We start from the raw sequence: 110,575 nt of genomic DNA on the forward strand, positions 1-110,575 counted from the left end.
ATCAACCTTGCGCCATCGTGAAAGGGGGTCCCTTTTGCGCGCCGATAGGGGGTCCCGTTTGCACGCCGATTGACAGCGATGACATAGACGTCGCACGGCTCGATCGTGGTCGCGGCGCGCAGCAGCCCGCGCTGGACGACGCCGTGGACGAGCCCGTCGAGATCGACCTCCTCGATGTGGATCTCGCCGCGGTTGATGGTGTCGACCACGCGCTGCGAGACGTCGAGGCCGAGCACCTTGCAGCCGGCGCGGGCGATCACCGCGGCGGTGGGAAGTCCGATATAACCGAGGCCAACGACACAGACGTCAGGCTTTACGTCACCCAGCATTCGCAAGCAGCTCCACGATGCGGCGCGCCGATTGCCCATCCCCGAACGGGTTGTGGGCGCGCGCCATGGCCGAATAGGCGGCCTTATCGTCGAGCAGGGTGAAGATTTCGGTAACGATGGTGTCGACGTCGGTGCCGACGAGCTTCGCGGTGCCGGCGGCGACGCCCTCGGGCCGCTCGGTCGTCTCGCGCATCACCAGCACCGGCTTGCCGAGCGCGGGCGCTTCTTCCTGCACGCCCCCCGAATCGGTCAGCATGATCTCGCTGATCGCCAGCAGCCGGGCGAAATGCGGGTAGTCGAGCGGTTCGACCAGCGCGACGTTGGGCAGCCCGGCGAGCGCCGAGTTCATCACCGCGCGAACGTTGGGGTTGAGGTGGACCGGGAAGATGACCGCGACGTCCGGGCGCTCGGCGATCCGGCGGATGGCCTCGGCGATGGCTTCCATGCCGCCGCCGAAGTTCTCGCGGCGGTGGCTGGTGACGCCGATGATCCGCTTGCCGGCGAAGCGCGCTTCGAGTTCGGCGAGACCGGCGGCGAGGCCGGGCTCGGCTTCGATCCGCGCGGTGACCCATTGCAGCGCGTCGATCACGGTGTTGCCGGTGACGTGGACGCTGGTGGCGGGGGTGCTCTCCGCGAGCAGTGCCGCTTCGCTCACCCCGGTGGGCGCGAAGTGCAACGCGGCGATGGTGCCGATGATCTTGCGGTTAATTTCCTCGGGCCACGGGTGGTAGATGTTGTGGCTCCTCAGCCCCGCCTCGACATGGGCGACGCGGACCTTGCGGTAATAGGCGGCGAGCGCGCCGGCCATCGCGGTGGCGGTGTCGCCCTGGACGACGACCCAGTCCGGTCGGACCTCGTCCATGACCTTGCCGAGTTCTACCAGCAGCGCCGCGGTCAGTGCGTCGAGCGTCTGGTCGGGCTTCATCAGGTCGAGGTCGTGGTCGGGCACGACGCGGGCGATCTCGAGCACCTGGTCGAGCATCTGGCGGTGCTGGGCGGAGACACAGACGACGCAGTCGAAGCGCGGGTCCGCCTTCAACGCGTGGATCACCGGGAACATCTTGATCGCCTCCGGGCGGGTGCCGAAGACGGTGAGAACTTTGATCGCGTCGCTCATTTGGCGGCGCCTAGCAGGTCCGGGTTAACCAACGGCTTATCCCTGCGGCCCGATTGCCGCACCGGGCCGATCAGTCCCGGTCGCGGGCCTCTACGTCAAGCGCCTGGAGCTTGTCGCGCCAGCGCGCGTCGTCGCGCGCACGGTCGCGGCGGTCGCTGCGGGCGAGACCGTTCCACCAGATCCGCCATGTCGCGACGGCGAGGCCGGCGACCATCAGGACGATCATTACGACCGCTATGTCGAACCTTGCCATGCGTTTTGTCCGATGCTCAGGCGCGCAGGGAGCGGCCGAGCGGATCGTAGAACCGGAACCGCGGCACCCTGTCGCCCAGGACATTGTTTTTGGCATGGAGACGCGCGGCCGCCGTGCCTTCGGGCAGGACGCAGATCAGGCGTGTACCGCCCGAGGGAAGCGGCTCTATCGCGCTGATCGCGATCCCGCGCTTGTCGCACAGGCGGCGGACTTCGTCCTCGCCCAGCGAAAGATTGACCGCGCGGCTCATGCGTTCACCGCGTCGGCGGGCTGCCACGGCATCACGCCAAGCTCGTGACGCAGGGTATCGATCCGGCCGGCATAATGGCTGGCCAGCGACTGCGCGTCGTCGGCCGAACCTGACTCCGAATCGCGGATCAGCGCGACCTGGTGGTGGAAAAGCAACTGGTTAAGGTCCACACGCTGGCTCCCTGCGTCATGCGGGAGCGCGGCGGTCTCTCAGTCGCGGCATGCGGAAAACTCGCAGCGATGCTCGGCAGATGGCCCTTCCGACGCCCGATTGCAAGGCGCGAGGCCCGTTTCGCTGCCCGCCCGGGCGTTAACCACGACATAAGACCACCGCCCTATACGCATGGGTGAGCGCCTTGGCGCACCCGTTCGAAAGGCCTTTCGTGACCGCGCAGTTTCCGCCCCTGTCCGCCTCCACCGCGCCCGGCCTGCCCGCCGGCATGGCCCAGACGACCCGGGTCACGGTCGTCGGTCTCGGCTACGTCGGCCTGCCGCTGGCCGTCGCGCTGGCGCGCAAGTTCTGGGTTACCGGCCTCGATATCGACAAGGGCCGGATTGCCGAACTGTCCGAAGGCCATGACCGCACCGGCGAAATCGAGCCGGGGCTGCTGTCGATGTCGAGCCTGGGTGTGACCTTCGACCCCGCGGTGTGCCCTCCGAGCGACTTCTACATCGTCACCGTGCCGACCCCGATCACACCCGACAACAAGCCCGATCTGCGGCTGGTCGAGGCCGCCAGCCGCACCGTCGGCGCGATGCTGCCTGCCGCCGTGGCCGAAGGGCGCGAGCCGGTCGTTGTGTTCGAAAGCACCGTCTATCCGGGCGTCACGGAGGAGGTCTGCGCGCCGATCCTCGAGGCCGTGTCCGGTCTCGTCTCGGGCAAGGACTTCTTCCTCGGCTACAGCCCCGAACGGATCAACCCGGGCGACCGCGAGCATACCATCGACCGGATCACCAAGGTCGTCTCCGGCCAGACCCCCGAAGTGCTCGAACGGGTCGCGCACCTTTACGGCGCGATCACCTCGGGCGGGGTGTTCAAGGCCGCCTCGATCCGCGCCGCCGAGGCCGCCAAGGTCATCGAGAACGCCCAGCGCGACATCAACATCGCCTTCATGAACGAGATCGCGCAGATCTTCGGGCGGATGGACCTCTCGGTATGGGACGTGCTCGCGGCGGCGCAGACCAAGTGGAACTTCCTGCCGTTCACCCCCGGCCTCGTCGGCGGGCACTGCATCGGGGTCGATCCGTACTACCTCTCGCACCGCGCCGAGGAACTGGGCCACGATCCGCAGGTGATCCTGGCGGGGCGAGGGGTCAACGACGGCATGGCCGATTGGGTGGCGAGCCGGCTCCACGAGCAGCGCGGCGGCAAGGCCGGGTCGGTGCTGGTCCTGGGCCTGACCTTCAAGGAAAACGTGCCCGACCTGCGCAACTCGAAGGTTGCCGATGTCGTCCGCGCGCTGGAGGCCAGGGGCCACTCGGTTACGGTCCACGACCCGCTCGCCGACGCCGCAGAGGCGCGGCATGAATACGGGATCGAGCTCACGATGGGCGGTGTCGACGGAACCTATGACCTCGTCCTGCTGGCGGTGCCGCACCGGGCGTATCTTTCGGGTGGAGCCGAACCGCTGCGCGCGCTGGTTGCGCCGGGCGGGACGCTGGCCGATCTCAAGGGGGTGCTGGGGGCAGGGGCCGACTGGCGGCTTTGAGGCTTACCGCTCAATTGACAATCTTTTGCGCCCCCGCGAAGGCGGCGGCCCAGAGCCAGCAGGCGCAGCGTGTGGACCACTGGGCCCCCGCCTGCGCGGGGGCGCAGGGTTAGAGTTAGGATAAAGCACATGCGCATCCTCGTCACCGGCGTCGCCGGGTTCATCGGCTTCTCCCTCGCTCGCCGCCTTCTCGCGCGCGGCGACACCGTGATCGGGGTCGACGTGGTCAACGACTACTACGACGTGCGCCTCAAGGAAGCGCGCCTCGATGTCCTGCGCACCGAAGGCCACGAGCGCTTCCGCTTCCACCGCGTCGACTTCGCCGACTACGCCGCGCTGACCGAGGCGCTCGCGGGCGAGGAATTCGACCGCGTCGTCCACCTCGGCGCGCAGGCCGGTGTGCGCTATTCGATCGAGAACCCGCACGCCTACGTCCAGTCAAACCTCGTCGGCCACGTCAACCTGCTCGAAGTCGCCCGCCATCGCGCGGTCGAGCACATGGTCTATGCGAGTTCCTCATCGGTCTATGGCGGGAACACCAAGCTGCCGTTCTCGGTCGACGACCGGGTCGACCACCCGCTCTCGCTCTACGCCGCGACCAAGAAGGCCGACGAGCTGATGAGCGAGACGTACGCGCATCTCTATCGCCTGCCGCTGACCGGCCTGCGGTTCTTCACGGTTTATGGCCCGTGGGGGCGGCCCGACATGATGATGTGGATCTTCACGAAGAAGATCCTCGAAGGCACGCCGATCCCGGTGTTCAATCACGGCGACATGTACCGCGACTTCACCTTCATCGACGACATCATGGCCGGGGTCATCGCCAGCCTCGACAATCCACCGGCCGACGACGGTTCGGTGAAGGCCGGCGGCAGCACCAAGCCGCACCGGCTCTACAACATCGGCAACCACCGCTCCGAGCACCTGATGAAGGTCGTCGGGATCCTGGAAGACGAGCTTGGCCGGAAGGCCGAGGTGGAGATGCTGCCGATGCAGCCCGGCGACGCGCGCCAGTCGTTCGCCGACATCGACGCGATCCAGCAGGACCTCGGCTACCAGCCGAGCACCCCGATCGAGGCGGGCGTGCCGCGCTTCGTGAGGTGGTACCGCGACTACCACGCCGGTTGAACCGGGCGGGGTCCCTCCCCGGGGGAGGGAGGGTCCGGGGAGGGAGCGGCGGGAGGCGCGAGGCCCCCCGCCGGGTTCGATCAGAAACTGATCGTGCCGGTCACGAATACCTGGCGCGGGTTGCCATAAAACGCGGTGAGCACGCCTTCCTTGCCGAGTGCCGGAATCAGCGTCCCGTCGGCGCGGGTCGAGAGCACCCCCGTGGTCGCGTTGGCTGCCATGAAGGTATAGCCCGACGTCTTGTACTTGGTGTTGGCGAGGTTCTTGCCGAACACGCCGAGCGTCCAGCGGTTGCCCGGGGCGTGATAGACCAGGCTGGCGTCGTAGAGCTGGTAGGCCTTCTGGTCGAGATACGGGTTGGCGATCTCGAACTGGAAGGTCTTGCTCTTGAAGCTCATCCCCGCGGTCAGGTTGACCGTGCCGTCACCCACCGGCAACGCGTAGTCGAGGCTGGCGCTTCCCGACCATTCCGGCGTGTTCTGGACATGGCGGAACTTGGCCACGTCGGTCGGCACGCTGGCGATGTTGGTGATGTATTTGGTAAACTTGGCGTCGATGTAGCCAAGCGACCCGGCGAAGGTCAGCGTGCCGGAATCGGTGTCCAGCAGCTTGGCGCGGGTCTCGAACTCGAAGCCCTTCATGCGCGCCTTGCCCGCGTTCGAGACCACGCCGCAGAAGCTCGGCAGGCCCGAAACGGTGCAGGCGACCGACCCAGGGATCTGGACGTCGGTGTAGTCCATGTAGAACCCGGCGAGCGCGACGTAGACGCGGCGATCGAACAAGTCGGCCTTGTAGCCCACTTCGTAGCTGTTCACCTTTTCGGGGCGGAAGCTGAGGAACTGGGCGATCTCGTTATCCGAACGGACACCGTCGTTGTTGAGATCGGGGGCGTTCACACCGGCGCCGCGCGGGTCGAAGCCGCCGCCCTTGAAGCCCTGCGAATACGACGCGTAGAGTGTCTGGCCCGGAGCCGGCTTGAAGGTGATCGAGGCCTTCGGGGTGAACTTGGTGAAGGTCGACGAGCCGCGGAAGTTGGTGCCAGGTGCGCCGAACGCCACGCCCGCACCGCCGAACACCGGCGAACCGCCACCGAGGTAATTCTGGCGCAGGATATAGGCCTTGCGCTTGTCCCAGGTATAGCGTCCGCCGACCGACAGGCTGAGCTGGTCGGAGACGTCATAGGTGAAGTCGGCGAAGCCGGCCACCGTGTCGGTGTCGATATCGGCGTTGGTGTAGGCAGTCAGGCCGTTGAGCGTGGTGAACAGCCGCACGTCGAACTGGGTCAGCGCCGAGGCGTCGAGGTAGTACATGCCTACCAGCCCCTTGAGCTTGCCGAAGTCGACCAGCGCCTGGACTTCCTGGCTGAACTGGCGGTTGAAGTAGTAGCCGGGCACGTCGACGTCGACGGCCGGGAGCGCGTCGAAGTCGATCGGCGAAGCCGAGTCGTCCTTGCGGTAGGCGGTGATCGAACGGAAGGTCAGCCAGTCGGCCGGGTTGGCCTCCATGAACAGCGAGCCGCCCCACGCCTCGACTTCCTGCTTTGGAGAGTTCAGCCCGCCTTGGGTGTCATAGACGTCGCCCAGCACGGGGGTATTGCTGAACTGGCTGCGGATCAGGCGATGTCCGCCGCGCGGGGCCGACTTGTCCTTGGTGTAGTCGCCCGAGAGCCGCGCGAAGAAGTCGGTCGCATGGATTTCGACCGTGCCGCGGCCGGCCCAGATGTCCTTGTTGTAGTTCTCGAGCCCGGTGGTCAAATTCTTGCCAAAGCCACCGCGCGAGAGGCGGGCAACGGAGCCGCCGACGCGGACGGTCCCGTCGCCGATCGGGGCGCTCGCGGTCAGGACGCCGTCGGCCTGGTCATAGCTGCCATAGGTCGCGCGGGCAGAGATGTGCGGCGTGTCGTCGATCCGCTTGGTCACGTACTTGACCGCGCCGCCCACGGTGTTGCGGCCATAGAGCGTGCCCTGCGGCCCGCGCAGGACCTCGATGCGCTGGACGTCGTAGATGTCGAGTACGGCGGCCTGCGGGCGGTTGAGGTAGACGTCGTCGAGATAGATGCCGACGCCCTGCTCGAAGCCCGAGACCGGATCCTGCTGACCGATGCCGCGAATGAACGCGGTGAGGGTGGAGTTGGTGGCGCGGCTGGCTTCCAGCGTCACGTTGGGCACGGTTTCGGCCAGCGCGGTGATGTCCTGCGCGCCCTGGTTGGCGAGCTGGTCGCCCGACAGCGCGGTGATCGCGATCGGTACGTCGACGAGGCTTTCCTCGCGGCGGCGGGCAGTGACGACGATTGCCCCGGTGTCGTCATTGGCCTCTTCGGCCTGGGGGGCAGCGTCCTGCGCCAAGGCAGGGGCGGCGAACGGCAGTGCAGCAAGCGCAGTGGTAGCGGCGAGCGCGGCGCGCACGGTGAAACGGATCATGGATCAGGCTCCCTCTTCCGGACGCGATGGTCCGATGAGTCGCCAATATTGAAAGTTGAACCACCTTTCAACTTCTGTTTGTGAAATTGCGTTCGGGGCGCTAGGAACGTGACCAATCCGCAACAGCAAGTGCCGCTGCGGAGACGAGGGGAAGTGACCATGCAGCAGGCTGCGGCCGCCAGTCCGGGCAAGGCGCCCCGCACCGCGCGCGGCCGCGAAACGCTGCGCAAGTTGCTCGACGCGGCCGCCGCGGAGTTCGGCGAGCGGGGCTTCCACGAGGCATCGGTGAGCGGGATCACCCGGCGCGCCGGGACCGCGCTGGGCAGCTTCTACACCTACTTCGATTCGAAGGACGCGATCTTCACCGCGCTGGTCCGAGACATGTCGGCGCGGGTGGCGACGACCGCGGCGGCGGCGATGGACCCGGCTGCGTCGGGGATCGAGCGCGAGCGGCAGGCTTTCGCCGCGTTTCTCGGCTTCGCCCGCGATCACAAGGAAATCTACCGGATCATCGACGAGGCCGAGTTCGCCGACCCGGCCAGCTACCGCGCACATTACGAAGGCACCGCGATGCGCATTGCGGCGCGCCTCGGCGAATCGGTCGAGGCGGGGGTGGTCCGCGACGGGGACAACGAGGTCCGTGCCTGGGCGATCATGGGCATGAACGTGTTCCTCGGCCTGCGCTACGGCGTGTGGGATGCCTCGCGCCCGGTCGGGGAAATCGCGGGGGAGGTCGCGCGGTTGCTGGGGCAGGGCCTGTCCGCACAGGATTGACGGCGCATCCCGTCCGGCCAATGCTGCGCGGCGATGACCGTGCTCCGGCTGCTCGCCCTCGTATTTCTCGCGCTGCTTGCCGCGCCCGCCGCCGCGCAGCCCAGCTTCGATTGCACCAGGGCTGCGGGCGCGGTCGAGAAGGCGATCTGCGCCGATCCCGCCCTTTCAGCCGACGATGCGTTGATGGCGCGGCTTTATGCGGCGGCCAGGGTCAGTCCCCTTGGCGGGGCCAACTCGGTTCCGGCAGAGCAGCGCCAATGGTTGAAGGAGCGGGCATCCTGCGCTGCGCCTGATACACGGGTCTGGGCGACCGTCGGCGAATGTCTCGCCGGCCGCAACCGTGAGCGTCTGCGCGACCTCTCCGTCGCTGCGCTGTTCACCGCTCCGGACGACGCCATGGCAACGCTCCGCAAGGTCGAGCCCGGCGCCGCACCGATCTACGAGGCGATCTGGCTATGGGCCTCGGCCGACCAGGGTTCCGAGCCGCGCGAGCGCATTGCCCTGCTGATAGCCCCGTTCCTCGAAGACCCGAAGGACCCCGACGCCTACCGCTGGGGCTTCGAGATGCTGCGCGATGAAGGGCTTGGGGCAACCGACAAGGTGCTCCAGAGCGACGCCAGTTTCGCCAGCTTTCTCCAGCACCTTGCTCCCTACATGGACAGCGGCACCTACGGCTTGCCGCTGCCGTGCGCGGCACTGCTGAAGCGGCCAGGCCTGCTCGCCGCCAGCGAGCCGCTGTTCGGCAGTTCGCTCGACAACGGGATCATGCGGCCGGACTGCGGCGTCGTGCTCGCGCCCATGCCCCGGTTCGAGGCGCTCACGCAGTCTCTTTCCCGCAACTGGCCTGATTGCGACGGGACCATCCGCTTCACTTTCTACCGCAGCTACGCCAATGCCGTGGATGGCGCATGGATGGCGCAAGATCCCGGCGATGTCGGCAGGCGTACCGAGCCCGCGCGCGGCGCTTCGCCCGATCTGGTCGCCGGTGCAATCTACGACCTGAGCTTCGCTTACCGCCGCGATCATGGTCTCGCCCCGCCGGGGGCGCGGCGGCTGGCCGAGCGCAACGTGGCCGCCGTCCTCGCCGCCGCGGGTATCTGCGACATGGACGAAGGCGAAATCGAAGGCGCGGATGGAGTTGACCAGCCCAACTAGCCTCGCGCAAACCAAATCTACCATTGCCATCCGCGTCCATCCGTTCCAGCGCCGCACGGCAAAGGAGGCGCGTCTTGCCTGACACCGCGGCACCTGCCCGCAATCCGATGGTCGAGGCCCTGTCCCACACGGTGTTCCGCCGGATGTGGAGCGCGAGCCTGTTTTCGAACTTCGGGCAGCTGGTGCAATCGGTCGGCGCCGCGTGGGCGATGACCGAGCTGACCGGGCGGGCCGACATGGTCGCACTGGTCCAGACCGCAACTTTCCTGCCGATGATGTTGTTCGCGCTGGGCGCAGGCGCGATTGCCGACACCTATGATCGCCGCAAGGTCGGCATGGCGGGGATCGGCCTGTCGCTTGCCAGTGCGGCGGTGATGACCGCGGCGGCGTTCGCGAACCTGCTGACGCCGGGGCTGCTGCTCGCCTTCACCTTCCTGATCGGCAGCGGCATCGCGCTGTTCGGGCCGTCGTGGCAGGCCTCGGTCAGCGAGCAGGTCCCGCCGCATTCGGTGCCGGCGGCGATCTCGCTCAACTCGATCAGCTACAATATCGCGCGCAGCTTCGGTCCGGCAATCGGCGGCCTGATCGTCGCGGCGGCAGGGGCGGCCGCAGCGTTCCTTTTCAACACGCTGTTCTTCGTGCCGATGCTGGTCGTGCTGTTCTTGTGGAAGAGGCTGCAGGAACCCTCGCGCCTCCCGCCCGAGCGGATCAGCCGGGCCGTAGTGTCCGGCGCGCGCTATGTCATCCATTCGCCGAAAATCCGGGTGGTCATTCTCCGCACGATCCTCACCGGCACCATCGGCTGCGCGTTCCAGGCGCTGATGCCGCTGGTGGCGCGTGAACTGCTGCAGGGCGATGCGCGGACCTATGGCGTCCTGCTCGGCGCGTTCGGCATCGGCGCGGTGATCGGGGCACTCTCGATCGACAGGCTCCGCCGGCGATACAGCTTCGAGCGGATCGTGCAGGGCTGCTCGGTGCTGCTCGGATTGTCGATGCTGGCGGTGGCGGCCAGCCCGTCGATGCTGCTGAGCCTGCCTGCCCTGGTGGTGGGAGGCTGGGCCTGGCTGGTGATCGTCACGATCTACAACATCGGTATCCAGACCGTGCTGCCCCGCTGGGTCTCGGGCCGGGCGCTCGCCGCCTACCAGACCGCGATCGCCGGGGGCATCGCCATCGGTGCGTGGATCTGGGGCCATGTCGCGGGCGGCTTCGGCGTGGCGACCGCGCTGGTCGTCGCCGGGCTGTGCTGCATCGCCTCGGCCGCCGCTGCGATCTGGCTGCGGATACCGGACCCTTCCGACCCGGCCGAGGATGCCGCGACACTTCTGGCACAGCCTGAAGTCGACCTCGACCTCACCGGGCGGAGCGGACCGATCGTGGTGGAGATCGTCTACAACGTCCCGCGCTTCCGGGCGCGGGCGTTCTACGCAGTCATGCAGGAGGTCCAGCTCGTCCGCCAACGGAACGGCGCCTATGGTTGGTCAATCGCGCGCGACATCGCCAGACCGGCGATCTGGACCGAGCGTTACCACTGCCCGACCTGGCTGGATTACCTGCGCCAGCGCAATCGCGCAACGCAGGCCGAGCGCGAACTGACCGACCGTGCCTTCGCGTTCCATGAAGGTGAAAACGGCCCGTTGATCCGGCGCATGCTCGAGCGCCCGTTCGGCTCGGTCCGCTGGCGCGAGGACGTCCGCGAAAACCCGGTCGCTCCCGTCGCGCCCGGGCCGACGGTGCCTTAAAGCGTCCCTTCGATGGCCCGCGCCGCTGCGACCGGATCCTCGGCGCGGCTGATCGGGCGTCCGATGACGAGCACGCTCGCCCCGGCATCGCGTGCGGCGCGCGGGGTGACTGCGCGCTTCTGGTCGCCCAGCGCCACGCCGGCGGGGCGCAGGCCGGGAACGACGAGGAACCCGTTCTTCCACTGCTTGTGGACCGCGCCGACTTCCTCGCCCGAACACACGATACCGTCGAGCCCGGCCTCCTGGGCAAGGCCGGCGAGCCGAACGACCTGGTCGTGGGCGGTGCCGGTCACGCCGGTGCGCGCAAGGTCGTTCTCGTCAAGGCTGGTCAGCATGGTCACCGCGACGACCTTGCAATGCTCGCCCGCCGCCGCCTTGGCGTCTTCCATCATCGCACGGCCACCGCTGGCGTGGACCGTGACGATCGCCGGCTCGAGGACGTGGATCGCCTGCATCGCCGCGGCGACGGTGTTCGGAATATCGTGCAGCTTCAGGTCGAGAAAGATCGGCAGGCCAAGCTTGGCAACCTCGTGGACGCCGTGGTGGCCGTGGGCGCAGAAGAATTCGAGACCGAGCTTCAGTCCCCCTACGTGTCCCTTGACCTTCTGCGCCAGCGCGAGCGCGGCATCGAGGCGGGGAAGATCGAGCGCAAGATAGATCGGGTTGGTCACAGGTTTCCGGATTCAAGCTGGGTGGACGTGGCAATCGGCGGCTGCGGGCGCTGCGCCGCGAGAGTGCTTTCCAGCGTGGCAATGCGCCGGTTCAGGCGCCAGCGTGTGGTGCGGTACAGCAGCCAGGCGGGCACGAGGCCGAGCAGGAACGCGGCGACGACCAGCGCAGCCAGCTTGGATTCAAGGATAAGGTTGTCCCAGATCCGCACCTCGACCGGCACCCAGTTGTTGAGCGCGAACAGCACCAGCGCGACCGCCAGCAGCACCCAGAAGATCGTGCGTATGATCTGCATCGGACCTGTCCTTGTCCCCGACCCCGTCACGGCGATGCTAGGGCGAATTTTGCCTCAGCGCGAGTCCCCTGCGAAGACGCGGGTGTTCCTATTCCCCGAACACCCGCGCGAAGATCGTGTCGATCGCCTTGAAGTGGTAGTCGAGGTTGAACTTGTCCTCGATCTGCTCGGTGGTCAGCGCCGCGGCGACCTCGGGATCGGCCTTGAGCAGCTCCATGAGGTTGAGCTGCCCGTCGCTTTCCCACACCTTCATCGCGTTGCGCTGGACGAGGCGGTAGGCGGCGTCGCGCTCCAGCCCGGCCTGGGTCAGCGCCAACAGCACGCGCTGCGAGTGGACAAGGCCGCCCATCTTGTCGAGGTTCTTCTGCATCCGCTCGGGGTACACCAGCAGCTTGTCGACGACGCTGGTCAGCCGGGCGAGCGCGAAGTCGAGGGTGATCGTCGCGTCCGGCCCGATGAAGCGCTCGACCGAGGAGTGCGAAATGTCGCGCTCGTGCCACAGCGCCACGTTTTCGAGCGCGGGAGTGACCGCCGAGCGGACCACCCGGGCAAGGCCGGTCAGGTTCTCGGTCAGCACCGGGTTGCGCTTGTGCGGCATCGCCGACGAGCCTTTCTGGCCGGGCGAAAAGTATTCCTCCGCTTCCAGCACCTCGGTGCGCTGGAGGTGGCGGATTTCGGTGGCGAGGCGCTCGATGCTGCTGGCGATGACGCCGAGCGTGGCAAAGAACATCGCGTGGCGATCGCGCGGGATGACCTGGGTGGAAACCGGTTCCGGGGTCAGGCCGAGCTTTTCCGCGACATATTCCTCCACCGACGGATCGATGTTGGCGAAGGTGCCGACCGCGCCCGAGATCGCGCAAGTGGCGACTTCGGCGCGGGCGTTTTCGAGGCGCACCTTGCAGCGGCTGAACTCGGCATAGGCTTCGGCGAGTTTCTTGCCGAAGGTGGTCGGTTCGGCATGGATGCCGTGGCTGCGGCCGATGGTCGGGGTGTACTTGTGCTCCAGAGCGCGGCGCTTGATCGCGGCGAGCAGGGCATCGAGGTCTTCGAGCAGGATGTCGGCGGCGCGGGCCAGCTGCACCGCGAGCGTGGTATCCAGCACGTCGGAGCTGGTCATGCCCTGGTGCATGAAGCGCGCTTCCGGGCCGACCTGCTGCGCCACCCAGTCGAGGAACGCGATCACGTCGTGCTTGGTCACGGCCTCGATCGCGTCGATCGCGGCGACGTCGATGGCGGGGTTTGTCGCCCACCAGTCCCACAGCGCCTTGGCGCCCGAAGGCGGGACGACGCCGAGCTCGCCCAGCTTCTCGGTCGCGTGGGCCTCGATCTCGAACCAGATGCGATAGCGCGCTTCCGGCTCCCAGATCGCGGTCATCGCGGGACGGGCGTAGCGGGGGACCATGTTCGACTCCTGAAATCGTGCGCGCAAACTCGCGCGTGCCGCTACGGGGCAGGGCGCGCAAAGGCAAGGGCCGAGCGGGGTGTGTCCCGACCTATGGCCTCGCCATACCGGGCGTTCGGGAGGAAGTGCGCCTAGACCCGGCGCAGGCGGGCGGGATCGGCGCGGGGGGTGACGACGCGGTGGCGGCTTTCGATCTCCCACGCGTCGCCGCGATTGTCGAGCGGGCGCTCGCCCTCGGCCCGCGCCTTGAGCGCGGCACCGAGCGTCTCGACGTCGATGGGATGATCGAGCGCGAGGCCGAAGCCGTTGCCCTTCGCCCAGCGCACCTCTCCGGCAACAAGCCCGAGCGGGGCGAGGTCGATGCTGACCTGCTCGCCGAGCCGCGGCGGCGTGTCCTTGGTGGTTGCTCCCAGCCCGTGGGTCGAAACGTTGCGGACGAGGACCTCGATCGTGCGCCCCCGCGAATCGCGCAGCAACGCCCGCAGCAGCTTGCGCAAACGCAGCGGCCGCTGGTCTGCGCGGGGTGTATCTGGCTGATCGGAAAGCATCTTTCACGGGATGCTAGCCACACCGGACCGATCCGGCAATCCCGCATGAATGCGGTGAGGGGGTGAAGCCGCGCGTGCTTTGCGGCCATAGGTGCCCATGCGCCACAACCTCTCCATCGGCCCTTGCGCGTGCCGGGCCAGCCACCAGCGCGAGAAGGCAAGCTGGCAGGCGTAGATCGCCAGCGCCACGCCGTAGATGCCGAGCGGCGGCAGCGTGCCGATCAGGCCCACGCCGACGCCGTAGAAGATCAGGATTCCGAGCACCGTCTGCGAGAGGTAGTTGGTCAGCGCCATCCGCCCGGCCGGCGCGAACACGCCGAGGAAGCGGCTCGCCATCGGCCACGCCAGCAGGAAGCCGGCGCCATAGGCCAGCGCCAGCGGCACCGTGCCATAGAGCGACGGCAGGCTGGTCTGGCCCTGGTCCGGGCCGAGCGCGTAGGCGAGGTTGAGCGGCACGCCCACCAGCAAACCGGCCCAGAACACGCGCCAGAGCAATCGCCGATCCGCCAGCAAGGTGCCCGCGCTCAGCCGCCGACCGGCGACGATTCCCAGCAGCATGATTCCCAGCAGCTTCGGGATGCGCCAGGATTCGAGCCGGGTCGCGATCGCATAAGGCCAGCCGCCCATCGTCCAGACCCAATAGGGGTAGAAACCGTCCTGCCGCAGCCAGCCGACCGGGTCGGCGAGATCGCCGCCCAGCGCGACGAAAATCCGGTCGCCGAACGCACCGACGGCCTTGTGCGGTTCCCAGCCGAGGCGGTCGAACAGGGTCACGCCGGCCAGCGGCACGACGAAGATCAGAACGGCGGACAGGACCAGCAGCGTGCGATCCGACAGGCCGACGAAGAGTGGCAGGATCAGCCCGATGAGCGCGTAGAAGAACAGGATGTCGCCGTCCCACACGAACACCATGTGGACCGTGCCGATCGCCAGCAGCACCAGCAGGCGGCGGCGGAAGATCGCGATGCCGTTTGCCCCGCGCTGGCGCAACCGGTCCAGCTGGAGCGCGAAGCCCGCCCCGAACAGCAGCGAGAACAGGGTGTAGAACTTGCCGTCGATCAGCAGGTGGTGGAAGCGGTACTGCCACTCGGTGCCGGCCCCGCCCGCCAGCGCCTCATGCTGCGGCGGGGTCATGAAAGTCCAGCCGGACCAGTAGAGGATGTTCGCGAACAGGATGCCGAGCAGCGCGAATCCGCGCAGCGCATCGAGCGCGTCGATCCGCTCACCGTGGGGAATAGCCGTCGCCATGGAAACCAAGCTCCCATCCAAGCGACGCCGGCTCCAAGGCTACACCGGGTCGGCCAGGATCAGAAGCGGATTGTGACGTCGCCGGTTGGTCGCCCCGCCGCGTCGAAACTGCGCTCGGCCATCAGCCCCGTGCCGTCCTTGCGCACCAGCACCACGGTGGATGCGCGGGTGCCATAAACCGGGCTGCGGATGAACACCGGGCTGAACGGTTGTTCCGGCCCCTCGCTATCGGGCTCGGCCGGCAGTTCGCCTTCGTCAGCAAGCGCTGCGAACAAAGGGGCGAGGTCCTTGCCGTCCGCATGGAGCCAGTCGGCCAGCGCCCCGGTCAGACGCCGGGTCTTGGGCCACGGCTGGTCGAACGCGCCGTTGGAGACGCCGTGGATCCCGCCCGCAAGTTCGCTTGTCACCGCCGATGGATGGTTGGTGAGGTGCAGCGCGCGTGTCTCGTCAGCGGCAATCAGGTGGAACGGGTTCATCGCCGCGACGTCGCCCGGATCCGCGCCTTCAAGCCACCCGGTCACCAGCCCGCCGCGGCTGGCCATCCCGGGGCGGGGGAAGCCCGGCGCGCGGAAGTTGGTGACCAGGGCAAAGCGACCCGCCTCCGTAACCCCCAGCCACGTCCCGCCCGCCTGCAAGTCGCGCCCGGCGATGATCCCGCCCTCCCACCGGGCCAGCGGGGCGGCTGGGCGATCGTGGTATTCGTCGCGGTTGGCGATGGCCGCGATCCGCCAGCGCGGATGCGCCAACCATGCGACGGCGGCGACACACATCAGATCAGGCCTCGCGCCTTGAGACTGACGTGACCCTGCCGCCCGACGACGACGTGGTCGTGGACCACCACTCCCAGCAGCCGCCCGGCCTCGGCGATCTTGCGGGTGATCTGGATGTCCGCGCGGCTCGGCTCGGGCACCCCGGACGGGTGGTTGTGAACGAGGATCAGCGCGGTCGAACCGATCTCGATCGCCTTGCCGATCACGTCGCGCGGGTGGATCGCCGCCTCATCCACCGTGCCGTCGCCAACGAGGTCGTCGAGAATCAGCATGTTCTTGGCGTTGAGATACAGCACCCGCACTCTTTCGCGCGGCAGGTGCGCCATGTCGATCCGCAGGTAGTCGATCAGCGCCTGCCAGCTCGACAGGATCGGCTGCGCCGCGGCCTCGGCGCGGGCGAGGCGGCGGGCGGCGGTGGGCACGATCTTGAGCGCGGCGGCGCTGACCTCGCCCATGCCCGGAAAGTTCGCGAGCGCCTTCTGGTCGGCGTTGAGGACGCCCGAGAGCGAGCCGAACCGGCCGATCAGCGCGCGGGCGACCGGCTTCACATCGCGGCGCGGGATCGCCACCATCAGCAGGAACTCGATCAGTTCGTGATCGGCCAGCGCTTCCGGGCCGCCTTCGAGCATGCGCTTGCGTAGCCGGGCGCGGTGGCCGCTGGGATCGTGACCTTCGCGCACCCGGTCGGACTTGCCGGCAATCTTGGGCCGTTCAGGAAAGAGTCCGGTTTGATCGGGCATCAGGCTCGGGCACCTCGGACCGTTTCGTGCGTTTCGTGGGGCAGCATTGCCTTTGCGCAAGCACGGGCGCAAGGAACACCGTCTCCGGTTTCGAAGGGTTGATGAGGGGCAGCGACGAAGACACGGCCCCCGAGGCCGCCGAAGTGCTGCCGGTCCGCGCCCGCCGCTGGCCGCGCCGGCTCGGCGTGATCGCGCTGGTCCTCGGCGTGATCCTGATCGGCCTGTGGCTTTCGCGAGAGCGGATCGCCAGCAACGTCATCGGCTCGCAGCTCAGCGGCATGGGCCTGCCCGCGACTTACCGGATCGAGCGGATCGGCGGGACCCGGCAGGTGATCACCGACGTCGTAATCGGCGACCCCCGGCGTCCCGACATGACCATCGAGCGCGCCGAGGTAACGATCGGCTATGGCCTGCGGCTGCCTTACATCGCCGGGGTCAAGCTGGTTCGTCCGCGCATTTACGGCACATACAACGGCGGCAAGCTGAGCTTCGGCTCGCTCGACAAGGTGCTGTTCGCGCCGAAGCCGCCGGGTGCCCCGCCCTCGCAATGGCCTGACCTCGACCTCGAGCTGGTTGACGGGCGCATGCAGCTCCTGACCGAATATGGAGCGGTCGGTGCGAAGGCTGACGGTAAGGGCAACCTGCGCAGCGGGTTCGCCGGAAAGCTCGCGGCGGTCGCGCCGAAGCTCACGATCCAGAACTGCGCGCTGCAGGATGCGAGCCTGTACGGCGACATCAAGATCGTTTCCGAAGCGCCGCGCTTTACCGGGCCGGTGCGAATGTCGGCCTTGCGCTGCGCTGCGCGAGGGCTGGCGGTGGACGGCGCAGCGCTCCAGCTCGACGCGCGCGCCGACAAGGATTTCAAGGCATTCAGCGGCGACGGCCAGCTCCGCACCCGCAAGGTCGTGGCGGGGGGCATGAGCGCGAATTCGCTGGCGCTCGACAGCAACGCCACCTGGCGCGACGGGACGCTCGCAGCCAAACTCGCGGGCGACCTCGGCGGCGTCCAGGCCGGCGGGGTGGCGTTCGCGCTGCTCGGCCTCGACGGCGACCTGCGCGCTCGCGACGGGTTCGCCACTTCCGAGTTTCGCGGCAGCATCGAGGGCAGCGGGGTGATGCCCGGCCCGGCGCTCGACAACGCGCTGGCTTCGGCCGAACGGTCGACGTCGACCAGCCTGCTCGGCCCGATGCTGGCGCAGATGCGCGCGGCGCTCCAGCGCGAGAAGCGCGGCAGCCGCCTGTCGGCCGACGTCACCGCACGTCGCGGCCAGGACGGGCTTTGGTCGCTCGTCATGCCGAGCGCGATGCTGCGCGGCGGTAGCGGTGCGGCGCTGGTATCGCTGTCCCGCTTCCAGCTGGCCGGCGGCCGGCCGGGCGCGGTCCCGCTGCTTTCCGGCAACTTCACCACCGGCGGGCCCGGCTTGCCGCAGCTCGCCGGTCGGATGGAGCGAGGGCCCCGCGGAGAAGCGGTGCTGCGCGCGCGGATGGCCCCGTACCGCGCCGGGGGCGGTTCGTTCGAACTGCCGGAACTGGCGCTGGTCCAGGCGAGCGACGGCGCGCTCGGCTTCGCGGGCGAGGCGCGCCTTTCGGGCGCGCTGCCGGGCGGGTTCGCCCGCAACCTCATCGTCCCGCTCGACGGCAGCTATTCTGCGCGCGGCGAGCTGGCCATGTTCCGCCGCTGCGTGACCCCGCGCTTCGATGAGCTGGCGATCTCCAACCTCGTGATCGAAAAGCGTAGCGTGACCCTGTGCCCGGTCAAGGGCGGCAGCATCGTCCGCGCCGGGGCGGGGGGGCTGCGGATAGCGGCAGGGGCAACGTCACTCGATGTCGCGGGTCGGCTCGCCGACACGCCCATCCGTATCCGCAGCGGACCGATCGGCTTTGCCTGGCCCGGCGCGGTTGCGGCAAGCGCGCTCGACGTCGAGCTAGGCCCGGTCGGCACCGCCACGCGATTCCGCCTGAGCAACCTCGCCGCGACATTGGGCGAGGAAGTGTCCGGGACATTTGCCGGGGCCGAGGCACAGCTGTTCTCGGTGCCGCTCGACATCGTCGAGGCGTCGGGCAACTGGCGCTATGCCGGCGGCAAGCTCGGCATCGAGGGCGGCCAGTTCCGCCTGCTCGACCGCCGCGATCCCGACCGCTTCAACCCGCTCGTCGCCCGTGACGGCGCGCTGACGCTGTTCGCCAACCGTATCGACGCCAGCGCCACCATGCGCGAACCGACCAGCGACCGCGAGATCGTGCGCGCGGTGATCCGCCATGATCTGGGCAGCGGCACGGGCCACGCCGACCTTGCGGTCAATTCGCTGGTGTTCGACAAGGGGCTCCAGCCGGCAACGGTCACTCCGCTCGCTTTGGGCGTCGTCGCCAACGTCTATGGCACCGTGCGAGGGACCGGGACGATCGACTGGAACGCCGCCGGGGTGACCAGCCAGGGCGATTTCTCCAGCGACAACCTCGACCTTGCCGCCGCGTTCGGGCCGGTCAAGGGCCTCTCCGGTACCGTCCATTTCAGCGACCTGCTGAACCTCGTCACGGCCCCGGACCAGACCCTGAAGGTCGCCTCGATCAATCCGGGGATCGAGGTTACCGACGGCACCGTGACTTTCGCGCTCGAACCGGGCTTCCTGCTGAGGGTGAAGGGCGGCGAGTGGCCGTTCCTCGGCGGCAAGCTCACCCTGAAGCCGGTCGACCTCAACCTCGGCCAGGCAGAGACACGCCGCTACGTGCTGGTCATCGACGGGCTCGACGCGGCCAAGTTCGTCGAGAAGATGGACCTCGAGAACATCAGCGCCACGGGCACGTTCGACGGCGAACTACCGCTGGTGTTCGATTCCTACGGCGGGCGGATCGAGGGCGGGATGCTGGTCAGCCGGCCGCCCGGCGGCAACCTCTCCTATGTCGGCGCGCTGACCTACAAGGACCTCTCGGCGATGGCGAATTTCGCCTTCGATGCGCTGAAGAGCCTCGACTATACGCACATGACCGTGGGGATGGACGGCCCGCTCCAGGGCGAGATCGTCACCCGCGTGCGCTTCGACGGGGTTAGGCAGGGGGCTGGGGCCAAGCGCAACATCGTCACCCGCGCGGTCGCCGACCTGCCGATCCAGTTCAACATCAACATCCGTGCGCCGTTCTACCGTCTGATCACCTCGATCAAGGCGATGTACGATCCGGCCTTCGTCAAGGACCCCCGCGAGGTCGGCCTTGTCGATGCGAACGGACGGCCCATCGTCGGCAGCGCCAATGGCACGCGCGAGGACGGGCAGCCGGTGCTCGTGATCCCCACTCCTGCCCCCAGCGGCAGCGTTCAGCCTCCAGCAAGCGGGAATATGCGATGAACAGCCTCGAATTGACCAAGGGCCCGATCCCTGCGAGCATTCCGGCCATGCGGGGAAAAGGAATCCGGGGACGCCGCGTCCTGTATGCGGCGCCATTGTTGGGAGCGATGCTGCTCGGCGGGTGCATCAGCGTGAAAGCGCCGGACAAACCGATCGTGATCGAGCTCAACATCAATATCAGGCAGGACGTGGTCTACCGGCTCGCCGAGGATGCCGAAAAGACCATCGACAGCAATCCGGGGATTTTCTGACAATGACCGCCACAACCGCCTTCCGCACCGCCCTCCTCGCCATTGGCGGCGGGGCCGTGCTTGCGCTTGCCGTGCCCGCGCTGGCCCAGGCCGGGCGGGATCCCGCCTATGCCGCGGCGCGCGCCTCCGGCCAGGTCGGCGAGAAGCGCGACGGCTACCTCGGCTATGTCACGCCGCCGAGCCCGTCGCTGCGCGCCGTGATCGAGGATATCAACATCAAGCGCCGCGCCGAATACGCCGCGCGCGCCCAGGCCAACAAGTCGACGGTCGAGGAGTTCGCGTTCACCACCGGCTGCGCCCAGATCGCCAAGACCGTGCCGGGCGAGAAGTACGAAGCGCCCGATGGGTCTTGGCAGACCCGCACCAGCGAGCCGCCGGTGCGCGATTCGCGCTGCCCGGCGCGGTGATACGCTCGTCGTCCCGGGCTTGACCCGGGACCGCTGCCAACCAGGCGCACCGCCGCCTCCGGTCCCGGATCAAGTCCGGGACGACGCTCGTTTCCATCCCCATTCCCCCGGCATTTCCGCACCGCAGCACGCCCGGTTGACTTGGGGGTAAGCCCTTCCTAAAGGGACCGCGCCCCGGACGGGCAGGAACGCGGCCCATGCCGGGTCATTCCTCTGCCATTAACGCAAGGGAATCAGGCATGGAAAGCGAACCGACCGAACGGGATCCCGTGGGCGAGGACGCCCGCATCGAATCGCTCGAACGGCGCCTCCAGGCGGCGAAAGAGCGCGAGGCGGAGCGGACCGGGTCGAGCCAGCAGGGTGCCGATGCGAACTATCGCCTTGGCAACCGGGTGCTCGCCGAACTGCTTGGCGGGATCATCGGCGGACTGGCGATCGGCTGGGTCATCGACCTGTTTGCCGGAACCAGGCCCTGGGGTCTGTTGGTGATGCTGTTCCTCGGAATCATCGTCGCCTTCAGGAACATAATCCGGATTTCGAGCCGGCGTCCCGATTGATCCCCGACGGGGACTTGGGGGGCGCTGTTTTCGTATAGCAGCTGAATGGGGTTCGAACGTGGCGGCCGAAGGCAAAGTCAACCCGATGCACCAGTTCCAGATCGAGCCGATGTTCGGCACCGATCACTGGTCCATCGCCGGCTACAACGTGATGTTCACGAACTCGTCGCTGTGGATGATCATCGCGGCGGTGGCGCTGTGGGTGTTCATGCTGGGCGGGATGAAGCGCGAGCTCGTCCCCGGCCGCTGGCAGATGGCGGTCGAGAGCATGACCGGCTTCATCGACAACCTGCTCGAAGCGAACATCGGCAAGGCGGGCCGCAAGTACCTGCCCTACGTGTTCTCGCTGTTCATGTTCATCCTCTTCGCGAACCTGCTCGGCCTGCTGCCGCTGGGCCTGGTCGGCCTCCACCCGTTCACCTTCACCAGCCACTTCACCGCGACCGGCGTGCTTGCCATCCTGTCGTTTTCGATCGTGCTGGTCGTCGGCTTCTGGAAGCACGGCTTCCACTTCTTCTCGCTGTTCGTGCCTCACGGCACGCCGCTGCCGATGATCCCGATCATCTTCCCGATCGAGCTGATCTCGTTCCTGGTGCGCCCGTTCAGCCTCGGCCTGCGACTGTTCGTTGCGATGATGGCCGGCCACGTCCTGCTGGAAGTGCTGTCGAGCTTCGTGATCGGCGGGGCCAACGCCGGCCTGCCGTTCATCGGGCTGGTCTCGATCCCCAGCTTCATCCTGATGGTTGCGATCTGCGCGCTCGAGATCCTCGTCGCCGGCATCCAGGCCTACGTCTTTGCGCTGCTCACGTCGCTCTACATCAACGACGCCGAGCACCTGCACTGAGTTAGAATACCTTACAGTCACAACACAGATTCAAGGAAAAGGAGTTTTCTCATGGACGCAACTGCCGCCAAGCTCATCGGTGCGGGTCTCGCTGCCATCGGCGCCGGCATGGCCGCCATCGGCGTCGGCAACGTCTTCGGTTCGTTCCTCGAGAGCGCGCTGCGCAACCCGGGTGCCGCCGACGGCCAGCAGGGCCGCCTGTTCATCGGCTTCGCCGCCGCGGAACTTCTCGGCCTGCTCTCGTTCGTCGTCGCGATGATCCTGATCTTCGTCGCCTGACACGAACCTGTCGGTCCTGATCGTGCGCCGGGCCACGGGGTCCGGCGGCGGCAGGGCCGTCCATTGCTGACCAAGCGGGACCTGCCATGCCTCAGATAGCGCAGCTAGCGACGACCTATTCCAGCCAGATCTTCTGGATGCTGCTGGTGTTCGGTTTCGTCTTCTTCGTGGTCGGACGGGGCATGGCGCCCAAGGTCCTTGCCACGGTCGAGGACCGCGACGCGCGGATTGCCGCCGACCTCGCCGCCGCCGAAGCCGCGCGTGCGCAGGCCGACGCGCAGGAAGAGGCGTGGCGCGCCAAGGCCAACGCCCAGCGGGCCGAGGCCCAGGCCCTGATCGCCGCGGCCAAGGCCCAGGCGGCCAAGGCCGCCGAAGGCAAGCTCGGCGAGGCCGCCGGCCGCATCGACGCGACCGTCGGCGAGGCCGAGGCCCGTATCGCTGCCGCCCGCAACGCGGCGCTGGGCGAGATCGAGGGTGTTGCCGCCGACGCCGCCCAGGACATCGTCAACCGCCTCGCCGGCCTGTCGGTCTCGCCCGACCAGGCGCTCGGCGCGGTGAAGGGAGCCTTGGCCAATGGCTGAGCAGGCTGAACTGCACGCTACCACTGAGGTCGCGGAAAACCACGGCGCCGAACACGCCGAGCCCGTCGCCTTCGGGTTCATCGGGCCGGGCGCGTGGGTCGCCCTCTCGATGGCGGTGTTCATCGCCATCCTGCTGTGGAAGAAGGTCCCCGGCGTCATCGCGGGCGGGCTCGACAGCCAGATCGCCTCGATCCGCAAGCAGCTCGACGAAGCCAAGGCCCTGCGCGCCGAGGCCGAGGCGCTGCGCGGTGAATACGCGGCGAAGATCGCCGGCGCCGAAAAGGACGCTGCCGCGATGCTCGACCACGCCCGCCACGAGGCGGAAGCCATCGTCGCCAAGGCCGAGGCCGACACCGCCCAGATGATCGCCCGCCGCGAGAAGATGGCGCAGGACAAGATCGCCGCTGCAGAACGCGCCGCGGTCGACGACCTCCGCGCCAAGGCCGCCGACGCCGCCACTAGGGCCGCCGGTGCGCTGATCGCGCAGAACCACGGGGCCGGCGCGGACAAGCCGCTGGTCGACGCGGCGATCGCCGGGATCAAGCACTAAGGTTTTCGCCCTTCGGGCACGAACGAAGAGGCCGCTCCGGTTGGGGCGGCCTTTTTCGTTTCTGGAACCTAGGCGTGTGCCCACCCCCCGACCCCCTCCCGAAGGCGGGAGGGGGAGATTGAAGGCCGACTAGCGGATCCGCGCGACTGGTTCCCCTCCCGCAAGCGGGAGGGGTCAGGGGTGGGCCTGTGTCCAGCGTGCACTCACGGCGCGAACACCACCTTCCCCACGACCTCGCGCCGCGCCAGCGTCTCGTATCCCTCGCGCCATTGCTCAAGCGGCAGGACCCGGTCGATCCGCGGCGTGAGCTTCCCCGCCTCGAGCAGCCCGAAAATCGCATCGCGGATCCGCGTGTGCCGGTCCGGGAATTGCCGCCCGTATTCCCCCGCGCGCACGCCGACGACCGAGAACCCCTTGATCAGCGGAATGTTGACCGAGATTTCGGGAATCCGCCCACCCGCAAAACCCACCACCAGCAGCTTGCCGCCAAAGGCAACGCAGCGGGTGCTCTCGTCGAAAACGTCGCCGCCCACGGGGTCGTAGACGAGGTCGCAGAGCATGCCCCCGGTGAGTTCCGCCACCGGCTCGCGGAAGCGTCCCTCGACAGGGATCGCCGCCATCGGCGCGTACTCAGCCACGACCTTCGCCAGCTTGGCGGGTGTGCCCGAGGTCGCGATCACCTTCGCGCCCAGGGCCTGTGCGAGATCGACCGCCGCAAGCCCCACGCCGCCGGTGGCGCCATGGACGAGCACGGTCTGTCCCGGCTGGATCTGCCCCAATTCGACCAGAGCGACATAGGCCGTCTGGTAGGCCGCCCCGAACGCCGCGGCGTGGAGCACGTCGACATGGGGCGCGACCTTTCGCAACGCGCTGGCGGGAAGTGCGGCGTACTGCGCCATCATCCCGGTCTTGCCTCCGCCAACCACGATGTCGCCGCGCGCAAACCCGCTGTCCGCATCGGCTTCGACGACCTCGCCGGCCAGTTCCAGCCCCGGAACGAACGGCAGCGGCGGCTTCAGCTGGTACTCGCCTTTGGTCATCAGCAGGTCGGGAAAGTTCAGCGCCGCGCCGCGAACCCGCACCAGCACCTCGCCCGCCTGCCGCTGCGGCATGGGCAGGTCCGTCAGACGGACGCCGGAGAGGTCGTCCGACAGGTGTTCGACGACAAGCGCCTTCATTCCTTGAACGTGTCCTTGGCGCTCCGCAGCGCGGCAAAGGTCGCGACCGCATCGCTGCCGCCCCAGCGCGACTGCATGTCGGCCTCGTCGGCCCGCAGGAACGGATTGGCGGCGAGCTCCTTGTCGAGCCGGGTCGGAACAGTCGGCTGCCCCGCCTCGCGGCGGCGGCGGACTTCGGCGACGTAATCCGCCAGCGCAGCGTTGTCGGGATCGGCGTGCAGCGCGAAGCGGGCGTTGCTCTCGGTATATTCGTGCGCGGAATAGAGCACCGTCTCGCGCGGCAGCGCCTTGAGCCGCGACAGCGAGGCCCAGAACTGCGGGGGGGTGCCTTCGAACATCCGCCCGCAGCCGAGCGGAAACAGCGCGTCGCCGACGAAGCCGATGCGGTCGTCCGGCAGGTAATAGGCGATGTGCCCCATGGTGTGGCCCGAAACGTCGAGCACGCAGGCCTCGTGCGCGCCCAGGCAGACCACGTCGCCGTGCTTCACCGCCCGGTCCACCCCGGAGATCCGCCCCGCGTCCACCTCAGGTGCGATCACCGTGCACCCGGTCGCGGCCTTGATCGCCTCGTTCCCGCCGGCATGGTCGGGGTGCCAGTGGGTGTTCCAGATCTGCGTGATCTGCCACCCCCGCTCCGCCGCGTGACGCAAATAGGCGTCGGCATCGGGCGTATCGATGCAGGCCGTCTCGCACGTCTCCGGGTCGTGGAGGAGGAAGCCGTAATTGTCGGACAGGCAGGGGAACTGGTGGACTTCGAGCGGCATGGTCTTCTCCCAATGCTCGGGAGGGTAGAACAGATTGGCCCCAAAGCAAAAGCCCGCCCGGATCGCTCCGGACGGGCCTTTGGCATTGCGTCCCCGCGAAGGCGGGGACCTCGTGCAGTCAGGCGGTCCGTGAGCCGCCTGAGGCCCCCGCCTACGCGGGGGCGCGTCCGAAGGCTCAGTCCTTCTTCGCCTTGAGCGCCGCGCCGAGGATGTCGCCCAGCGACGCGCCGGCATCCGACGAGCCGTACTGTTCCACGGCTTCCTTCTCTTCGGCGAGCTGGCGCGCCTTGACCGAGAAGTTCGGCTTCTTGGAACGGTCGAACCCGGTGACCATCGCGTCGAACTTCTGGCCGACCTGGAAGCGATCGGGACGCTGTTCGTCGCGGTCGCGGCCGAGGTCGCTGCGCTTGATGAAGCCGGTCGCGCCGTCTTCGCCGGCCTGGACTTCCAGACCGCCGTCGCGGACTTCGAGGACAGTGACGGTGACGACTTCACCGCGGCGGAGCGAACCGCTCGAAGCGGTGCCGCCGGCCGCCGGGGCGCCCTTCTCGAGCTGCTTCATGCCGAGGCTGATGCGCTCCTTCTCGACGTCGACGTCGAGAACCACGGCCGAGACCTGCTCGCCCTTGCGGTGCAGCGCCAGCGCGTCCTCGCCCGAGATGCCCCAGGCGATGTCCGACATGTGGACCATGCCGTCGACGTCGCCGTCGAGGCCGATGAACAGGCCGAACTCGGTCGCGTTCTTGACTTCGCCTTCCACGGTCGAACCGACCGGGTGCTTGTCGGCGAAAGCTTCCCACGGGTTCTGCTGGGCCTGCTTGAGGCCGAGGCTGATGCGGCGCTTGTCGCTGTCGACTTCCAGCACCATGACGTCGACTTCCTGGCTGGTCGAGACGATCTTGCCGGGGTGGACGTTCTTCTTGGTCCAGGACATTTCCGAAACGTGGACGAGGCCCTCGATCCCGGCTTCCAGCTCCACGAAGGCGCCGTATTCGGTGATGTTGGTGACCACGCCGCGCAGCTTCGCGCCGACCGGGTACTTGGCGGCGACGCCGTCCCACGGATCGCTCTCCAGCTGCTTCATGCCGAGGCTGATGCGCTGGGTGTCCTGGTTGATGCGGACGATCTGGACCTTGACGGTGTCACCGATGTTGATGACCTCGCTCGGGTGGTTGACGCGCTTGTAGCTCATGTCGGTGACATGGAGCAGGCCGTCGATGCCGCCGAGGTCGACGAACGCACCGTAGTCGGTGATGTTCTTGACGACGCCGTCGATGATCTGGCCTTCCTTGAGGTTCTGGATCAGGCCCGAGCGCTGCTCGGCGCGGGTCTCTTCCAGCACCGCGCGGCGCGAGACGACGATGTTGCCGCGGCGGCGGTCCATCTTGAGGATCTGGAACGGCTGCGGCATGTCCATCAGCGGGGTCACGTCGCGGACCGGGCGGATGTCCACCTGCGAGCCGGGGAGGAACGCCACGGCGCCGTCGAGGTCGACGGTGAAGCCGCCCTTGACGCGGCCAAAGATCACGCCCTCTACGCGCTTGCCTTCGCCGAATTCGTTTTCAAGCTTGTCCCACGCGGCTTCGCGGCGGGCGCGGTCGCGCGACAGCATCGCTTCGCCGTCGGCATTCTCGACGCGGTCGACATAGACTTCGACTTCGTCACCGACCGACAGGCCGTGCGGCTGGCCGGCCATCGCGAACTCGCGCAGCGGCACGCGGCCTTCGCTCTTGAGACCGACGTCGATGACGGCCTTGTCGTTTTCGATCGCGGTGACGGTTCCCTTGACGACGCGGCCTTCGAAGCCACCGTTGGCGGCCGAGCCGAGCGTTTCGTCAAGCAGCGCGGCGAAATCGTCGCGCGTGGGGTTGGCAGATGCCATAGGTTTGAGTTTCCTCGTATCGCTGTTACCGGCCAGGCGGTTGTTTCCGCCGGTCTTTCCTCCGGTGCCGCACCATGCGGACACGCGGGCCAAAAGGGCCGAACCACCCGCCGGGCCGCATGCCGGGGCGGGTATCCTGCAGGCACGGGGCCCGCCGGACCGCCGGCCCTTAGCGCGAATCCTTCGAAAAGCAAGGGAAATGCCGGGAATGCCGGGGCAGGCGCGTCAACCTGATCGCAAGGTCTTGGCGCTATGGCGATGTCACGAAAATCCGGATCGTCATTGCGAGGCCGCAGGCAGTGGCAATCCAGAGCGTTGGATCTCGGGGCTCTGGATTGCTTCGTCGCTTTGCTCCTCGCAATGACGGGCCCGGGTTTCGGGGTGCGCCCTGCCGGCGTGCCAGACCGGGGGACCTGCCCATGACGCCGACACACCGCGGGCGGTTTGCCGACCCGGACACCGAGAGCCGCTTCCAGACGACCGCACGCACGTTGCGGCTGCCGTTCGTGCGGGTCTATGGCGTACTGTTCATGGCGGTGGCGCTCGCCTACTCGATTGTTGATCCGCTGTTTCTCGATCCCGCCGAGAATGCGCGGCTGGCGGTGTACCTCGGCGTCGCGCTGCTGGTCGCTGGGGCCTATGTCGCGGTTACCTTCTGGGAGCGCTATGTCGAGCAGCCGCTGGTCGACTGCCTCGCGCTGCTGGCGCTGTCGCTGCTGGTCGGCAAGATCAACTTCATCCTGTTCGATCACCTGATCCACCTTCACGCCGCGATGCACGCGGTAGGCGTGATCAATCGCCTCGCGGTCACCGCCTTCGCCGCGGTGACGCTGGCCGGGCGGCCACGGCTGTTCGCGCTGTGGCTGGGGCTCGATTTCGCCGGGTGGCTGGCGACCGTGATTCCGGCACAGGCGCACGATGCGGCGCTGGCCTTTGCCCTGCTCAGCTATGTCAGCGGAGCGACGATCATGGCCGCGATCAATATGGCCATCGACCGTTCCAGCCGCGGCGCCTTCGCGCTGGCCGAGGCCCTGGAAACCGAGCGCGCCCGCAACGAAGCGCTGGTCCACAACATGCTCCCCCCGGTCGCCGCCGAGAAGATCCGCGAGGGCCGGCTGGTGGCCGACGCCTATGCCGACGCCAGCGTGGTGTTCATCGACATGGTGGGCTTCTCCAGCCTCGCGAAGCGCGTTTCGCCGGGGCACCTCGTCGAACTGCTCAATGCCTTCTTCAACCACGCCGACCGCTGCGCGGCCGAGCACGGGGTGGAGAAGGTCAAGACCGTGGGCGACGCCTATCTCGCGATCGCGGGCGGCTCGACGCCGTGCGGCAACAGCGCGGATGCGGCGATCGCCTTCTCGCGCGCGGTGCTGGAGGGCGTCGACGAACTGCGCCGTGTCGCCGGGGTCGACGAAGTCGGCCTGCGCTGCGGGATCCATTCCGGTCCGGTCGTGGGCGGGGTCATCGGTGCGACGCGCATGGCTTATGACTATTGGGGCGACACGGTGAACATTGCCGCGCGGCTCGAAGGCACGGCGCCCCCGGGCGGGATCGCGATTTCGGAGAGCACCTGGCTGCGCGCGCGCGAACGCGGGGCGTTCGGTCCGCCCAAGCTGATGACGCTCAAGGGCGTGGGCGAGACCTGCGTGTACCACGCCGGGCCTGCGCCAGAGCCTGCGGCGGGTGAGGTGAAGGCGGCTTAGACTCCCCCAAAGGGAGGATCAGCGCACCACCCGCTCCACCAGCGCAATCGCCGCGGCGATCGCCTCCTGCGGTCCCAGCTCCGACGTATCGAGCAGTGCTGCACCCTCCGCCTGCCGTAGCGGGGCTTCCTTGCGGTTGCGGTCGCGTTCGTCGCGACTTGCGAGATCGGCTTCGATTTCGGCGAGCGTCACCGCTTCGCCGCGCGCTTGCATCTCCTTCCACCGCCGTAGCGCGCGCGCCGGGACGCTGGCGGTGACGAACAGCTTGGCCTCGGCGTGAGGGGCGATGACCGTGGCGATATCGCGCCCGTCGAGCACCGCGCCGCCCGGCTGGTTCGCGAACGCCTGCTGCCGCTCAAGCAGCGCTGCCCGCACCGAGGGATGGACCGAAACCCGGCTGGCGAGCCCGCCGGTTTCCTCGCTGCGCAAGTGCGGATCGCCGAGCAGGCTTTCCGGGAAAGCGGTCGCCGCCAGCGCGTCGCCGCCATCGTCAGGATCGCCGCCGTCGAGGAACACCTGCCGCCCGACGGCGCGATAGAGCAGCCCGGTGTCGAGATGCGGCAACCCGTAATGCGCGGCCAGCGCCTTGGCGATGGTGCCCTTGCCCGAAGCGGTCGGCCCGTCGACAGCGATGATCACTTCTCCCCTCCCGCTTGCGGGAGGGGGCGGGGGTGGGCCTGTGATTCAGAAGGCAGTGGCTCCCGGCCCACCCCTATCCCCTCCCGCTTGCGGGAGGGGGACTTCACCGCCTTCCACAGCCCCCATACCGCGATCGCCGCCCAGAAGAATTCGAGCACGAAGCTCGCCGGGTTCATGAAGACCAGCAGCGAGCATGTCAGCAGCACCGCTCCGGCGAGGTTGACGCCGTGCTGGACGAACGGGTTGGCGTCCTGCCCGTGCGTCGTCTGGTACCAATAGGCAAAGACGATGCAGCCCATGCCGAGGAAGCCGGCGACGTTGGCGGCAAGTTCGATCACGAGGTGGCCGCTTCGAGCAGCGCCTCGAACACCGGGAAGCTGGTGGCGATGGGGCGGACGTCGTCCACTTCGACGCCGGCCCGGCTGGCGAGGCCCGCCACCGCCATGCTCATGGCGATGCGGTGGTCGAGGTGGGTGGCGACCGCGGCTTCGCTGGTGCCCGGCAGCGGTTCGCCGCCGGTGCCGTCGATGATCAGGCCGTCCTCGGTTTCGGTCACCCGCGCCCCGGCGCGTTCGAGCGCGGCGCGCATCACCGCGATGCGATCGCTTTCCTTGACGCGCAGTTCCTCGAGGCCGGTGGTCACCGTCCGGCCTTGCGCCAGCGCGGCGGCGACGAACAGGACGGGGAATTCGTCGACCATGCTGGGCACCACGGCCGGGTCCACCGCAATGCCGGTGAGCGTGGAGGCCCGCACGCGCAGGTCCGCAACCGGTTCACCTCCGACGTCGCGGCGGTCCAGCTCCTCGATGCTCCCGCCCATCTCCCGCAGCATGTCGAACAGAGCGGCGCGGGTGGGATTGAGGCCGACGTTCTCGATCACGAGGTCCGATCCCGGCACGACCAGCGCGGCCACCGCGAAGAATGCGGCGCTCGAGGGGTCGCCCGGAACCTCGATCACTTGCGGCTTCAGCTCGGCCTCGCCGACCAGGCGGATCACCCGCGCGCCGTCGCTGGCGATCTCGACCGAAAGGTCCGCGCCGAAACCGCGCAGCATTCGCTCCGAATGGTCCCGCGTCGGCACCGGCTCGATCACCGTGGTAATGCCGGGGGTGTTGAGCCCGGCGAGCAGCACCGCGCTCTTGACCTGCGCGCTGGCAACGGGGAGGCGGTATTCGATCGGCACGGATGGCGCGATCCCGCGCAGGGTCAGTGGGAGGCGCCCCCCCGGTGCGGCGGTGAAGTCCGCGCCCATCCGGCTCAGCGGCTCGATCACGCGGCTCATCGGACGCTTTGACAGGCTGGCATCGCCGATGAAGGTCGCGGTCACCGGATGGCTGGCGACCAGGCCCATCAGCAGCCGGGTGGAGGTCCCGGAATTGCCCATGTCGAGCGCGCCTTGCGGCTGCATCAGCCCGCCGACGCCGACACCGTGGACCCGCCAGGTGCCGTCCGCGTCCCGCTCGATCTGCGCGCCCATGCTGCGCATGGCGGCGGCGGTGGCGAGCACATCCTCGCCCTCGAGCAGCCCGGTCACACGCGTTTCGCCCACCGCGAGCGCGCCGAGCATGATCGAGCGGTGGCTGATCGACTTGTCGCCGGGCACGCGGATGCGGCCCTTGAGCGCTCCCATCGGCGCAAACCGGCGGGGGCGCATGGCGGCAGGATCATGGGCAGTCACGGGCGGCGGCTTTCCTTGGGCAGAGGCAGGCGGGCGCGGCGGCTTTTGACAGCGCGCGCCCGCTATGGCAAGGCGCGCGCCTTATTGCCTGCGGGCGCTTGATTCCGGGCCGATCCGGCCTATCTCGCGCCCTCACGGCCTTCACGGTTTTCAGCCCGCTCGCGATGCGGGCACACATGAGGAATAACATGGTCAAGCCAGAGTGGGGCGCCAAGCATGGCTGCCCGAAATGCGGCACCCGGTTCTACGACCTGGGCAAGGACGATCCGGTCACCTGCGTCGAATGCGGTCACGCCTGGCATCCTGAGCCGGTGCTCAAGTCGAAGCAGCCGATTCCCTATGAAGAGATCCAGAAGGAGAAGCCGGAGGCCGATACCGATCTGGCCGAAGAGGATCTCGACATCGACGAGGACGGCGATTCGCCCGACAACGACGTCGACCTCGGCGGTGACGACGACCTCGGCGTGGCCGGCGTCGACGACGACGCCGACGAAAACTAAGGTTTTTGCGGTTCCGGCGGCAGGCTGATTTTCCCGCTTGCCGCCATCCGGCCCTTGGACTAAAGGGCCGCTTCCCCGGCGGGAGACCGCCGGCCGGCAGGGCCTCCCAGGGCTCTCGCGCAGATGGTTCAAGGGGCCTTAGCTCAGCTGGGAGAGCGCCTGCATGGCATGCAGGAGGTCAGCGGTTCGATCCCGCTAGGCTCCACCATCGCTTCTCTTCAAAGTTCGAACAGTCTTCGTCACCCTGAACTTGTTTCAGGGTCTACTCTCGTCCTGGATCCAGCGAATGCAGGCGAGCGCAAATGGTTGGGCTGCTCTTCAAGCGCGCTCCGGAAGAGGTGGCACCGGGATGCTGAAACGAGTTCAGCATGACGGAGTATGAGACGAGGCAATGAATTGCGAAACGCATCCACCGCCCCCCGTCGAAGCCCAACCTGTGTTGGTCGCCCGCTCGATTGACGAAAATCACACCGCGCCATAGTCTTGGGCGGTAGATCAGCGGCGCGGTCGGCATCTCGCCGGCCCATGGTGGATATCTCGCAATGACCTTCGACCCTCGCGCCCGTTCGCTCCGGCTGGGCACAACCGCGGCCGCCCTCGCGCTTGCGACGCTGGTGTCGAACAGCGCGCTGGCCCAGTTCGGAGGGTTCTCGATCCCCTCGATCCCGCGCTCGTCCTCGTCGGAGACCAAGAGCTCCGACGGCTGCCCCAAGGGCAAGAAGAAGAGCGAAGGCGCCTCGGTGTTCGGCGGGTTCCTCAACCAGGGGATCGGCCGCGCGGCGAGTTCGGCCGGCGTATCGAGCTTCTTTCCCAGCGCCGAGGTCGCCGACACCCTGACCAACGCCATCGCCTGCAAGCTCGACCCCGAGGAGCAGAAGCAGGCTGCAGCCGCCACGCTGGAAGCGACCCGCGGCGCGGACGAAAGCTCCGCACCCGAAGTCGGTTCGTCCTCGTCATGGACCTCGCAGACCCGCGAGGGCGTATCGGGCACCAGCACCGTCACGGCGCGCAACGACGATGACAAGGCCGGGATGCAGTGCATCACCGTCACCGACGTGATCATCGTCAATGGCGAGGAGACCACCGCCAACAAGCGCATGTGCAAGCCGCCCGGCTCCGCGCGCTATTCGCTGATGGCCTGAACCGATGCGGGCGAAGCGTCTTGCCGCCGGCCTCGCCGCGCTGGCCCTGCTGACCGGGGCCAAGGGCCCGGCGATGGACAAGGACAACCCCTCGTGCCCCGCGGCGCCCGACTGGGGCGCGGGCGCGGCGATGACCCTGACCGTCGCGGACAAAGGCGGCAAGCACGTCCTGATCGGCGACGGGCTGATCGACGCCGGCCTGCCCGAACGGCTGAAGGCGGCAATCGACGGGGACGAGCGGATCGAGGAGATCTGGCTCAAGTCGCGCGGCGGCGATGCCCGCGCCGGAAACAGGGCGGGCCGCGTGATCCGCTCCTACCCCGGCATGGCGACCCGCATCCCGGCGGGCTGGACCTGCTTTTCGAGCTGCAACTTCGTGTTCATGGGCGGCGACCGCCGCTTCGTCGATCCGGGCGGAATCTTCATGGTCCACATGTTCACCCACACCGGCGACCGCGACACGATCGACCTTTCGGTGGAGGAGGGCAGCGACCAGACCGTCCAGCTGATCGGCTCGATCGAACAGTCGAGCGCGCTGCTCGCCAGCGAGGACAACGATTTCCTGATCCGCATGGGGATCAGCCGCAAGCTGCTGACCGACATCATGTACCAGCAGCAGGCCGTGGCCAGCGCCGACAACAAGTCGACCCGCTATTGCCTGAGCCAGGACGAGGTGCGGAAGTACAACGTGATGCCGCTGGAGCGGCCGGCGGGTTAAGCATCGTCCCGCGTCCCCGCGAAGGCGGGGACCTCCCTCGACGAGGCGGACCGTTTGCGGCACGAGGTCCCCGCCTGCGCGGGGACGCGCCATTGCTTGATCAGAAAGCCCGCGTGATCAGGTAGAACAGCGCGCCCACCGCTGCGCTCGCCGGGATGGTGATGAACCATGCGACGATCACCCGGCTCGCCACCGACCAGCGCACCGCGCTCGCCCGGCGGGCCGCGCCGGTGCCGACGACCGAGCCGGTGATGGCGTGAGTGGTCGAGATCGGGATGCCCATCGCGCTCGCCCCGAACACCACGATCGACCCTGCGGTCGAGGCGCAGAAGCCGGAGTGGTGATTGAGCTTGGTCAGCTTGTCACCCATCGTCTTGATAATCTTCCACCCGCCCGACATCGTGCCGGCGGCAATGGCCAGGTAGCACGAGATCACCACCCACTCCGGCACGTGGAACTCGCCGGTCATGTGCCCGGTCGAGTAAAGCAGCACGGTGATCACGCCCATCGTCTTCTGCGCGTCGTTGCCGCCGTGGCTGATCGAGTAGGCTGCCGAGCTGATCAGGTGCAGGCCCTTGAAGGTCGAGTTGGCCTTGCGCGGCGAAACTCGGTTGAAACCCCAGCTGGTCAGCAGCATCATCGCCATGGCGAGCGCAAAGCCGATCACCGGTGAGGCGAAGATCGCGATCACCGTCTTGAGCGTGCCTTCCGACTGGACGACCGCGAACCCCTGGTGCGCGATCCCGGCGCCGAGCAGCCCGCCGATGAGGGCATGGCTCGAGGACGAAGGGATACCCTTGATCCACGTGAGCACGTTCCAGAACATCGCCCCGATCAAGGCGCCGAACACCACCGCCGGGGTCACTGCGTCCTTGTCGATGATCCCCTTGCCGACCGTCTCCGCCACGTGGAGCCCGACGATCCAGTAGGCGGCGAAATTGCCGAACGCCGCAAACAGCACTGCCGCCATCGGTGACAGCAGCCGCGTCGCGACCACCGTGGCAATGGCGTTGGCGGCATCGTGCAGGCCGTTGAGGAAGTCGAACGCCAATGCCAGCGCGATCAGCGCGACGAGCAGCGGGAAGGCGAGGGTATGGTCCATGAAAGGGCCCGGCCTCAGGCGTGGTCGACGACCAGGCCGTCGATCTCGTTGGCGACGTCCTCGAAGCGGTCGACCACGCGCTCGAGGTGCTTGAACATCTCCTGGCGGATGATGAACTGCAGCGGGTCCTTCTTGGCCGAATCGCGGAACAGGCGCTTGAGGCCCGCGGCGTGGATCTCGTCGGCATGGCCTTCCATGCGGACGAGGCGCTCGGTCAGCTCGTGGAGGCGCTGGCCGTTGCCGGAAATCTTGCGGAGCAGCGGCATCGCCTCTGCGGTCAGGCGCGCGGCGTCGACGATGATCGCGGCCATGTCCTTCATTTCCGGCTCGAACTCGGTGACGTCGTAAAGCGAGACAGCGCCGGCGGTCTTCTGCATTTCGTCGATAGCGTCGTCCATGGTGGCGATCAGGCTGGTAATCGCGCCGCGGTCGAAGGGGGTAAGGAACGTGCGGCGGACCGACTGGAGCACTTCGCGGGTGACATTGTCGGCGTCGTGCTCGCGCTCCTCGATCTCGCGAATGTGCTCGGCCGCGTTGCCGCCGCCCTGGGTAAGCCGGGCCAGCGCGTCGGCTCCGGCGACGAGGCAGGCGGCCTGCCGCTCGAACAGTTCGAAGAAGTTACCCTGCTGCGGCATGAGCCGCTGGAACCAGGCAAACATCGTGGGTACCCCTGACTTCTTGACGACAGTGTCGATGATGGCGGGAATCTGGACCTGGGCGCGAAACTCGCGCGCGCCAAAGCTGCGGATGAGAGCGGAGAGGTCTTCCTCGTCGACTGCGGCGGCCGCGCCGGCAAGGCTGAACCAGCGGCGTTCGCGCTGGTGCTGCTCGTCCCAGCTGTCGAGCTCGTCGGTGACCGCGAACGGGAACACCTCGACGTCGGCCCAGACCGACGCGCCCGAGGAGCGTTGCTTGCGGTAGCGGTAGGAGCCGAGCGGGGTGGGGCACACCGCGCCGACCACGCCTGCCTCTTCCAGCGCCTCGCGCGCGGCGGCGGCGTGGGGGGTGAGGTCCTTGCCCTGGTTGCCCTTGGGAATCACCCAGCGACCGGTCCCGCGCGAGGTCACGAGCAGGATGCGGATCGGCGAATCGACCGCGGGCGTATCGGTGCGCCAGGGCAGGACGGCGATCTGCTGCATTGCTTCGATTCGCCTCCAAGCCCCCGCCTGCGCGTGGGCAGGGCGCTATGCAATCGGGCGCACGCTGGCAATGCGCGGCCCCGAGTTTCTGACAGTTTTGTGACAGTGCGGCGCTGCGTCAGGCGGGAGGCGTTCAGCATCCCGGGTCGCCGCCGCACACGCGGCCTTAGGTTGCCCCACCGGGACGTGGTATGTGCCGCTTCATCGGCAGAGGACTCGTGGCCGGGATCACCCGAAGGGAGACGGCAATGTCGCAGCCAATCGATGAAGCGAAGTTCCATGCTTTCGTAGGCAAGATGCTGGGCGATCTGGGCGGCGCGATGAGCGTGCCGACCGTTCGGATCGGTCTGCGCCTGGGCCTGTTCGACGCGCTGGCCAAGGGCCCGGCTGGTGCTGGCGAACTGGCCGCCCGCGCAGGCGGCCTTCACGAACGCTATGTCCGCGAATGGGCGCTGGCACAGTGTGCCAACGGCTATCTCACCTACGATCCGGCAGACAGCACCTTCACGCTTTCGCCAGAGGCTGAGATGGTTTTCGTCAAGCGTGACAGCCCCGTCTATCTTGCCGGGGCGTTCGAGCTGGTCGCGGCGATGATCGAGGCCGAGGCGAAAGTCGAGGAATGTTTCCGCAACGGCCGGGGCGTGCGCTGGGGCGATCATGCCGGCTGCCTGTTCTGCGCCACTGGTGCGTTCTTCCGCCCTGGCTATGTCAACAACATCGTCCAGTCGTGGATCCCCGCGCTGGACGGGGTCGAGGCGCGACTGGTGGCGGGGGCCAAGGTCGCGGACGTTGGCTGCGGGTTGGGCTTCTCGACCCTGCTGATGGCGCAGGCCTGGCCCGAGAGCCGGTTCGTGGGATACGACTTCCACGAGCCATCCATCGACGAAGCCCGCCGCCATGCCGCCGCGCATGGACTGGACGACCGGGTGCGGTTCGAGGTGGCGAGCGCCAAGGACATCGACGACGACGGATTCGACCTCGTCACGATGTACGATTGCCTGCACGACATGGGCGACCCGCGCGGTTGCGCCGAACACATGCGCCGGATCGTCTCGCCGGGCGGAACCTGGATGATCGTCGAACCAGTCGCCGGCGATTCCCCCCAGGACAATTTCAACCCGGTCGGCCGGCTGTTCTACAACGCATCGACGATGATCTGCGTGCCGACTTCGCTCGACCAGGAGATCGGCGAGGGGCTGGGCGCACAGGCCGGAGAGGCGCGGCTGGCCGACGTGGTCCGAGGCGGCGGGTTCGAGACGGTCCGCCGCGCTACCGAGGGCCCATTCAACATGGTCCTCGAGGCGCGATGATGGATTAAATCAGGGCCGACCGACGCTCGAATACGTGAACCCGGCCTCGCGCACCTCCGCCGGATCGTAGACGTTGCGCAGGTCGACGATCACGGGCGACTTCATCAGGCTCTTCACCTTCCTGAGGTCGAGCGCACGGAAGGCGTCCCATTCGGTGACCAGCGCCAGCGCGTCGGCGCCCTCGACCGCTTCGAACGCGCTCCGGGCCATCGTCACTTCGGGCATCATCGGCGCAGCGAGTTCCATGCCTTCGGGATCGTAGGCGACGACCTCTACCCCGGCATCGGCCAGGGCAAGCGCGATGGCCAGCGACGGCGCATCGCGCATGTCGTCGGTGTTGGGCTTGAAGGTCAGGCCGAGCAGCGCGACCTTCTTGCCGCGGGCCTCGTCCATCCCGCCCAGCGCTTCGATCACCTTGCGGCCCATCGCGCGCTTGCGCGTGTCGTTGACCTTGACCACCGCCTCGACGATCCGGGTCGGCGCGTCATAGTCCTCGGCGGTCTTGAGCAGCGCAAGCGTGTCCTTGGGGAAGCACGATCCGCCATAGCCCGGCCCGGCATGGAGGAACTTGGAGCCGATGCGGTTGTCCATGCCGATCCCGCGGCTGACGTCCTGGACGTTCGCGCCGACCTTTTCGCAAAGGTCCGCCATCTCGTTGATGAAGGTGATCTTCACCGCAAGGAAGGCGTTGGCGGCGTATTTGATCAGCTCGGCCGAGCGGCGGCTGGTGAACAGGATCGGCGCCTTGTTGAGGAACAGCGGACGATAGACCTCGTTCATCACGCCCTTGGCCCATTCGTCCTCGGTGCCGATGACGATGCGGTCGGGGCGCTTGAAGTCGCCGATGGCGGCGCCTTCACGGAGGAATTCAGGGTTCGATGCGACTGCGAACTGCACGCTCGTGCCCGAATCGCGCAGGATCCGCTCGACCTCATCGCCGGTGCCGACGGGCACGGTCGACTTGGTGACGATCACCGCAGGGGTGGTGAGGTTGGCGGCGATCTGGGCCGCGACGGCGTGGACGAACGACAGGTCGGCATGGCCGTCGCCGCGGCGGCTGGGCGTGCCGACCGCGATGAAGATCGCAGCGGCCCCGGCGATCGAAGCGGCGAGATCGGTCGAGAAGGTCAGCCGCCCGGCCTTGACGTTGGAGGCGACGAGTTCGGCCAGTCCCGGTTCGTAGATCGGCATGACCCCGGCGTGAAGCCGGTCGATCTTGCTCTGGTCGCTGTCGATGCAGACCACGTCATGCCCGAAATCGGCAAAGCAGGCGCCAGAGACGAGGCCAACATAGCCCGCGCCCACCATCGCAATCTTCATGTGTATCAGCCCCCCTGGGATGCGCTGTTTTCGTCCGGCGCGGTCTCTGCCGTCAAGTACCACCGCTCGGCCCCTTCCAGCCCGATCGCGGTGAGCACGCCCGACATGTAGGCCCCGGTGTCGATCCCGATGCGGTTGCCCCGTTCGACGACGTCGTCGCCGATGGTGTGTCCGTGGATCACGACATGACCGTGATCGCGGCGGTCTTCGAGGAATTCCCCGCGAATCCAGCGCAGGTCGCTGCGCTGCTGCTCCTCGAGCGGGACGCCGGGACGGATGCCGGCGTGGACGAACAGGTAGTCCCCGATCACGATCCGGTCCTCCATCGCCTCCATGTAGGCGATGTCCTCTGCCGGGACGATGTGCGGCAGCATCGCCTTCAGTTCGTCGAGCGTGGCCGAATTGTAGACCTCGGGATCGATCGGATAGGACAGCAGCGTCTCCCGGCCGCCGTGGCGGATGAAGTTGCGCAAGGCTTCCTTGCGCTCGAAACTGTCGAGGAACATCTGTTCGTGATTGCCCGCGAGGCAGCGTACCCGGCGGCGCCGGCCCCACTGGCGCGCGGTCTTGAGCACCAGCGCGCTGTCGGGCCCGCGATCGACCAGGTCACCCAGCAGGACGACCGTGGTGTCCGCCGGTCCCCGGCGCGCGTCATCTTGTTCGATCTGGAGGATCAGGTCGTCGAACAGGTCAATGCGCCCGTGGATGTCGCCGACCGCATAGACCCGCTGGCCCGCCGGAATCATCGCCGGAAGGGCGGGGGCGGCCTTGGGCGCGAAGAGGGTTCTGATGCTCTTGATCATAGGGTGCAGCGTGGCGGGCGGCGAACTTTGGTGCAGTGCGGCATATAGGCCGGGGCGGGTTTCTCCACAAGCGAGCGCACGACGATACGGTTACGGGATGCGTCGGTTCCCGACGTTTTCCGAGCCATGTCCGATCCCTATGATGCAGGAATGCAACAGCGCTGTGCCTCGGCGCACTTTGCTGCAAATTTTCTCTTGTGCGGCGCAACATTCGTGTGCAGGCAGGGGTCGCAACGCCCGAAGGCTGCCCGACGATACGAGGCTGCCAGGGCAAGCGCAGGTGGGACGAACGCGTCAACTAGCAAGGGAATTTGCACCATGCGTACGTCCATCAAGGCCATTCTGGCCTCGTCCGTTCTCGCCGGCTCGGCGCTCGTTTCGGCTCCGGCCTTCGCCGACGAAACCGATGCCCCCAGCGAATTTACCGTCTCCGGGTATGTCCAGGGCGTCAGCGATTACCGTTTCCGCGGCATCTCGCTCTCGGCGGGCGATCCGGCCATCCAGGGCTCGATCAACGTCAACCACTCGAGCGGCTTCTACGTCGGCGCGTGGGCGTCGAGCCTCGAGGACACGGCAGTGTACGGCAGCACCGAGCTCGACCTCTACGGCGGCTGGACCGGTGAAATCGCTTCGGGCGTCACCGCCGATGTCGGCCTCCTCTACTATGTCTACCCGAACGGCGACGTGGGCGATGCCAACGTGTTCGAACCCTATGCGTCGATCTCGACCACGATGGGTCCGGTCAGCGCCAAGCTCGGCGTGGCCTATGCGTGGGAGCAGGACTCGCTCGCCGGTGAAGACAACCTCTACGTCTACACCGACTTTGGCGCCGCGATCCCCAACACCCCGATTTCGCTGTCGGCGCACCTCGGCTACACCGACGGCATCCTCTCGCCGGGCAACCTGACCCTGACCGGCGACGAGACCGGCTTCGATTACTCGGTCGGCGCGACTTACGCGATCAACAAGAACCTGTCGCTTGGCGTCAGCTACGTCGGTGTCGACGGTGCCTCGTTCGACAGCTTCTCGAACGACGCGGTCGTCGCGACGATCAAGTTCGCGATGTAATCACGGCTTTTCCGGTTTCGGCCGGATGACGCGGGGCCCGCGCCGGGAAACCGGTGCGGGCCTTCGTCGTCTTGCAGACCGCTCCAGGTCGCCTAGATTGGGATCCTGCAACAAGGAGCGCGCCTGTGACGAAGTACCTGCACACCATGATCCGCGTCACCGATCCCGATGCGACGCTGCGCTTCTTCCAGATGTTCGGGGTGTACGAGGTCCGCCGGTTCGACAGCGAGCAGGGCCGCTTCACCCTGATCTTTCTCGCCGCCCCCGGTCAGGAAGGCATCGCCGAGGTCGAGCTGACCTATAACTGGCCGCCCGAGAACGGCGAGCCGGAAGCCTATGACGGCGGGCGCAACTTCGGCCACCTCGCCTACCGCGTCGACAATATCTACGAGACCTGCCAGCGCCTGATGGACGCCGGCGTGACGATCAACCGTCCGCCGCGCGACGGGCACATGGCGTTCGTCCGCTCGCCCGACGGGATCTCTGTCGAGCTGCTCCAGGACGGCCATCTCCCGCCGCAGGAGCCGTGGGCGTCGATGCCCAACACCGGGACCTGGTAGGAATCAGGTCTCTTCGAGCGCGGTCTGGGCCAGGACGGACTTGAGCTCGAACAGGTCGGCGACGCTCTGGCTGCCGAGCTTGGCGGTCATGTCCTGGCGATAGGCCTCGACCGTGCGGTGGCTGAGGCCGAGGCGGATCGCGATCTCCTTGCTGGTCAGCCCTTCGACCACGCCTTCGAACACTTCGCGCTGTCGCTTGCTCAGCGACAGGATCAGCCGGCGCCCGCGTCGCCGCCGCCGCGAACGGTCCGCAGCGTCAGGGAGGAGCGCCAGGCCGCGCTCGACCACTGCCTTCAAGGTGGTCCCGGTGAACGGCTTCTCGAGAAATTCGAAGGCCCCGGCACGCACCGCCTGGACCGCGAGGGGCACGTCGCCATGCGCGGTGATGATCGCCACCGGCCACAGGCAGTCACGCTTTGCCAGCTCCGGCAACAGATCGAGACCGTTGATGGAGCCGAGCCGGACATCGATCAGGAGTACGCCGGGATCGAGGTGATCGAGTTCCGCCAGCAGGTCCTCTGCCTCGGCGAACGGGCGAGCCTCGACCCCGCGCGAACGGAGCAGTTCGACGAGGGAAACACGCACGCCACTGTCGTCGTCCAGCACATAGACGACCTGTCGTGACGGCAATGGTACGTCCTGGATCATCGAACACCCTTTGCGACCGTTAATAGGGATGATGGCACTTCATGCAATTGGAGCGCTTACCGCATCGCTACCCTAGCGATGCGTGCGTGGTGGCGTAGTCCTACGGGATTGCGCACGGCTGAATGCGCCGCGATTTTGGGCGAATGCACATGACCCGCATCCCGCCCGACAAGGGGCACCGCGCCCGCGCCAGCGAGAGCCCGCGGGTCTGGACGACTCCTCGGTTGGTCCCCCTCGATCCTGCATCGGACAAGGCGCAGCTTGCGCTGCGGAAGATGGTCGGGGAGAACTGAACCACCGCGTCTGCCGCCGCCCCGCTCATCCCGTCCCACCTCCCGACGGGGCGGCCGGCAGCCGGAACCTGCAGATCAGGCCTTCCTCGCCGCGCCGCACGTTGAAATCGCGCATGTGTTCGAGCGAAGCGAGCAGGTCGAGACCCAGCCCCGAACCGCCCATGTCGCCTGGCGGACGCTGTGCGGGGTGTTCGGTCCATGTCACGCGAACTTCGCCGGCCTCGTGCTCCCATTGGATCACAACCTGCCCTCCCGGCGAGGATAGCGCGCCGTACTTGGTCGAATTGGTCGCCAGTTCATGCAGGGCCATGGCCGCTGCTCGCGCCGCCGGTCCGTCAAGGCGAGCCCGGTCGCCGAGCAACGCGATCCGCGCGAGCGGGAAGGGGGCCAACGCAAGCTGTGCCAGGTCCGCGACGGCAAGCGGCCCACTGTCGGTCTGGCGCAGCACGCTGTTCGAACGGACCCAGGCGATGAGGTGCTCGGATAGCTGCGCATAGTACGCGCGGCAATCGGGTTCATCGAGCCCGCGCTCGATCCAGTTGACCAGCATCTGTCCGATGTTGGCGGTGCGGTGGTGAAGCTCGTCGTTGAGTGCGCTCGTCTCGCGCGCGTGCCGCCACTGCGCCAGCAGGAGGGTCCGCATCGACTCGGTGGTCGCCAGGATCAGGGCGAGGGTCACACCGAGCATGGCGATGATCACCAGCCGCCCTGCGCGGGGGCGCTCGAACCATGTGGGGTCGAGAAACACCATCACCAGCACGGTCAGCGAGGTCAGCGCCGCAAACATGCCATAGCGCCAGCCAAGCACGGCAGCGCTGGCGACAATCACCGGGAAGTAGGGCGAAAAGGTGAAGCCGTTGACCCCCTCGTCACCGACCCAGCGCAGCCAGGTCACCGCGATCGTGGTGAGCAGGATGGCAGGAACCCAGACGAGCGGATTCTTCGGCGCGATGATGAAGCGCTGCAGGCGCAGGATCTGGCGAGTCATGGTTCCGGAGTTGATGTGGCCGGCAAATACATATCACTTCGGACAAAAATCGCGAACAGGCGAATCCGCACGCCGTACCGCTGACCTACGTGGATTCCACCATCGTATTCCTACGGCATTGCCAGGTGCCCTGCGCATGTCGAAATCGGAGCTGGCGAGCTTTCCGGTGCCGGGCTGGCCGATCCGTGGAAACTTGAGAGGCCAATCGATGGGTGCGACTCAGATCAGTCCGGTGCTTTACATCCTTGGCGGTCTCGTATTCGCCGCGGTCGCCGTTGTGGCGATCGGGTTGCTTCTCCTCGAGCTCAATCGCCGCCGTCGCTGAGGCCCTCGGGCTTCTGGCCGGGATGAACCAACCCCAGCATCCCCATCCGCGCATTCTCAGGAATTTCGAGCCGGCGAGGGCCGGGGCAGGCGAAGCGATGCCGAAGATGGGTGGCGGACGCCCTGTTCAAACCGCCCACACGTGACCGGCCAGGCGGATGCTCTACCCGTCCGTGGGCTGATCGCGGGGGACTTCGGCTCTGCGATCGCAATGGCGGCAAAACCTTGCGAATATTCGATGCTAGGATCCGCTTCGTCGCTTGCAGGCAATGCGCAGCCTGATCGAGCGACCTGGATTCAATACTTGAGCTGACGCGAAAATGGAGCGGTGAAGGGAATCTAAATATGGTCGAAAAACGCCGTGATCCTGGCATTCTTCTGCATGGTCATGTGCAGAGTACCCCCAAATATACCCCCAACTTTGATTGATGCAGCGCCTTCGAAGAATTGTCTCTAGAAGAAAAGTATCCAATTCCTCACTGCGGTCAGTTGGCGACCCTGAAGGCTTCGATTCGCTTTTGATGTTTGCTCCGGGCCTCTGTGCGCTTCGAAATGATGTTGGATTAAGCCTGCAATAAATGCGTCGTTTGGCCAATGGACCTGACTCTTACACACCTTTGAAGGGCTCGCTTTAGGAGCGAAACCAAAGAGTCACCAAATTGCAAATCGCTTGCAACAAGGCACGCCTAGCTGCGCCCCGGGACCAGAAAAACTCTCAGGGGCATCTCCATGATCAGCCAACCAATCCGCCGCGGCGCGCTCCGCATTCTTTTGCTCGCAAGCGCTAGCGTTGGCGCTTCTGCTGCCGATGTCGCGCAGGCCCAAGAAGCGTCGGCAGATGATGCGGCGCCCGGGATCGTAGTCACCGGCACCCGTCCGATCGCCGAATCCGAAGCGGCAGCGCTCGAGGTGCAGAAGAACTCGGATTCGCTGGTTACAGTTGCTTCGTCGGATTCGGTCGGCCGCCTCCCGGACCAGAACATCGCCCAGGCGACCGGTCGCCTGCCCGGTGTGGCGGTCGAGCGCGACCAGGGCCAGGCTCGCTACATCTCGCTGCGCGGCGCGCCCAAGACCTGGACGACGTTGTCGTTCGACGGGATCAACGTGGTAAGCCCGGAAGGACGCGACGCGCGCTTTGACTCCATCCCCTCGGCGATCGCCAAGCAGATCATCGTCAGCAAGGCCGTCACCCCGGACATGCCTGGTGAAACCGTGGCAGGGAACGTCAACGTGGTGACCCGCTCGGCGTTCGACTACGCTGGCCTCCATGCCGCCGGCAAGGCGGGCTACGGCGTCGCGGAATACGGCTCGCGCCCGGAATACGAAGGCTCCCTCGTGCTATCCGAGCGTGTGCCGCTCGGGGATGGCGAGATCGGGTTGCTGCTGTCGGGCAGCTACTACGAGCGCAACATGATCACCGACAACTTCGAAAACGACTGGGAGAAGGTCAGCCAGGACCAGCGCCCGGGTAACGAGACCCGGTACTGGGTGCAGGAAACCGAGAACAAGCTGTATCGCCTCACGCGCCGCAACTGGTCAGCTTCCGGCCGGATCGACTGGAAGCCCGACGCGGACAACACGATCACCGCTAGTTCGGTCTATACCATTTTCAAGGACGACGAAGCGCGCAACAACTACCGCTTCGACCTCGACGATCGTCAGGGCGATCTCGTTGCCAACACTGCCGCCTGCGCGACCGACGCCAATTCGGCACCGACGACCACGGGCTATGCCGACGTTTGCATCGGAAACACGCCCTACAAGGGCACGGTCTATGGCATCGACATCCGCCAGCGCTCGACCCTGCGCGCTTTCCGGCAGTCGATCTTCACGAACACGCTCCGCGGCGAACATCTTTTCGGCGAGGGCTGGAAGATCGACTGGCTGGGCAACTACACCGAGTCCAAGGACGACCGCAGCGTCGTCGGCGAGGCAAGCTGGGACAGTCCGAGCACGCGCTCGCTGCGCCCCACTGTCGCTTATGATTTCACCGATCCGCAGCTGTCGCTGCTCAACCTGTTCACCACCGTGCAGCTGAGCAGCCCGACGCGATTCCAGGCCGGGTCCGCTGTTACCAATATCGACAGCTTTACCAAGCCGCTGTCGCAGCTCACCGTGCTCGACGCGGTCGATACCACCAAGGCCTACACCGGACGGCTGGTGGTCTCGAAGGACCTGCCGTTTCTCGGCGGTGAGGCGACTCTCCGCGCGGGCTTCCAGTTCGACCAGCGCACCAAGGTAGTCGATGAAAGCGGCCTTGTGCTGAACACCGCGGCCCAATTCGCGCAAGTCGGCATCCCGACCGACTTCAACCAGTTCTCCACCGACCTGCCGTTCCAGGGCAAGATCCGGATGGGCTACACCTTCCACTACTTTGACGTCGACAAGATGCGCGCAGCCGGCGAAGCGGCGCGCGCCGGGTTCACGCTCACTCCGGCCACTGGCAACATCTATGACGTGCGCGAGCAGGTTTATGCCGGGTTCCTGATGGGGACCGTTCGCTATGACTGGGGCTCGCTGGTGGGCGGCATCCGGGTTGAGCACGTGAAGAACCGCGGTATCGCCACCGGGATCACCGCGGAGGCCGAGCAGACGCTTGCGTTCCCGAGCCTGCACTTCAACTACAACCTAGACGACAGCAAGAAATTCCGCCTGTCGTTCAACAGCGGGGCGGCGCGCGCAGACTATGACCAGCTGCGCCCGAACGTGGTGATCAACGACTCCAACCAGACCATCTCGGGCGGGAATCCCGCGGTGAAGCCGGAACGCGCATATGGCGTCGACGGCTACTTCGAATGGTACGTCCGCCCGCAGGGCTACATCTCGGTCGGCGCGTTCTACAAGAAGGTCGAGGACGTGCTCTATCGCCAGACCGCCACGTTCGGCTCCAACGCGCTCGACAGCAACGGCATCGACCGTTCGGGCTATACCTTCACCGGCATCACCAACGGCGGAACCGGCCACCTGTTCGGCGTGGAAGTGGCTGCGCAGCTCCAGCTCGAGCCGTGGACGCAAGCGCTCGGCCTGCCCGACTGGATGGGCGGCTTCGGGATCAGTGCGAACCTGACGCTCAACGACAGCGAGGTCACCAAGCCCGCGGTTTCGGGCGTGGCAGAACGCAAGGTGCGGCTGCCGAACACCTCGGACTCGGTCTACAACGTCGGCGTCTATTACGAGAAGTACGGCCTTTCGCTGCGCCTCCAGTACCAGCGCCGCAGCCTGTGGCTCGACGAGATCGCCGACACCGATGTCGATGGCGGTGACACTTATTGGGATGTCGATGACGAGATGGACTTCTCGGCGCGCTATGCCTTCAACCGCAACTTCGAAGTCTATTTCGACGCCTCGAACCTGCTCAATCAGCCGGGTCGGCGCTTCTCCAACCCGGCGGGCATCCTGACCGCGAAGGGTATCCCGACGCCGATGATCAAGACCCAGACCATCGAGTGGGAGCGCTTCGGACGGCGCTTCAGCGGCGGCGTGCGGGTGAACTTCTGATGCTGGGCCTGGCCCTGGCGCTTGCCCTCGCGGGCGGGGACGCGGCGGCGTCCCCTCCTGTCACAGCGACCGTCACGGCGCGGGGCGAGACCAGCCCTGTCGGCACCGGCAACGCCGACGCCGCGGACGACCCCGCGATCTGGCGCAACCCGCGCAAGCCCGAGGCCAGTCTGATCGTCGCGACCGACAAGAAAGCCGGACTTTACGTGTACGGTCTCGACGGCAAGCCGCGGGACTTCGTGGCGGCGGGACGCGTCAACAACGTCGATCTTGTCGATCTGGGCAAGCGCGGGGTAATGGTGGTCGCCAGCGACCGCAATGACGAGGCCAATGCGCGGTTGCTGGTGTACAGGCTCGACACCCGCACCGCGAAGCTTGTGCCGCTGGGTAGCGTCTCCGGCGGCGTCGGCGAGGCCTATGGCGTGTGCCTGCTCGCGGACGAGGCCGGCATCGATGCATTTTCGGTGCTCAAGCACGGTGAAATCCAGCAGGTCCGGATCGCGATCGATGGCGCTGCGGTGCGGGGCGAGACCGAGCGCTCGTACCGCCTCGAAACCCAGACCGAGGGTTGTGTGGCCGATCCTCGCACCGGCAAGCTTTATGTGGGCGAGGAGGACCGCGGAATCTGGGCGTTCGACACGCGCGGAGCCTCTGCAGAGGGTACACTTGTGGCTACTGTCGATGACACCCAGCTTGTCGCCGATGTCGAGGGGCTCGCTCTCTATCCCGAAGGACGGCGCGGTGGGTGGTTGATCGCCTCGAGCCAGGGCGACAATACCTATGCGCTGTACCGGCTTCCCGGGATGGTGCCGGCGGGGCGATTCCGCATCACCGCTGGCGAGTACGGCGCGACCGAAGAAACCGATGGCATCGCGGTGGCTCGCGGCAGCTTCGGCAAGCGCTATCCCGGGGGCCTGTTCGTCGCCCAGGATGGCGAAAACGCTCCGGCAGCGCAGAACTTCAAGTTTATCGCTTGGCGCGATGTCGTGCGGGCGATCCACGCAAGCAAGCGCTGATGGACGCTGGTCGGGCAGCGCAGGGCGCAGCGGGACCTTCGCTGCGTCTTCGGCCGCAGATCCTTCTGGCGGTTTTTCGGTTGCCGGTGCGCCTCGCCTACGTGGCAATGTTCCTGCTGGCCGCGCTGATCTGGCTCGTTCTGCCACTCCCGACTGTTCGCCAGCTTGGGCTGGAGGCGCTGCTTCACGCGACCGGGACAAAGGTGGTCGTCCACGGGGTGCCCGTCCTGCGGCCGGGCGTCCTCTATGTCGCCAACCATGTCTCGTGGCTCGACATCGTGATCCTCGCGCGGCTGCTGGACGCGGGCTTCGTGGCGAAATCGGAAGTCGCCGCCTGGCCCTTGCTGGGAGCGCTCGCGCGCCGGGCCGGGTGCCAGTTCGTGGCCCGCGCCCAGGCCGGGCTCGCGGGGCTACAGGCAATGACCCTGGCTTCCGGCTTGGCCTCGGGGAGCAGCTATGTCCTGTTTCCCGAAGGAACCACCGGACTTGGGCCAGCACTGCTCCCGTTCCGGACCAGCCTGTTTCCGGCGGATGGCCTGCGCCTCGTTCAGCCAATTACCATCGACTACCGCGCTGCAGCAGGCGCGCTGTCAGCGAGCGCACGCCGCCGTATCGCGTGGATCGATGACGACGCGCTTCTCCCGCACCTTGGCGGCCTGCTGCTGCGAGGCGGTTGTCGCGCGCATGTCTGGTTCGAGGAAACGGCGGTCGCCCATGACCGCAAGCAGGCGGCGGCCCACTGCGAGAGCGCCATCGCAGCCAGGCTCGGGACGCTCTAGACCGCCAGCTCGAACCGCGCAGCGTAGCGATTGGAGATCGCCTCGACAGGCATGACCACGCAGACATCGATCGTATTGAAATCGCGGTCGATGAACGCGCCCTCTCCGAACCGTGCGCCGACCCTCAGGTATCCCTTGACCAGCGGGGGCAGCGCCAGCAGCGCCCGGCGTTCGTCATACGTGCCGCGCGCGAGTTGCTCCATAGGCACTCCAATCCCCGACAGGACCCGTGGTCGAAGCCACGGCTCGGCCAGGTGGTTGTGGGCCAGATACGACAGCCCGGCGGCGTGCGCAGCGATATTCGTGCCTGGAAGCGAGGCGCAGCCGAACATCAGCGTAATGTCGTGTTCCCGGATGTAGTCGGCGATGCCGCGCCACAGCAGCGAGATTGTCGCGCTGGTGCGGTATGGTGGAAGAACGCACGAGCGACCCAGTTCAAGGAGCTCGCCTGCTTTCGAGGCGAGCATGGAGATGTCGAACTCGCCGGCCGTATAGAACCCGCCCGCGAGCGCCGCGACGCTTCCGCGGAGCAGGCGGTAGGTGCCGACGACGTGCTCGCCGCCTGATCCGTCTTTATCGATAACGAGCAGGTGGTCGCAGAGCGCGTCGTACCGGTCGCGGTCGAGATAGCCGGCCCCGTTACCCTGAAGCACCGCACCCATTTCGGCATGGAATACCTCCCAGCGAAGGCGCTGGACGGCCTCGATGTCGGCGCCGCAAGACGCCAGCCGCACAGACAGATTGCGTGACAATTGCGGGACTGCGGACATGCCGGTCGACCCCTCGTTTGACCGGCGTTCACGATAGCGCCCCCGCGTTACGGCGGATTTGCAGTTCGGTTATGCTTCCGTGACGCTAGCCCAGTTCGAGCAGGTCTTTCCGGTACCCCGTCGCGCGCGCATAGAACTGCTCTGCGGTCGGGAGTTCCGACAGCGCGGGGCAGCCCCCCATCGCTTCATAGACGGTTTCGGACACGACCGGGGCAGCATCGCCAGCCGTCCACGATACGCGCACGCTTGCGCCCAGCAGCGCATCGCGGATGCGGTAGAGTCCCCGTATCGGCATGGCGGCTTCTTAACGGGACGACCGGCCGGCATCCAGCGGAGCCCGCCGATTGTCATAATTGTCGCAGGTGTCAGTCGAGGTCGAGGGGGACAGCTTCGGCGCCCGCAAGCCTGGCGTCCATCACGCGGGCGAGTGTCGGGGCGATGGCCCGCATGTCGATCTGGCCAAGGTCGCGGCCCGCTTGCACGCCAGGACCTGCGATCAGGAACGTCGAGCGCATTTCGGGGAGCGCCGGGAAATAGCCATGCGTGCCTTTGTAGGCGCTGGTCTTGCTCAGCGGCGCATCGGGCTTGAACCCGCCAGCAAGCGCTCCGGGCTCGAGATCGACATAGAACGCGGCCTGCGGATTGCCGCCCATCCGGGCAATCTCGGCGCGATCGGCAACGTGGGCGATCCGGGCTGCAGGGTCTGCGGCAAGGGCTGCCAGGAGCTTGCCGACGCCGTCGGCAAGCGCGGCATCGTGGGGGCGCGCCAGCACCACCGCGACAGAGCCGCCGGAAGGCCAGGGCATCGCTTCCCATGAGGCGACCTTGCCTGCGGCGTCGAGCGTGATCAGCCCGGCGTCGATGAACGGGCGGAACAGGTTGATCTCGGTGTCGGTGGCGACGAAGCCGTGGTCGCTGACGACTGCGACGACCGCGTCGGGATGTGCCTTGCGCTCCGACGCGACGAGGTCTCCGACCAGCGCGTCGATCCGTTCGAGCACCTTGTGCGCCTCTGGCGTGCCGGGACCGAACTGGTGCTGCTCGTGGTCGAGCGCGGTAAGATAGACGGTGATGAAGCCCGGCTTGTGCTGCGCAATCAATTCGCCGGCAAATCGGGCGCGATTGGCGTCGCCGTCGATCGATTCGTCGATGCCCTGGGCGTAGGCAGAGGCGCAGTCGTGTTCGAGTTCGTCGACAAGGCCGGGCGTGGCGAGCGCCTTGACCAGCTTGCGGTCGTCGTCGTGGCCGCTGCGCCAGATCTGCGGCAGGTTCCAGGTCACGCTATGCGCGCCGACGCTGACGGGCCAGTGGACGTTGGCCGTGGTCAGCCCGGCGTCCTTGGCCGCGTCCCACAGCGTGCGGGCGGTAATGTCGGCGGAGTACCAGAACCAGCCGCCATAGTTGATCTGCTTCGGATCGAACGTGGTGTTGCCGATGATCCCGTGGCGCGCGGGGGCGACCCCGGTGAGCAGGGTGGTGTGGCTGGGGTAGGTGACGGTCGGCAGGTTGCCGGTGACGCCCGTGGCATGGGCGCCCTCGGCCACCAGCCGCCGCAGGTTCGGCAGGGACAGGCCCCGCTGCTCGGCCTCCAGCACGTCGCCTGGGCGGAGCCCGTCGATCGAGATCAGGAGAACCGGCTCCGCCATCGCCGCCGCCGGAACACCGGCGATGGCAAGGGCGATTGCAGAAAGCAGCGGGGCCCGGCGCATCAGAAGCCGGCCTTCAGGGTGACGAAGAACTGCTGCGGAGCGCCCGCCAGCAGCGTCTGGTTGTCACCGCTGTTGCCGAAGCCGTTCGAACCGATCGTCGAGACGTATTCCTCGTCGAACAGGTTGGTCGCGTTGAGCTGGATCTCCAGCGGCGCGCGCCTGCCGAGGTCGAGCCGGTAGCCGATGGTCGCATCGACCAGCGTCTGGCTCGGTACCGACTTGTCGTTGAGGTAGGTGAAGTACCGCTTCGACATGTGGTTCACCCCGATCCGCCCGAAGAAGGTGTCGCTGTCATAGGCGATTTCCCCGTGGAGGAGGTGCTTCGGCGCATCGACGACCGACTTGCCATCGGTCGGGATGACGGTCGTCGTCCCGTTGGCGGTGATCACCACGTTATCGCGATAGGTCGCATCGTTGTAGGCGTAGGATCCGAACACCGTCCAGCCCTGGCCGAGCCGCACGTCGACCGCCGCCTCGATGCCCTGCGATCGCACCGAACCGACGTTCTGCAGTGCGTTCGCCGCGCCCACGATGCCGACCGAGGTCGGGATGGTCAGCAAGCGGTTGCGGAAGTCGACGAGGTAGCCGGCGAGGACCGCGTTGATCATGCTGTCGTGGTAGCGCAGGCCCGCTTCGTAGGTGTCCGACTGCTCGGGCTTGAGGAACGGCTTGATCGCGTTGAACCCGGCCTGGGTCGAGGAGAACGGCCCGCTGGTGGTCGAGGAAACGAACGCGCGGGTCGCCTGGGTGAAGCCGGCGAAGGCCTCCAGCTTGTCGCCGAACTTCTGGTTCACACCGACATGTGGCTGGAACCAGTCCTCGGTCGAAAGGTCGCCGACGGTGCGGCCGCCCTGGACGATCGCATCAGCGTGGTTGTCGACCTTGAAGCCCTTCCACCCCAGCGCGACGGTGGTGTCGCCGAAGGTCAGTTCGTCCTCGACGTGGTACTGGAAAGTCTTGGTGTTGAAGTCGATCGACCACTGGGTGAAGAATGGGTTGCGCATGAATTTCAGGTGATCGCGGTCCGCGCCCGGCTGGGTGCGATCCTGATAGCTGTAGAACCGGCGCGACTGGATGAAGTCGTTGTTCTCGTACCACGCGCCGACGGTCAGCTTGTTGAAGCCCATGTCGAGCGCGGCGCTGCCGAACAGGCCGTAGCGCTTGAGGTCGTACTCGGTGGTGCGGACCGCCATCGGCACGCCGCTCGGGCTGTTGACGTAAGGCGTGCCCCAGGTCCCCTGGCCGTCGTTCTCGTGGTAATAGCCCTTGAGCTTGAACTCGACGTTGCCGACCGGCGCGGTCAGGCCGACTGCGGCAAGCGTGTCCTTGCGCAGGCCCGAAGCGTCGTAATAGGCATCGTCGACCGAGGTGATCGGGGCTGGGTAGACGGTGCCGGCAGCCGGGTTGAGCGGGGTCGTGCCGCTGTCGCCGCGATTGGCGGCGATGTCGGCGACGCGGATGGCGAGCACGTAGCCCGAGGGGCCGAAGTTGTCCCAGTCGTAGCCCAGCCGGTTGATCATTTCGAGGCTGAGGTCCTGGTAGTCCTGCTCGGCGCGGTCCGAATAGTTGATGAACGCGTCGATCTGCGCCGCGCCGACCGGGACGACGGCCTTGGCGTTGACCATGAAGCGGCGCTGCTTGCCTTCGCCTTTCCACTTGTCGGTCGTGTCATAGCTGGCCGAGAGGAACGCGCGGGCACCGTCTTCCTTGCCGATGCCGACGCGGACAAAACCGCGATAGGTCTGGTCCGAACCATACGTAGCCGAGGCGTCCGCGCCCAGCGCATCGCGCGGATCGATCGAGAAGAACTCGAGCGTGCCGCCGAGGCTGCTGGTCGAGTTCGAGGTGATCGCGCCGGCCCCCTGGCTCAACCGCGAGCTGCCGATGTTCTCGCCAATGATCGCGCGGCTGATGTGCAGGCCGTTGTTGTTGCCATAGGTCATGTCGCCAAGCGGGATGCCGTCGAGCGTGAAGCCGAGCTGGTTCTGGCTGAACCCGCGCACGGTGATGCGGGTCGACCATTCGTACGCGCCGAACGGGTCGGCCGACTGGAAGTTGACGCTCGGCAGCTTCTCCAGCGCCTTGAGCGGGCTGGTCCCCGAGGCGAGGATGGCGAGGTCCTCGCTCTTCAGCTCCTGGACCTGCTTGGTCTCGCCCGCGCCGAACACGACAATGGCGTCGGCTTCGTCGGTTGCGGGCATGGCCTCGTTGTCAGCGGGTGCGGCGGTTTCTTCGGCATGGGCCGGGATAGTAAAAATGCCGGCCGCGGTGGCGAGCAGAATCGTTGCAAGGCGCATTGTAGTCCCCCTCATTGGAGCGTGTTGCGCCAGGCGAACTATGGCTTCGCTGTTGCAGCATCGTGTGATTTTTGTTGCCTCTTGGGGTCACTTTCCCGACCGTTACCTGTCGCCCGGAAAATCGCGGTAGACCGTCACGGAGCGGTCACGCACAAGGTCCAGGCGACGCTCTTCGCGCGGGAGAGATCGATGACTGCAGGACTTGCCATGACGCGCCGCTCGATGCTCGTTGGCGTGGCTGCTGCGGGAGGAATTGCGATGACTGCGAAGGCTGCTGCGACCGTGTCGGCGCCACCCGCCAAGCCGAGAAAGCCCCTGGTCTTCGGTCACCGCGGCGCGCCCGCGCATCGGCCCGAACACACGCTCGCCAGCTACGCCCGGGCCATTGCCGACGGGGCCGACTTCATCGAGCCGGACCTCGTCGCCAGCAAGGACGGGGTCCTGGTCGTGCGGCACGAGAACAACCTCGCCGAGACCACTGACGTGGCCGCAAGGTCCGAGTTCGCGGATCGTCACGCCACCAGGGTCATCGACGGCACTGCCGCCACAGGCTGGTTCACCGAGGACTTTACCCTTGCCGAACTCAAGCAGCTCCGCGCCCGCGAGCGGCTCGGCCCGCTCCGCCCCGAAAGCGCGCGCTTCGACGGCGAGTTCCAGATCCTGACTTTCGACGAGGTTGCCGATTTCGTCGCTGCACAGGCCGCCACTTCGGGCCGGGAGATCGGCCTCATCCCCGAACTCAAGCACTCGACGTTCTTTGCCGGGCTCGGCCTCCCGCTCGAGCAGCGCTTCCTCGATGCGGTGGCCGCGCACCGGTATCTCGGCCGCGCGCCGGTCATCGTCCAGAGCTTCGAGACCTCGAACCTGCGATGGCTGCGCGAGCGCATCGGCACCGGAAGCAACGTCCGCCTGATGCAGCTGTGCGAGAGTGGCGAAGCCCCTTGGGATTGCGCGGCGCAGGGCGACAAACGCCCGTGGGCGCAGCGACTGGCGGGTAATGGCATGGCCGAGGTCGCCCGCTATGCCGATTTCCTAGCGCCCTATTGCCGGGACCTGATCCCGCTCGACCCTTCGGGCAAGCTCGGCGCGGCTGCTTCGCTCATCGCCCGCGCCCATGACGCCGGGCTGCTTGTCGGCACCTGGACCTTCCGGCCCGAGAACCATTTCCTCGCCGCCGACTTCCGGGACCAGGCGGGCGATGCCGCGCGCAACGAGGACGGCAGCGTCGCCGAAATACGCCGATACCTCGACGCCGGGATCGACGGATTTTTCACCGACGATCCCGGGCTCGGTCGGGTGGCGGTCGATGGCTGGACGGCGAGTGGAAACAGCCGGCGACCGTAACGCCCGCGTCATTTCGCCATCTTTGTGCAATGCGGCATGCGCAACCCGGTCTCCGGATGCGGCCAGTCCCGGTCATGGTGATTCGGACAGGGCGGCGAAGGAGAGACAGGATGACGATTGCGATTCCCGCTCGTGCCTGGGGCAAGACCGACCAGCTTGGCGAAGGCCTTCATCCGCATCATCCGCCGCTGGCGCTGCTCGCAGGACTGCCGCGGCCGGTGCTGCTCCACGTCGCGCAACCCGGGGCAGAGGCAGATGTGATCCGTTTCCTCGCTGCGCCTGTCGCGGGTAGCAAGGTCGTCATCGGCGGCCCGGCGACGGGTGCAGACTGCGGCGCGACGTTTCTCCCGCCCTTCACGAACGACCTGCTGGCCGCAGCCTACTGCGCCGCTGACATCGCTGTCGTATTGGGCTCGACCGGTGACGATGCGTCCGCCATCGTCGACGCCTTGTCATGCGGCGTGCCTGTCGCGGCACTCCCCGGCGAAGCTGCCCACGCGACGCTCGGCCAGGATGGACGGGGCGCGGATGGCAACCTGCCGATGACGGTCGGGGCGGTCGATGCCGACCTCGCGCTCGCAATCGAAAAGGCCCGCCACTGCGACCGGCTCGGCGCGGCGGTCCTCGGCTGCCGCCTGGCCGGCAGGGCAGCGCTGCAGCCTGCGCCTACCAACCTCGCCGCCTGAACCACGACGCATAAAGCTTGATGCAAGGGCCGACATGACGCGCGCGCGCGAGTGGCTGATCTGCGACCTGACCCAAAGCTACAGCCCTCACGGCGGGGGCGGGGTCAGCACGTATCTGCGGGAAAAGCGCGAGTATGTACTCAACCGGACCGGACACCGGCTCCTCCAGATTGTTCCCGGTCCCCAAGACCGCGTGATCGAAAACGGCCGGCACATCTGGGTCGAGGTGGGCGCAGAACAGGTCCGGGGAAGCCCCAATTACCGCTTCATACTGCGCACCCGCGTCGTCCGGGATATCCTTGAGCGATATCGCCCGGACATCATTGAATCGCTTTGTCCGTGGATTCTGCCGTGGACCGCGATCAACTATCGCCGCGCCCATCCCGGAACCGCGCTGGTCGCGGGATACCACACGGATTTCCCCAACGCCCACGTCCACCGGGTCGCCGCCGACCTGTTCGGCCGGACCATTGCTGCCGGGCTCCGCAGGTTGAGCGTGGAATACGCTCAGCGTACCTATCGGGCGTTCGACCGGATCTATGTGCTCGGCGACGACATGCGCGAGACCCTGCGCGGGTACGGTGTCGATCACGTCGACGTGCTCGACCTCGGCGTCGATCCCGAGCTGTTCCACCCGTCACGCCGCGATCCCGATTTTCGCCGCCGGATCGGTCTCGGCGGCAAGGGCCCCCTGCTGGTCTATGCGGGGAGAATCGACAACGAGAAGCGCGCGGACCGCCTGCTCGCGTTGATGCGGGCCCTGCCCGAATCGTTCGGCGCGGCGCTGCTGATGATAGGCGATGGCAAACTGCTCGAAACGCTGCGCGAGCAGGCAGAAGGGATGCGGGTATCTTTGCCGGGCTTCGAGCCCGACCGCAGCCGCCTCGCGAGTGCTCTCGCCTCGTGCGATATCTATGTTTCGGCGATGGCCGACGAGACATTCGGTATCTCGGTTCTGGAAGCCCAGGCCTGCGGGCTGCCCGTCGTCGGCTTCAATAGCGGAGCCATGCCAGCGCGTGTCCTTCCCGGCACCGGCTTGCTCGGCCCGGTCGACGATGCCGCGACGATGGCCCGCAATGTCCAGACTGTCTGGGAACAAGGCGCCCGTTCGATGGGCCGCAACGCAAGACAAGTCGTGGAGGCGCATTACAGTTTGTCAATCGGCGTGCAATCGGGACCCCCTATCGGCGCGCAAAAGGGCCCCCCTTGGCGTTGCGTGGATCGGTTGATGCTGGGCACAGGTTTCGCGCTGCTGACGGCGTAGGGAGGGCGTAGCCCGACCGGAGGCGACAGCAGCGCGAAGATCGTTTTTCGGGGTCGGCTCGGCTCAGCTGCGGTGCTTGAAGCGCCAGCTGTCATTGCCGGTCTCGATGATGTCGCAATGGTGGGTGATGCGGTCGAGCAGTGCGGTGGTCATCTTGGGATCGCCAAAGACGGTAGGCCATTCGCCGAAGGCCAGGTTGGTGGTGATGATCACCGAGGTCTTCTCGTAGAGCTTGCTGATGAGGTGGAACAGCAGCTGCCCGCCCGATCTGGCGAACGGCAGGTAGCCCAGCTCGTCGAGGACCACGACGTCGAGCCGGCTGAGCTGGGCGGCCATGGCGCCGGCCTTGCCGATGCGGGCCTCCTCCTCGAGCCGGGTGACGAGGTCGACCGTGTTGAAGTAGCGGCCGCGGGCGCCGGCGCAGACGACGCTGGCGGTGATCGCAGGGGCCAGATGGGTCTTGCCGGTTCCCGTGCCGCCGATGAGCACGATATTGCGCCGTGCGGGCACGAACGAGCCGGCATGGAGGGAGCGCACCAGCCCCTCGTTGATCGGTGTGCCCTCGAACACGAAGGCATCGAGGTCCTTGACCACGGGCAACTTCGCCGCGGTCATGCGGTAGCGGATCGAGGCGGCATGACGATGCGCCGCTTCTGCCCGCAGCAGGTCGGTCAGGATCTCGTGGGTCGTGCGCTTGCGCTGCAGTCCCGTGGTGACGGCCTCATCGAACGCGCCGGCCATGCCCCTGAGGCCGAGCCCGCGCATCGCCTCGATCATCTCATGCCGCTGCATCGAGGCCTCGCACCGTATCGTAGCGGGCGCAGTCCGCCGTCGGCGGGTGGCTGAGTTTGAGGTCGATGACCACGTCGATTGGCCGGTCGGATGGTGGATCGCGGTACCGGGCCAGGATGTTGAGGATCACCTCATCGCTGGCGGCGCCGGCATCGAGCGCTTCCCCGGATTGCGGCCTCAACCGCGTCCAGACCATCGGTCAGCACGGCTGCGAGCACCCGCACGAAGCGCCGGTCGGCCTCATCGCCGCTGCCCAGCTTGCGGCGCAGCCGCGCCAGTGCCGGCGGCAGGTCCCAGCCCTGGAAGGGAGCGCCGTTGCGCAAGGCGCCGGGCTTGTTGGCCAGAACCGGCAGGTAGTGCCAGGGATCGTAGATCGTCCGGTCACGGCCGAAGTGCCGGGCATGTTCGGCAACGACCTCGTCGCCGAGGCGCACGACGATCCGGTCGGCATAGGCGCGGACCTGGACGGCTCGCCGCGCGGCCTTGGCCATGACGGAATAGCGGTTGCGGTCAAAGCTGATCAGACAGGTGCCGGTCACGGCGTGGGTTGTCTCATGGAAGCCATCGAACGGTGCCAGCATCGGCTGCAAAGATGGCCGCTCGAGATCCAGCGCCTCGGCCACGGTCAGTTCCTTCTGCTCGGGATGGGGATGCAACGCGGCCCAGCGCATGCACTCGGCCTCCAGCCATCCGTTGAGCTCTTCGATGCTGGCGAAGCGCAGACGGGGCTGGAAGAAACGGCCGCGGATGGTCTGGACCTGGTTCTCGACCTGACCCTTCGCCCATCCCGCCGCCGGCGAGCAGGCCGTGGGCTCGACCATGTAATGATCGGCCATGACCAGAAACCGGCGGTTGAAAACACGTTCCTTGCCGACGAAGACCGCGGCGACAGCGGTCTTCATGTTATCGTAGATCCCCCGCAACGGAACGCCGCCGAAGAAGGCGAAGCCCCGGGCATGGGCATCGAACACCATCTCCTGCGTCTCGCGGGGATAGGCCCGGACATAGACCGCCCGCGACGCGCACAGCCGCATGTGCGCCACCTTCACCCGCATCGGCTTGCCGGCGATCTCCACGTCCTCGTGGCTCCAGTCGAACTGGTAGGCCTCGCCAGGCTTGAACATGAGCGGGATGAAGGCAGGCGCCCCATCACCCGCATCCTTGCGCCGCGCTTCCGTCCAGCGACGGGCGTAGCGCCGCACCGCGTCGTAGGAACCCTCGAACCCCTCGCGCTGCAGCAGATCATGGATCCGGGTCATGCGTAGACGGTCACGCCGGTGCCGCGCCTCGTTCTCCGTCAGCAGTGTATCGAGCCGCTCCTGGAAGGGCCCAAGCCGGGGCAGCGGTTGGACCGTGCGGTGATAGTCGAACGCCCCTTCCGGCGCCCGGATCGCCTTGCGCACCACCTTGCGAGATAGCCGCAGATCCCGCGCAATCGCCTTGATCGCCTTCCCACCCGCGTGCTCGCGCCGGATCCGAACGACTGTCTCCACCACCAACATCCCGATCTCGCCACCTGAAATACCAGGCGGCCCGCTACACCATCGGAATGAGGGGTCCCTTTTAGACGCCGATCACCCCGCTAACGGGGTCCCTTTTGCACGCCGGTCCACAACGTCCGCGACACCTGGGTCGCGATGCCAGCAAACGCACCATTAGCTATGGCAATCGAACGATTGGCAGAAAAGAAAATCAATATTGTCGTTGGCCTCGACCCCACCGGTGCGCCGGTCGGAGTCATCCCGCGGGCGCAGCGCCGATACTGATCACGGGCTCAAGGCAGGGCTCACGGCTGCAAGTTGGACCTGCACTCGACTGGTGAAGGACAAGCAGCTATCTAAGCTCTTTGGAACAAACGTGAAAATCACCCAATCGAATAAACAATCAGCAGATCCAGGGTCTCGCGTATAATTGCCCGAACGACGGCCCTTCCGGCGGGAATGGACAACCTCATACGCCGTTTGGCTCAAGCTCCAACAGAACTCATCGTCATTTCCGCGAGTACAATTCGGGAAGGCCATCGAAGCCTGTTCAGCAGCTGGTTTGCGAGCACACCGTACGCAGTGCACTGCAGGAATCAAATTATTGATAAAATTAGTAAAAACTAGAATTCTTGGGCTGGTGTCAAACCGATTTGCGTGCAAATCGCGATTTGCAATCGCGCCTCCTCGAAAGATAAATGTAGTGATAACAATGGCCTAACTTGACGATTTGCGCGCAAGTCGCAATTTGGGCGCCAGCTGCCAGCGACCAGCTCGTTGGATCGCCCATCAGACCGATTTCGCTTCGTTCCGCAGCTCGTCTAGGTAGTCACTCCACCACTGCGCCATGGCTACACGCTCCTTCCAATGGGCGCCGCGATGGTACGCAGCGCGTACCTTGTCGGTGTCGCCGTGAGCCAGAGCGCGTTCGATGGCATCGGGGTTCCATTTCCCGCTTTCGTTTAGCAGCGTGGACGCCATTGCGCGGAAACCGTGGGCAGTCATTTCGTCGGTAGCATAGCCGAGGCGGCGCAGGCCCGCGTTGATCGTGTTGTCGCTCATCGGGCGGCGTCGGGTGCGGACCGAGGGGAAGACATAGCCGCTTGGCCCCGTCAGGGGCTGTACGCTCTTCAGGATCGAAATGGCCTGGCGCGAGAGTGGAACGACATGTTCCTTGCGCATCTTGGTCTTCCCTGCCGGAATGGTCCACAGCGCCCCTTCCAGATCGATTTCCGACCATTCTGCGTGCCGTAGTTCGCCGGGGCGGACAAACACGTGAGGGGCCAGTTGCATCGCGAACTTGGTGATCGGTTGCCCCTCGTAGCCATCGATTGACCGGAGCAGTTCACCCACCCCGGCGGGGTCGATGACCGCTCCGTAATGCGTGACGGTGGGGCTTGTCAGTGCCCCCTTTAGGTCGCGCGTAGGATCAGACTTGAGACGTGCAGTGGCGACCGCGTAACGGAACACGGAGCCCGCCAGTTGGAGCGTTCTGCGAGCGCTTTCGAGTTTGCCTTTGCCTTCGATCCGGCGAACCGCGACCAACACATCGGCAGGCTCGATTTCGGCGATCGGCATGTTGCCGATGGACCCGCACAGGATCGACAGAAGGTATTCGCAACGCTTGGCAGTGGCTGGAGCCCATGCGCGCTGCCCATCCCGCTTTCGCTTTTCACAGAACTCGGCAGTGATGGCGACGAAGGTGTTTTCGGCTTCCACCTTCGCGCGGACCTTATCGCGTTGTTTCTCACGCGCCGGATCCTTGCCGGCAGCCATAGCCTCGCGGGCTTCGTCGCGCCGCCTGCGTGCCTCGCCTAGGCCAATCTCCGGATAAGGACCGATCGCCAGCTTCTTCTCGCGGCCATCGACCCGGTACTTGAACCGCCAAAGCTTTCCGCCGGTTGGCTGGACCAGCAGAAACAGGCCGTGGGAATCGCCCATCTTGTAGGGCTTCGGACCCGGCTTGGCATTGCGGACGGCAACATCTGTAAGTGCCACAATTTCAATCCCTTCCATCTCGAGTGGCCCCCAGGCTGGGGGCCACTCCAATTGACCGAAACCCACTTGGCCCCCAAAATGGCCCCCAGATTCGCGAGATGCGGCGAGAACAGGCGGGCGCCTGCGGGACAAATGCGTCGTGAAAACCCTAGGATTTCCGAGGATTTCGTAGCATTTTCGGGATGTTGTGGGAAGGGAGGGCTGGAGCGGGTGAAGGGAATCGAACCCTCGTCGTAAGCTTGGGAAGCTTCTGCTCTACCATTGAGCTACACCCGCATTTCAAGCGCTTGGCTCGAGTGCGACGCCGCGTTTCGTTTGGGGCGAACGGGGGGCGCTTTGGCATAGTCCGCGTACCCGGTCAACGGTCGGGGCGGGGGCGGACGCCCCTTCAGGAGGGGCCTTTTGGCGCTTGGGGCGGTCAGCCGCTCCGCTTCACGAGGGCCGAGCGCAGGCAGCGGCAGACGACCTCGCCGCGCTGGTTGATCAGTTCGTGGCGGAAGGTGACGATCCCGGCGTTCGGGCGGGACTTCGATTCCTTCAGTTCGACCACCTCGCTGGTCGCGCGCATGGTGTCGCCGATGAACACGGGCTTCGGCATGACCAGCTGGTCGTAGCCCAAGTTCGCGACGAGCGTGCCGAGCGTGGTGTCGCCCACCGACAGCCCGACCATCAGCGCGAAGGTGAAGGTGCCGTTGACGAGGATCTGCCCGAACTCGCTCGCCTTGGCCGCCTCGGCATCGATGTGCAGCGGCTGCGGGTTGTGAGTCATCGTGCTGAACAGCAGGTTGTCGGTTTCGGTCACGGTGCGGCGGATCTCGTGCTCGATCTTGTCGCCCACCTGCCATTCGTCGAAGTGCTTGCCGGCCATCTTCACTCACCTCAAAAATTCATCGTCACCCTGAACTCGTTTCAGGGTCCAGCCGTGTTCCCGCACGAAGCTGTCGAGCTACAGCCAACCGCCAAGCTTCGCTCCATTCACCGGGATGAGTAATGCCCGAGCTGGATGCTGAAACAAGTTCAGCATGACGGAGCTTGTTGAGCAGACGTCAGAGCGCTTACTCCGCCTTCTCCACCCGCACCAGCAGTGCCTCGACCTGGACCTGCGAGCCGACCGCCACAGTCAGTTCCGCCACGGTGCCATCGAACGGCGCAGTGAGCGCGTGTTCCATCTTCATGGCTTCGAGGACGAGCAGCTTCTGGCCCTTTGTGACGGTGTCGCCAACGGTGACATCCACCGCGATGACCTTGCCGGGCATGGGGGCGAGAATGGCGCCGTCGGAGGCTGCACCGGCCGCGCCCAGCCCGCGAGGTGCATGCAGCGCGACGCGGTAGCCGTAGCCTTGGTCAAACTTGATGAGATCGCCCTGCTCTTGATGCGCCCGCGCCAGATAGTTGGCGTGTGGGCTCCAATCGGTCGGAATCGGTGCGGTGACAACGTCACCATCGACCGAAAGCAAGACTTCTTGCCGCGGCGTAGCGTTGAGCCGGAAGCCCGATGCAGCAAGTTCGCCATTGGACAACGGCCTGGTATCCATCAGCAAATGAACCGCAGCGTCCAGCGCATCGTCGCTTATGGGCGGAACGGCAACCAGTTCATCCTGATGTGCGGCGATGAAGTTGGTATCGACGGCACCTGCCGCGAATTCCGGCCGCGCCAATAGCTTGGCAAGAAAGCCTGCATTGGTCTTGACCGGCCACAAGTCCGTTGAAGCACATTGGTCAATCAGGTCAGCCAAGGTTTCTTCGCGAGTAGCGGAATGCGTAATGATTTTGGCGATCATGGGATCGTAGAAAGTCGAAATCTCGTCGCCAGCATAGACCGCAGCCTCGATACGCATCCCACGATATCGACAGTGGGTGAGGGTCCCCACACTCGGCAAGAACCCTTTCGCCGGGTCCTCCGCATAGAGCCGCGCTTCCATGGCCCAGCCGTTGATGGAAAGCTCGTCCTGCCGCAGCGGCAGCGGTTCGCCGCTCGCCACCCGCAGCTGCCATTCGACGAGGTCGACGCCGGTGATTTCCTCGGTCACCGGGTGCTCCACCTGCAGCCGGGTGTTCATCTCCATGAACCAGATGCGGTCGGCGCGCAGCCCTTCCGAGCCATCTGCGATAAACTCGATTGTGCCTGCGCCCTCGTAGTCGACGGCCTTGGCCGCGCGCACTGCCGCGCCGCAAACCGCCTCGCGGGTGGCTTCGTCCATCCCCGGTGCGGGGGCTTCCTCGATGACCTTCTGGTGGCGGCGCTGGAGCGAGCAGTCGCGCTCGAACAAGTGGACGACGTTGCCATGGCTGTCGCCGAACACCTGCACCTCGATGTGGCGGGGCGAGAGGATGTACTTCTCGATCAGCACGCGGTTGTCGCCGAACGAGGATGCCGCCTCGCGCCGGCACGAGGCGAGCGCTTCGGCAAAGTCTGCGGCGGCATCGACCCGCCGCATCCCCTTGCCGCCGCCACCCGCGACCGCCTTGATCAGCACCGGATAGCCGATGGCGTCGGCCTCGGCCTGAAGCCGCGCCTCCGACTGGTCCTCGCCGAGATAACCCGGCGTCACCGGCACCCCCGCCGCGATCATCCGCGCCTTGGCCGCGTCCTTGAGACCCATTGCCTCGATCGAAGCGGGCTTCGGTCCGACCCAGACCAGCCCCGCGTCGATTACCGCCTGCGCGAACGCGGCGTTTTCGGACAGAAACCCGTAGCCAGGATGGATCGCCTCCGCACCGGTGGCCCTGGCGGCAGCGATTATCCTTTCGCCCACCAGGTAGCTCTCGCGGGCCGGGGCCGGGCCGATGTGGACAGCCTCGTCGGCGCTGCGGACGTGGAGCGCGTTGGCGTCGGCGTCGGAATAGACCGCGACCGTGCGGATGCCCATGCGCCGCGCTGTGCGGATGACTCGGCAGGCGATTTCGCCGCGGTTGGCGATGAGGAGGGAAGTGATCATCTTGCTGTCCCTCACATCCGGAACACCCCGAAGCGGGGCGCCTCCTCTCCCGGCGCGTTCGCGCAGACCGCGAGCGCCAGCCCCAGCACGTCGCGGGTCTGGACGGGATCGATCACCCCGTCGTCCCACAGCCGCGCGGTGGCGTAGTAAGGGTTGCCCTCGTCCTCGTACTTCTGGCGGATCGGGGCCTTGAACGCCTCGGCCTCTTCCGGGGTCCATTTGGCCGCGTCGCGGTGGACGGTGGCGAGGACGGAGGCCGCCTGCTCCCCGCCCATCACGCTGATCCGGCTGTTGGGCCAGGTGAACAGGAAGCGTGGGTTATAGGCCCGCCCGCACATGCCGTAATTGCCCGCGCCGAAGCTTCCGCCGATCAGCACGGTGATCTTGGGGACGTTGGCCGTGGCGACGGCGGTGACCAGCTTCGCGCCGTGCTTGGCGATGCCTTCGGCCTCGTACTTGCCGCCGACCATGAAGCCGCTGATGTTCTGGAGGAACAGCAGCGGAATGCGCCGCTGGCAGGCGAGTTCGATGAAGTGCGCCCCCTTCTGCGCGCTTTCCGAGAAGAGCACGCCGTTGTTGGCGAGGATCGCCACCGGCTGCCCGTGGATATGCGCGAACCCGCAGACCAGCGTCGCGCCGTAGAGCGCCTTGAACTCGTGGAACTCGCTGCCATCGACGATCCGGGCGATGACCTCGTGGACGTCGTAGGGCGCGCGGACGTCTTCGGGGACGATGGCGTATAGGTCCTCCGCCGGGTAGAGCGGCGGCCGCGCCTCGCGGAATGCGGCCCCGGGCTGTCCGGATGAGCCAAGGTGCGAAACGATGTCCCGGACCATCGTCAGGGCATGCTCGTCGTTGTCGGCGAGGTGGTCCACCACGCCGGACTTGCGGGCATGGAGATCGCCGCCGCCAAGATCCTCGGCGCTGATCTCCTCACCGGTCGCGGCCTTCACCAGCGGCGGGCCGGCGAGGAAGATCGTGCCCTGTTCGCGCACGATCACCGTCTCGTCGCTCATCGCCGGGACATAGGCCCCGCCCGCGGTGCAGCTGCCCATCACGCTGGCGATCTGGGGAATGCCGCGCGCGCTCATGTTGGCCTGGTTGTAGAAGAATCGGCCGAAATGGTCGCGGTCGGGGAAGACCTCGGCCTGGTTGGGCAGGTTCGCGCCGCCGCTGTCGACGAGGTAGACGCAGGGCAGGCGGTTCTCCGCGGCGATCTCCTGCGCGCGGATGTGCTTCTTCACCGTCATCGGGAAGTAGGTGCCGCCCTTTACCGTAGCGTCATTGGCGAAGATCATGCACTCGCGGCCCGAGACCCGCCCGATGCCGGTGATGATCCCCGCGCCGGGGACCTCGTCGCCGTACATCCCGTTTGCGGCGAGCTGGCCGATCTCGAGGAACGGCGAACCGGGATCGAGCAGGCGCTCGACGCGGTCGCGCGGGAGCAGCTTGCCCCGGCTGACATGACGCTCGCGGCTACGCTCGTCACCGCCGAGCGCGGCCTTGGCGACGCGGGCCCGCAGTTCCTGCGCCAGCGCACGATTGTGTGCGGCGCGTGCCTGCGCTTGGGGGTCGTCCGGATTGAGCGATGTGGATAGAGTGGGGGCCGACATCAGACTACATTTCCTCGCACTTTGTGGCGTCGAATATCGTGTCGACCCATCTCCAGCGGCTACCGAAATAGATGTGACGCAAGCGTTTCGGGGCCGGCAGATCGATGATGTTTCCGCCTCGCAGTCGCAACCGATCCGGGAGGTCCTCGCGGCGGGAATAGATGGGGGAACCGCACTGACTGCAGAACGCGCGGTACTTGCCTGGAGAACCCGAGAACTCGCGCAATTTGCTGGTGTCGTCGAATACGACGCTGGCGCGATCGACAATCACGGCAACGTTGAATGCCGCGCCATTCGCACGCCGGCACTGGCTGCAATGGCACAAGTCAACATCGTCAAGTGGGCCCGCGACGGTATACGCGATCTCCCCGCACAGGCACGATCCTCGGCGCACTTCGCCGCTCATCACTGCGCTCCGATCAATTCGCGCCCGATGAGCATCCGCCGGATCTCGTTGGTCCCCGCGCCGATGTCGAGCAGCTTGGCGTCGCGCAGGAAGCGCTCGACCGGCCAGTCCTTGGTATAGCCCGCCCCGCCCAGCGCCTGCACCGCCTCGCCCGCGGCGCGGAAGGCGTTTTCGCTGGCCAGCAGGATTGCGCCGGCCGCGTCGAAGCGGGTGGTCTGCCCGGCGTCGCAGGCCTTGGCCACCGCATAGACATAGGCCCGGGCCGACTGCATCGCGACGTACATGTCGGCGACCTTGGCCTGCATCAGCTGGAACGAGCCGATCGGCTTGCCGAACTGCTTACGCTCGCGAACATAGGGGATGACCACGTCGAGGCAGGCCTGGATGATCCCGATCTGCATGCCGGCGAGCACCACCCGCTCGTAATCCAGCCCGCTCATCAGCACGCCGACGCCGCCGTGCAGCGGGCCCATCACGTTGTCCTCGGGCACGAAGCAGTCGTCGAACACCAGCTCGCAGGTCGGCGAACCGCGCAGGCCCATCTTGTCGATCTTCTGGCCGATCGAGAAACCGGGCATGCCCTTCTCGATCAGGAACGCGGTGATGCCGCGGCTGCCGGCCTCCGGCGCGGTCTTGGCATAGACCACCAGCGTGTCGGCGTAGGTGCCGTTGGTGATCCAGAACTTGGTGCCGTTCAGGCGGAAGCCGCCCGCCACCGCATCGGCCTTGAGCTTCATCGAGACCACGTCGGACCCCGCGCCCGCCTCTGACATCGCGAGGCTGCCGACGTGTTCGCCGCTGACCAGCTTCGGCAGGTATTTCGCCTTCTGCTCGTCATTGCCCCAGCGGCGGATCTGGTTGACGCAGAGGTTGGAGTGCGCCCCGTAGCTGAGGCCCACCGCCCCGCTCGCCCGGCTGACCTCCTCGACCGCGATGACGTGATCGAGATAGCCGAGGCCGAGCCCGCCCCACTCTTCTTCCACCGTGATCCCGTGGAGCCCGAGCGCGCCCATCGGCTCCCACAGCTCGCGCGGGAAGCGGTCGTTGGCGTCGATCTCCGCGGCGAGGGGCAGGATCTGCTCGTCGGCGAACCGACCAGCGGCCTCGCGGATCATGCTCGCGCTTTCGGTCAGGCCGAAATCGAAATCGGGGGTGGCGCGCATCGGGGTAGCCTCTCCAAGCTCTGTTACCGGCAATCGTAGCGCAGGAGGTTCATTGGGAAAAACTGGATTTATTGGATCAGTTGTATAGGTTGAACCTATGTTGAGCCGGACCCAGCTTCGCCAGTTCCTCGCAGTTGTCGATTGCGGAAGCTTCACCCGGGCCGCGGCCACCCTCAGCATCACGCAACCCTCGCTGTCCGGCGGCGTCGCCGAACTGGAACGCCAGCTCGGCACGCGCCTGTTCATCCGCGAAAGGCGGCGTATCCGGCTGACCCCTGGCGGCAACGCCCTGCTCCCGCTGGCCCGCTCGATCGAGCGGGACTTCCACGAGGCCGAGCGCCGGGTGGGCAATTTGCTGGTGCCTGCGCGGCCGCTGCGGGTCGGGGTGCTGGAAACCCTCCCGCTGCGCTGGCTGGAGCGCGCGGTCGAACTCTATGCGGGCCCCGACCCGCTGGAACTTACCGAAGGCGGAGAGCGGGAGCTTCAGGCGGCGCTTTCGACCGGTTCGATCGACCTGGCGGTCTCGCTGGTGCCGGACAACGCCCCCGGCGCGCTCTTTCGCGAGGAATATTGCCTGGCCCTGCCCGCCGGCCACGCCCTTGCCGAAAGGGACAGCGTACCGCCCGAAGCCGTCGCCGGCGAGACCATGATGGCGCGGCGGTCGTGCGAAGTGCTCGCCGAGACCAGCCGCTATTTCACCGAGCATGGGGTGCGCCCGCGTTTTGCCTTGCGATCGGGCCACGACGAGAAGGTCATGGGGCTCGTCCGCGCCGGCCTCGGCGTAACCGTTGCGCCGCGCTCCCTGGCGGGTCCGGGAATCGCGATGGTCGGGCTGGACGGCTTCGACCGCCATCGCACGATTGGCCTGGTGTGCGGCACGCACGATCCCCCGGGCGCAGAACCGCTGGCCCAAGCCTTGCGCGGCGCGCTCGTGAGCTGAGGGCAAATTCGCGCCCGCCGCGTTGGCTCGTCTCCGGATAGCGGGGTCCGTGCATGTGGCGGCGGGCAATACATGAAAGGAAACCCACGCCATTAACGTTGCCGTTCCACGCCTCCGTCCGGGCTTGTGATACGGGCGTGACCCATTACAGTTGATGGATCGTCAAGAATAGTCCGTCATCAGCGCGGGAGTGGGCACTTGCAGGCCAGCAACCTGTTCGATCTGAAGGGGCGCGTGGCGCTCGTCACCGGGGCTGGGCAAGGCCTTGGTCGCGCCATCAGTCATGTGCTTGCCGGCAACGGCGCGGGCGGAATCATCGTCAATGATTTCGATGCCGGGCGGGCCGATGCCGTTGCCCGCGAAATCCGCGCTGGTGGATGCGCGGTCGCTACGATGGTCTGCGACGTCGGCCGGATCGCGGACGTGCGGGCAAGCCTGGAGGCGGCAGTGGCCGAGGTCGGCCCGGTCGCGATTCTCGTCAACAACGCCGGAATGGCCGGGCCTGAGGGGTTCCCCGCCGAGATGCCCCTGTTCTGGGAAACCGAGCCGGACAGCTGGTCGCGGTTTCTCGATGTCAATCTGCTCGGCGTGATGAACTGCGCCCACGCCGTGCTGCCCGGGATGATCGAACGCCGCCACGGCCGGATCGTCACCATCGTCTCCGACGCGGGGCGCAATATCGAGGCGCGGCAGGCGGCCTATGCCGCGGCAAAGGCTGGTGCTGCCGGGTTCATGCGAGCGTTGGCGGCGGATGCGGCGCGGTTCGGGGTGACCGCAAACTCGATAGCGATCTCGTCGCTGCAGCAGTCGCCTGGCCGCCACGAGGCACACATGGCGAGCGAGCGAGGCAAGGCCCAGTTCGCCCGCTACGCGATTCGCCGTCCGGGCCGGCCGGACGACATCGTCGGCACTGTCCTGTTGCTTTGCTCCGACGCTGCTCCGTGGACAACTGGGCAGGTCTATCCGGTCAACGGCGGCTACACCGCGGCGCTTTAGAGCCGGCCGCGCATGGCGGCCACAACCCCTTCGAGAAAGTCGATGGTCGTGCGGATGCGCGGCAGGCGCTGCTGGTCGGCGTGCATGACCAGCCAGTAGCTGCGCCAGGCCTCGGTCTCGCCGGGGAGCAGGCGGACCAGCCGGTCGTCCTGCTCAGCGGCGAAGACATGGAGCATGCCGATGCCCATGCCGGCTGCAACCGCGGCGTGCTGTGCCGCGGCCGAACTCGAACGGAACGCGACCGGCGCGCCGGGGAGGATCTGGTCGAGTGCAATCATCTCGGGGAAGCCCGCGAGTTCCTCGATGTACGAAACGAAGCGGTGACGGGCGAGGTGCTCGCGGGTCGCGGGAACGCCGTGCGTTTCGACGTACCCGCGCGAGGCATAAAGGGCGAGACGGTAGTCGGTCAGCTTGCGCGCGACGAGCCGTCCCTTGGGCGGCATCGCCAGCATCACGGCAATGTCGGCTTCGCGTCGTGCCAGGCTGGTGGCGCGGCTTTCGGTCGCGAGTTCAAGCGTCAGCCCGGGGTGCTGCCGGTGCAGCGCCTCCACATGCGGCGCGACGATGTGGGCACCGAACATCTCAGTGGTGGCAAGACGCACTGTGCCTTCGACGGCGCGGTCGCGGCCCGCGATGCTGGCGGCCGCAGCGAAGAGTTCGCTCTCGATCCGCTCGGCATGTGGCTGAAGTGCGAATGCGGCGGCGGTTGGCGTGACCCCGCGCGGTGTCCGCTCGAACAGGCGCGCGCCGAGGTCGGCTTCCAGCGCGGAGAGGCGGCGGGCGACCGTGCTGTGGTCGATCCCGGCCCTGCGTCCGGCCGCGACCATGTTTCCCTCGCGCAGAACGGCGAGAAAGATTTGCAGCGCGGCTGAATCCAGCATGTGTATTCCTGCAAAGCTGATGTGCAGGACTTTGCATATTCCTGCAAAGCGGAAAGGTCTACACAGGCCGCAGATACATCGCGGAGAGACCCATGCGCACCATCACCCATTTCATCGACGGCCAGTCCGCCCCGCTCCCCGGGGCACGCCTTTCGGACGTGTTCGATCCTTCGACCGGCGAGGTCCAGGCGCGCGTGGAGCTGGCGGATGCGGCCCACCTTGATCGCGCGGTCGCCAACGCCGTCGCCGCACAGAAGGACTGGGCCGCGACCAACCCGCAGCGCCGCGCCCGCGTCATGTTCGCGTTCAAGCAGCTGATCGAAGACAACATGGACGAGCTGGCGACCATGCTGTCCAGCGAACACGGCAAGGTCATCGCCGATGCCCGCGGCGACATCCAGCGCGGGCTTGAAGTGGTCGAATTTGCCTGCGGCATCCCGCACCTGCTGAAGGGCGACTACACCGAAGGCGCGGGCCCGGGGATCGACGTCTATTCGATGCGACAGCCGCTCGGCGTGGTGGCGGGCATCACCCCGTTCAACTTCCCGGCGATGATCCCGCTGTGGATGTCGGCGATGGCGATCGCCTGCGGCAACGCCTTCATTCTCAAGCCGTCGGAGCGCGATCCCTCGGTCCCGGTGCGGCTGGCCGAACTGGCGCTCCAGGCCGGGTTGCCCAAGGGCATTCTCAACGTCGTCCACGGCGACAAGGAGATCGTCGACGCGATCCTCGACCACCCGGCGATCAAGGCGGTAAGCTTTGTCGGCTCGTCCGACATCGCCAATTACGTCTATCAGCGCGCTGCCGCCAACGGGAAGCGGGCGCAGTGCATGGGCGGGGCCAAGAACCACGGGATCATCCTGCCCGACGCCGACATGGACCAGACGGTCGCCGACATCGTCGGCGCGGCCTATGGCTCGGCCGGCGAGCGTTGCATGGCGCTGCCGGTCGTGGTGCCGGTGGGCGAAGAGACCGCCGACACGTTCCGCGCCAAGCTCATCTCCGCGATCGAGACTCTGCGTCCCGGCCACCCGACCGACCCGCAGGCCCAGTACGGTCCGCTGGTCACCGCGCAGCACAAGGCGCGGGTCGAAAACTATATCCAGATGGCGGTCGACGAGGGTGCCGAACTGGTCGTCGACGGCCGCGGCTTCTCCCTCCAGGGCTATGAGGACGGTTACTATCTCGCGCCGACGCTGCTCGACCGGGTGACGCCGGAAATGAAGAGCTACCAGGACGAAATCTTCGGTCCAGTGCTGCAGATCATGCGCGCCAAGACGCTGGAAGAGGCGGTCAGCTATCCCACCAACCACCAGTACGGCAACGGCGTGGCGATCTTCACCCGCAACGGCGACGCCGCGCGGGCTTTCGCGGCGCAGGTCGAGGTCGGGATGGTCGGGATCAACGTGCCGATCCCGGTGCCGGTCGCCTACCACTCGTTCGGCGGGTGGAAGCGTTCGGGCTTCGGCGACCTCGACCAGTACGGGATGGACGGGGTGAAGTTCTACACCCGCACCAAGAAGGTCACCCAGCGCTGGCCCAACGGCGGCGCGGTAATCGACCAGAGCTTCGTCATTCCGACGATGAAGTGACGCGTGGCCCCGGCGGGAGAAAGCTCCCGCCGGGCATCGTTCAGTGATCCGCCATGGCAGCACTGCCTTGCGGTGCCGAAAGCCCCTTCGGCCGGCGCAGGATCAGCAGGAGCGGAAGCATGGCGAAGCAGGCAAAGCCCATCGCCAGGAAGTCGTTGTTGTAACCGATCATCAGCGCCTGCAGGTTGACCAGCCCGTCGGTCACCCGCAGCACCGTTTCGCTGGCGCCCGGGCTTACCGAAAGCTGTTCGAACGGGACCGGGAGCTTGCCAAAGTCGATCCGCTCGCCCAGCTCGGCGTGGTTGATCTGCGCACTGTGGGTGAGCATGACGGTGCAAACGGTGATGCCGATCGACGAGCCAAGGTTGCGCATCAGGTTCAGGCCGCTCGACGCGTCGGTGCGCAGGCGGTCGGGGAGGGTGGCGAAGGCAATCACGTTGAGCGGGACGAAGCTCAGCGCCATCCCGACGCCCTGCAGCAAGCCCGAGCCGATGATCCATGACGCAGGCATGACCGGGCCCCACCGGCTCATCAGCAGCATCGACAGCCCCAGGATCGAGAAGCCCAGGCCCAGCAGCAGCCGTGGGTCACCGCGGGCGATGAGGCTGCCGAACAGGGTCGTGGTGATCAGGGTGCCGACCCCGCGCGGGATCAGCAAAAGGCCCGCATCGATCGGCGGATAGCCGTAGATCACCTGGAGGAGCGCCGGGAGCAGCGCCATCGTCGACATCAGCGCAACGCCGAAGACGGTGGTGAGCGCGATCGATGCGACGAAATTGCGGTCGCGGAACAGCTCGCGCGGGAACAGCGGATGCTGCGCCGTCGTAATGTGCACGATGGCCACCCACCCTGCGCAGATCGCTACAACCAGGTACGCGAAAATCTCGCCCGACTGAAACCAGTCGAGCTGGGAGCCTCGGTCGAGCATCAACTGCAGCGACGACACCGCGACTGCGACCGCAGCCCACCCGAACACGTCGAACTTGCGCGGGCGCACGGGCGAGCGCGGCATGAACAGCAGAAGCAGCGCAATGCAGCCGATACCCACTGGCAGGTTGACGTAGAAAACCCAGCGCCAGCTGAAATTGTCGGTCAGATAACCGCCCAGGACGGGCCCGATGATCGGCCCGATCATCACCCCTTGCGTGAAAAGCGTCATCATCCGCGGCCGTTCTGCCGGAGTGCTGAGGTCGAGCATCATGGTCTGCGCGACTGGCGACAGGAATGCGCCGGCCAGACCTTGCATGATCCGGAACATGACCATCTGCTCGATGCTCTGCGCCATCCCGCAGAGCATCGAGGCACCCGTGAACAGCGCGATGCTGACAATCATCAGTTGGCGCAAACCGATCCGGTCCACCAGCCATCCGGTCAGCGGCAGCGCGACCGCCGCGGCGAGAACGTAGCTCGTCAGGATCCACGTGACCGTGTCCTGTGTCGCACCAAGACTGGACTGCATGTGCGGCAACGCGACGTTGGCAATCGTCGTGTCGAGCACCTGCATGGTCATCCCGGCCATCGCTGCGACGAGGACCAGCCCGCGGTGGCGGGTCACGATCCTCGGATGATCGTGGTTGATCAGTTCCGGGAGCTCTTCGTCGCGCTCGTGCTCCGCGCCGGCGCTAATGCTTGCCGACATCGACCTTCACCAACGCGCTGAGGCCCGCGATCAGCGGCCGGTCCGACCGGCTGTCGATGGCGATGCGGACCGGAACGCGCTGGGTGATCTTGACCCAGTTGCCGGTCGCGTTCTGCGCGGGCAGGACCGAAAACTCCGAACCGGTGCCCGCCCCGACGCTTTCGACATGGCCCTTGAGGACGAGGCCGGGATAGGCGTCGAGCGTGATCGTCGCGGGCTGCCCGATCCGCATTTCGGCGAGATCGGTTTCCTTGAAGTTCGCATCGACCCGGCCGCTGCCGGCGCGGACCAGGCTGATCACCGGGACCCCGGGGAATACCATCTGCCCGACCTGCAGGCGCGAGGCCTGGGTGACGACGCCGTCGGCTGGCGCACGTACGACGGTCCGCTTGAGGTCGAGCTGGGCCTTGGCCCGCGTCGCCGATGCCGCGGCAATGGCGGGATTGACCCCCGGCACTGCGCTGCCGGTGGCGAGCTTGGCCTGCTGGCGGGCCACATCGGCCTGGACCGCAGCGAGGTGGTCCCGGGCCGAGGCCACCGCGTGCTGCGCGGCATCCATCCGCGCACGGGTGTTGAAGCCCTTGTCCATCAACGCCTTTTCGCGGGCATAATTGGATTCCGCGAGGCGCAGGTCGTCCCGTGCCCCGGCGATGTCCGCCGCGGACGCGCCGACCTCGGCCTGGAGCGCGACGACGTTGGCCTGGGCCTCGGCGATCTGGGCGTCGGCTTGGGCGATGGCGACCTGGTAAGGCGTCTGGTCGATGGTGAAGAGGACGTCGCCGGCGTGGACGAACTGGTTCTCGCGCACGTTCACTGCAACGATCTGGCCCTGGACCTCACCCGCCACCGACACGATGTCCTGCTTGACGTAGGCGTTGTCGGTTTCGACGATGCCCGGGCTGCCGAACCACCACCACAGCGCTCCGCCGATGACCAGAGCCGGGACCAGCAGCATCAGCGGCAGGCGCCACTTGCTACGGGCAGGGACAGACGGCTCGGTTGCGACCTCTACCGGGCTCGCTATCGCGCGCTCGGCAACCGGGGTCATCGGATCGGCATCAGCCATTTTCGGGCACTTCCACCAGTTCGCTTCCGGGAATCAGCAACCTTTCGCGCATTCGCTGGAGCAGCGAGACGAGCGTGGACTGCTCTTCGGGCGTAAATACGTCGAGCGATTCGGCAATCACCGTGGCAGCGCGGCTGCGCAGTGCGTCGAGCACCGGCGCGGCTGCGTCTGTCAGGTGAAGCAGCCAAACGCGGCGATCGGCGGGATCGGGACGACGCTCGACAAAACCGAGTCTTTCCAGACGATCGATCATTCGTCCCACGGTAATCGCTTCAACTTCCAGCAACGCGGCAAGCGCGCCCTGGTTGATTCCCGGGTGTTCGCTGATGCGGACCAGCGCTCGCCACTGGGGCCCGGTCACGGCCAGGTCGCGGGTCGCAAATTCGAACCGCTTGCGAAAAAGCCGTCCGACATCGCTGGCGAGAAATGCGACGTTCGTGTCCATAGCTTGAGCGATAATAACGGTGCTTATTACTGTCAAGCTCGACTCTTTTCAGAGTCCCAGCGACAGCTTGACGCCCGACCCGGTCACCGGCCCTGCATCTGGCGAGAGCAGGAAGGCGATCACCTTCGCGGCGGACTCCGGTTTGACCCACGCGGAGACGTCTGCGTCCGGCATGTCCTGGCGGTTTACCGGCGTGTCGATGATCGTCGGCAGCACGGCGTTCACGCGGATGCCCTGTCCCTTGACCTCGTCGGCGAGACCTTCGGTCAGCGCCATCACGCCCGCCTTCGATGCGGCGTAGGGGGCCATGCCCGTCGCCACGTTGCTTGCCGCGGCAGCACCCACGTTGACGATCGCGCCGCCCGCGCCAAGGTAGCCGAGCGCGGTACGGCAGGAGATCGCTGCAGTCCGCACGTTCATCCGGTACATGCGGTCCCAGCTATCCAGCGAACCGTCGGCCACGGTCTCCCACAGGAACCCGCCGGCCACGTTGACCACGCCGTCGAGGCCGCCCAGCTTGCCGACGACATCGGCATAGGCGGCCTTGACCGCCGCTTCGTCGGCCAGGTCGACGCCGCCCGCGGCAACGCCGGCAAACGAGGGTGGTGGCGGGGCAAGGTCGATCACCGCGACCTCTCCGTCGCGCGCAGCCAGTTCGGCGCAGACTGCGCGACCCAGTGCTCCAAAGCCGCCTGCCACGATGAATTTCCCTGCCATCGTCAACTCCGTGTAATTCCGCTTCCAGTCGCCCCGCCGTGCCTCACGAGGGGGCATCTGGCAATGTCCTACCGGGGGCTGGATGGTCCGAAATGTGCGAAATTCCGCACTTGCGCGCAGGCGAGCAGATATTATAAATGACGACGCGTCAATAAATGTACGGGGAGCTGCGCGCTCCTTGCAGAAGGGAAGATCATGAAGCCCGGCTCGAAGCTCAAAAGCGCGGTCTGCGACGTCGAAGTCATGGTGATCAAGGCTGCGTCCGGCACCATCGCCTGTGGCGGCGCGCCGATGGTCGAAGAGCGGGCCACGGACAAGGCGGCGATCGACGCGGCACATTCCGGCGGCAGCATGATGGGCAAGCGCTACACCGATGCGGGCGGATCGGTGGAGGTGCTGTGCATCAAGCCCGGCGCCGGTTCGCTCAGCTTCAACGGTGTGCCGATGCAACCGAAGGACGCCAAGCCGCTCCCGGCCTCGGACTGACGGCCCGCCCCGATGAACATTGCCGTGCTGCTCGAGATGGCCGCCGATGCCGGCGGAGAGCGCATCGCGCTGGTCTGCGATGGCCGCCGCTGGACATATGCCGAACTGCTCGCCGCGGCGCGCGGGGCGTTCGAACTGGTCGAGGAAAGCGGCGCGCAGTATGTCGCGCTGCTCGATGAAAGCAGCGAGGCGGCGGTCATAGCGCTGTTCGCGGCGGCGCTGGCGGGCGTGCCGTACTGCCCGTTGAACTACCGTCTCCCCGACGCGGACCTCGCCGCGCTGCTCGGGCGGATCGCCCCGGCGCTGGTCATCGGCGACGAAGCGCGGGTCGCCAGGATCGCCGGCGACCAGGGCCAAACCGTCCTCGCGCGCGAGGACTTCGTCGCCAAGGCGCAGGAACTGGTTCCGGCCGATGCCAGCCGCGAATACGATCCGGGCGGGGGCATTGCCGTCCAGCTCTTCACCAGCGGGACGACCGCCGCGCCCAAGGCCGCGATCCTGCGCCACGCCAACCTGCTCGGCTATATCCTCGGCTCGGTCGAGTTCGCCTCGGCGGACGAGGACGATGCGGCATTGGTGGTTGTGCCGCCCTATCACATCGCCGGGATTTCGGCGCTGCTGTCGTCGATCTATGCCGGGCGGCGAATGGTCATGCTGCCGGCCTTCACCCCCGAGGCGTGGCTCGATCTTGTGGCGGGGGAGCGGGTGACCAACGCGTTCGTCGTGCCGACGATGCTCCAGCGGATCATCGCGGCGATGGACGGCGGGGCAACCGCTGACACCTCGTCGCTGCGGGCGATTGCGTATGGCGGCGGCAAGATGCCGCTCGAAGTGATCCAGCGCGCGCTCGAGCTGTTTCCGCAGACCGGCTTTACCAACGCCTATGGCCTGACCGAGACCAGCTCGACCATTGCGCTGCTCGGACCCGACGATCACCGCGCGGCGCAGGCCTCGCACGATCCGAAAGTCCGGGCGCGGCTGACCTCGATCGGCCAGGCGCTGCCCTCGGTCGAGATCGAAGTGCGGGGCGAGGACGGCCAGGTCCTCCCGCCGGGCGAAGCGGGCGAGATCTTTGTCCGCGGCGAGCAGGTGTCGGGCGAATACAAGGAACGCAGCGCGCTGGTCGAAGGCGGCTGGTTCCCGACCCGCGACGCCGGGTACATCGACGAGGACGGCTACATCTTCCTCTCCGGCCGCGCCGACGACGTCATCGTCCGCGGCGGCGAGAACATGTCGCCGGGCGAGATCGAGGACGTGCTGCTGACGCATCCGGGCGTCGCCGATGCCGCCGCGGTCGGGGTGCCCTCGGTCGAATGGGGCGAGGCGGTGGGCGTCGCGGTGGTGGCGAAAGAGGGCCATGCTCCTTCGGACGAAGAGCTCCGGGCCCACGTGCGCGACCGCCTGCGCTCTTCGCGGGTGCCCGAACGGATCGAGCGGGTCGCGGCGCTTCCCTACAATGAAATGGGCAAGCTGCTGCGCCGCGAGGTCCGCAAGCTGTTCGCGGAGTAGGGTTCAGCCGGCCAGCAGTTCCTCGATCTGGCCGAGGCGTTCCTTGCCGAAGAACATCTCGCCGCCGACGTAGAACGTGGGGATGCCGAAGGTGCCGCGTTCCACCGCATGCTCGGTGTTGTCGGCGAGCCTCTGCCTGATGTCCGCGTCCTGCGCCCGCGCTGCGAGGGCCGCTGCATCCAGCCCCGCGCCGTCCAGCACCGCCGCCACCGCCGCCTCGTCGCCGGGATCGAGCCCGTCCTCCCACAACGCCTTCGCAACCGCCTCGACATAGCAGTCCTGCTCGCTCCGTTCGATCGCTGCGAGCAGCATCCGCTGGAGGTCAACCGTGCGGAACGGGAACTTCGGGTTCATCCTGAAGCGGGTTAGGCCGTGCCTGGCGATGAACCGGCGCATCTCGAGCATCGCGTATTCGTTCTTGCCCTTGATCCCGGCGTCGCGGGTGAAGGGCGGGGCGTTGCCGGTGAGCTTGTGCATCCCGCCGAGAAGCACCGGGGTCACGGCGATCGCCGCGCCGTGCCTTGCGGTCAGCGCCTTCAGCGGACCCCACGCGAGATAGCCATTGGGGCTGACGAAATCGAAGATGAATTCGACGGTCTTGGTCATCAGAAAGTCTCCTGCCACGGGCGCAAATCGAGTTCATGAGTCCACGCGGAGCGCGGCTGGCGGTGCAGCCAGCCGAACGCCTGCGCCGCATCGTCCGGCTTGAGGATCGCATCGGCGTCGAGCAGCGGGGTGACGTCCTCGACCCGCGAGCGGGTGAACACCCCGTCGATCGCGCCGTCGCAGATCACGTGGCCCACATGGATGCCTTCCGGCCCCAGTTCCCGCGCCATCGACTGGGCGACCGCGCGCAGCCCCGCCTTGGCCGAGGCGAACGCGGCGAAGCCTGCCGCGCCGCGCACCGAGGCAGTCGCTCCGGTGAACAGCACCGTGCCGCGCTGCCGCGGAACCATGACCCGCGCCGCCTCGCGCCCGGCGAGAAAGCCGGCGAAGCAGGCCATCTCCCAGACCTTGGAGAAAACCCGCGCGGTCGTCTCGCGGATGCCGAAGCGGACGTTGGCGCCGATGTTGAACACCACGACGTCCAGCGGCCCGACCTCGGCCTCGATCCGGTCGAACAGGGCAGCAGTTTCCGCCTCCGAGCGGGCATCGACGCCAAAGGCGTGCGCCTCGCCGCCCCCGCTGCGGATTTCGGCGGCCAGGGCTTCCAGCTTGTCGGGATGCCGCGCCCTGCGGGTGACGCAGACCGGGTGGCCCTCGGCGGCAAAGGCGCGCGCGATCGCGGAGCCCAGCCCATCGCCCGCGCCGATCACGAGGCACACGCCGGGCCTGTCTTGTGCTGTGCTCATCGCGGGTGCGCGCTCCATCGCTCTTGCCGAGTCCGGCCAGGTCCACTAGAGTTCAAAAAATGAACTGAGTCAACCGAGGCGCACCACGGCATGAAATGGAGCGAACTGGCCGAGCAGCCCTGTCCGATTGCCCGCGGGCTGGCCGTGGTCGGCGACCGCTGGACGCTGCTGGTTTTGCGCGACTGTTTCCTTGGCGTGCGGCGGTTCGACGAATTTCATTCGCGCATCGGCATGCCCCGCGCGGTGCTGTCGGAGCGGCTGGGCGCGCTGGTGGCGGAGGCCGTGCTCGAGAAGCGCGGCCCCGAATACCGGCTGACGGCGAAGGGCCGCGATCTTTACCCGGTGTTGATGGCGCTCGCCGGGTGGAGCAATCGCCACCGCGTGGACGAGCGCGGGCCGCCGCTGACCTATCGCCACAAGGCCTGCGGGCACGAGGTCGCGCCGGTCCTTGCCTGCCCCGATTGCGGCGAGCCGGTGACCGCGGAGGCGATGGAGGTGCGCCCCGGCAAGGGCTTCCCGGATCCGCGCGCGGCCCGGCTGCGCGATGCCGGTTAGCGGAATTGGCTCCGAATCCGTCCAAGTGCCCATGAATCAAGGGCTGTGGACAAAATTTGCGGCCCCCCGTGACTTGCGCGCCAGAGACTCGCTAACAGCGCGGTCTCGATAAATTTTCCAAAGGTCACTTGCGATGAACAACTCCGATCTCGCCGATACCGTCGCCGCCGCTCACGGCCTGACCAAGGCCGATGCCCGCAAGGTCGTCGACGCCGTCTTCTCGGCGATCGCCGATGCGGCTGCCAAGGGTGAGGAAGTGTCGCTGAACGGCTTCGGCAAGTTCAAGGTCAAGGAAACCCCGGCCCGCGAAGGCCGCAACCCCTCGACCGGCGCGACCATCCAGATCGCCGCCGCCAAGAAGCTCGGCTTCTCGGCCGCGAAGGGCCTCAAGGACAAGCTCAACGGCTGATCCTTCCAGGTAACCGGAAAAGGGCGCCCGCTGCATCGGCAACGGGCGCCCTTTTCATTTCCGGGTGAACGACCATGGACCTCGACGACCAGCTCCGCCGGTTCTTCGGCACTGCGGATATCAATGCGCTGACCCCTGCGGCGATGGCTGGCGGGATTGAGAGGATGCTGGTCGAGCTTGGCCTCGAAAAGGACCGGGGGCGGCGCTTCGCGCTGTGGTCGTTGCTCCACATGCTCGGCGCCGCGCCCGACCTCGACGTCGCGTTCAAGGACGAGGCCGACCGCGAGGCGGCGCGGCGGTTCATGGACCTCGCCGGAGGTGCCGGCGGCGAGTCCTAAGCCGCCGCCCGCTCGCGTACGGCCGCCCAGTCGTGCCGCACCAGCAGTTTCCCGTTGCGCCACACCGGCACGAGCTGATCCGCCGCGGGATCGACGGCGTCGCGGCGCGCCGCGACCAGCCTGCCGTCCTCCAGCACCACTGCCTGCCGCCCGCCCTTGCTGTCCTTGGCCGGATCGGTAGCAGGCGCTTTGCGGACATCGTGCCACACGCCCCGGTCGTCCTGCATCGCGTTGGCCTTCATCGCGAAGCGCAAGGTGTCGCGGTCGACCTTCTGGAGCAGGCCGCCGCCCATCCCGAAGGCGATGTTGTCGATGGCGAAGCCCGCGCCGATCATCCGCTCCACCAGTGCGGCGATGGTCTCGAGGTTCATCCCGTCGCCCTGGATCACCCGGACGTGGGAGTCGAGCACGCGGTATCCCCTGGCGTTGACCGTCCCGCCGAACGCCGCCCACAGCGCCTCGATCGTGCGCACCGGTGTTTCGACCGGATCGCCGCTGTCGGGGCGGACGACCAGCGTGCCCTTGCGCGCCAGCACCGCCTCGCGCAGCGCGCCGCCCCAGATGCCGGTAACCGCGGCATCGAGGTCCCACGAGTCCGAGACCACCGCGACCAGCCGCCCCTCGCCGTCGAAGCGGGCAAGCATGTTCGCATAGGCTTCCTGCTCGCGCGGGCGGCCCCAGCTGGTCATCGTGCTGTGCTCGGCGGCGGGGATCGAGAAGCCGGGCATCTCTGCACCGTAGAAGCGCCGGGCGGCGAGCAGGCCCTCCATCGTGTCGGTGCCCTGGAAGATGGCGAGATGGGCCATCCCGCCCAGACCCGCGCTCTCGCCCGAGGACACCCCGCGCGCCCCGAAGTCGTGGAGCTTGAAGGGGATCTGGCCGGCAGGGTCTTCCGAGGTCCTGTCAAAGCCCGCCCGGATCACCTGCCGTGCCTTGCGGCTCAGGGTCGCGACGGTCGTCGGGTACCACACCGCGCGCAGCAGCGCGGTTTCGACGAAGGTGGTCAGCCACGGCATCCGCGGATCGGTGTTGGCAAGCTCGACCAGCGGCACCCCGCACGGCACGACCGTGCCTTCGGCCAGGGCGCGGATCTCCAGCGGGAGCATCCCGCCGTGGTCGATCGCGATGGCTTCCCAGCCCATCCGGTTGAACGGCACCCCGTGCGCGGCGCAGATCGCCTCGGCCTCGTCGACGTCGGCCAGCGTCACCGGCCGGGCGAGATGGTCCATCAGGTATGGTTGTAAGCCAAGGAACACCGCGTCGTCCGAAAACGGGTTGGGGCGCGCCTCGACATAGGCGCTGATCGTCCGCGCTTCGGGCGGATACTGCAGGTAGTGGCTGTGCTTGTAGCTGTCTATCGCCAGGATCGGGTTGGTAAACATCGTGAACTCCTCACGGGTTCGGGCCGGTCGTGGGACTCCCCCGCGGGCCGTGGTCTAAAGGTCCGCCATGGCTGCGATGATCGCCCAGTGGTCCTCGAAAAGCTGCTCGGGGCGCAGGTCGCCGAGCCGGTACCACGCGGCGTGCGCGGCATCGTCGCCGCCCTTGACGCGAAACAGGCTGCGCTGCTCGGGCAGGCGGAACAGGAAGGCGTGGGTGACGATCCGTCCGCGCAGCGAGCGATGAGGATCGTCGAACACGCGGGTGCGGTGATCCTCGATGAAACTGGCGAGCATCGCCGGCGGAACCTGTCCCTTGGCGTCGGCGATCGCGGTCTCCTCGCGCAGCTCGCGGATCGCGGCCTCGCGGATCGTCTCGCCGCCGCCAACGAACCCGCCGGGAAGCGCGAGCAGGCCCTTGCCGGGAAGCCTTCCGCGCTCGACCAGCAGGATGTGGCCCGACTGGACGACCACCGCATCGGCAGTGACGAACGGCCCGCGGCCCCATTCCCTGCCATAGGCTTCGAGGAACTCGGCCTCTTCCAGCAGGGCGCGGAACTCGCTTCCGAGGGCAAAGCGGTCGAGCATGTCCGCCACTCCCGGCGAGAGGATCGAGCGCGGCACTTCGGGAATGCGGCGGAAGTAGCGCGCGCGCACGTCGCTGCTGCCGAACGTGCCGTAGGGGGAGGGGAGCTGGATGTTGTCCCACTCGGGAAACAGCTTGAGGTAATAGGAGGTGGCGTCCTTGCCGTATCCGGCGAGCGCCACGCGGAAGTCGGCGAGCCCGGCGTTGCGGAAGCCGCCGGCGTTGCCATGCTCAAGCACCAGCGCGTTGACCGTGCGCTGCACGGCCATGACCCATGCGGTGTCGGCATAGCGGTGGTCGTCCAATGGCGCGACGATCAGCCGTCCCTCGGCCATTTCGTGGCGGAAGGCGCTGCGCAGCATCGCCTCGCGCTCGGCATACGTGAACGGGTTGCGCGGATCGCGCGCGACGTTGGCGCTGCCGACCAGAACGATCAGCTTGCCGACCTCGCCAAGTGCCTCGCGGATCACGTGTTCGTGGCCGATGTGGAGCGGCTGGAAGCGTCCGACGAAGACGCCGAATTGTGCGGCCTGGGCCATGGTTCGAGACTCCCTCGATTGCCTGGGCCCCGGCGGCCTCCCCGCCGGGACATGTCGATTCGCTATCGACGGACTAGTTATACGCATTTGACATATATCTAGTCAACGCATATCTTCGCGCCATGCCGACTACCGATTATCCGCATCCTGCCGTTACCGTCGATCTCGTGCTGATGACCGTCCATGACGGGGCACTGTGCGTGCTGTTGCAGCGGCGCGAGGCAGAGCCCTTCGCCGGGTGCTGGGTCGTCCCCGGCAGCTTCGTGCGCATTGACGAGCCGCTGGACGCTGCCGCGCAGCGCACGCTGGCGGACAAGGCCGGCCTCGCGTCGGCCTGGCTGGAGCAGCTTTACACCTTCGGAGAGCCGGGGCGTGATCCGCGCGAGCGGGTGATCACCGTCGCCTATTTCGCGCTGCTGCCCGAGGCGGATCTCGCGGCGGCGGTCGCGGGGCGGGCGGACCTGGCGCTCGCTCCGATCGCAGTGGCGTGGACCGGGGAGGAGGGCGGTCCGGTTGCGGCACTGGGGCCCGGCGGCACGCCGCTCACCCTGGGCTTCGACCATGCCCGGATCCTCGGCCTCGCCGTCCAGCGCCTGCGCGGCAAGCTCGGCTGGGCCCCGGTCGCGCTGGCGCTGGTGGGCGAGCACTTCACCTTGCGCGAGCTCCAGGCCGTGAACGAGGCCATCCTCGGCCGCGCGCTGAACAAGCCGGCGTTCCGCAAGCGGATGGTCGACAGCGGGTGGATCGAAGCCACCGGTGAAAAGGAAAGCGGCGGTGCTTTCCGGCCAGCCGAGCTTTACCGGGCGGCACAATCAAGTAATTGACACATCGTCAGCAATGGGCGCATGAACGTGGCAAGCGGGTCGGAGTGCCCGCACGACGAGGAGCCCTGCGACGCGATGCGATCCCTGCCCGAACTCACGAGCGAGAACACCGCCTTCTGGACCGGCGGCGCGCGCGGCGAACTGATGATCGCGTTCTGCAACGCCTGCGGCCACGCGATCCACACCCCGCAGCTCGTCTGCCCCAAGTGCCTGTCTCGCGCGGTCGAGCCGCGAGCGGTTGCGGGGACGGGCACGGTCTACAGCTTCACCGTCAATTACCAGCCGTGGCTGCCGGACATGAAGGTCCCGTTCGCGATCGCGGTGGTCGACGTCGACGGCGCACCCGGCGTGCGGGTGACCGCCGAGGTCGACACCGACGATCCCGAAGGCGTTGCCATCGGCCAGCGGATGCAGGTCGCGTTCCGCCACGTGGAGGACATCTGGCTCCCCGTCTGGCGACCGATGGAGGCCGGACGATGAGCGGCATTCGCGCGGCGATCACCGGCACCGGCATCTCCCAGCTGGGCCGCAATATCCACCGTCCGGCGATCCTCCTGCTGGCGGAAGCCGCAGACGCCGCGCTCGCGCGGGCCGGGCTGACCATGGCCGATATCGACGGCATCTCGACCTATCCGGGGAAGACCAACATGTCGCCGGGACAGTCCCCGCTCGGCACTGGCGACGTGCGCAACGCGCTCGGCATCCAGACCCGCTGGCACAGCGCAGTGCCCGATGGCCCCGCCCAGAGCGCGCCGATCATGACCGCGGCGATGGCGGTTTCGACCGGGCAGGCGCGGCACGTGCTGTGCTTCCGCGCGCTCACCGAAAGCTCCTCGCAGACCGCAGGGCGGCGGGCGAGCGTCTCCGGCTCGGGCGGCGGGCGAATGGACGGATGGCTGGCGTGGATGGTCGCGGCAGGCGCGATGTCGGCCTCGAACTGGGCGGGGTGGATCGCCCAGCGGTATTTCCACGAGTTCGGGATGACCCGCGAGCACCTCGGCATGATCGCCACCGGCCAGCGCCGCTTCGCGCTGATGAACCCGGCGGCGGTGATGCAGAAGCCGCTCACGAGCGAGGAATACCACGCCGCGCGGATGATCTCCTCGCCGCTCGGGCTGTTCGACTGCGACATTCCGATCGACGGGGCCTGCGCGGTCATCGTCTCGGCCGAGGATGCGGCAAGGGACTGCGCCAGCACGCCGCTGCACATCGAGGCGATGGGCACCGCGCTGTCCTCGCAGGAAACCTGGGACCAGCGTGCCGACCTCACCACGATGGGCGCGCACGATTCGGGCGCCGATCTGTGGCAGCGGACCGACTTCAAGCCGGCGGACCTCGACGTGCTCGGACTCTATGACGGGTTCTCGATCTTCGTTCCGCTGTGGCTGGAAGCGCTTGGCCTGTGCGGACATGGCGAGGCCAAGGACTTCATCGCCGAAGGCAACGTCGGACCCGGCGGGCGCTACCCGGTCAACACCGGCGGCGGCCAGCTGTCGAGCGGGCGGCTGCACGGCTTCGGGCTGCTGCACGAGGTTTGCCAGCAGCTGTGGCACGATGCCGGCGCGCGGCAGGTGGCGGATGCAAAGCTCGGCGTCGTCGGCATGGGCGGCGGGTTCATCGCCGGCTCGATGCTGCTGCGGCGGGGTTAGCGGAACGTCTCCAGCCGCGCCCGCCAGTCGGGCACGCCCTCCAACGATTCGAACTCGCGCGCCAGGCGGTCAACCAGCGCGGCGACGGGTTCGATGCTGTCGATCAGGCCCACGCTCTGCCCGGCGCTGAAAGTGTCGCGCCACGGCTTCACCCCTTCCGGCATCGCGGACCGCGTTGCGGGCAGGGTTTTCGGATCGAGTCCGACCTGTTCCACCGACTGGCGGATCCAGTGCGCGGGCACCCCGTTCATCGCGGCCGAGGCGAAGATGTCGTCGGCCCCTGCCGCCGCGATCAGGTCGCGGTGGCCCTGCACGACGCCGGATTCGGGCGTGGCGATGAAGCGCGTGCCCATGCAGGCAAGGTCGCCGCCGAGCGCGAGCGCGGCGAGCATGCCGTGGACGTCGGCGATCCCCCCGGCGACGATCAGCAGGCCGCCATAGATCCGCCGCACGGCAGGCACGAACGCCATCGGCGTGAGAAAGCCGGTGTGGCCGCCCGCGCCCGCGCACGTCAGCATCAGCCCGTCGACTCCGGCGGCGATGGCCTTTTCGGCGTGGCGCATGGTGACCACGTCCTGGATCACCCGTCCGCCCCACGAATGGACCCGCGCGACCATCTCGGTCGGATCACCCAGGCTCGAGAGGACCAGCGGGGCGCGGTACTTCTCCAGCAGGTCGAGCCTGCGCTGGCCGGCAGGGTCGGCGGTCCACCGCGCCGGCATGTTGACGATGGGGGACGCGCCTTCCAGCCCCTGCAACGCATCGAGATAGCGTTCGAACTCGGCGTCCGGGGTGATCGTCCCGCCCTGCCAGCCCGCCAGCACCCCGCCCTTCGCACATTCCGTCGCAAGGTCGACCGACGACGCAAACGACATCGGCGCGCACATGAGCGGGAGGCGAAGTTCGCCGAGGACGGAGTGATGGGTCATTGCGGTGCCTTCCTTTCAACTCGCCATGCCGCACCCCGCAGCCCTCGTCACCTGTTGCGAAGAGGTCACAGACCTGACGCATCGTCAAATTGGCAATTGCGACGAATCATCGAGTTGTATAACTAGGTATGCAATCTGGTGAAACAGGCCGGATGCAAGGAGGGATGCAATGAAAAACGCCCGCTTTTTCGGTAGGTTGAACGCGTCGCGGATGCTGGTCGGCGGATCGGCGGCGGCGATCGCCATGGCGCTCTCTGCGCCCGCCTTCGCGCAGGACAGCGCTCCCCAGGCAGAGGATACCGCCGACGAAGGGCTCGGCGTGATCATCGTCCAGGCCCGCAAGGTGAACGAAAACCTCCAGGACGTCCCCGTCGCGGTGACCGTGCTCTCGGGCGACGATCTCGAGCAGCGCAATGTCCAGAGGCTGCAGGATATCGGTCGCTTCACGCCGGGCATGTCGATGCGCCCGGGCTCGAACACCCCGAGCGCGCTGACCATCACCCTGCGCGGACAGGTCCAGACCGACGTGCTGATCACACTGGATCCTTCGGTCGGGACGTATGTCGACGGCGTTTATTGGGCGCGGGCCTATGGCCTCAACGGCGACTTCCTCGACGCGCAGTCGGTGCAGGTGCTGAAAGGTCCGCAAGGCACGCTGTTCGGCCGCAACACCACGGGCGGCGCGCTGATCATCAATTCCAACAACCCTGATCTGGACGACTTCACCGGCAAAGTTTCCGCGACCTATGGCCGGTTCAACGAATTCCAGGCGACCGGGGTACTCAACGTGCCGATCGTGCCGGGCAAGGTCGCGTTGCGGCTCGCCGGCTCGCGCTTCACCCGCGACGGCTACACCACCAACGTGACCCCGGCCGGCACGGCCTCCGCCGTCTCGCCGACGAGCACCGCGGTGGCGCGCCTGCCCTTCGTCGGCAACCCGACGGGCCTCAAGTTCGACAACCGTGACCGCTGGAGCTTCCGCGGCAAGCTCGACGTCAAGCCGACCGAGAACCTCACGCTAAGGTTCTCGGGCGAATACTTCAAGATGGACGAGCTTTCCCCGGCACGCGAAATCCGCCTGCTGACCGGGCCGTTCACCGCCTCGAACTCGACCTACAACCTCGGCGCGACCGCGGCGCTCTATGTCGGCCTGCTCAATGGCGGTCCGGCGCCGACCAGCGGGGCGGCGCAGTTCGCCAACATCCAGCTCGGCCTCGCCGCGATTGCGCCGGACATCGCGAACCTGGCGGCGAACCCGGACATCACGTCGATCAACGAAGTGCCCTATGCCTTCGCCAAGACCCAGACGTTCGGCTTCACCGGCATCCTCGACACCTCGTTCGGGCAAATCCAGCTGATCACGGGGTATCGCAAGATCGACGCCTATGCCGGGCTCGACCTCGACGGTTCGCGCTATGCGATCCACTTCACCGAAAGCCAGCAATCGGTGAAGCAGTACTCGGGCGAGTTCCAGATCACGGGCAAGGCGTTCAACAACGCGCTCGACTTCGCGCTCGGCGTGTTCGCGTTCCACGAACGCGGCTTCGACCAGTCGATCTCGATCGTCGCGCCGATCATCAATCCGGTGACCTCGCACTTCTACGGGCTGATCGATAACGACAGCATGGGCGTCTATACCCAGGGCACCTATCACTTCACCGACCAGTTCTCGTTCACCGGCGGCATCCGCTATTCGGTCGACGACAAGGGGCTGGAAAGCCGCAACAACAACTACAACCGCACCAGCGGGACGAGCACCTGCTCGCTGTTCACGGCGCCGGCCATCGCCGGCCCGGAGATTGTCGGGTTGCCGCAGTGCGGGGTGAAGGTGCGTGACAGCTTCTCCGGCTGGTCCTACACTGCGGGGCTGGAATACAAGCCGACGGACGACCTGCTGCTTTACGTCAAGACGGCGAAGGGCTTCCGGTCAGGCGGGCAGAACCTGCGCGCGCCGACGGCAGTCTTCCTCGTGCCGTTCAAGCCGGAGATCGCCTACTCCTACGAAGTCGGCTTCAAGGGCGAATTCTTCGATCGCCGGGTGCGCCTGAACGTCGCCGCCTACCAGACCGACGTCAACAACATCCAGCGCTCGACCCTGATCTCCAATCCCAGCGGCGCTGGCGCTTCGGCGACCGTTCTGGGCAACGCGGGCAAGGCCCGGTTCCGGGGGATCGAGGCCGAGTTCCAGGCGCAGGTCTTCGATGGTTTCGTCCTGAGCCTGAACGGCGCGCTGACCGATCCGAAGTACATCAAGTACGCGGACCTTTCCGGCGACCGTTCGTTCGAGCCGTTCGAAAGCGTGGCCAAGGAACAGTTCGGCGTGGCCGGCGACTACACCCGCGAATTCGGCGGGGTGAAGCTCAAGCTCCATGCCGACTATGCCTGGACCGGCAAGACCCGGGGCAGCTACTTCTTCCCGCAGAATGCCGCGACCGTGCCGACCGGCTCGACCGCGGTGCCGGGGGCGGTCAATACCCAGAACCAGGCGATCGTCGACACCACGACCCGTCCGGCGAACGGCATCCTCGGCGCCCGCGCCTCGCTCAGCTTCATGGACGACATGTACGAGCTCGCTGTCTTCGGCCGCAACATCACCAACAACCGGGATTACTACAACCCGCTGCTGGTGGCGCCGGTGGGCTATGTCCAGTCCTCGCGAATGGAGCCGGCAACGTATGGCGTAACCGCGACCGTGAAGTTCTGACGATCGGAGCGCAGACCCGAAATCGCGGGCCGTCTCTCTGTGGAGGCGGCCCGTTTTCGTTGCGGCAAACCGGTCGAAAAATAGTTCGCCAGGCCCTGAAAGCGGTTGCAGCACCTATCGCTCTGGGATAAATTGACGAAGTATCAAGTTTTGGAATCGGACCCACCTCGAAGTGGGCGGCTAGAGAGGACAGCTTCCATGGACATGAACGACCTCATCATCGCCAGCGTCGACGACCATGCGCTCGAACCGCCCACGGCGTTCCTCCGTCACTACTCCGAAGCCAAACGCGACCGTGCGCCCAAGGTGATCGACCACAAGGGCGCCGACGTGTGGTACTGGAACGACCGCGTCTATCCCTCGATCGGGCTCAACGCCGTCGTCGGCCGGCCGCGCAGCGAATACGGCATGGAACCGACCCGGTTCGAGCAGACCCGTCAGGGCTGCTACGATCCCAAGGCCCGTGTCGACGACATGAACGTCAACGGCGTGCTGGCCTCGCTCAACTTCCCGACTTTCCCGAGCTTCGCCGGCGGTGTCTTTGTCGAAGCAGCGAAGACCAACCCTGCCGAAGCGCTCGACGCAGTGCGGGCATGGAACGACTGGCACGTCCACGACTGGTGCGCCACGGCCCCCGGACGGTTCATCCCGATGTGCCTCGTGCCCTCGTGGGACATGGGTGAGACGCTCAAGGAACTGAAGCGGATGAGCGACCTTGGCGTCCACGCCGTGTCGTTTTCCGACAATCCCGCCAACATCGGCCTGCCCAGCATCCACAACGAATACTGGGAGCCGTTCTGGAAGGCCTGCGCCGACCTCAAGATCGTGATCAACTGCCACATCGGGACCGGCGCACGGGCGATGCACGCCTCCGACGAGAGCCCGATCGACGCGTGGATCACCGCGATGCCGATCTCGATCGCCAACTCGGCGGCGGACTGGACCTTCGCCAGCTTCTGGCATCGTTATCCCGACCTGCGCATGGCGCTGTCCGAAGGCGGGATCGGCTGGATTCCCTATTTCCTCGAACGCGCCGACTTCACGTTCGATCATCACCACGAATGGACGTTCTCGGACTTTAGGGGCGAGCGTCCGTCCGACGTGTTCAAGCGGCACATCATCTGCTGCTTCATCGACGACCAGTTCGGCGTGAAGAACCTCGAATACATGAACGAGAACATGGTCGCCTACGAGTGCGACTATCCGCATTCCGACACCGTATGGCCCAACGTGCCCGAATACCTGTGGGCCTCGGTCAACGGGCTGAAGCGCGAGACCATCGACAAGATCACCCATCAGAACGTCTTCCGCGAATACAGTTTCGACGGAATCGCGATGAACGGCGGGGCCGAGAGGTGCACGGTCGGGCACTTGCGCGAACTGGGCAAGGACGTCGACATCTCGCCGCGCGAAGGGCTGGGCGGCTTGAAGACCGACAGCATGGACCTTGTCGGCAATGCCCGCCGCCCGGTCACTTCGGGCGAAATCCAGCGCATGTTCGCCTCGGCCTGACGGTCACAGCGGAGAGGATGACGACAATGGCCGCTGCCGCTACGATCGAGCTGCCCAAACCCGGGCCGGACGCGCTGCCGGTCCCGCCTCACGTCCCGCCGGAGCTGGTCGCCGACCTGCGCCCGGCGATGGGGATGGAGCCGAACGACCTGTTCGACCCCTATGTCCCGTTCGACTGGCTGCGCGAGCAGCGGGTGCCACGCGTGATGTGGTATCCCTATCCGATGGGCGGGACGCTCAACGGTGGGTGGGCGGTCACCCATTACGACGACATCCGCCGGGTCTATGAAGACAACGAGGCGTTCTCGACTATCGGGGCGGCGCAGTTCCAGGCCTTTGTCGGCGAGACCTTTCCCTCGCTGCCGCTGGGCGCGGACCTGCCCGACCACAACAAGTATCGCCGCTTCCTCAACCCCTGGTTCACCCCGGTCGCGATGAAGGGGATGGAGCCGGTGATCCGCGACGTGATCAACGGCATGATCGACGAGTTCGCCGAAGCGGGTGAAGTCGACATCGCGTGGGATTTCGGCCGGGTGTTTCCGGTGCGCATCTTCCTCGGCCTGATGCGCTTCCCGATGGAGATGTTCGAGCAGTTCCTCGACTGGGAATACAAAATCCTCCACGTCCACGATTTCGAGGTGCGTCTGGGTGCGATCCGCGAGACGATCGCGTGGCTGCGCGGCTTCATTGCGGAAAAACAGGCGAACCCCGACGACGGCCTCGGCAGCTACATCGCCAACGGTTCGATCGACGGGAAACCGCTCACACCGGATGAAACCATCGGGATGACGTTCTTCCTGTGGCTCGGCGGGCTCGATACGGTCGCGTCGACGATCAGCCAGATGTTCCGCCGGTTGGCCAAGGACCAGGCACTCCAGGCCCGGATCCGCGCCAACCCGGAGCTGATCCCGACCGCGGTCGAGGAGTTCCTGCGGGTCCAGCCACTGGTCAACTCGGTCCGCTGGCTCAAGCACGACATGACCTGGCACGGCGTGGCGATGAAAAAGGGCGACCAGATCTGCTGCATCAACTCGTCGGGCAACTTCGACCCGGCGCAGTTCGACGATCCTCACACCTTCGATCCCGAGCGCAAGGCCAACCGCCACTTCACGTTCGTCGGCGGCATCCACAACTGTCTCGGTGCGCACCTCGCCCGGCGCGAGCTGCGCACGCTCCTTCGGGTGTTCCTCGAACGCATCCCGACCTTCCGGGTCAAGGACGGCGCTGACACCACGGTGACGCCGGGGCTGCTGTCGATCCGCAACCTTCCGCTGGTCTGGCAACCGGCCCGATAACGACAAGAACAGGACGAGAGGACCCGATGACCTTCCTGAAAAATCCGGACTCGCTGTACATCGACGGCGAGTGGGTCAAGGCGCCCGACGCCGAAGCGGTGATCAACCCGGCCGACGAGACGATCATCGCGATGGCGCCCGTCGGCACCGCGGCGATGATCGACGACGCCATCGCCGCCGCGCGCGAGGCGTTCGACAAGGGTCCGTGGCCGCGCCTCCCGGTGCGCGAGCGGCAGGCGAAGCTCCACGCTTTCCTCGACGTGCTCGAACGACGGCGCGAGGAGATTGTCGCGCTGATCGTGGCCGAAGCCGGGGCGACCCAGATGCTCGCCTCGTTCCTCCAGTACGGCATCCCGATGAAGCATGCCCGCCATACGATCGAAACCGCCTCGCGGCCTTCGGTCACGCCGCTGCCGGTCGAGCTCACCCCCAACGCGCAGGGCACGATCACGCTCGGCACCGGGGTGATATCGCGCGAGCCCGTCGGCGTCGTCGCGGCGATCTCGCCCTACAACTTCCCGTTCTTCCTCAACATCGGCAAGATCGTCCCGGCGCTGGCGGTCGGCTGCACCGTGGTGCTCAAGCCGTCGCCCTATACCCCGATGGAAGCGCTGATCCTCGGTGAGGTGGCCGAGGAAGTCGGGCTGCCCAAGGGCGTGCTCAACATCGTCACCGGCGACATCGAGGCGGGCAAGCTGCTCACCACCGACAAGCGGATCGACCTCATTCATTTCACCGGGTCGGACAAGGTCGGATCGATGATCCAGGCACAGGCCGCGCCGCATCTGATCCGCTGCGTGATGGAGCTGGGCGGCAAATCCGCGCTTATCGTCCGCGCCGACGCCGACCTGCAGCAGGCGGCGATGGCCGGGATCGGCGGGTTCACCGTCCATTCGGGGCAGGGCTGCGCACTGCTGACGCGGCACCTCGTCCACAACTCGGTCAAGGCGCAGTACGTCGAGATGCTCAAGGGCATGCTTGGCCACGTCAAGATCGGCAACCCGGCCGATCCCAGCGTCACGATGGGCCCGCTGATCCGCGAGGTCGCCCGCACCCGCACCGAAAGCTATGTCGAGATCGCCCAGGGTGAAGGCGCCAAGCTGGTTGCCGGGGGCAAGCGTCCGGCCGGGTTCGACAAGGGCTTCTACTACGAACCGACCCTGTTCGACGACGTCGACAACGCCTCGCGCATCGCCCAGGAAGAGGTCTTCGGACCGATCGGCGCGGTCATCGGCTTCGACACCGACGAAGAGGCGATCGCCATCGCCAACCACAGCGACTTCGGCCTTTCCGGCGGGATTTATTCCGCCAACGCAGGCCTCGCCTATGACATGGCGCTGCAGCTGCGCACCGGCGGGGTCTCGATCAACGGCGGCGCGGGCACGATGCAGAGCGCCGCGCCGTTCGGCGGGATCAAGCGCTCCGGCTATGGCCGCGAGTACGGCGAGGAAGGGCTCAACGAGTTCACCTACATCAAGACGATCGGATTCTCGGCACGATGACGCGGGTTATGGAAGGGGTGCGCATCCTTGAGGTTGCGCAGTTCACGTTCGTTCCGGCGGCGGGGGCGGTGCTGTCGGACTGGGGCGCGGACGTCATCAAGATCGAACATCCGGTGCGGGGCGATGCCCAGCGCGGCATCCAGATGCTCCAGCGGCTCGCGGTCAATCCGCAGCGTTCGGCGCTGATGCAGCACCCCAACCGCGGCAAGCGCAGCGTCGGCGTGGACATCTCGACCCCGGAAGGGCGCGAGGTGCTCTACGAAATCGCGAAGACCGCCGATGTGTTCCTCACCAACTACCTGCCCTCGGCGCGGCAGAAGCTGGGTATCGACCTCGAGCACATCCGTGCGGCGAACCCGAACATCATCTACGTTCGCGGCTCGGCCTTCGGCGACAAGGGCCCGGAGCGCGACAAGGGCGGGTTCGATTCCACCGCGTACTGGGCGCGCGGCGGTTCGGCGATGATGGTCACCCCGGTCGAGCTCGACGGCCCGCTGCTTCAGCCCGGCCCGGCCTATGGCGACACCATCGGCGGAATGAACATCGCCGGCGGGATCGCCGCGGCGCTGTTCCACCGCGAGCGCACCGGCAAGGCGACCGAGGTCGACGTTTCACTGCTGTCATCGGGCATTTGGGCCACGGCCTGCTCGATCGACGTCGCGATGGAACTGCCGAACGACGAAAAGCTGTTCCGCAACGCGCTTCCCGGGAGCGGCGTGGGCAACGGCTCCAACCCGTTCATCGGCGCGTTCCGTACCGCCGACAACAAGTACATCAACCTGACCGTGCTTTCGCCGGGGCCGTACATCGAGGACGTCTTCGGCCACCTCGACGTGCCCGAACTGGCGCAGGATCCGCGCTTCTCGACCGCCGAGGCGATCATGGCGAACACGCCCGCCGCCTATGCCGAGGTCGCGATCGCCATCGCGAAGAAGCCGTTCGCCTACTGGATCGAGCGCCTCAAGACGATGAAGGGACAGTGGTCGCCCTACCAGACGATCCACGATGCCGCGAAGGACGAGCAGGTCCACGCCAACGGCCTGATCTTCGAAGTCGAAAGCGCCGATGGCGGACCGCCGATCAAGCTGGTCGCCAATCCGGTCCAGTTCGACCGCGAGGCCGTGACCAACACCCGTGCGCCGGAAGCCAGCGAGCATACCGAGCTGTTCCTGATGGAGCTCGGCCTCGAATGGGACCGGATCGAGGAGTTGAAGGCCAAGCGCGCCATCGCCTGAGCAGGGTTGGCGCGGCGTTGCGCTGCCGCCTATGACCGACCGGTGACGATGCGCCTGCTGATCGCCGATGCCCAGCTGCTCGACGGGAGCCGGGCCGACGTGCGCGTGGCGGGCGAGGCAATCGCCGCGGTCGGCTCGCTTGCGCCCGAACCGGGCGAACGGGTGGTCCGGGCGGGCGGCAACCTGCTGATCCCCGGCCTTCACGACCATCACCTCCACGTGATGGCATCCGCTGCTGCGCGGCAATCGGTGCGCTGCGGCCCGCCGGACGCTCAGAGCGCTGCGGCCTTGGCTGCCGTGCTGTCGGCCCCCGGCGAGGGCTGGCTGCGCGGGGTCGGATTCGATGAGGGTGCCGTCGGTGAGATCGACCGCCGCTGGCTCGACGCGGCGGCGCCGGACCGGCCGGTGCGGCTCCAGCATCGCAGCGGGCGGCTGTGGGTGCTGAACAGCGCCGCGCTGGAACTGTTGTTGGCGGGGCGCGAATGTCCGCCGAACCTCGACCGGGATAGCGGACGACTGTTCGACGGCGATGCCTGGCTACGCGCCGCTCTGGGCGGCGAGGTCCCCGATCTCGTCCGCTTCGGCGCGGACCTTGCTGCAATGGGCGTGACCGGGCTGACGGACATGGGTCCCGCAAACGGACCCGAGGAGGCGAGGCTGCTCTCGGTGCTGCCTCAGCGGGTTGTGGTCGGCGGCGGCCCGAGCCTGTGGGACGAGGACGGCCCGCTGCGGATCGGCGAGCGGGTGGTGGCCGGTACGTTCAAGGTCCACCTCCACGAAGCCGCATTTCCGGACCTCGATGCGCTCGCCGGTGAGGTCGCGGCGGCGCATGCCCTGGGCCGGGGCGCGGCGTTCCACTGCGTGACCGAGGCAGAACTGGCCTTTGCGCTGGGTGTGCTGGCGGCGGCGGGCCATCATCCGGCCGACCGGATCGAGCACGCCTCGGTCACCACCGATGCCCTGCTCGCTGCAATCGCCCAAGCGGACTTGAGTGTCTGCGTCCAGCCCGGCTTCGTCCACGCCCGCGGCGACGCATACCGGCGCGACATCGCGGCAGAGAACTGGCCGGACCTCTACCGCCTGCGCGCGTTTCTCGCGGCCGGTGTGCCGCTCTCTGGGGGCAGCGATGCGCCGTATGTCCCGGTCGATCCGTGGCTCGGCATGGCGAGCGCGGTCCAGCGCCGGACGCGCGACGGCGAGCGGCTGGGCGAGCGCGAGGCGCTGTCGCCGCGCGAGGCGCTGGCGCTCTACCTCGCCGATCCGCTCGACTTCCGGCGGACACGGGCGGTGGCGGCGGGTGAAGCCGCCGACCTCGTGCTGCTCTCTGCGCCGTGGCCCGGCGTTGACGCGCGGCTTGCGACGGCAGACCCGGAACGCGCCGGAGACGGCCTAGTCCGGCTCACCCTCATTGCCGGGCGCATCATCCACGATGGCATCGACGAGACCCCACTCGAGTGCGGTTCGCGCCCCGATCCGGCGGCCTGACAGGATCAGCGCGGCTGTCCGCTGCCGCCCGATCCGGCGCGGCAGCGAGACGCACCCGCCGGCGCCCGGAAGGATCCCCATGCGCAGTTCGGGCAGCTGGAACCACGCATCCGGACTCGCGGTGAGGCGGTCGGCAAACGCCGCGAGTTCGAGCCCCGAACCGATGCACGGCCCCTGCACATGAACCTCGAACCGCCCGCCCCATTCAAGCAGAGCGCGGGCCGGGAGCGTTTTCATGCGGATCGCGTGCGCTGCTGCGGGATCAGTAGTCGTCCCGAACTCGGCGAGGTCCGCCCCGGTCGAGAAACACCGTCCGGTTGCGCCCAGCCGGACCACGCGGATCTCGGGATCGAGCCGGGCGAGGACGAACGCATCGTGCAGCGCGTCGCGCATCGCGCGGTCGATCGCGTTGTGCGCCTCGGGCCTGTCGAGGGTGAGGTGCAGTCCGCTGTCGCGGCGGTCGATGCGGACCGCGCCCGGCGCTGCCGGCTCGCCGCCCGCCGCGCGCCATTCGCGGTGTGCCGCGCTGCCCTGCAAGGCGGCATAGGCGAGCGATTCGGCGACCAGCGCCTGTGCCGGCGGCAGGCCCTCGGTGCAGCGCAGCAGGTCGACGACCACTTGCGCGGCGGCGGGCGCGGCCTCGATGCCGGCGACCACTGCGCCAAGTCCGATGTCCGGTGAGGCCAGTGCATCGACCTGTGCGGCGAGCGGGTGATCGCAAGGGCCCGTGCCGATCACCGGCACCGGCGGCAGCGGGTCGAGCGGCTGGTCCTCAGGCCAGGTGGCGAGGTCGACCGCCACGCACTCGCGCGAATCCCCGCGCCAGTCGAGGCGCAGCATCCACGGCTCAAGCCTGGCAACGGGGGAGAGAGCATCCACCCTCCCAGCGTGGCCGCGCGGCGGCATCGAGGCAAGCGCCTCTTTCCCCCCGGCCCGCGCTGCGGCAAGGATGCAGCGATGGCACAGCCGCCGCTTCTCCCCTGGACCGCCCTGCCCGAGGCGCTGGCCCGGCATTGCTGCAAGGCTGGCCTGACGATTGCGGTCCCGGCCGGGCCGGAACACCCCGCGCTTGCTTGGCGGCGCAGCGGATTGCTGGACGTGACGGGCCGGGCGGACGCGCCCGGTCTTGTCGCGCCGGCGGCGCTGACCGTGCTGGCCGATGCAGCTCTTGCGGCGCTCGGCGCGGCCCGCGGACAGGCGTTCCATTTCAGCGGCGCGCTCCTGCTGGGCGAGCGGGCGCGGCTCATCGGCCTGCGCCGGCAAGGCAGCACGTCGCCCAACGGAAGCTGCCGCCTGCTGCCCGCGCTGGATGGGACGATCGCGCTCAACCTGCCGCGCGCTGGCGATCTCGACCTTGCCGGTGCACTGGTCGGCGAGAGGGTTGCCGGGTGGGAAGACGTCGCCGCCGGCGTAGCGGCGCACACCGTCGCCGACCTGCTCGAGCGCGGGCGCCTGCTCGGTCTTGCTATCGCCGCTGTCGCCCCGCCGCCGCCCGATCCGTCGCCGTTTACGATCAGGGATGCAGGAGTCCGCGGCCGTGCGCCCGACCGTCCGCCGCTGGTCGTCGACCTCTCCGCGCTGTGGGCCGGGCCGCTCGCCGGGAGCCTGCTGGCGCTCGCCGGGGCCGAGGTGGTCAAGGTCGAGAGCACCCGCCGCCCCGACGGGGCGCGCTTCGGCCATGCCGGGTTTTACGCGCTGCTCAACCGCGACAAGCGGGACCTCTCGCTCGACCTGTCCGCACCCGGCGGCCAAGCGGCGCTGCGCGACCTCGTCGGGCGCGCCGATATCGTCATCGAAGCCTCGCGCCCGCGAGCGCTGCGCGCCATGGGCGTCGTCGCCGAAGACTTCTTCGCACGCGGCCGCACCTGGCTGTCGATCACCGGCCACGGCCGCGAGGGCGATGCGGCCGAGGCCATCGGCTTCGGCGACGATGCCGCAGTCGCCGGCGGTCTCGCATGGCGGATGGCGCGGGCGTGGGGCGAGCCGCTGTTCGCCGGAGACGCAATCGCCGATCCGCTGACCGGCCTGCTCGGCGCGCTGCTCGCGTGGCGGTCGTGGCAGGAGGGCGGAGGGCGGCTGATCGACCTCGCGCTGTCGCGCAGCGTGGCCTTCGCCTGCGGCTTCGGGACGCAAGACGTGGGGCGATGGCAGGACCTGGCCCTGGCCGACGCAATGCCGCTCTACCCCCTGCGAACCTGACCCCCGATGGAATAACCCGCTCGCACCGTCGTTATCCACTTTGGACGCAGGGCGTCTTGCCGGCCGGGCGGGGCTCGTCCAATCTGGCATCGGATGGGTTCGAGGGGTTTGGACATGGACAATCGTTGGCTTTGCGCCGCCGCAATCCTCATTGCGGGGGCCGCGACCGCGCCTGCCGCATGGGCGCAGGATGCGACCGACAAGGATCCGGGCGTTTTGCGCGCCAGCACCGGGGTCAACTATTCGCGCGGCGATTACGGGGAAGTCACCGATACCGAGGTCGTCTCGGTCCCGGTCGCGGTCAAGTATCGCCGCGGCGGCTTCAGCATCCGGGTGTCGGTGCCCTATGTCACGCTGACCGGCCCCGGCAGCCTGCTCGACACGCCGCAAGGGCGCGATGCCGGCTTCGGTGACGATACCTCGGGCGGCGGGTCCGAAAGCGGCGACGACAACGGCGGGTCGAACTCCTCCGGGTCGAGCAGCGGGACGTCGGGTTCCTCAGGATCTTCTGGATCGGGCTCTTCCGGTTCCGGCTCGGGCGGGTCCGACGGCGGGCATTCGGGCGGAAGCGACGATTCCGGCGGCGGCAGCAGCGGCAGCAGCGGCTCGGGCGGAACCGCCTCCGCCGGCGGGGACGTCCTCCCGGTGCCGGTGCCCGGCGCATCGGGACGGCGCAGCGGGATCGGCGATGTCGCGGTGACGGTGGGCTATTCGCTGCCGCTTGCCGGCACGACTTACCTGGACCTTTCGGGACGGCTCAAGGTCCCCACCGCCTCGCGGGCCAAGCGGCTCGGCACCGGCAAGGTCGACGTGACGCTGGGCGCGGACCTCGTCCAGGACGTCGGCGCGGCGACGGTCTATGCCGGGGCCCGGCGCAAGTTCATCGGCCAGCCGACCGGGCAGCCGCTGCGCGACACCTGGGGCGCGGGCGCCGGCGTCAGCTACCGCCTGCCCGGCGGGACCATCGTCGGCGCGGATTACGACTGGCAGCAGTCGGCCACGGCCGGCCGCGGACCGAGCAGCGAGGCGAGCGCGTTCGTCAACTTCGGCCTCTCGCGCACCGCCCGGCTGCAGGTTTTCGCCAGCACCGGCTTCACCCGCAACAGCGCCGATTTCGCGGGCGGGCTCACTCTGAGCGTCAGGCTGAACTGACGATGGAATAAGCGCGGCTTCCCATCGTTCTCCCCATGACCACGGAGTTTGGGGAGAACGATGGTGTTCCACGATACGCGCGCTTTTGCCGAAACCTTCGCACCCGCCGCCCGCGCCGCCGACCATGCCGGGGAGCCGCTGTCCCGCGCGCGGCTGGAGCGGGCCAAGCGCGCGTTCGCGACGCGCCGGGCCGACCTTGGCGGGCGGTTGCGCCTGCTCCGCGAAGGCGTACCGCAGGCCGGCGACCTCGTGCTCGCTCGGGTCGAGACGCTTGGCCACCACCAGAAGCTGGAATCGCCCGAGGGCCGCCGCGTCCAGCTCTACCCGGGTGACGAGATCGTCGTCGCGTTCGGGGCGCGCTATGCCCCCGACCAGTTCGAGGCGGTCGTCCCGGCAAGCCTCGACGCCTGCGACCTCGTTGCCGGTGGCGGCATCGCGGCAGAGGTCGTCGCGCGCCATGCCAAGGTGCGGCGGGCGACGCGGATCCAGCCTCTCGGACTGATCGCCGACGCGTCCGGACTTCCGCACAACCTGTCTGCCAACGCCCTGCCGGCCCGCGCCGCGCCGGCCGATCGCCCGCGGGTGATCGCGGTTGCCGGGACCTCGATGAACGCGGGCAAGACCACCACGGTCGCCGGGCTGGTCCACGGCCTGACCCGCGCCGGGCTGCGGGTCGCGGCGGCCAAGCTCACCGGCACCGGCTCGGGCGGTGACCTGTGGTCGATGCGCGACGCGGGCGCGGCCAGCGTCCTCGACTTCACCGACATGGGCCACGCCACCACCGCCGGTCTGCCGCTGGGCGAACTGGAGCGGGTGGCGGTGTCGCTCGTCGCGCACAGCAGCGCGCCGGGGATCGACGTCGTGGTGGTCGAGATCGCCGACGGCGTGCTCCAGGCGGACACCGCCGGACTGCTCGCCTCGCCCCGGTTCCGCGGGGTGATCGATGCCGCGCTGTTCGCCGCCGGCGATGCGCTCGGCGCGGTCGGCGGGCGAGAGTGGCTGGTCCGGCAGGGCCATACGGTGGTCGGCATTTCCGGCCTGGTCAGCGCCTCGCCGCTGGCCCTGCGCGAGGCCGAGGCGGCGTCGGGCTGCCGGGTGCTGACGCTGGCCGAGCTGCGCGATCCGCTGGTCGCGCCGAAGATCGCTTTCGCCGGATCGGATTGAGGGCATGGGCGGGGCATTCCACGGCGTGCCGCGGCGATTGCTGGCGCTGTTCGCGGCGCTGGCGCTGCTGCAACTCGCGGCGGCGGTGGCGACCGTGCAGCTGCTTCACCGGAGCGGCGGAGCGATCGGGCTGGCGGCTGCCATGCTCGCCGCGTTCGCGCTCGAGGTCGCGCTGCGGCGGACGGGCGAGCAGGTCGGCCTGGTCCATGTCGCCGCCGTGCGCGAGGACCTCTACCGGCACCTCCTCTCCGCCGACGTCGACCTCGTGCGCCGCCGCCGCCACGGGGCGATGCTGCAGAGCTTCGTCGGCGACATGACCGCGCTGCGACAGTGGGTCAGCGAAGGAATGATGCGCGCCGGCCTCGCGGTCATTTCGGGATTTGCGCTGACCGGATGGCTGGCGGTGCAGTCACCGGGCGCCGCGCTTGCTGCGGGCGGTGTCATGGCGGTGTGCGCCGCCGCGATCTTCATGCTGCGCCCGATGCTGCGCCGCCGCGTTGCGCTGGTGCGCAAGCGGCGCGGCGCGGTCGCGGCGCTGGCATCGGACCGGCTCGCGGCCACCGCGACGGTGCAGGCCGCCGGGCGGATCGAGAGCGAGGTCGCATTGCTGCGGCGGCGGGTCGCGAAGCTCACCGCGGCGAGCCTGCCGCGCGCGACGATCACCGGCGTGCTGCGCGCGCTGCCGCATCTCGCGACCACGGCGATGCTGGCAAGCGCGGTGCTGGGCGAGGGCGGGGCCGGGGCCCTGGTCGTCGCCGGCCTGCTCGGCCTTGCGCTGCGCGACCTGGCGCGCGCGGTCGAGCTGGAGGTGCCGGGGCGGATATCGCGGGCGCGGATCGCAAGGCTGATGGCGGTGCCGATGCGGCCCGCACCGCCGCTCGCCGAGCGCGTTCCCGGCGAGCGGGGCGTGCTGGTGCTGGACGGGGTGACGCTGGGCGCGGCGCGGCTCGGCGGGCGGTTCGCCCCCGGTGCGGTCGTGCTGGTCGAAGGCGAACCGGGCGACCGGCGCGCGCTGTTCCGCGCTCTCGCCGGGCTCGCTGCGCCCGATCGCGGCGCGATCCGGCTCGACGGCCTCGATACCCGCGCGCTCCCCCCGTCGCGGCGGCGGAGCCGGATCGGCTGGGCCAGTGGGGAACTGCCGCCGCTTGCGGGCAACGTCGCGCAGAACCTGCGCTACCGCCTGTCGCGCGCGGAGCGCGGGCGCGTCGCCGCATTGGGCGCGGAGTGGGACCTCGATCCGCAGGCCCGCCACGGCGATGCTGCGCGTATCGGCCTCGTCCGGGCGCTCGCCGGCGATCCCGCGCTGCTGCTGCTCGACCTGACCGAAGCCGCGCTGACGGAGGGCGACATCGCGCGGCTGGCGGCGCGGATCGGGCGGTGGCCGGGGGTGGTCGTCCTCGCCTCGGGCCACCCGCTGCTCCGGGCCTGCGCCACCGATACGCTGCAGATGGGAACTCGCCGAAAAGCCACGGTCGTCCGCCTTCCGGTTGCCGGAGCAAGGCCATGAACGCGCTGCCCCTCAACCTCGGCGCGATCGAAGGCGGGGTGCGGCGGATTGCCTGCCTGCGCTGCGCCGCCGACCCGCGCCTCGAATATTACGCATGGGTGCCCCGGCACATGGAACCGGGCGCCGAGCCGCTGGTGCTGGTCCACGGCATCTCGCGCAATGCCGCCGAGCTGATCGCGCGGTTCGTGCCCGATGCGCGACTCCACGGCCGTCCGCTGATCGCGCCGATCTTCGGCGAGCGCGAGTTCGCCCGTTACCAGCTGCTCGGCCAGTCGCCGCTCGGCATGACCGCCGACGCGGCGCTGATCGCCATGCTGGAGGACGCCGCAAGCCGGTTCGGTACGGCGACTGCGGCCGCGCTGTTCGGCTTTTCCGGGGGGGCGCAGTTCGTCCACCGCTTTGCGCTTGCCCACCCCCGGCGGACGAGTGCCTGCGTCCCCGTTTCGGCAGGCTGGTTCTGCTGGCCCGATCCGGACCTGCGCTGGCCGCTCGGCTGGAAGGGCGGGCCGGTCTCGCCGGACCGAGAGGCGATCGCCGCCGTGCCGTTCCACGTCCTCGTCGGCGCGCGCGACACCGTCCGCGACGAGGCGCTGCGCCGCGATCCCGTGATCGATGCGCTGCAAGGCGAGACCCGCCGCACCCGCGCCCGCGCCTGGCACAAGGCGATGCGCCGCGCCGGGCTGAATGCGCGCGGCAGCCACGCCGTGCTCCCCCGGACCCGCCACAGCTTCTCGAGCGCGGTGCGCGCCGGGCTGGTGGCTGCGGTCTTCGAACGACTTGGACAGGAAGGGAATGAACCATGAGGACCACGATTGCCCTGGCGCTGATCGCGCTGGGAACCACCGCCACACCCGCGCTGGCCGGGGACGGAGTGAAGCTCGACGACAAGGGCGTGACGGTGGAAACCGGCGACCTCGAGCTGAATCTGGGCGGGCGGCTCCACCTCGACGCAGCGGTCTTCGACGATCCGGTGACCGGCGACGACGGCGTGACCGACGCCCGCGTGCGCCGCGCCCGGCTCGAACTGTCGGGCCGCATCGGCACGGTGCTGCGCTTCCGCGTCGACCGCGAGTTCGCCGGGGCGGCCAAGGGCTGGCGCAATGTCTGGGCCAGCGCCGAGCCGGTGGACGGGCTCGAGATCAAGGGCGGCAACATGGTGGTGCCGTTCAGCGGCGAGGACCTGCAGAGCTCGAACAGCCTGCCGTTCGCGGAACGCTCGCTGGCCTCGTCGCTGACGCCGGGGCTGGGGCTGGGCGGCTCGGCGACCTCGAGCGGCAAGCACTGGTCGCTGGCCGCCGGCTATTACACCGACGCGCTCGATAACGAGGACGGCCAGTCAGCCGAGCGCGGCAAGGGCTTCGTGGTGCGCGGCAGCTTTGCGCCGGTGAACCGCAAGGACAGCACTGCCTATCTCGCCGTGGCAGCCGAGCGGCGGACCTTCGATGCGGTGGAGACGATGCGCTTTTCCGCCGATCCCGGCAGTGCGCTCGCCCCCGCTCTGATGTCGAGCGGGGGGCTCGCCGGGATCGACCACGCCTGGGCCTTCAGCGGCGAGGCGGGGGTGCGGTTCGGGTCGGTCATGGTCCAGGCGCAGGCGGTTTCGCTCTCGCTCGACCGGCCGCTGCTCGGCGATCTCGATTTCAACGGCCAGACCGTCACCGCCGCGTGGCTGATCACCGGCGAGCGTTACGGCTTTGCCGAAAAGGGCGGATACTTAAGCGGGCCGGAGCTGTCGAAGCGCGGCAGCGCGGTCGAGCTGGCGGTGCGCTACAGCCGGCTCGACCTGCGCGACGGCGCGTTCGACCGCGGGATCGGCCGCGCCGCCTCGGTCGGGGCCAACTGGTACATCGGCCGCAACCTGCGGCTCGTGGCCGACTGGACCGAATCGCGCGTCCGCTTCGCCGGCGGTTTGCCGTCGCGGCGCAACCATGTGGGCGTGATCCGCTTGCAGGCGAACTTCTGAAGAGCCCCCAGAACTCGCCTGTCGGGGCAGTCGCTAGCGCTGGCGACTGCCCCATTTTTTCGCGATGAGTGCGCGTTCGGCGGCGGCATCGACCGGGTCCCCCACGCCGAGCCGGTCATAGGCGGCTTCGAGCGCCGGATCGTCTTCGCCCGAGGCGAGGCCGAATTCGCCGGACTGCGAAGCTGCTTCCCCGCCTTGCGCCTCGACCTTCCAGCCCTCGTCCGAACGGCAGGCGAGCGCGGCGCGGCTATCCCGGCGGAACTCGCGGCACCAGCGGCCGTCGCGGCCCTTCACCGTCAGCACCGGCTCGATCCGCGAGCCGTCGGCCAGCGTCGCGACCTGGCCGGAGGGCGTCGTGTCGAGCGCCGTGCCAAGCGGGTCCGGCCCGCCGCCGCGCAGGCCGAGGAACGCGACCAGCGCAAGGCTTGCCGCCAGCGCACCGCCGATGGGCAGGGCATGGCGCCGCCACCACGGCAGGTTGTCGTTGGCGGCAAGCGGTTGCGGCCGCGCCGGTTCGGAGAGGCCCAGCCGGGCCAGCATCGCCTCGTCCACCGGCGCTTCCGCAATCGGCGCGAACGCCCCCGCGATCGCCGCGTCGTTGGCGCGCCAGTCCGCAGCGCGCTCGGCGAGCGACGGGTCGGCTTCGATCATCGCCTCGATTTCCGCGGCCTCGCCGGGCGAAAGCTCGCCGTCGAGCCAGGCGGCGAGGCGTTCCTCGATGGTGCGTTCGGTTCCGCTCACGCCGCGTCCTCCCTGCGTCCGACGACGCTTTCGATTCGTGCCCGGGCGCGGGCGATGCGGCTCATGACCGTGCCGATCGGGACGCCGCTGGCCTCGGCCGCCTCGCGGTAGCTGAGCCCCTCTATCACCACGAGCACGAACACCGCGCGCTGGTCTTCGGGCAGCGCCGCCAGCGCCTGCTCCGCGGCGGCAAGCTGGGAGCGGCTTTCGACCAGCTCGCGCCCGTCCTCGCCGGCGATGTCGAGGGCCTCGTCCACCGCCACGCTGGTGCCGCGCCGCGCCGCCGAACGGGCGGCGTCGATCCGCAGGTTCTGGGCAATGCGGAACAGCCAGCTGTCGAGCCGGGTCCCTTCCTCGAACTGGTGGGCGCGGGACAATGCGCGTTCCACGGTGGCCTGCATCAGGTCGTCTCCATCGGCAGCGCTGGCGGCGAGCGCATGGCAGAACCGGCGCAGGCGCGGCAGCGCGGCCACGAGGGCGCGGCGCATCGCCTCCGGCGGCTCTGAACCCGTGTCGCTCACCTTGTCCCCATAACGCCGCGCCTCGTCCCTTATTCCCTCCCTGCCGCAGTCGGCGTAAGGAATGCAAGGAGCGAGGGAATAGGGCGCGCCCGCTGGCGTTGTGACAGCGGCAGCCCGATGGCCGGGCGCGGGGACGGGACGATGCGGTGCATTTCGACCATGGTGGCTCTCGCATTCGCGCTGGCGAGCGTGCCGGCGCAGCCCCACGATCACGACCCCGATACCGGCTCGAAGGCGGCCGAGCGGCTCGAACGCGACCAGGCCGAAGCGGCCGAGCGCGCCGCCGAGCGTGCCGCCCGCTATGACGAGGAGCGCGCCAAGATCATGGACCGCGAGGCGCGCGAACCGGCCCGGGCGGCGGAGGATCTCGCCAAGCTCGACGCCGATATCGCCAGGGAGGACACCAAGGCCGCCGAGGACGCCGCCAGGGACGAAGCCGACTTCGAGGAAGAATCGGCCAAGGAAGCCGAGGACGCGGCGGAAGACGCTGCCGAGCTCGCCGACGACATGGATGACGCCTCAGGCCACGGCAGCAGCGCGGAAATGCGCGACCTCGCCGATGCCGAAGCCGCGGACCACGATCCCGAAGGCTTCCCCGTGCGGCGCGGCGAAGTGGTCGCGGTCGATCTGGGCGATGCTGCGTTGAGCCAGGCGCAGGGCCGCGGCTTCCGGGTGATCGAGCGTGAGCGGCTGGACGTGCTGGGCCGCGACCTCGTCCGGCTGGCAACGCCCGAGGGGATGGCGTCCGCCGACGGACTTGCCGAGCTCCGGCGGATCGCCCCGGGGGCGACGGTCGATTTCGTCCACTACTACGGCCTCAACCTCATCGCCGGGGGCAAGGGCAAGCCGGTGAAGCGCAAGGTTGCCAAGGCCGCCGCGCCCGCCGGTATCGCGATCGGGATCATCGACACCGCAGTCGGCCCGCACGAAGTGCTGGCCTCGGCGCGGATCGTGCCATGGGCGGCGGGCGTTTCTGCCGCCGCGCCGACCGACCACGGCACCGCGGTCGCCTCGCTGGCGGTGGGGCGGAGCGCCTCGACGATCTATTCCGCCAACATCTTCCGCGGCCCCGCCGACCGGCCCTACACCTCCGCCGACGTGATCGCGCAGGCGCTCGAATGGATGCTGTCGCAGGACATCCAGACCATCAACATGAGCCTTGCCGGACCGCGCAACGCGGTGCTCGACCGGCTGATCCGCGACGGGTTGGGGCAAGGGCGCTCGATCGTGGCGGCCGCGGGCAACGGCGGGCCGAGCGCGCCGCCGGCCTATCCCGCGGCGGTCTCCGGCGTGATCGCGGTGACCGCGGTCGACAAGGACGCGCGGATCTACCGCTACGCCAACCGCGGCAGGTACATCACCGTCTCCGCCCAAGGGGTCGACGTGCTGGCGGCGCGAGCGCGGGGCGGGTGGGCGCTGTTTACAGGTACTTCGTTCGCCGCCCCGCACGTCGCCGCGCTGGTCGCTGCGTGCCGCCGGGACGGCAGTTCGGGAGACACCTGCCGCCGCCGCCTGGTGGACCGCGCCAGGGATCTCGGCCCGGCCGGGTTCGACGAAACCTTCGGCTATGGGCTGGTCGAGTAGACGCGGGGCCTTCGTCCGTGGCACAGGCCGGCGATGGCCCGCCTGATCCTGCTCAACAAGCCTTACGGCGTGCTCAGCCAGTTCAGCGACAAGGGCACAGCCGGCTCGCCCCGCGCCACCCTGTCGGACTTCGTCGCGGTGCCGGGGGTCTATCCCGCCGGGCGGCTCGACCGCGACAGCGAGGGGCTGCTGCTGCTGACCGACGACGGGCGGCTGCAGGCACGGATCGCGGATCCCCGGTTCAAGCTGGCCAAGACGTACCTGGTGCAGGTGGAGGGAGAACCCGATGCGGCGGCGCTCGAGCAATTGCGGCGCGGGGTGGTGCTGAACGACGGGCCGACCCGTCCGGCCGAGGCCCGGCTCGTTCCCGACCCCGGCCTGTGGGAGCGTGACCCTCCGATCCGCGTGCGCAAGAGCGTGCCCGACAGCTGGCTCGAGCTGACCATCCGCGAAGGCCGCAACCGCCAGGTCCGCCGCATGACCGCAGCGATCGGCCACCCGACGCTGCGGTTGGTGCGCTGGCGGACCGGGCCGTGGTCGCTGGACGGGCTGGCACCGGGCGAATGGCGCGAGGTCGAGCCGAGGCTTTGAGGGGATTGGTGGGCCCGGCAGGATTCGAACCCGCGACCTAGCCGTTATGAGCGGCCAGCTCTAACCGCTGAGCTACAGGCCCACACGCGCCGCCGGGTAGAGCGGAGAGTTCCGCTTGGCAAGTATCAGACCTCGGCCGCGGCCATGATCTCGCGCACCGAGGTCGGCTTGACTCCGCGCCGGGCGAGACATTCCGCAACCGTGCGCCACCAGTCGTAAAGGCGGTCGAGATCGTCCTCGTCGCGCACGTAAGGGGTGTGCCCCGGGCGCAGCGACGGGCTGTGGAACGAGAACACCAGCACCGGCAGGCCGTCGTCGATGGCGATGTCGATGCCTTTCAGTGCTTCGTCGGCGCTGACGCCTTCGGGGGTCAGCGGGATGCGTTCGAGCAGGCCGAGCCGGGCCAGCGCGCCGCGCAGGCGGGGCACGCGCCAAAGCAGCGGATAGAGCCACGGGCCCTGCTGGCGCAGCGGACCCCAGAACACCGTGGTCAGCGGCAGTTCCATCAGCCCGTTCGCGCGGTCGATCCACCATGGCCGGACCGGATGGTCGCGGTAGTTGGGCCCGCCGTTCGAGCTGTAGTCGAAGCGCGAGCGGATGGAGGTGTCGATGGCGATCGCCGCGTCGGACAGGATCTGCGCGGTCGCCGGGCCCAGGCCATAGCGGCCGGCGCGGTAGATCTGCGGGACCGCGCCGAGGTGCCGCTCGATCGCATCGCGCAGGCGCAGGAACTTGGCCTTCTCCAGCTCGGGCGGGAGGTTGCCGGCGAACGAGTTGTGGACGTTGACCTCTTCCTCGTGCGGCGGGTTGACCCATGGGTGGAGCTGGATGCCGACCTCCGCCCGGCCGGCCTGCAGCGCCGGGCCAAGGATTTCCGCCGCCATCGGCGAGGTCGCCACCGGGTAATCGACGAGATAGGTGGGGACGATCCCCAGACCTTCGCAGAACTGCTGGAACTTGGCGAGACGGGGGATGTGGTCGAGCCCATAGCCGGTCCGCTCGAACGGCTTGGTCCAGTCGAACTCTTCCTCGGTGTCGACGGTCAGGATGAAGCGCTGGCCGAAGCCCGGCGCGAAACGGACGAAATCCGCAGGCTCTGGCTGGGCCAGGATGGACCGCCCGTTCGTCACTTTACCGATAGTCCCCTGTATCTCGGACCGCGCGGTGCTATCCGTTCGCGGTGCCCGTACCATGGCTATGGTTACCGGACCGTTCGGTCAAGCCATTGAGGATCACCCGGATTCGGCTGCCCTCGCGGGTAAACGCGCCGCCCGCCGCGCGCGCTTCCGCCGCGGCGAGGCGGAGGGCGAAGCCGCTGCCGAGCATTCCGGCGGCGGCACCGGCGCTGCGGCTGGAGTCGGGCGCGAACAGTTCGTCGTCCTCGCGCCCCGCCAGCGCGGCGGGCAGGGGGAGCGTCAGGGCATAGCCCGCGCCCTCGCGCGCCAGGTCCAGCTTGAGCCGTTCGCCCGGCTGGCATGCCGCGGCGATCACCGCGAGCACGCGCCAGATCATGCGTTCGAGGTCGAGCTCGGCCATCGTGACGGGGAGCGCGCCGTCTGGCCGCTCTGCCTTCACCCGCACCTCGCGCGGGGCGACGACGGCTTCGAGCTGCGCGACCAGCCGGCTGAACACCGCGCCGAGGTCGGTCTCGCCGGTCTCGGGGGCGAGCTGGCCGCTTTCCATCCGTACCAGCCGGTCGATGTCCTCGAACCCGGCGAGGATCCGCGCGGCGTCGGCGGTGATCGAGGCGGCGAGGCTGCGGTATTCGTGCGGGGTGGGGCCGAAGATCTGCTGCTGGATCAGCTCGGCGAAGCCCTGGACCGCGTTGACCGGCGTGCGCAGCTCGTGGAGCAGCTGTCGCAGGCGGTCGTGGCCTTCGGGCGCGGCGGGCGCGGCCTCGGCCTCGGGACGGCGCAGGCGGCCGAGATAGCCGGTGAAGCGCGCGCCCTGGTCGGCAAACAGCGGGATCGCGTCGATCCGCCATGCCCCGGCAACACTCTCCGCCCCGCCCAGTTCGAGCCGTCCGGCGCGGACCGGGGTGCGGGCGCGCACGCTGCGGAGGGTTTCCGGATCGACCCGCGCCGGCGCATCGGCGTCGAGGGTGAACGGGCGGTGGCCCCACAGTAGCGCCTGCGCCGGGCCATCGGCCCACACGACCGCGCCTTCGCCGTCGGTGCGGAAGGGGATTTCAGCGAGGCGTTTCGGCGCGGCGGGCGGTTCGTCGCCCAGCGGGAGGCGCGGGTCGGGACCGGCTTCCGCTTCGTGGCGGGCGCGGCGAAAGGCCTCGATCCGCTTGACGATCGCGCCGATGCCTTCGGGGGCAGGGCGCGGCGCGGGCGCGGCGGCCGGCGCGACAACGGTCAGCGGGACGACGTTGGGCGCGGGGGCGGCCTGCGCCTGTTCCTCGGCCTCATAGCCTTCGGGCAGGGGCAGCGCGAAATCGCCGATGCCGAAGCGCTGGAGCAGCGCGGCAACCCGCTCGCCCATGTCGCGGCGGTGGCGCAGGAAGCCGCGGGCGCGGACCGGCAGCTGGGGGATCAGGTCGAGCCAGGTGTCCTCGTCGAGCCGCGCCGCGCCGATTGCGGCGGCGGCGACGCGCGGTTCGGCCCCGGCGAGGTGGCGCACGAGGATCGCCGAGCGCAGCGCGGACAGTTCGACCACGCGGGCGCGGACCGGCTCCGGCACCATCGCCCCGAACGCGTCGAGATGAACCAGCGCGGCGTGGGCGGAATCGCTCCACTGCGCATCCGGCAGGCGGCCGAGCAGGTCGAGCAGCTGGGCATAGCGGATGCGGGCGGCCGCCGGCCCGGCTGCGGGGGTACGCAGCACGGTATCGAGGCGGTCGTCGACGATCATCGGGGCTCCAGCAAGGCGGTTCGGGCAAGCTTGCACCATGCCCGTCGCGCCGCTGTTAGCAAAGACCAGGGACCGCGACAGTAAACAGATTCGATGCGTTGCAATGTGGGACGATTGCGATAAGAGACAATAATATTAGCCCGGTGCACCGCGCCGGATACGGAATATTGCCCGGCCCGGCGGTTTCTCCTGAACCGCTCCGCCGAGGTGGGGAAGCAAGGCGAGGACTGCGAGGCATGGCAACCCTGGACGCGATCGATCGACGCCTGCTGGCCGAGCTTCAGGACGAGGGCCGTGTTACCAACGTCGAACTCGCCCAGCGCGTCGGCCTCACCGCGCCGCCGTGCCTGCGCCGCGTCCGTGCCCTCGAAGAAGCGGGGGTGATCAAGGGTTACCATGCCGATCTCGACGCCTCCAAGCTCGGCTTTGCCATCACCGTGTTCGCGCTGGTAAGCCTCAAGAGCCAGGCCGAGGAATCGCTGCGGCAGTTCGAGGACCACATGCGCGGCCTCCCCGAAGTGCGCGAGTGCCACATGCTCAACGGCGAGATCGATTTCATCCTGAAGATCGTCTCTAAGGACCTGCAGAGCTTCCAGGAATTCCTCACCAGCAAGCTTACGCCTGCGCCCAACGTGGCCAGCGTCAAGACCTCGCTGACGATCCGGACGGCGAAGCAGGTGCCGGGGGTTCCGCTGGAGGATTGACCTTCGGCGCTGTGCGTCGGTTGGTTCGCGCAAAGGCGCCAAGCGAAAGAAGGCGCAAGGGTGCTGCGCTTCCTGATCGTCACCTCGGCCTTGATCCGGGATCCCGCGCTTCGCGCTGAGTTTCTGAAAAGAAAAGAGGGTTCACGCAGAGACGCGG

At 67.6% G+C, this 110,575-nt stretch carries 105 protein-coding genes, 3 tRNA genes and 1 pseudogene; 55 read left to right on the plus strand and 54 right to left on the minus strand.

The genetic code is table 11. From position 1 onward, the window contains the following. The 5 genes from AC3WLD_RS15090 to AC3WLD_RS15110 form a co-directional block, all read right to left on the minus strand. A partial coding sequence (locus AC3WLD_RS15090) for a 2-dehydropantoate 2-reductase N-terminal domain-containing protein (protein WP_492557798.1) occupies positions 1-329 on the minus strand: 329 nt, incomplete at its 3' end. Beyond that, positions 319-1,446, minus strand: coding sequence for a non-hydrolyzing UDP-N-acetylglucosamine 2-epimerase (gene wecB / locus AC3WLD_RS15095; protein ID WP_492557799.1), 1,128 nt, complete (start codon positions 1,444-1,446; stop codon positions 319-321). The genes wecB and AC3WLD_RS15090, both read right to left, overlap by 11 nt. 70 nt (positions 1,447-1,516) lie before the next feature. Further along, positions 1,517-1,699, minus strand: coding sequence for a hypothetical protein (locus tag AC3WLD_RS15100; protein WP_492557800.1), 183 nt, complete (start codon positions 1,697-1,699; stop codon positions 1,517-1,519). A 16-nt stretch (positions 1,700-1,715) separates the two neighbouring features. Further along, positions 1,716-1,949, minus strand: coding sequence for a hypothetical protein (locus tag AC3WLD_RS15105; RefSeq protein ID WP_492557801.1), 234 nt, complete (start codon positions 1,947-1,949; stop codon positions 1,716-1,718). Next, on the minus strand, positions 1,946-2,119 hold the full coding sequence (locus AC3WLD_RS15110; protein WP_492557802.1) for a hypothetical protein: 174 nt from the start codon (positions 2,117-2,119) through the stop codon (positions 1,946-1,948). The genes AC3WLD_RS15105 and AC3WLD_RS15110 overlap by 4 nt, the downstream gene beginning before the upstream one ends. A gap of 212 nt (positions 2,120-2,331) precedes the next feature. Between AC3WLD_RS15110 and AC3WLD_RS15115 the strand changes: the two genes are divergently transcribed. Together AC3WLD_RS15115 and AC3WLD_RS15120 are read left to right on the plus strand one after the other, a co-directional pair. Continuing rightward, positions 2,332-3,657 (plus strand): nucleotide sugar dehydrogenase, encoded by a 1,326-nt coding sequence (locus tag AC3WLD_RS15115; protein ID WP_492557803.1) that lies wholly within the window; start codon positions 2,332-2,334, stop codon positions 3,655-3,657. A gap of 129 nt (positions 3,658-3,786) precedes the next feature. Then, a complete protein-coding gene (locus tag AC3WLD_RS15120) occupies positions 3,787-4,785 on the plus strand; it encodes a GDP-mannose 4,6-dehydratase (RefSeq protein ID WP_492557804.1) in 999 nt (332 codons plus the stop codon). An 80-nt stretch (positions 4,786-4,865) separates the two neighbouring features. Here AC3WLD_RS15120 and AC3WLD_RS15125 read toward each other — a convergent pair whose 3' ends face one another. After that, positions 4,866-7,205 (minus strand): TonB-dependent receptor, encoded by a 2,340-nt coding sequence (locus AC3WLD_RS15125; protein ID WP_492557805.1) that lies wholly within the window; start codon positions 7,203-7,205, stop codon positions 4,866-4,868. A 159-nt stretch (positions 7,206-7,364) separates the two neighbouring features. Here AC3WLD_RS15125 and AC3WLD_RS15130 point away from each other — a divergent pair, with 159 nt between their 5' ends. From AC3WLD_RS15130 to AC3WLD_RS15140, 3 genes are all read left to right on the plus strand, one after another. Then, the gene (locus AC3WLD_RS15130) at positions 7,365-7,979 is read left to right on the plus strand and encodes a TetR/AcrR family transcriptional regulator (protein ID WP_492557806.1); all 615 of its coding nucleotides are present in this window, start codon (positions 7,365-7,367) and stop codon (positions 7,977-7,979) included. Between the two features lie 33 nt (positions 7,980-8,012). Then, positions 8,013-9,134, plus strand: coding sequence for a lysozyme inhibitor LprI family protein (locus tag AC3WLD_RS15135; protein WP_492557807.1), 1,122 nt, complete (start codon positions 8,013-8,015; stop codon positions 9,132-9,134). A gap of 74 nt (positions 9,135-9,208) precedes the next feature. Continuing rightward, positions 9,209-10,876, plus strand: a complete 1,668-nt coding sequence (locus tag AC3WLD_RS15140; protein ID WP_492557808.1) for an MFS transporter — start codon at positions 9,209-9,211, stop codon at positions 10,874-10,876. On the opposite strand, the gene pyrF is transcribed toward AC3WLD_RS15140, so the two are convergent. The 7 genes from pyrF to radC all read right to left on the minus strand — a co-directional run bounded on the left by pyrF (position 10,873) and on the right by radC (position 16,548). Further along, positions 10,873-11,547, minus strand: a complete 675-nt coding sequence (gene pyrF, locus AC3WLD_RS15145) for an orotidine-5'-phosphate decarboxylase (protein ID WP_492557809.1) — start codon at positions 11,545-11,547, stop codon at positions 10,873-10,875. The genes AC3WLD_RS15140 and pyrF overlap by 4 nt on opposite strands. Then, positions 11,544-11,840, minus strand: coding sequence for a lipopolysaccharide assembly protein LapA domain-containing protein (locus tag AC3WLD_RS15150; protein ID WP_492557810.1), 297 nt, complete (start codon positions 11,838-11,840; stop codon positions 11,544-11,546). The genes pyrF and AC3WLD_RS15150 overlap by 4 nt, the downstream gene beginning before the upstream one ends. Before the next feature lie 88 nt (positions 11,841-11,928). Continuing rightward, on the minus strand, positions 11,929-13,242 hold the full coding sequence (purB, locus tag AC3WLD_RS15155; RefSeq protein WP_492557811.1) for an adenylosuccinate lyase: 1,314 nt from the start codon (positions 13,240-13,242) through the stop codon (positions 11,929-11,931). A 131-nt stretch (positions 13,243-13,373) separates the two neighbouring features. Next, positions 13,374-13,790 carry a PilZ domain-containing protein gene (locus AC3WLD_RS15160; RefSeq protein ID WP_492557812.1) on the minus strand — a complete coding sequence of 139 codons (417 nt, stop codon included), beginning with the start codon at positions 13,788-13,790 and terminating at the stop codon, positions 13,374-13,376. A 3-nt stretch (positions 13,791-13,793) separates the two neighbouring features. Further along, on the minus strand, positions 13,794-15,038 hold the full coding sequence (locus tag AC3WLD_RS15165) for a DUF418 domain-containing protein (RefSeq protein ID WP_492557813.1): 1,245 nt from the start codon (positions 15,036-15,038) through the stop codon (positions 13,794-13,796). Between the two features lie 59 nt (positions 15,039-15,097). After that, positions 15,098-15,808 carry an NRDE family protein gene (locus AC3WLD_RS15170; RefSeq protein ID WP_492557814.1) on the minus strand — a complete coding sequence of 237 codons (711 nt, stop codon included), beginning with the start codon at positions 15,806-15,808 and terminating at the stop codon, positions 15,098-15,100. Beyond that, on the minus strand, positions 15,808-16,548 hold the full coding sequence (gene radC / locus AC3WLD_RS15175; protein ID WP_492557815.1) for a RadC family protein: 741 nt from the start codon (positions 16,546-16,548) through the stop codon (positions 15,808-15,810). Before radC ends, AC3WLD_RS15170 begins: the two co-directional genes overlap by 1 nt. Positions 16,549-16,649: 101 nt before the next feature. On the opposite strand from radC, the gene AC3WLD_RS15180 reads away from it, so the two are divergent. The 8 genes from AC3WLD_RS15180 (at position 16,650) to AC3WLD_RS15215 (ending at position 23,358) form a co-directional block, all read left to right on the plus strand. Then, entirely contained in the window at positions 16,650-19,889 is a 3,240-nt protein-coding gene (locus tag AC3WLD_RS15180) for an intermembrane phospholipid transport YdbH family protein (RefSeq protein ID WP_492557816.1), read from the plus strand. Beyond that, on the plus strand, positions 19,886-20,140 hold the full coding sequence (locus tag AC3WLD_RS15185) for a YnbE family lipoprotein (protein WP_492557817.1): 255 nt from the start codon (positions 19,886-19,888) through the stop codon (positions 20,138-20,140). The genes AC3WLD_RS15180 and AC3WLD_RS15185 overlap by 4 nt, the downstream gene beginning before the upstream one ends. A gap of 2 nt (positions 20,141-20,142) precedes the next feature. Next, positions 20,143-20,547 carry a YdbL family probable chaperone protein gene (locus AC3WLD_RS15190; protein ID WP_492557818.1) on the plus strand — a complete coding sequence of 135 codons (405 nt, stop codon included), beginning with the start codon at positions 20,143-20,145 and terminating at the stop codon, positions 20,545-20,547. Between the two features lie 239 nt (positions 20,548-20,786). Beyond that, a complete protein-coding gene (locus AC3WLD_RS15195) occupies positions 20,787-21,104 on the plus strand; it encodes an AtpZ/AtpI family protein (RefSeq protein WP_492557819.1) in 318 nt (105 codons plus the stop codon). Between the two features lie 58 nt (positions 21,105-21,162). Beyond that, positions 21,163-21,948 carry a F0F1 ATP synthase subunit A gene (locus AC3WLD_RS15200; protein WP_492557820.1) on the plus strand — a complete coding sequence of 262 codons (786 nt, stop codon included), beginning with the start codon at positions 21,163-21,165 and terminating at the stop codon, positions 21,946-21,948. Positions 21,949-21,999: 51 nt separating this feature from the next. After that, on the plus strand, positions 22,000-22,227 hold the full coding sequence (locus AC3WLD_RS15205) for a F0F1 ATP synthase subunit C (protein ID WP_161717191.1): 228 nt from the start codon (positions 22,000-22,002) through the stop codon (positions 22,225-22,227). Positions 22,228-22,313: 86 nt separating this feature from the next. Next, positions 22,314-22,808: a F0F1 ATP synthase subunit B family protein gene (locus AC3WLD_RS15210; protein ID WP_492557821.1), complete on the plus strand. Its 495-nt coding sequence runs from the start codon at positions 22,314-22,316 to the stop codon at positions 22,806-22,808. Beyond that, positions 22,801-23,358, plus strand: coding sequence for a F0F1 ATP synthase subunit B family protein (locus AC3WLD_RS15215; protein ID WP_492557822.1), 558 nt, complete (start codon positions 22,801-22,803; stop codon positions 23,356-23,358). The genes AC3WLD_RS15210 and AC3WLD_RS15215 overlap by 8 nt, the downstream gene beginning before the upstream one ends. Positions 23,359-23,561: 203 nt before the next feature. On the opposite strand, the gene AC3WLD_RS15220 is transcribed toward AC3WLD_RS15215, so the two are convergent. From AC3WLD_RS15220 to rpsA, 3 genes are all read right to left on the minus strand, one after another. Then, the gene (locus tag AC3WLD_RS15220; RefSeq protein ID WP_492557823.1) at positions 23,562-24,536 is read right to left on the minus strand and encodes an NADPH:quinone oxidoreductase family protein; all 975 of its coding nucleotides are present in this window, start codon (positions 24,534-24,536) and stop codon (positions 23,562-23,564) included. Further along, positions 24,533-25,300: a hydroxyacylglutathione hydrolase gene (gene gloB / locus AC3WLD_RS15225; RefSeq protein WP_492557824.1), complete on the minus strand. Its 768-nt coding sequence runs from the start codon at positions 25,298-25,300 to the stop codon at positions 24,533-24,535. Before gloB ends, AC3WLD_RS15220 begins: the two co-directional genes overlap by 4 nt. Before the next feature lie 175 nt (positions 25,301-25,475). Continuing rightward, the gene (gene rpsA / locus AC3WLD_RS15230) at positions 25,476-27,182 is read right to left on the minus strand and encodes a 30S ribosomal protein S1 (RefSeq protein WP_492557825.1); all 1,707 of its coding nucleotides are present in this window, start codon (positions 27,180-27,182) and stop codon (positions 25,476-25,478) included. A gap of 419 nt (positions 27,183-27,601) precedes the next feature. On the opposite strand from rpsA, the gene AC3WLD_RS15235 reads away from it, so the two are divergent. Continuing rightward, the gene (locus AC3WLD_RS15235) at positions 27,602-28,885 is read left to right on the plus strand and encodes an adenylate/guanylate cyclase domain-containing protein (protein ID WP_492557826.1); all 1,284 of its coding nucleotides are present in this window, start codon (positions 27,602-27,604) and stop codon (positions 28,883-28,885) included. A gap of 18 nt (positions 28,886-28,903) precedes the next feature. Here the strand turns inward: AC3WLD_RS15235 and AC3WLD_RS15240 are convergent, their stop codons facing one another. The 3 genes from AC3WLD_RS15240 to aroA are packed head-to-tail and all read right to left on the minus strand — an operon-like array spanning position 28,904 to position 31,178. Then, positions 28,904-29,524: a (d)CMP kinase gene (locus tag AC3WLD_RS15240; protein WP_492557827.1), complete on the minus strand. Its 621-nt coding sequence runs from the start codon at positions 29,522-29,524 to the stop codon at positions 28,904-28,906. Then, a complete protein-coding gene (locus tag AC3WLD_RS15245; RefSeq protein WP_492557828.1) occupies positions 29,521-29,862 on the minus strand; it encodes a CBU_0592 family membrane protein in 342 nt (113 codons plus the stop codon). The genes AC3WLD_RS15240 and AC3WLD_RS15245 overlap by 4 nt, the downstream gene beginning before the upstream one ends. Next, positions 29,859-31,178 carry a 3-phosphoshikimate 1-carboxyvinyltransferase gene (aroA, locus tag AC3WLD_RS15250; protein WP_492557899.1) on the minus strand — a complete coding sequence of 440 codons (1,320 nt, stop codon included), beginning with the start codon at positions 31,176-31,178 and terminating at the stop codon, positions 29,859-29,861. Before aroA ends, AC3WLD_RS15245 begins: the two co-directional genes overlap by 4 nt. A 212-nt stretch (positions 31,179-31,390) precedes the next feature. Here aroA and AC3WLD_RS15255 point away from each other — a divergent pair, with 212 nt between their 5' ends. From AC3WLD_RS15255 to AC3WLD_RS15270, 4 genes are all read left to right on the plus strand, one after another. Beyond that, positions 31,391-31,702: a TIGR02300 family protein gene (locus AC3WLD_RS15255; protein ID WP_492557829.1), complete on the plus strand. Its 312-nt coding sequence runs from the start codon at positions 31,391-31,393 to the stop codon at positions 31,700-31,702. Positions 31,703-31,834: 132 nt separating this feature from the next. Beyond that, a tRNA-Ala gene (locus tag AC3WLD_RS15260) sits at positions 31,835-31,910 on the plus strand. A 334-nt stretch (positions 31,911-32,244) separates the two neighbouring features. Beyond that, the gene (locus AC3WLD_RS15265) at positions 32,245-32,844 is read left to right on the plus strand and encodes a hypothetical protein (protein ID WP_492557830.1); all 600 of its coding nucleotides are present in this window, start codon (positions 32,245-32,247) and stop codon (positions 32,842-32,844) included. Between the two features lie 4 nt (positions 32,845-32,848). After that, positions 32,849-33,562: a COG3904 family protein gene (locus tag AC3WLD_RS15270; RefSeq protein WP_492557831.1), complete on the plus strand. Its 714-nt coding sequence runs from the start codon at positions 32,849-32,851 to the stop codon at positions 33,560-33,562. A gap of 100 nt (positions 33,563-33,662) precedes the next feature. On the opposite strand, the gene AC3WLD_RS15275 is transcribed toward AC3WLD_RS15270, so the two are convergent. Then, positions 33,663-34,664, minus strand: coding sequence for an inorganic phosphate transporter (locus AC3WLD_RS15275; RefSeq protein ID WP_492557832.1), 1,002 nt, complete (start codon positions 34,662-34,664; stop codon positions 33,663-33,665). A 14-nt stretch (positions 34,665-34,678) separates the two neighbouring features. After that, positions 34,679-35,803 (minus strand): DUF47 family protein, encoded by a 1,125-nt coding sequence (locus AC3WLD_RS15280; protein WP_492557833.1) that lies wholly within the window; start codon positions 35,801-35,803, stop codon positions 34,679-34,681. Between the two features lie 248 nt (positions 35,804-36,051). Here AC3WLD_RS15280 and AC3WLD_RS15285 point away from each other — a divergent pair, with 248 nt between their 5' ends. Then, positions 36,052-37,113, plus strand: coding sequence for a class I SAM-dependent methyltransferase (locus tag AC3WLD_RS15285; RefSeq protein ID WP_492557834.1), 1,062 nt, complete (start codon positions 36,052-36,054; stop codon positions 37,111-37,113). 9 nt (positions 37,114-37,122) lie between these two features. On the opposite strand, the gene AC3WLD_RS15290 is transcribed toward AC3WLD_RS15285, so the two are convergent. Further along, positions 37,123-38,433 carry a UDP-glucose dehydrogenase family protein gene (locus AC3WLD_RS15290; protein ID WP_492557835.1) on the minus strand — a complete coding sequence of 437 codons (1,311 nt, stop codon included), beginning with the start codon at positions 38,431-38,433 and terminating at the stop codon, positions 37,123-37,125. Between the two features lie 5 nt (positions 38,434-38,438). Next, the gene (locus AC3WLD_RS15295) at positions 38,439-39,236 is read right to left on the minus strand and encodes a metallophosphoesterase family protein (RefSeq protein ID WP_492557836.1); all 798 of its coding nucleotides are present in this window, start codon (positions 39,234-39,236) and stop codon (positions 38,439-38,441) included. Positions 39,237-39,554: 318 nt separating this feature from the next. Here AC3WLD_RS15295 and AC3WLD_RS15300 point away from each other — a divergent pair, with 318 nt between their 5' ends. Both AC3WLD_RS15300 and AC3WLD_RS15305 read left to right on the plus strand, forming a co-directional pair. After that, entirely contained in the window at positions 39,555-40,304 is a 750-nt protein-coding gene (locus AC3WLD_RS15300; protein WP_492557837.1) for a TorF family putative porin, read from the plus strand. A 125-nt stretch (positions 40,305-40,429) separates the two neighbouring features. Beyond that, positions 40,430-40,864, plus strand: coding sequence for a VOC family protein (locus AC3WLD_RS15305; RefSeq protein ID WP_492557838.1), 435 nt, complete (start codon positions 40,430-40,432; stop codon positions 40,862-40,864). A 3-nt stretch (positions 40,865-40,867) separates the two neighbouring features. On the opposite strand, the gene AC3WLD_RS15310 is transcribed toward AC3WLD_RS15305, so the two are convergent. Then, positions 40,868-41,512, minus strand: a complete 645-nt coding sequence (locus tag AC3WLD_RS15310; RefSeq protein WP_492557839.1) for a response regulator transcription factor — start codon at positions 41,510-41,512, stop codon at positions 40,868-40,870. 143 nt (positions 41,513-41,655) lie between these two features. Between AC3WLD_RS15310 and AC3WLD_RS15315 the strand changes: the two genes are divergently transcribed. Further along, complete coding sequence (locus tag AC3WLD_RS15315; protein ID WP_492557840.1) at positions 41,656-41,805, plus strand: hypothetical protein; 150 nt, start codon at positions 41,656-41,658, stop codon at positions 41,803-41,805. A gap of 25 nt (positions 41,806-41,830) precedes the next feature. On the opposite strand, the gene AC3WLD_RS15320 is transcribed toward AC3WLD_RS15315, so the two are convergent. Further along, the gene (locus AC3WLD_RS15320) at positions 41,831-42,793 is read right to left on the minus strand and encodes an ATP-binding protein (protein WP_492557841.1); all 963 of its coding nucleotides are present in this window, start codon (positions 42,791-42,793) and stop codon (positions 41,831-41,833) included. Between the two features lie 136 nt (positions 42,794-42,929). Here AC3WLD_RS15320 and AC3WLD_RS15325 point away from each other — a divergent pair, with 136 nt between their 5' ends. The 4 genes from AC3WLD_RS15325 to AC3WLD_RS15340 all read left to right on the plus strand — a co-directional run bounded on the left by AC3WLD_RS15325 (position 42,930) and on the right by AC3WLD_RS15340 (position 48,410). Next, positions 42,930-43,118, plus strand: a complete 189-nt coding sequence (locus tag AC3WLD_RS15325; RefSeq protein WP_492557842.1) for a hypothetical protein — start codon at positions 42,930-42,932, stop codon at positions 43,116-43,118. Positions 43,119-43,846: 728 nt separating this feature from the next. Then, on the plus strand, positions 43,847-46,615 hold the full coding sequence (locus AC3WLD_RS15330) for a TonB-dependent receptor (protein WP_492557843.1): 2,769 nt from the start codon (positions 43,847-43,849) through the stop codon (positions 46,613-46,615). Beyond that, the gene (locus tag AC3WLD_RS15335) at positions 46,615-47,631 is read left to right on the plus strand and encodes a phytase (protein WP_492557844.1); all 1,017 of its coding nucleotides are present in this window, start codon (positions 46,615-46,617) and stop codon (positions 47,629-47,631) included. Before AC3WLD_RS15330 ends, AC3WLD_RS15335 begins: the two co-directional genes overlap by 1 nt. A gap of 86 nt (positions 47,632-47,717) precedes the next feature. Beyond that, entirely contained in the window at positions 47,718-48,410 is a 693-nt protein-coding gene (locus tag AC3WLD_RS15340) for a lysophospholipid acyltransferase family protein (RefSeq protein WP_492557845.1), read from the plus strand. Here the strand turns inward: AC3WLD_RS15340 and AC3WLD_RS15345 are convergent. The 4 genes from AC3WLD_RS15345 to AC3WLD_RS15360 all read right to left on the minus strand — a co-directional run bounded on the left by AC3WLD_RS15345 (position 48,407) and on the right by AC3WLD_RS15360 (position 53,186). After that, positions 48,407-49,180 (minus strand): GNAT family N-acetyltransferase, encoded by a 774-nt coding sequence (locus tag AC3WLD_RS15345; protein WP_492557846.1) that lies wholly within the window; start codon positions 49,178-49,180, stop codon positions 48,407-48,409. The two genes, AC3WLD_RS15340 and AC3WLD_RS15345, sit on opposite strands and share 4 nt — an antisense overlap. An 85-nt stretch (positions 49,181-49,265) precedes the next feature. After that, positions 49,266-49,475, minus strand: coding sequence for a hypothetical protein (locus AC3WLD_RS15350; protein ID WP_492557847.1), 210 nt, complete (start codon positions 49,473-49,475; stop codon positions 49,266-49,268). 70 nt (positions 49,476-49,545) lie between these two features. Then, a complete protein-coding gene (locus tag AC3WLD_RS15355) occupies positions 49,546-50,889 on the minus strand; it encodes an alkaline phosphatase family protein (protein WP_492557848.1) in 1,344 nt (447 codons plus the stop codon). Further along, complete coding sequence (locus AC3WLD_RS15360) at positions 50,889-53,186, minus strand: TonB-dependent receptor (protein ID WP_492557849.1); 2,298 nt, start codon at positions 53,184-53,186, stop codon at positions 50,889-50,891. Before AC3WLD_RS15360 ends, AC3WLD_RS15355 begins: the two co-directional genes overlap by 1 nt. Before the next feature lie 189 nt (positions 53,187-53,375). On the opposite strand from AC3WLD_RS15360, the gene AC3WLD_RS15365 reads away from it, so the two are divergent. The 3 genes from AC3WLD_RS15365 to AC3WLD_RS15375 all read left to right on the plus strand — a co-directional run bounded on the left by AC3WLD_RS15365 (position 53,376) and on the right by AC3WLD_RS15375 (position 56,480). Continuing rightward, positions 53,376-54,530, plus strand: a complete 1,155-nt coding sequence (locus tag AC3WLD_RS15365) for a glycerophosphodiester phosphodiesterase family protein (RefSeq protein ID WP_492557850.1) — start codon at positions 53,376-53,378, stop codon at positions 54,528-54,530. Positions 54,531-54,640: 110 nt separating this feature from the next. Next, the gene (locus AC3WLD_RS15370) at positions 54,641-55,216 is read left to right on the plus strand and encodes a hypothetical protein (RefSeq protein ID WP_492557851.1); all 576 of its coding nucleotides are present in this window, start codon (positions 54,641-54,643) and stop codon (positions 55,214-55,216) included. 34 nt (positions 55,217-55,250) lie between these two features. Next, on the plus strand, positions 55,251-56,480 hold the full coding sequence (locus tag AC3WLD_RS15375) for a glycosyltransferase (protein WP_492557852.1): 1,230 nt from the start codon (positions 55,251-55,253) through the stop codon (positions 56,478-56,480). Positions 56,481-56,543: 63 nt separating this feature from the next. Here the strand turns inward: AC3WLD_RS15375 and istB are convergent, their stop codons facing one another. The 9 genes and pseudogenes from istB to AC3WLD_RS15420 form a co-directional block, all read right to left on the minus strand. Then, the gene (gene istB, locus AC3WLD_RS15380; protein ID WP_492557853.1) at positions 56,544-57,272 is read right to left on the minus strand and encodes an IS21-like element helper ATPase IstB; all 729 of its coding nucleotides are present in this window, start codon (positions 57,270-57,272) and stop codon (positions 56,544-56,546) included. Next, positions 57,259-58,774, minus strand: a pseudogene (istA, locus tag AC3WLD_RS15385) (IS21 family transposase). The gene istB and the pseudogene istA overlap by 14 nt, the downstream one beginning before the upstream one ends. Positions 58,775-59,542: 768 nt before the next feature. Beyond that, positions 59,543-60,751 (minus strand): tyrosine-type recombinase/integrase, encoded by a 1,209-nt coding sequence (locus tag AC3WLD_RS15390; RefSeq protein WP_492557900.1) that lies wholly within the window; start codon positions 60,749-60,751, stop codon positions 59,543-59,545. Between the two features lie 202 nt (positions 60,752-60,953). Beyond that, a tRNA-Gly gene (locus AC3WLD_RS15395) sits at positions 60,954-61,027 on the minus strand. Positions 61,028-61,169: 142 nt separating this feature from the next. After that, on the minus strand, positions 61,170-61,619 hold the full coding sequence (locus AC3WLD_RS15400; RefSeq protein ID WP_492557854.1) for a MaoC family dehydratase: 450 nt from the start codon (positions 61,617-61,619) through the stop codon (positions 61,170-61,172). Between the two features lie 187 nt (positions 61,620-61,806). After that, positions 61,807-63,690: an acetyl/propionyl/methylcrotonyl-CoA carboxylase subunit alpha gene (locus AC3WLD_RS15405; protein ID WP_492557855.1), complete on the minus strand. Its 1,884-nt coding sequence runs from the start codon at positions 63,688-63,690 to the stop codon at positions 61,807-61,809. Positions 63,691-63,701: 11 nt separating this feature from the next. Next, on the minus strand, positions 63,702-65,303 hold the full coding sequence (locus AC3WLD_RS15410) for a carboxyl transferase domain-containing protein (RefSeq protein WP_492557856.1): 1,602 nt from the start codon (positions 65,301-65,303) through the stop codon (positions 63,702-63,704). Positions 65,304-65,307: 4 nt separating this feature from the next. Then, on the minus strand, positions 65,308-65,709 hold the full coding sequence (locus tag AC3WLD_RS15415; RefSeq protein ID WP_492557857.1) for a GFA family protein: 402 nt from the start codon (positions 65,707-65,709) through the stop codon (positions 65,308-65,310). Further along, the gene (locus tag AC3WLD_RS15420) at positions 65,709-66,872 is read right to left on the minus strand and encodes an isovaleryl-CoA dehydrogenase (protein ID WP_492557858.1); all 1,164 of its coding nucleotides are present in this window, start codon (positions 66,870-66,872) and stop codon (positions 65,709-65,711) included. Before AC3WLD_RS15420 ends, AC3WLD_RS15415 begins: the two co-directional genes overlap by 1 nt. A gap of 97 nt (positions 66,873-66,969) precedes the next feature. Between AC3WLD_RS15420 and AC3WLD_RS15425 the strand changes: the two genes are divergently transcribed. Next, a complete protein-coding gene (locus AC3WLD_RS15425) occupies positions 66,970-67,812 on the plus strand; it encodes a LysR family transcriptional regulator (protein ID WP_492557859.1) in 843 nt (280 codons plus the stop codon). 198 nt (positions 67,813-68,010) lie between these two features. Next, complete coding sequence (locus tag AC3WLD_RS15430) at positions 68,011-68,808, plus strand: SDR family NAD(P)-dependent oxidoreductase (RefSeq protein ID WP_492557860.1); 798 nt, start codon at positions 68,011-68,013, stop codon at positions 68,806-68,808. On the opposite strand, the gene AC3WLD_RS15435 is transcribed toward AC3WLD_RS15430, so the two are convergent. Further along, a complete protein-coding gene (locus AC3WLD_RS15435; protein WP_492557861.1) occupies positions 68,805-69,689 on the minus strand; it encodes a LysR family transcriptional regulator in 885 nt (294 codons plus the stop codon). The genes AC3WLD_RS15430 and AC3WLD_RS15435 overlap by 4 nt on opposite strands. Before the next feature lie 92 nt (positions 69,690-69,781). Between AC3WLD_RS15435 and AC3WLD_RS15440 the strand changes: the two genes are divergently transcribed. Further along, a complete protein-coding gene (locus tag AC3WLD_RS15440) occupies positions 69,782-71,281 on the plus strand; it encodes a CoA-acylating methylmalonate-semialdehyde dehydrogenase (protein ID WP_492557862.1) in 1,500 nt (499 codons plus the stop codon). Positions 71,282-71,321: 40 nt separating this feature from the next. Here AC3WLD_RS15440 and AC3WLD_RS15445 read toward each other — a convergent pair whose 3' ends face one another. The 4 genes from AC3WLD_RS15445 to AC3WLD_RS15460 are packed head-to-tail and all read right to left on the minus strand — an operon-like array spanning position 71,322 to position 75,148. Continuing rightward, positions 71,322-72,920 (minus strand): MDR family MFS transporter, encoded by a 1,599-nt coding sequence (locus AC3WLD_RS15445; protein WP_492557863.1) that lies wholly within the window; start codon positions 72,918-72,920, stop codon positions 71,322-71,324. Further along, positions 72,904-73,986, minus strand: a complete 1,083-nt coding sequence (locus AC3WLD_RS15450; RefSeq protein WP_492557864.1) for an HlyD family secretion protein — start codon at positions 73,984-73,986, stop codon at positions 72,904-72,906. The genes AC3WLD_RS15445 and AC3WLD_RS15450 overlap by 17 nt, the downstream gene beginning before the upstream one ends. After that, entirely contained in the window at positions 73,979-74,431 is a 453-nt protein-coding gene (locus tag AC3WLD_RS15455) for a MarR family winged helix-turn-helix transcriptional regulator (RefSeq protein ID WP_492557865.1), read from the minus strand. The genes AC3WLD_RS15450 and AC3WLD_RS15455 overlap by 8 nt, the downstream gene beginning before the upstream one ends. Positions 74,432-74,479: 48 nt before the next feature. Beyond that, positions 74,480-75,148 carry an SDR family oxidoreductase gene (locus AC3WLD_RS15460; protein WP_492557866.1) on the minus strand — a complete coding sequence of 223 codons (669 nt, stop codon included), beginning with the start codon at positions 75,146-75,148 and terminating at the stop codon, positions 74,480-74,482. Positions 75,149-75,343: 195 nt separating this feature from the next. On the opposite strand from AC3WLD_RS15460, the gene AC3WLD_RS15465 reads away from it, so the two are divergent. After that, positions 75,344-75,634 carry a hypothetical protein gene (locus AC3WLD_RS15465; RefSeq protein ID WP_492557867.1) on the plus strand — a complete coding sequence of 97 codons (291 nt, stop codon included), beginning with the start codon at positions 75,344-75,346 and terminating at the stop codon, positions 75,632-75,634. Positions 75,635-75,646: 12 nt separating this feature from the next. Continuing rightward, the gene (locus tag AC3WLD_RS15470) at positions 75,647-77,143 is read left to right on the plus strand and encodes a class I adenylate-forming enzyme family protein (protein WP_492557868.1); all 1,497 of its coding nucleotides are present in this window, start codon (positions 75,647-75,649) and stop codon (positions 77,141-77,143) included. Between the two features lie 3 nt (positions 77,144-77,146). Here the strand turns inward: AC3WLD_RS15470 and AC3WLD_RS15475 are convergent, their stop codons facing one another. Next, positions 77,147-77,749 carry a 2-hydroxychromene-2-carboxylate isomerase gene (locus AC3WLD_RS15475; RefSeq protein WP_492557869.1) on the minus strand — a complete coding sequence of 201 codons (603 nt, stop codon included), beginning with the start codon at positions 77,747-77,749 and terminating at the stop codon, positions 77,147-77,149. Next, positions 77,749-78,495, minus strand: a complete 747-nt coding sequence (locus tag AC3WLD_RS15480) for an SDR family NAD(P)-dependent oxidoreductase (protein WP_492557870.1) — start codon at positions 78,493-78,495, stop codon at positions 77,749-77,751. Before AC3WLD_RS15480 ends, AC3WLD_RS15475 begins: the two co-directional genes overlap by 1 nt. 90 nt (positions 78,496-78,585) lie before the next feature. Here AC3WLD_RS15480 and AC3WLD_RS15485 point away from each other — a divergent pair, with 90 nt between their 5' ends. The 3 genes from AC3WLD_RS15485 (at position 78,586) to AC3WLD_RS15495 (ending at position 79,797) form a co-directional block, all read left to right on the plus strand. Next, on the plus strand, positions 78,586-79,050 hold the full coding sequence (locus AC3WLD_RS15485) for a winged helix-turn-helix transcriptional regulator (protein WP_492557871.1): 465 nt from the start codon (positions 78,586-78,588) through the stop codon (positions 79,048-79,050). A 133-nt stretch (positions 79,051-79,183) separates the two neighbouring features. Continuing rightward, entirely contained in the window at positions 79,184-79,459 is a 276-nt protein-coding gene (locus tag AC3WLD_RS15490; RefSeq protein WP_492557872.1) for an HU family DNA-binding protein, read from the plus strand. Positions 79,460-79,533: 74 nt separating this feature from the next. Next, entirely contained in the window at positions 79,534-79,797 is a 264-nt protein-coding gene (locus AC3WLD_RS15495) for a hypothetical protein (RefSeq protein ID WP_492557873.1), read from the plus strand. On the opposite strand, the gene AC3WLD_RS15500 is transcribed toward AC3WLD_RS15495, so the two are convergent. Both AC3WLD_RS15500 and AC3WLD_RS15505 read right to left on the minus strand, forming a co-directional pair. After that, entirely contained in the window at positions 79,794-81,179 is a 1,386-nt protein-coding gene (locus AC3WLD_RS15500; protein WP_492557874.1) for a nicotinate phosphoribosyltransferase, read from the minus strand. The two genes, AC3WLD_RS15495 and AC3WLD_RS15500, sit on opposite strands and share 4 nt — an antisense overlap. 54 nt (positions 81,180-81,233) lie before the next feature. Further along, positions 81,234-82,301 carry an NUDIX domain-containing protein gene (locus AC3WLD_RS15505; RefSeq protein ID WP_492557875.1) on the minus strand — a complete coding sequence of 356 codons (1,068 nt, stop codon included), beginning with the start codon at positions 82,299-82,301 and terminating at the stop codon, positions 81,234-81,236. Between the two features lie 122 nt (positions 82,302-82,423). On the opposite strand from AC3WLD_RS15505, the gene AC3WLD_RS15510 reads away from it, so the two are divergent. The 3 genes from AC3WLD_RS15510 to AC3WLD_RS15520 are packed head-to-tail and all read left to right on the plus strand — an operon-like array spanning position 82,424 to position 84,774. Continuing rightward, positions 82,424-83,125, plus strand: a complete 702-nt coding sequence (locus tag AC3WLD_RS15510; RefSeq protein ID WP_492557876.1) for an NUDIX hydrolase — start codon at positions 82,424-82,426, stop codon at positions 83,123-83,125. A gap of 21 nt (positions 83,126-83,146) precedes the next feature. After that, positions 83,147-83,605, plus strand: a complete 459-nt coding sequence (locus tag AC3WLD_RS15515) for a Zn-ribbon domain-containing OB-fold protein (RefSeq protein ID WP_492557877.1) — start codon at positions 83,147-83,149, stop codon at positions 83,603-83,605. Continuing rightward, positions 83,602-84,774 (plus strand): thiolase family protein, encoded by a 1,173-nt coding sequence (locus AC3WLD_RS15520; protein WP_492557878.1) that lies wholly within the window; start codon positions 83,602-83,604, stop codon positions 84,772-84,774. The genes AC3WLD_RS15515 and AC3WLD_RS15520 overlap by 4 nt, the downstream gene beginning before the upstream one ends. Here AC3WLD_RS15520 and AC3WLD_RS15525 read toward each other — a convergent pair. Further along, the gene (locus tag AC3WLD_RS15525; protein WP_492557879.1) at positions 84,771-85,703 is read right to left on the minus strand and encodes an NAD(P)H-dependent flavin oxidoreductase; all 933 of its coding nucleotides are present in this window, start codon (positions 85,701-85,703) and stop codon (positions 84,771-84,773) included. The two genes, AC3WLD_RS15520 and AC3WLD_RS15525, sit on opposite strands and share 4 nt — an antisense overlap. 169 nt (positions 85,704-85,872) lie before the next feature. Here AC3WLD_RS15525 and AC3WLD_RS15530 point away from each other — a divergent pair, with 169 nt between their 5' ends. From AC3WLD_RS15530 to AC3WLD_RS15555, 6 genes are all read left to right on the plus strand, one after another. Further along, the gene (locus AC3WLD_RS15530; RefSeq protein ID WP_492557880.1) at positions 85,873-88,407 is read left to right on the plus strand and encodes a TonB-dependent receptor; all 2,535 of its coding nucleotides are present in this window, start codon (positions 85,873-85,875) and stop codon (positions 88,405-88,407) included. Positions 88,408-88,611: 204 nt separating this feature from the next. Beyond that, positions 88,612-89,919, plus strand: a complete 1,308-nt coding sequence (locus tag AC3WLD_RS15535; protein WP_492557881.1) for an amidohydrolase family protein — start codon at positions 88,612-88,614, stop codon at positions 89,917-89,919. Positions 89,920-89,945: 26 nt separating this feature from the next. Beyond that, the gene (locus tag AC3WLD_RS15540) at positions 89,946-91,214 is read left to right on the plus strand and encodes a cytochrome P450 (RefSeq protein ID WP_492557882.1); all 1,269 of its coding nucleotides are present in this window, start codon (positions 89,946-89,948) and stop codon (positions 91,212-91,214) included. Positions 91,215-91,240: 26 nt separating this feature from the next. Then, entirely contained in the window at positions 91,241-92,716 is a 1,476-nt protein-coding gene (locus AC3WLD_RS15545; protein ID WP_492557883.1) for an aldehyde dehydrogenase family protein, read from the plus strand. Then, positions 92,713-93,951 carry a CaiB/BaiF CoA transferase family protein gene (locus AC3WLD_RS15550; protein ID WP_492557884.1) on the plus strand — a complete coding sequence of 413 codons (1,239 nt, stop codon included), beginning with the start codon at positions 92,713-92,715 and terminating at the stop codon, positions 93,949-93,951. Before AC3WLD_RS15545 ends, AC3WLD_RS15550 begins: the two co-directional genes overlap by 4 nt. 48 nt (positions 93,952-93,999) lie before the next feature. Continuing rightward, positions 94,000-95,436, plus strand: coding sequence for an amidohydrolase family protein (locus AC3WLD_RS15555; protein WP_492557901.1), 1,437 nt, complete (start codon positions 94,000-94,002; stop codon positions 95,434-95,436). Here the strand turns inward: AC3WLD_RS15555 and AC3WLD_RS15560 are convergent. Further along, positions 95,341-96,315 carry an enoyl-CoA hydratase/isomerase family protein gene (locus tag AC3WLD_RS15560; RefSeq protein WP_492557885.1) on the minus strand — a complete coding sequence of 325 codons (975 nt, stop codon included), beginning with the start codon at positions 96,313-96,315 and terminating at the stop codon, positions 95,341-95,343. The genes AC3WLD_RS15555 and AC3WLD_RS15560 overlap by 96 nt on opposite strands. Before the next feature lie 78 nt (positions 96,316-96,393). Between AC3WLD_RS15560 and AC3WLD_RS15565 the strand changes: the two genes are divergently transcribed. The 6 genes from AC3WLD_RS15565 (at position 96,394) to AC3WLD_RS15590 (ending at position 103,421) form a co-directional block, all read left to right on the plus strand. Then, complete coding sequence (locus AC3WLD_RS15565) at positions 96,394-97,635, plus strand: CoA transferase (RefSeq protein ID WP_492557886.1); 1,242 nt, start codon at positions 96,394-96,396, stop codon at positions 97,633-97,635. A gap of 114 nt (positions 97,636-97,749) precedes the next feature. Beyond that, on the plus strand, positions 97,750-98,787 hold the full coding sequence (locus AC3WLD_RS15570; RefSeq protein ID WP_492557887.1) for a hypothetical protein: 1,038 nt from the start codon (positions 97,750-97,752) through the stop codon (positions 98,785-98,787). 60 nt (positions 98,788-98,847) lie between these two features. Continuing rightward, the gene (locus AC3WLD_RS15575; RefSeq protein WP_492557888.1) at positions 98,848-99,951 is read left to right on the plus strand and encodes a DUF1611 domain-containing protein; all 1,104 of its coding nucleotides are present in this window, start codon (positions 98,848-98,850) and stop codon (positions 99,949-99,951) included. A 4-nt stretch (positions 99,952-99,955) separates the two neighbouring features. Next, positions 99,956-101,458, plus strand: a complete 1,503-nt coding sequence (locus AC3WLD_RS15580) for an ABC transporter transmembrane domain-containing protein (protein ID WP_492557889.1) — start codon at positions 99,956-99,958, stop codon at positions 101,456-101,458. Then, on the plus strand, positions 101,455-102,261 hold the full coding sequence (locus tag AC3WLD_RS15585; RefSeq protein ID WP_492557890.1) for a hypothetical protein: 807 nt from the start codon (positions 101,455-101,457) through the stop codon (positions 102,259-102,261). The genes AC3WLD_RS15580 and AC3WLD_RS15585 overlap by 4 nt, the downstream gene beginning before the upstream one ends. Next, a complete protein-coding gene (locus AC3WLD_RS15590; protein ID WP_492557891.1) occupies positions 102,258-103,421 on the plus strand; it encodes an OprO/OprP family phosphate-selective porin in 1,164 nt (387 codons plus the stop codon). The genes AC3WLD_RS15585 and AC3WLD_RS15590 overlap by 4 nt, the downstream gene beginning before the upstream one ends. 33 nt (positions 103,422-103,454) lie before the next feature. Here AC3WLD_RS15590 and AC3WLD_RS15595 read toward each other — a convergent pair whose 3' ends face one another. Together AC3WLD_RS15595 and AC3WLD_RS15600 are read right to left on the minus strand one after the other, a co-directional pair. After that, positions 103,455-104,162: an anti-sigma factor family protein gene (locus tag AC3WLD_RS15595; protein ID WP_492557892.1), complete on the minus strand. Its 708-nt coding sequence runs from the start codon at positions 104,160-104,162 to the stop codon at positions 103,455-103,457. Next, positions 104,159-104,683, minus strand: coding sequence for an RNA polymerase sigma factor (locus tag AC3WLD_RS15600; protein WP_492557893.1), 525 nt, complete (start codon positions 104,681-104,683; stop codon positions 104,159-104,161). The genes AC3WLD_RS15595 and AC3WLD_RS15600 overlap by 4 nt, the downstream gene beginning before the upstream one ends. Positions 104,684-104,800: 117 nt before the next feature. On the opposite strand from AC3WLD_RS15600, the gene AC3WLD_RS15605 reads away from it, so the two are divergent. Then, positions 104,801-106,267: a S8 family serine peptidase gene (locus tag AC3WLD_RS15605; protein ID WP_492557894.1), complete on the plus strand. Its 1,467-nt coding sequence runs from the start codon at positions 104,801-104,803 to the stop codon at positions 106,265-106,267. A 33-nt stretch (positions 106,268-106,300) separates the two neighbouring features. Further along, positions 106,301-106,858 (plus strand): pseudouridine synthase, encoded by a 558-nt coding sequence (locus tag AC3WLD_RS15610; protein WP_492557895.1) that lies wholly within the window; start codon positions 106,301-106,303, stop codon positions 106,856-106,858. Positions 106,859-106,864: 6 nt separating this feature from the next. Here the strand turns inward: AC3WLD_RS15610 and AC3WLD_RS15615 are convergent. The 3 genes from AC3WLD_RS15615 to AC3WLD_RS15625 form a co-directional block, all read right to left on the minus strand. Next, a tRNA-Ile gene (locus AC3WLD_RS15615) sits at positions 106,865-106,940 on the minus strand. Positions 106,941-106,983: 43 nt separating this feature from the next. Continuing rightward, the gene (locus AC3WLD_RS15620) at positions 106,984-107,988 is read right to left on the minus strand and encodes a polysaccharide deacetylase family protein (protein ID WP_492557896.1); all 1,005 of its coding nucleotides are present in this window, start codon (positions 107,986-107,988) and stop codon (positions 106,984-106,986) included. A 37-nt stretch (positions 107,989-108,025) separates the two neighbouring features. Beyond that, the gene (locus tag AC3WLD_RS15625) at positions 108,026-109,714 is read right to left on the minus strand and encodes a sensor histidine kinase (RefSeq protein ID WP_492557897.1); all 1,689 of its coding nucleotides are present in this window, start codon (positions 109,712-109,714) and stop codon (positions 108,026-108,028) included. A 236-nt stretch (positions 109,715-109,950) separates the two neighbouring features. Here AC3WLD_RS15625 and AC3WLD_RS15630 point away from each other — a divergent pair, with 236 nt between their 5' ends. Next, positions 109,951-110,418 (plus strand): Lrp/AsnC family transcriptional regulator, encoded by a 468-nt coding sequence (locus AC3WLD_RS15630; protein WP_492557898.1) that lies wholly within the window; start codon positions 109,951-109,953, stop codon positions 110,416-110,418. Positions 110,419-110,575 lie beyond the last annotated feature (157 nt).

Source organism: Novosphingobium sp. FW305-C-111, assembly GCF_058783565.1.

Excerpts from the sequence above, each read along its gene's own strand:
- AC3WLD_RS15420 (WP_492557858.1), bottom strand. The coding sequence starts at position 66,872 with ATGCGCGCCACCCCCGATTTCGATTTCGGCCTGACCGAAAGCGCGAGC.
- AC3WLD_RS15580 (WP_492557889.1), top strand. The coding sequence starts at position 99,956 with ATGGGCGGGGCATTCCACGGCGTGCCGCGGCGATTGCTGGCGCTGTTC.
- AC3WLD_RS15590 (WP_492557891.1), top strand. The coding sequence starts at position 102,258 with ATGAGGACCACGATTGCCCTGGCGCTGATCGCGCTGGGAACCACCGCC.
- AC3WLD_RS15100 (WP_492557800.1), bottom strand. The coding sequence starts at position 1,699 with ATGGCAAGGTTCGACATAGCGGTCGTAATGATCGTCCTGATGGTCGCC.
- AC3WLD_RS15415 (WP_492557857.1), bottom strand. The coding sequence starts at position 65,709 with ATGAGCGGCGAAGTGCGCCGAGGATCGTGCCTGTGCGGGGAGATCGCG.
- AC3WLD_RS15170 (WP_492557814.1), bottom strand. The coding sequence starts at position 15,808 with ATGTGTGTCGCCGCCGTCGCATGGTTGGCGCATCCGCGCTGGCGGATC.
- AC3WLD_RS15220 (WP_492557823.1), bottom strand. The coding sequence starts at position 24,536 with ATGAAGGCGCTTGTCGTCGAACACCTGTCGGACGACCTCTCCGGCGTC.
- AC3WLD_RS15555 (WP_492557901.1), top strand. The coding sequence starts at position 94,000 with ATGCGCCTGCTGATCGCCGATGCCCAGCTGCTCGACGGGAGCCGGGCC.
- AC3WLD_RS15505 (WP_492557875.1), bottom strand. The coding sequence starts at position 82,301 with ATGGCCCAGGCCGCACAATTCGGCGTCTTCGTCGGACGCTTCCAGCCG.
- AC3WLD_RS15510 (WP_492557876.1), top strand. The coding sequence starts at position 82,424 with ATGCCGACTACCGATTATCCGCATCCTGCCGTTACCGTCGATCTCGTG.
- AC3WLD_RS15485 (WP_492557871.1), top strand. The coding sequence starts at position 78,586 with ATGAAATGGAGCGAACTGGCCGAGCAGCCCTGTCCGATTGCCCGCGGG.
- AC3WLD_RS15180 (WP_492557816.1), top strand. The coding sequence starts at position 16,650 with ATGAGGGGCAGCGACGAAGACACGGCCCCCGAGGCCGCCGAAGTGCTG.
- AC3WLD_RS15435 (WP_492557861.1), bottom strand. The coding sequence starts at position 69,689 with ATGCTGGATTCAGCCGCGCTGCAAATCTTTCTCGCCGTTCTGCGCGAG.
- AC3WLD_RS15345 (WP_492557846.1), bottom strand. The coding sequence starts at position 49,180 with ATGTCCGCAGTCCCGCAATTGTCACGCAATCTGTCTGTGCGGCTGGCG.
- AC3WLD_RS15375 (WP_492557852.1), top strand. The coding sequence starts at position 55,251 with ATGACGCGCGCGCGCGAGTGGCTGATCTGCGACCTGACCCAAAGCTAC.
- AC3WLD_RS15330 (WP_492557843.1), top strand. The coding sequence starts at position 43,847 with ATGATCAGCCAACCAATCCGCCGCGGCGCGCTCCGCATTCTTTTGCTC.
- AC3WLD_RS15125 (WP_492557805.1), bottom strand. The coding sequence starts at position 7,205 with ATGATCCGTTTCACCGTGCGCGCCGCGCTCGCCGCTACCACTGCGCTT.
- AC3WLD_RS15310 (WP_492557839.1), bottom strand. The coding sequence starts at position 41,512 with ATGATCCAGGACGTACCATTGCCGTCACGACAGGTCGTCTATGTGCTG.
- AC3WLD_RS15165 (WP_492557813.1), bottom strand. The coding sequence starts at position 15,038 with ATGGCGACGGCTATTCCCCACGGTGAGCGGATCGACGCGCTCGATGCG.
- AC3WLD_RS15530 (WP_492557880.1), top strand. The coding sequence starts at position 85,873 with ATGAAAAACGCCCGCTTTTTCGGTAGGTTGAACGCGTCGCGGATGCTG.
- rpsA (WP_492557825.1), bottom strand. The coding sequence starts at position 27,182 with ATGGCATCTGCCAACCCCACGCGCGACGATTTCGCCGCGCTGCTTGAC.
- AC3WLD_RS15320 (WP_492557841.1), bottom strand. The coding sequence starts at position 42,793 with ATGACTCGCCAGATCCTGCGCCTGCAGCGCTTCATCATCGCGCCGAAG.
- AC3WLD_RS15335 (WP_492557844.1), top strand. The coding sequence starts at position 46,615 with ATGCTGGGCCTGGCCCTGGCGCTTGCCCTCGCGGGCGGGGACGCGGCG.
- AC3WLD_RS15255 (WP_492557829.1), top strand. The coding sequence starts at position 31,391 with ATGGTCAAGCCAGAGTGGGGCGCCAAGCATGGCTGCCCGAAATGCGGC.
- AC3WLD_RS15290 (WP_492557835.1), bottom strand. The coding sequence starts at position 38,433 with ATGAAGATTGCGATGGTGGGCGCGGGCTATGTTGGCCTCGTCTCTGGC.
- AC3WLD_RS15630 (WP_492557898.1), top strand. The coding sequence starts at position 109,951 with ATGGCAACCCTGGACGCGATCGATCGACGCCTGCTGGCCGAGCTTCAG.
- AC3WLD_RS15495 (WP_492557873.1), top strand. The coding sequence starts at position 79,534 with ATGGACCTCGACGACCAGCTCCGCCGGTTCTTCGGCACTGCGGATATC.
- AC3WLD_RS15285 (WP_492557834.1), top strand. The coding sequence starts at position 36,052 with ATGTCGCAGCCAATCGATGAAGCGAAGTTCCATGCTTTCGTAGGCAAG.
- AC3WLD_RS15325 (WP_492557842.1), top strand. The coding sequence starts at position 42,930 with ATGTCGAAATCGGAGCTGGCGAGCTTTCCGGTGCCGGGCTGGCCGATC.
- AC3WLD_RS15445 (WP_492557863.1), bottom strand. The coding sequence starts at position 72,920 with ATGTCGGCAAGCATTAGCGCCGGCGCGGAGCACGAGCGCGACGAAGAG.
- AC3WLD_RS15450 (WP_492557864.1), bottom strand. The coding sequence starts at position 73,986 with ATGGCTGATGCCGATCCGATGACCCCGGTTGCCGAGCGCGCGATAGCG.
- AC3WLD_RS15135 (WP_492557807.1), top strand. The coding sequence starts at position 8,013 with ATGACCGTGCTCCGGCTGCTCGCCCTCGTATTTCTCGCGCTGCTTGCC.
- AC3WLD_RS15550 (WP_492557884.1), top strand. The coding sequence starts at position 92,713 with ATGACGCGGGTTATGGAAGGGGTGCGCATCCTTGAGGTTGCGCAGTTC.
- AC3WLD_RS15315 (WP_492557840.1), top strand. The coding sequence starts at position 41,656 with ATGCACATGACCCGCATCCCGCCCGACAAGGGGCACCGCGCCCGCGCC.
- AC3WLD_RS15185 (WP_492557817.1), top strand. The coding sequence starts at position 19,886 with ATGAACAGCCTCGAATTGACCAAGGGCCCGATCCCTGCGAGCATTCCG.
- AC3WLD_RS15525 (WP_492557879.1), bottom strand. The coding sequence starts at position 85,703 with ATGACCCATCACTCCGTCCTCGGCGAACTTCGCCTCCCGCTCATGTGC.
- AC3WLD_RS15265 (WP_492557830.1), top strand. The coding sequence starts at position 32,245 with ATGACCTTCGACCCTCGCGCCCGTTCGCTCCGGCTGGGCACAACCGCG.
- AC3WLD_RS15195 (WP_492557819.1), top strand. The coding sequence starts at position 20,787 with ATGGAAAGCGAACCGACCGAACGGGATCCCGTGGGCGAGGACGCCCGC.
- AC3WLD_RS15470 (WP_492557868.1), top strand. The coding sequence starts at position 75,647 with ATGAACATTGCCGTGCTGCTCGAGATGGCCGCCGATGCCGGCGGAGAG.
- radC (WP_492557815.1), bottom strand. The coding sequence starts at position 16,548 with ATGCCCGATCAAACCGGACTCTTTCCTGAACGGCCCAAGATTGCCGGC.
- AC3WLD_RS15425 (WP_492557859.1), top strand. The coding sequence starts at position 66,970 with ATGTTGAGCCGGACCCAGCTTCGCCAGTTCCTCGCAGTTGTCGATTGC.
- aroA (WP_492557899.1), bottom strand. The coding sequence starts at position 31,178 with ATGCGCCCCCGCCGGTTTGCGCCGATGGGAGCGCTCAAGGGCCGCATC.
- AC3WLD_RS15465 (WP_492557867.1), top strand. The coding sequence starts at position 75,344 with ATGAAGCCCGGCTCGAAGCTCAAAAGCGCGGTCTGCGACGTCGAAGTC.
- AC3WLD_RS15610 (WP_492557895.1), top strand. The coding sequence starts at position 106,301 with ATGGCCCGCCTGATCCTGCTCAACAAGCCTTACGGCGTGCTCAGCCAG.
- AC3WLD_RS15370 (WP_492557851.1), top strand. The coding sequence starts at position 54,641 with ATGACGATTGCGATTCCCGCTCGTGCCTGGGGCAAGACCGACCAGCTT.
- AC3WLD_RS15270 (WP_492557831.1), top strand. The coding sequence starts at position 32,849 with ATGCGGGCGAAGCGTCTTGCCGCCGGCCTCGCCGCGCTGGCCCTGCTG.
- AC3WLD_RS15625 (WP_492557897.1), bottom strand. The coding sequence starts at position 109,714 with ATGATCGTCGACGACCGCCTCGATACCGTGCTGCGTACCCCCGCAGCC.
- AC3WLD_RS15460 (WP_492557866.1), bottom strand. The coding sequence starts at position 75,148 with ATGGCAGGGAAATTCATCGTGGCAGGCGGCTTTGGAGCACTGGGTCGC.
- AC3WLD_RS15440 (WP_492557862.1), top strand. The coding sequence starts at position 69,782 with ATGCGCACCATCACCCATTTCATCGACGGCCAGTCCGCCCCGCTCCCC.
- AC3WLD_RS15520 (WP_492557878.1), top strand. The coding sequence starts at position 83,602 with ATGAGCGGCATTCGCGCGGCGATCACCGGCACCGGCATCTCCCAGCTG.
- AC3WLD_RS15280 (WP_492557833.1), bottom strand. The coding sequence starts at position 35,803 with ATGCAGCAGATCGCCGTCCTGCCCTGGCGCACCGATACGCCCGCGGTC.
- AC3WLD_RS15120 (WP_492557804.1), top strand. The coding sequence starts at position 3,787 with ATGCGCATCCTCGTCACCGGCGTCGCCGGGTTCATCGGCTTCTCCCTC.
- AC3WLD_RS15130 (WP_492557806.1), top strand. The coding sequence starts at position 7,365 with ATGCAGCAGGCTGCGGCCGCCAGTCCGGGCAAGGCGCCCCGCACCGCG.
- AC3WLD_RS15490 (WP_492557872.1), top strand. The coding sequence starts at position 79,184 with ATGAACAACTCCGATCTCGCCGATACCGTCGCCGCCGCTCACGGCCTG.
- AC3WLD_RS15480 (WP_492557870.1), bottom strand. The coding sequence starts at position 78,495 with ATGAGCACAGCACAAGACAGGCCCGGCGTGTGCCTCGTGATCGGCGCG.
- AC3WLD_RS15540 (WP_492557882.1), top strand. The coding sequence starts at position 89,946 with ATGGCCGCTGCCGCTACGATCGAGCTGCCCAAACCCGGGCCGGACGCG.
- AC3WLD_RS15565 (WP_492557886.1), top strand. The coding sequence starts at position 96,394 with ATGGCACAGCCGCCGCTTCTCCCCTGGACCGCCCTGCCCGAGGCGCTG.
- AC3WLD_RS15570 (WP_492557887.1), top strand. The coding sequence starts at position 97,750 with ATGGACAATCGTTGGCTTTGCGCCGCCGCAATCCTCATTGCGGGGGCC.
- AC3WLD_RS15105 (WP_492557801.1), bottom strand. The coding sequence starts at position 1,949 with ATGAGCCGCGCGGTCAATCTTTCGCTGGGCGAGGACGAAGTCCGCCGC.
- AC3WLD_RS15160 (WP_492557812.1), bottom strand. The coding sequence starts at position 13,790 with ATGCTTTCCGATCAGCCAGATACACCCCGCGCAGACCAGCGGCCGCTG.
- AC3WLD_RS15190 (WP_492557818.1), top strand. The coding sequence starts at position 20,143 with ATGACCGCCACAACCGCCTTCCGCACCGCCCTCCTCGCCATTGGCGGC.
- AC3WLD_RS15215 (WP_492557822.1), top strand. The coding sequence starts at position 22,801 with ATGGCTGAGCAGGCTGAACTGCACGCTACCACTGAGGTCGCGGAAAAC.
- AC3WLD_RS15455 (WP_492557865.1), bottom strand. The coding sequence starts at position 74,431 with ATGGACACGAACGTCGCATTTCTCGCCAGCGATGTCGGACGGCTTTTT.
- AC3WLD_RS15300 (WP_492557837.1), top strand. The coding sequence starts at position 39,555 with ATGCGTACGTCCATCAAGGCCATTCTGGCCTCGTCCGTTCTCGCCGGC.
- AC3WLD_RS15475 (WP_492557869.1), bottom strand. The coding sequence starts at position 77,749 with ATGACCAAGACCGTCGAATTCATCTTCGATTTCGTCAGCCCCAATGGC.
- AC3WLD_RS15295 (WP_492557836.1), bottom strand. The coding sequence starts at position 39,236 with ATGATCAAGAGCATCAGAACCCTCTTCGCGCCCAAGGCCGCCCCCGCC.
- AC3WLD_RS15410 (WP_492557856.1), bottom strand. The coding sequence starts at position 65,303 with ATGTCGGCCCCCACTCTATCCACATCGCTCAATCCGGACGACCCCCAA.
- AC3WLD_RS15405 (WP_492557855.1), bottom strand. The coding sequence starts at position 63,690 with ATGATCACTTCCCTCCTCATCGCCAACCGCGGCGAAATCGCCTGCCGA.
- AC3WLD_RS15150 (WP_492557810.1), bottom strand. The coding sequence starts at position 11,840 with ATGCAGATCATACGCACGATCTTCTGGGTGCTGCTGGCGGTCGCGCTG.
- wecB (WP_492557799.1), bottom strand. The coding sequence starts at position 1,446 with ATGAGCGACGCGATCAAAGTTCTCACCGTCTTCGGCACCCGCCCGGAG.
- AC3WLD_RS15360 (WP_492557849.1), bottom strand. The coding sequence starts at position 53,186 with ATGCGCCTTGCAACGATTCTGCTCGCCACCGCGGCCGGCATTTTTACT.
- AC3WLD_RS15355 (WP_492557848.1), bottom strand. The coding sequence starts at position 50,889 with ATGCGCCGGGCCCCGCTGCTTTCTGCAATCGCCCTTGCCATCGCCGGT.
- AC3WLD_RS15535 (WP_492557881.1), top strand. The coding sequence starts at position 88,612 with ATGAACGACCTCATCATCGCCAGCGTCGACGACCATGCGCTCGAACCG.
- AC3WLD_RS15365 (WP_492557850.1), top strand. The coding sequence starts at position 53,376 with ATGACTGCAGGACTTGCCATGACGCGCCGCTCGATGCTCGTTGGCGTG.
- AC3WLD_RS15210 (WP_492557821.1), top strand. The coding sequence starts at position 22,314 with ATGCCTCAGATAGCGCAGCTAGCGACGACCTATTCCAGCCAGATCTTC.
- gloB (WP_492557824.1), bottom strand. The coding sequence starts at position 25,300 with ATGCCGCTCGAAGTCCACCAGTTCCCCTGCCTGTCCGACAATTACGGC.
- AC3WLD_RS15545 (WP_492557883.1), top strand. The coding sequence starts at position 91,241 with ATGACCTTCCTGAAAAATCCGGACTCGCTGTACATCGACGGCGAGTGG.
- AC3WLD_RS15275 (WP_492557832.1), bottom strand. The coding sequence starts at position 34,664 with ATGGACCATACCCTCGCCTTCCCGCTGCTCGTCGCGCTGATCGCGCTG.
- AC3WLD_RS15205 (WP_161717191.1), top strand. The coding sequence starts at position 22,000 with ATGGACGCAACTGCCGCCAAGCTCATCGGTGCGGGTCTCGCTGCCATC.
- istB (WP_492557853.1), bottom strand. The coding sequence starts at position 57,272 with ATGCAGCGGCATGAGATGATCGAGGCGATGCGCGGGCTCGGCCTCAGG.
- AC3WLD_RS15500 (WP_492557874.1), bottom strand. The coding sequence starts at position 81,179 with ATGTTTACCAACCCGATCCTGGCGATAGACAGCTACAAGCACAGCCAC.
- AC3WLD_RS15350 (WP_492557847.1), bottom strand. The coding sequence starts at position 49,475 with ATGCCGATACGGGGACTCTACCGCATCCGCGATGCGCTGCTGGGCGCA.
- AC3WLD_RS15235 (WP_492557826.1), top strand. The coding sequence starts at position 27,602 with ATGACGCCGACACACCGCGGGCGGTTTGCCGACCCGGACACCGAGAGC.
- AC3WLD_RS15575 (WP_492557888.1), top strand. The coding sequence starts at position 98,848 with ATGGTGTTCCACGATACGCGCGCTTTTGCCGAAACCTTCGCACCCGCC.
- purB (WP_492557811.1), bottom strand. The coding sequence starts at position 13,242 with ATGGTCCCCCGCTACGCCCGTCCCGCGATGACCGCGATCTGGGAGCCG.
- AC3WLD_RS15585 (WP_492557890.1), top strand. The coding sequence starts at position 101,455 with ATGAACGCGCTGCCCCTCAACCTCGGCGCGATCGAAGGCGGGGTGCGG.
- AC3WLD_RS15400 (WP_492557854.1), bottom strand. The coding sequence starts at position 61,619 with ATGGCCGGCAAGCACTTCGACGAATGGCAGGTGGGCGACAAGATCGAG.
- AC3WLD_RS15605 (WP_492557894.1), top strand. The coding sequence starts at position 104,801 with ATGGCCGGGCGCGGGGACGGGACGATGCGGTGCATTTCGACCATGGTG.
- AC3WLD_RS15515 (WP_492557877.1), top strand. The coding sequence starts at position 83,147 with ATGAACGTGGCAAGCGGGTCGGAGTGCCCGCACGACGAGGAGCCCTGC.